The sequence below is a fragment of the Stenotrophomonas sp. MMGLT7 genome (assembly GCF_021168555.1).
Lineage (GTDB): Bacteria > Pseudomonadota > Gammaproteobacteria > Xanthomonadales > Xanthomonadaceae > MMGLT7.
Map to the genome: position 1 here is coordinate 1 of NZ_JAJOZS010000012.1, position 112,363 is coordinate 112,363.

At 68.4% G+C, this 112,363-nt stretch carries 103 protein-coding genes, 5 pseudogenes and 1 riboswitch (1 of these 109 cut by a window edge); of the genes and pseudogenes, 74 read left to right on the forward strand and 34 right to left on the reverse strand.

The window, feature by feature from the left end; genetic code table 11:
- The 19 genes and pseudogenes from LRX76_RS13990 to LRX76_RS14080 form a co-directional block, all read left to right on the forward strand.
- The coding region (locus LRX76_RS13990; RefSeq protein ID WP_231806244.1) for a hypothetical protein at positions 1-886 on the forward strand (886 nt) is incomplete at its 5' end.
- Between the two features lies 1 nt (position 887).
- Positions 888-1,928 (forward strand): DUF6708 domain-containing protein, encoded by a 1,041-nt coding sequence (locus tag LRX76_RS13995; protein ID WP_231806245.1) that lies wholly within the window; start codon positions 888-890, stop codon positions 1,926-1,928.
- 6 nt (positions 1,929-1,934) lie between these two features.
- Positions 1,935-2,222 (forward strand): hypothetical protein, encoded by a 288-nt coding sequence (locus LRX76_RS14000; RefSeq protein ID WP_231806246.1) that lies wholly within the window; start codon positions 1,935-1,937, stop codon positions 2,220-2,222.
- 1 nt (position 2,223) lies between these two features.
- Positions 2,224-3,258, forward strand: a complete 1,035-nt coding sequence (locus LRX76_RS14005; protein ID WP_231806247.1) for a DUF6708 domain-containing protein — start codon at positions 2,224-2,226, stop codon at positions 3,256-3,258.
- A 6-nt stretch (positions 3,259-3,264) separates the two neighbouring features.
- The gene (locus LRX76_RS14010) at positions 3,265-3,846 is read left to right on the forward strand and encodes a hypothetical protein (RefSeq protein ID WP_231806248.1); all 582 of its coding nucleotides are present in this window, start codon (positions 3,265-3,267) and stop codon (positions 3,844-3,846) included.
- Between the two features lie 44 nt (positions 3,847-3,890).
- Positions 3,891-4,681: pseudogene (locus tag LRX76_RS14015) on the forward strand (IS3 family transposase); the annotation flags it as partial.
- Positions 4,682-5,747: 1,066 nt separating this feature from the next.
- Positions 5,748-6,704, forward strand: a complete 957-nt coding sequence (locus tag LRX76_RS14020) for a DUF6708 domain-containing protein (RefSeq protein WP_231806249.1) — start codon at positions 5,748-5,750, stop codon at positions 6,702-6,704.
- A gap of 87 nt (positions 6,705-6,791) precedes the next feature.
- Positions 6,792-8,726: pseudogene (locus LRX76_RS14025) on the forward strand (DUF2345 domain-containing protein); the annotation flags it as partial.
- Positions 8,727-8,756: 30 nt separating this feature from the next.
- Positions 8,757-9,608, forward strand: a complete 852-nt coding sequence (locus tag LRX76_RS14030; RefSeq protein ID WP_231806251.1) for a DUF4123 domain-containing protein — start codon at positions 8,757-8,759, stop codon at positions 9,606-9,608.
- Positions 9,608-12,193: a T6SS effector BTH_I2691 family protein gene (locus LRX76_RS14035; RefSeq protein ID WP_231806252.1), complete on the forward strand. Its 2,586-nt coding sequence runs from the start codon at positions 9,608-9,610 to the stop codon at positions 12,191-12,193. Before LRX76_RS14030 ends, LRX76_RS14035 begins: the two co-directional genes overlap by 1 nt.
- Entirely contained in the window at positions 12,193-13,137 is a 945-nt protein-coding gene (locus LRX76_RS14040) for a DUF6708 domain-containing protein (RefSeq protein WP_231806253.1), read from the forward strand. The genes LRX76_RS14035 and LRX76_RS14040 overlap by 1 nt, the downstream gene beginning before the upstream one ends.
- 222 nt (positions 13,138-13,359) lie before the next feature.
- Positions 13,360-13,509 (forward strand): annotated as a pseudogene (locus LRX76_RS14045) (endonuclease/exonuclease/phosphatase family protein); the annotation flags it as partial.
- 13 nt (positions 13,510-13,522) lie between these two features.
- On the forward strand, positions 13,523-14,113 hold the full coding sequence (locus LRX76_RS14050) for a hypothetical protein (RefSeq protein ID WP_231806349.1): 591 nt from the start codon (positions 13,523-13,525) through the stop codon (positions 14,111-14,113).
- Positions 14,113-15,060, forward strand: a complete 948-nt coding sequence (locus LRX76_RS14055; RefSeq protein WP_231806254.1) for a DUF6708 domain-containing protein — start codon at positions 14,113-14,115, stop codon at positions 15,058-15,060. Before LRX76_RS14050 ends, LRX76_RS14055 begins: the two co-directional genes overlap by 1 nt.
- Before the next feature lie 78 nt (positions 15,061-15,138).
- Complete coding sequence (locus LRX76_RS14060) at positions 15,139-15,528, forward strand: hypothetical protein (RefSeq protein WP_231806255.1); 390 nt, start codon at positions 15,139-15,141, stop codon at positions 15,526-15,528.
- 122 nt (positions 15,529-15,650) lie between these two features.
- On the forward strand, positions 15,651-16,748 hold the full coding sequence (locus LRX76_RS14065) for a DUF6708 domain-containing protein (protein ID WP_231806256.1): 1,098 nt from the start codon (positions 15,651-15,653) through the stop codon (positions 16,746-16,748).
- Positions 16,749-17,035: 287 nt separating this feature from the next.
- On the forward strand, positions 17,036-17,809 hold the full coding sequence (locus tag LRX76_RS14070; RefSeq protein WP_231806257.1) for a DUF6708 domain-containing protein: 774 nt from the start codon (positions 17,036-17,038) through the stop codon (positions 17,807-17,809).
- Positions 17,810-17,974, forward strand: coding sequence for a hypothetical protein (locus LRX76_RS14075; protein ID WP_231806258.1), 165 nt, complete (start codon positions 17,810-17,812; stop codon positions 17,972-17,974).
- Positions 17,975-18,237: 263 nt separating this feature from the next.
- Positions 18,238-18,969: a putative type VI secretion system effector gene (locus tag LRX76_RS14080; RefSeq protein ID WP_231806259.1), complete on the forward strand. Its 732-nt coding sequence runs from the start codon at positions 18,238-18,240 to the stop codon at positions 18,967-18,969.
- Here LRX76_RS14080 and LRX76_RS14085 read toward each other — a convergent pair.
- Positions 18,966-19,415, reverse strand: a pseudogene (locus LRX76_RS14085) (integrase core domain-containing protein); the annotation flags it as partial. The gene LRX76_RS14080 and the pseudogene LRX76_RS14085 overlap by 4 nt on opposite strands.
- A 68-nt stretch (positions 19,416-19,483) precedes the next feature.
- On the opposite strand from LRX76_RS14085, the pseudogene LRX76_RS14090 reads away from it, so the two are divergent.
- The 4 genes and pseudogenes from LRX76_RS14090 to LRX76_RS14105 all read left to right on the forward strand — a co-directional run bounded on the left by LRX76_RS14090 (position 19,484) and on the right by LRX76_RS14105 (position 23,309).
- Positions 19,484-20,571 (forward strand): annotated as a pseudogene (locus LRX76_RS14090) (IS3 family transposase).
- A gap of 129 nt (positions 20,572-20,700) precedes the next feature.
- Entirely contained in the window at positions 20,701-21,696 is a 996-nt protein-coding gene (locus LRX76_RS14095) for a DUF6708 domain-containing protein (protein ID WP_231806260.1), read from the forward strand.
- A gap of 415 nt (positions 21,697-22,111) precedes the next feature.
- Positions 22,112-22,882, forward strand: a complete 771-nt coding sequence (gene xth, locus LRX76_RS14100; protein WP_231806261.1) for an exodeoxyribonuclease III — start codon at positions 22,112-22,114, stop codon at positions 22,880-22,882.
- Positions 22,883-22,904: 22 nt separating this feature from the next.
- Entirely contained in the window at positions 22,905-23,309 is a 405-nt protein-coding gene (locus LRX76_RS14105) for a GFA family protein (RefSeq protein WP_231806262.1), read from the forward strand.
- A 119-nt stretch (positions 23,310-23,428) separates the two neighbouring features.
- On the opposite strand, the gene LRX76_RS14110 is transcribed toward LRX76_RS14105, so the two are convergent.
- The gene (locus LRX76_RS14110; RefSeq protein ID WP_231806263.1) at positions 23,429-23,680 is read right to left on the reverse strand and encodes a GlsB/YeaQ/YmgE family stress response membrane protein; all 252 of its coding nucleotides are present in this window, start codon (positions 23,678-23,680) and stop codon (positions 23,429-23,431) included.
- Between the two features lie 130 nt (positions 23,681-23,810).
- Here LRX76_RS14110 and LRX76_RS14115 point away from each other — a divergent pair, with 130 nt between their 5' ends.
- The 9 genes from LRX76_RS14115 (at position 23,811) to LRX76_RS14155 (ending at position 30,510) form a co-directional block, all read left to right on the forward strand.
- Entirely contained in the window at positions 23,811-24,416 is a 606-nt protein-coding gene (locus LRX76_RS14115; protein WP_231806264.1) for a 4'-phosphopantetheinyl transferase superfamily protein, read from the forward strand.
- Between the two features lie 190 nt (positions 24,417-24,606).
- The gene (rsmG, locus tag LRX76_RS14120) at positions 24,607-25,251 is read left to right on the forward strand and encodes a 16S rRNA (guanine(527)-N(7))-methyltransferase RsmG (protein WP_231806265.1); all 645 of its coding nucleotides are present in this window, start codon (positions 24,607-24,609) and stop codon (positions 25,249-25,251) included.
- 193 nt (positions 25,252-25,444) lie between these two features.
- Positions 25,445-26,248, forward strand: coding sequence for an AAA family ATPase (locus LRX76_RS14125; RefSeq protein WP_231806266.1), 804 nt, complete (start codon positions 25,445-25,447; stop codon positions 26,246-26,248).
- On the forward strand, positions 26,245-27,168 hold the full coding sequence (locus LRX76_RS14130; RefSeq protein WP_231806267.1) for a ParB/RepB/Spo0J family partition protein: 924 nt from the start codon (positions 26,245-26,247) through the stop codon (positions 27,166-27,168). The genes LRX76_RS14125 and LRX76_RS14130 overlap by 4 nt, the downstream gene beginning before the upstream one ends.
- Before the next feature lie 18 nt (positions 27,169-27,186).
- Complete coding sequence (locus LRX76_RS14135) at positions 27,187-27,489, forward strand: helix-hairpin-helix domain-containing protein (RefSeq protein WP_231806268.1); 303 nt, start codon at positions 27,187-27,189, stop codon at positions 27,487-27,489.
- A gap of 50 nt (positions 27,490-27,539) precedes the next feature.
- The gene (locus tag LRX76_RS14140) at positions 27,540-28,343 is read left to right on the forward strand and encodes an arginase family protein (protein ID WP_231806269.1); all 804 of its coding nucleotides are present in this window, start codon (positions 27,540-27,542) and stop codon (positions 28,341-28,343) included.
- 60 nt (positions 28,344-28,403) lie between these two features.
- Complete coding sequence (locus LRX76_RS14145) at positions 28,404-29,369, forward strand: NAD-dependent epimerase/dehydratase family protein (RefSeq protein ID WP_231806270.1); 966 nt, start codon at positions 28,404-28,406, stop codon at positions 29,367-29,369.
- 75 nt (positions 29,370-29,444) lie between these two features.
- Positions 29,445-30,167: a glycosyltransferase family 2 protein gene (locus tag LRX76_RS14150; protein ID WP_231806271.1), complete on the forward strand. Its 723-nt coding sequence runs from the start codon at positions 29,445-29,447 to the stop codon at positions 30,165-30,167.
- Between the two features lies 1 nt (position 30,168).
- Positions 30,169-30,510 carry a lipid-A-disaccharide synthase N-terminal domain-containing protein gene (locus LRX76_RS14155; RefSeq protein WP_231806272.1) on the forward strand — a complete coding sequence of 114 codons (342 nt, stop codon included), beginning with the start codon at positions 30,169-30,171 and terminating at the stop codon, positions 30,508-30,510.
- Positions 30,511-30,795: 285 nt separating this feature from the next.
- Here LRX76_RS14155 and LRX76_RS14160 read toward each other — a convergent pair whose 3' ends face one another.
- A complete protein-coding gene (locus LRX76_RS14160; protein WP_231806273.1) occupies positions 30,796-32,115 on the reverse strand; it encodes a GTP-binding protein in 1,320 nt (439 codons plus the stop codon).
- Between the two features lie 99 nt (positions 32,116-32,214).
- On the opposite strand from LRX76_RS14160, the gene LRX76_RS14165 reads away from it, so the two are divergent.
- Positions 32,215-32,613, forward strand: coding sequence for a MerC domain-containing protein (locus LRX76_RS14165; RefSeq protein WP_231806274.1), 399 nt, complete (start codon positions 32,215-32,217; stop codon positions 32,611-32,613).
- 848 nt (positions 32,614-33,461) lie between these two features.
- On the opposite strand, the gene LRX76_RS14170 is transcribed toward LRX76_RS14165, so the two are convergent.
- The 4 genes from LRX76_RS14170 to LRX76_RS14185 all read right to left on the reverse strand — a co-directional run bounded on the left by LRX76_RS14170 (position 33,462) and on the right by LRX76_RS14185 (position 40,364).
- Entirely contained in the window at positions 33,462-33,767 is a 306-nt protein-coding gene (locus LRX76_RS14170) for a DUF2149 domain-containing protein (RefSeq protein WP_231806275.1), read from the reverse strand.
- On the reverse strand, positions 33,767-34,243 hold the full coding sequence (locus LRX76_RS14175) for a MotA/TolQ/ExbB proton channel family protein (RefSeq protein WP_231806276.1): 477 nt from the start codon (positions 34,241-34,243) through the stop codon (positions 33,767-33,769). The genes LRX76_RS14170 and LRX76_RS14175 overlap by 1 nt, the downstream gene beginning before the upstream one ends.
- Positions 34,244-34,377: 134 nt before the next feature.
- Positions 34,378-38,418 carry a cobaltochelatase subunit CobN gene (gene cobN, locus LRX76_RS14180; RefSeq protein WP_231806277.1) on the reverse strand — a complete coding sequence of 1,347 codons (4,041 nt, stop codon included), beginning with the start codon at positions 38,416-38,418 and terminating at the stop codon, positions 34,378-34,380.
- A complete protein-coding gene (locus tag LRX76_RS14185) occupies positions 38,418-40,364 on the reverse strand; it encodes a TonB-dependent receptor (RefSeq protein ID WP_231806278.1) in 1,947 nt (648 codons plus the stop codon). The genes cobN and LRX76_RS14185 overlap by 1 nt, the downstream gene beginning before the upstream one ends.
- Before the next feature lie 198 nt (positions 40,365-40,562).
- On the opposite strand from LRX76_RS14185, the gene LRX76_RS14190 reads away from it, so the two are divergent.
- The 4 genes from LRX76_RS14190 (at position 40,563) to rpmG (ending at position 43,919) form a co-directional block, all read left to right on the forward strand.
- Positions 40,563-42,386 (forward strand): DUF885 family protein, encoded by a 1,824-nt coding sequence (locus LRX76_RS14190; protein WP_231806347.1) that lies wholly within the window; start codon positions 40,563-40,565, stop codon positions 42,384-42,386.
- Positions 42,387-42,418: 32 nt separating this feature from the next.
- Complete coding sequence (locus tag LRX76_RS14195; RefSeq protein ID WP_231806279.1) at positions 42,419-43,276, forward strand: hypothetical protein; 858 nt, start codon at positions 42,419-42,421, stop codon at positions 43,274-43,276.
- Between the two features lie 228 nt (positions 43,277-43,504).
- Positions 43,505-43,741, forward strand: coding sequence for a 50S ribosomal protein L28 (rpmB, locus tag LRX76_RS14200; RefSeq protein ID WP_097122192.1), 237 nt, complete (start codon positions 43,505-43,507; stop codon positions 43,739-43,741).
- A 13-nt stretch (positions 43,742-43,754) separates the two neighbouring features.
- Entirely contained in the window at positions 43,755-43,919 is a 165-nt protein-coding gene (gene rpmG / locus LRX76_RS14205) for a 50S ribosomal protein L33 (protein ID WP_047137659.1), read from the forward strand.
- Between the two features lie 691 nt (positions 43,920-44,610).
- Here rpmG and LRX76_RS14210 read toward each other — a convergent pair.
- The 4 genes from LRX76_RS14210 to LRX76_RS14225 form a co-directional block, all read right to left on the reverse strand.
- Positions 44,611-46,002, reverse strand: a complete 1,392-nt coding sequence (locus LRX76_RS14210) for a carbohydrate porin (protein WP_231806280.1) — start codon at positions 46,000-46,002, stop codon at positions 44,611-44,613.
- A gap of 83 nt (positions 46,003-46,085) precedes the next feature.
- Positions 46,086-47,390 (reverse strand): C4-dicarboxylate transporter DctA, encoded by a 1,305-nt coding sequence (dctA, locus tag LRX76_RS14215; RefSeq protein ID WP_231806281.1) that lies wholly within the window; start codon positions 47,388-47,390, stop codon positions 46,086-46,088.
- 65 nt (positions 47,391-47,455) lie between these two features.
- Positions 47,456-48,370 carry a hypothetical protein gene (locus tag LRX76_RS14220; RefSeq protein ID WP_231806282.1) on the reverse strand — a complete coding sequence of 305 codons (915 nt, stop codon included), beginning with the start codon at positions 48,368-48,370 and terminating at the stop codon, positions 47,456-47,458.
- Complete coding sequence (locus tag LRX76_RS14225) at positions 48,367-49,227, reverse strand: amidohydrolase family protein (protein WP_231806283.1); 861 nt, start codon at positions 49,225-49,227, stop codon at positions 48,367-48,369. Before LRX76_RS14225 ends, LRX76_RS14220 begins: the two co-directional genes overlap by 4 nt.
- A 157-nt stretch (positions 49,228-49,384) precedes the next feature.
- On the opposite strand from LRX76_RS14225, the gene LRX76_RS14230 reads away from it, so the two are divergent.
- Positions 49,385-50,602, forward strand: a complete 1,218-nt coding sequence (locus LRX76_RS14230) for a LysR substrate-binding domain-containing protein (RefSeq protein ID WP_231806284.1) — start codon at positions 49,385-49,387, stop codon at positions 50,600-50,602.
- Positions 50,603-50,646: 44 nt separating this feature from the next.
- Here LRX76_RS14230 and LRX76_RS14235 read toward each other — a convergent pair whose 3' ends face one another.
- From LRX76_RS14235 to LRX76_RS14260, 6 genes are all read right to left on the reverse strand, one after another.
- Entirely contained in the window at positions 50,647-51,555 is a 909-nt protein-coding gene (locus LRX76_RS14235) for an amidohydrolase family protein (protein ID WP_231806285.1), read from the reverse strand.
- The gene (locus LRX76_RS14240) at positions 51,555-52,577 is read right to left on the reverse strand and encodes an amidohydrolase family protein (protein ID WP_231806286.1); all 1,023 of its coding nucleotides are present in this window, start codon (positions 52,575-52,577) and stop codon (positions 51,555-51,557) included. The genes LRX76_RS14235 and LRX76_RS14240 overlap by 1 nt, the downstream gene beginning before the upstream one ends.
- Positions 52,578-52,604: 27 nt before the next feature.
- Positions 52,605-53,951: a carbohydrate porin gene (locus LRX76_RS14245; protein WP_231806287.1), complete on the reverse strand. Its 1,347-nt coding sequence runs from the start codon at positions 53,949-53,951 to the stop codon at positions 52,605-52,607.
- A gap of 77 nt (positions 53,952-54,028) precedes the next feature.
- The gene (dctA, locus tag LRX76_RS14250) at positions 54,029-55,345 is read right to left on the reverse strand and encodes a C4-dicarboxylate transporter DctA (RefSeq protein WP_231806288.1); all 1,317 of its coding nucleotides are present in this window, start codon (positions 55,343-55,345) and stop codon (positions 54,029-54,031) included.
- 47 nt (positions 55,346-55,392) lie between these two features.
- Positions 55,393-56,463 carry a 4-oxalomesaconate tautomerase gene (locus LRX76_RS14255; RefSeq protein WP_231806289.1) on the reverse strand — a complete coding sequence of 357 codons (1,071 nt, stop codon included), beginning with the start codon at positions 56,461-56,463 and terminating at the stop codon, positions 55,393-55,395.
- Positions 56,456-57,127 (reverse strand): 4-carboxy-4-hydroxy-2-oxoadipate aldolase/oxaloacetate decarboxylase, encoded by a 672-nt coding sequence (locus LRX76_RS14260; protein WP_231806290.1) that lies wholly within the window; start codon positions 57,125-57,127, stop codon positions 56,456-56,458. Before LRX76_RS14260 ends, LRX76_RS14255 begins: the two co-directional genes overlap by 8 nt.
- A gap of 104 nt (positions 57,128-57,231) precedes the next feature.
- Between LRX76_RS14260 and LRX76_RS14265 the strand changes: the two genes are divergently transcribed.
- Together LRX76_RS14265 and cls are read left to right on the forward strand one after the other, a co-directional pair.
- Positions 57,232-58,491, forward strand: a complete 1,260-nt coding sequence (locus tag LRX76_RS14265) for a LysR substrate-binding domain-containing protein (RefSeq protein WP_231806291.1) — start codon at positions 57,232-57,234, stop codon at positions 58,489-58,491.
- A gap of 66 nt (positions 58,492-58,557) precedes the next feature.
- Complete coding sequence (gene cls, locus LRX76_RS14270; RefSeq protein ID WP_231806292.1) at positions 58,558-59,976, forward strand: cardiolipin synthase; 1,419 nt, start codon at positions 58,558-58,560, stop codon at positions 59,974-59,976.
- Positions 59,977-59,980: 4 nt separating this feature from the next.
- Here cls and LRX76_RS14275 read toward each other — a convergent pair whose 3' ends face one another.
- On the reverse strand, positions 59,981-60,601 hold the full coding sequence (locus LRX76_RS14275; RefSeq protein ID WP_231806293.1) for a flavin reductase family protein: 621 nt from the start codon (positions 60,599-60,601) through the stop codon (positions 59,981-59,983).
- 107 nt (positions 60,602-60,708) lie between these two features.
- Here LRX76_RS14275 and LRX76_RS14280 point away from each other — a divergent pair, with 107 nt between their 5' ends.
- The 9 genes from LRX76_RS14280 to LRX76_RS14320 all read left to right on the forward strand — a co-directional run bounded on the left by LRX76_RS14280 (position 60,709) and on the right by LRX76_RS14320 (position 69,705).
- The gene (locus tag LRX76_RS14280) at positions 60,709-60,945 is read left to right on the forward strand and encodes a hypothetical protein (RefSeq protein WP_231806294.1); all 237 of its coding nucleotides are present in this window, start codon (positions 60,709-60,711) and stop codon (positions 60,943-60,945) included.
- A 274-nt stretch (positions 60,946-61,219) separates the two neighbouring features.
- Positions 61,220-62,638, forward strand: a complete 1,419-nt coding sequence (locus LRX76_RS14285; protein WP_231806295.1) for an FAD/NAD(P)-binding protein — start codon at positions 61,220-61,222, stop codon at positions 62,636-62,638.
- Positions 62,639-62,825: 187 nt separating this feature from the next.
- Positions 62,826-65,009 (forward strand): DNA helicase II, encoded by a 2,184-nt coding sequence (gene uvrD, locus LRX76_RS14290; protein WP_231806296.1) that lies wholly within the window; start codon positions 62,826-62,828, stop codon positions 65,007-65,009.
- A 4-nt stretch (positions 65,010-65,013) separates the two neighbouring features.
- Positions 65,014-65,580, forward strand: a complete 567-nt coding sequence (locus tag LRX76_RS14295; RefSeq protein ID WP_231806297.1) for a sugar O-acetyltransferase — start codon at positions 65,014-65,016, stop codon at positions 65,578-65,580.
- Positions 65,581-65,640: 60 nt separating this feature from the next.
- Entirely contained in the window at positions 65,641-65,958 is a 318-nt protein-coding gene (locus LRX76_RS14300; RefSeq protein WP_231806298.1) for a DUF4156 domain-containing protein, read from the forward strand.
- 102 nt (positions 65,959-66,060) lie between these two features.
- On the forward strand, positions 66,061-67,077 hold the full coding sequence (locus LRX76_RS14305; RefSeq protein ID WP_231806299.1) for a 3-oxoacyl-ACP synthase III: 1,017 nt from the start codon (positions 66,061-66,063) through the stop codon (positions 67,075-67,077).
- 80 nt (positions 67,078-67,157) lie between these two features.
- Positions 67,158-68,219 (forward strand): DUF4325 domain-containing protein, encoded by a 1,062-nt coding sequence (locus LRX76_RS14310; RefSeq protein WP_231806300.1) that lies wholly within the window; start codon positions 67,158-67,160, stop codon positions 68,217-68,219.
- A gap of 20 nt (positions 68,220-68,239) precedes the next feature.
- Complete coding sequence (locus LRX76_RS14315; protein WP_231806301.1) at positions 68,240-69,178, forward strand: alpha/beta fold hydrolase; 939 nt, start codon at positions 68,240-68,242, stop codon at positions 69,176-69,178.
- The gene (locus LRX76_RS14320) at positions 69,175-69,705 is read left to right on the forward strand and encodes an isochorismatase family protein (RefSeq protein WP_231806302.1); all 531 of its coding nucleotides are present in this window, start codon (positions 69,175-69,177) and stop codon (positions 69,703-69,705) included. The genes LRX76_RS14315 and LRX76_RS14320 overlap by 4 nt, the downstream gene beginning before the upstream one ends.
- Before the next feature lie 42 nt (positions 69,706-69,747).
- Here the strand turns inward: LRX76_RS14320 and LRX76_RS14325 are convergent, their stop codons facing one another.
- Positions 69,748-70,185, reverse strand: a complete 438-nt coding sequence (locus LRX76_RS14325) for a YkgJ family cysteine cluster protein (protein ID WP_231806303.1) — start codon at positions 70,183-70,185, stop codon at positions 69,748-69,750.
- Between the two features lie 106 nt (positions 70,186-70,291).
- Here LRX76_RS14325 and oleC point away from each other — a divergent pair, with 106 nt between their 5' ends.
- From oleC to LRX76_RS14350, 5 genes are all read left to right on the forward strand, one after another.
- Positions 70,292-71,947: an olefin beta-lactone synthetase gene (oleC, locus tag LRX76_RS14330; protein WP_231806304.1), complete on the forward strand. Its 1,656-nt coding sequence runs from the start codon at positions 70,292-70,294 to the stop codon at positions 71,945-71,947.
- A gap of 150 nt (positions 71,948-72,097) precedes the next feature.
- A complete protein-coding gene (locus LRX76_RS14335; RefSeq protein WP_231806305.1) occupies positions 72,098-72,436 on the forward strand; it encodes an endonuclease domain-containing protein in 339 nt (112 codons plus the stop codon).
- 240 nt (positions 72,437-72,676) lie between these two features.
- Positions 72,677-73,669, forward strand: a complete 993-nt coding sequence (gene oleD, locus LRX76_RS14340; RefSeq protein WP_231806306.1) for a 2-alkyl-3-oxoalkanoate reductase — start codon at positions 72,677-72,679, stop codon at positions 73,667-73,669.
- Positions 73,670-73,679: 10 nt separating this feature from the next.
- Positions 73,680-74,138 (forward strand): hypothetical protein, encoded by a 459-nt coding sequence (locus LRX76_RS14345; protein WP_231806307.1) that lies wholly within the window; start codon positions 73,680-73,682, stop codon positions 74,136-74,138.
- Positions 74,139-74,273: 135 nt separating this feature from the next.
- Complete coding sequence (locus LRX76_RS14350) at positions 74,274-74,432, forward strand: DUF1328 domain-containing protein (RefSeq protein ID WP_231806308.1); 159 nt, start codon at positions 74,274-74,276, stop codon at positions 74,430-74,432.
- A gap of 36 nt (positions 74,433-74,468) precedes the next feature.
- On the opposite strand, the gene LRX76_RS14355 is transcribed toward LRX76_RS14350, so the two are convergent.
- On the reverse strand, positions 74,469-75,002 hold the full coding sequence (locus LRX76_RS14355) for a GNAT family N-acetyltransferase (RefSeq protein ID WP_231806309.1): 534 nt from the start codon (positions 75,000-75,002) through the stop codon (positions 74,469-74,471).
- Positions 74,999-76,099 (reverse strand): D-alanine--D-alanine ligase, encoded by a 1,101-nt coding sequence (gene ddlA / locus LRX76_RS14360; RefSeq protein WP_231806310.1) that lies wholly within the window; start codon positions 76,097-76,099, stop codon positions 74,999-75,001. Before ddlA ends, LRX76_RS14355 begins: the two co-directional genes overlap by 4 nt.
- A 419-nt stretch (positions 76,100-76,518) precedes the next feature.
- On the opposite strand from ddlA, the gene LRX76_RS14365 reads away from it, so the two are divergent.
- The 3 genes from LRX76_RS14365 to LRX76_RS14375 all read left to right on the forward strand — a co-directional run bounded on the left by LRX76_RS14365 (position 76,519) and on the right by LRX76_RS14375 (position 79,648).
- Positions 76,519-77,160: an SCP2 sterol-binding domain-containing protein gene (locus tag LRX76_RS14365; protein WP_231806311.1), complete on the forward strand. Its 642-nt coding sequence runs from the start codon at positions 76,519-76,521 to the stop codon at positions 77,158-77,160.
- Positions 77,157-78,836, forward strand: coding sequence for a ubiquinone biosynthesis regulatory protein kinase UbiB (gene ubiB / locus LRX76_RS14370; protein WP_231806312.1), 1,680 nt, complete (start codon positions 77,157-77,159; stop codon positions 78,834-78,836). Before LRX76_RS14365 ends, ubiB begins: the two co-directional genes overlap by 4 nt.
- Positions 78,837-79,063: 227 nt before the next feature.
- Positions 79,064-79,648: an O-methyltransferase gene (locus LRX76_RS14375; protein WP_231806313.1), complete on the forward strand. Its 585-nt coding sequence runs from the start codon at positions 79,064-79,066 to the stop codon at positions 79,646-79,648.
- Positions 79,649-79,904: 256 nt separating this feature from the next.
- Here LRX76_RS14375 and LRX76_RS14380 read toward each other — a convergent pair whose 3' ends face one another.
- Positions 79,905-80,390, reverse strand: a complete 486-nt coding sequence (locus LRX76_RS14380; protein ID WP_231806314.1) for a thioredoxin family protein — start codon at positions 80,388-80,390, stop codon at positions 79,905-79,907.
- Between the two features lie 312 nt (positions 80,391-80,702).
- Between LRX76_RS14380 and LRX76_RS14385 the strand changes: the two genes are divergently transcribed.
- The 6 genes from LRX76_RS14385 (at position 80,703) to dcp (ending at position 87,365) form a co-directional block, all read left to right on the forward strand.
- A complete protein-coding gene (locus tag LRX76_RS14385) occupies positions 80,703-81,779 on the forward strand; it encodes an MBL fold metallo-hydrolase (protein WP_231806315.1) in 1,077 nt (358 codons plus the stop codon).
- Positions 81,779-82,612 carry a pseudouridine synthase gene (locus LRX76_RS14390; protein WP_231806316.1) on the forward strand — a complete coding sequence of 278 codons (834 nt, stop codon included), beginning with the start codon at positions 81,779-81,781 and terminating at the stop codon, positions 82,610-82,612. Before LRX76_RS14385 ends, LRX76_RS14390 begins: the two co-directional genes overlap by 1 nt.
- Before the next feature lie 248 nt (positions 82,613-82,860).
- Positions 82,861-83,292, forward strand: a complete 432-nt coding sequence (arfB, locus tag LRX76_RS14395; protein ID WP_231806317.1) for an alternative ribosome rescue aminoacyl-tRNA hydrolase ArfB — start codon at positions 82,861-82,863, stop codon at positions 83,290-83,292.
- Positions 83,293-83,294: 2 nt separating this feature from the next.
- Positions 83,295-83,924, forward strand: a complete 630-nt coding sequence (locus LRX76_RS14400) for a lysophosphatidylcholine acyltransferase (RefSeq protein ID WP_231806318.1) — start codon at positions 83,295-83,297, stop codon at positions 83,922-83,924.
- A 90-nt stretch (positions 83,925-84,014) separates the two neighbouring features.
- On the forward strand, positions 84,015-85,040 hold the full coding sequence (locus tag LRX76_RS14405) for an isoaspartyl peptidase/L-asparaginase (RefSeq protein WP_231806319.1): 1,026 nt from the start codon (positions 84,015-84,017) through the stop codon (positions 85,038-85,040).
- A 174-nt stretch (positions 85,041-85,214) separates the two neighbouring features.
- On the forward strand, positions 85,215-87,365 hold the full coding sequence (gene dcp / locus LRX76_RS14410; RefSeq protein ID WP_231806320.1) for a peptidyl-dipeptidase Dcp: 2,151 nt from the start codon (positions 85,215-85,217) through the stop codon (positions 87,363-87,365).
- 55 nt (positions 87,366-87,420) lie between these two features.
- Here dcp and LRX76_RS14415 read toward each other — a convergent pair whose 3' ends face one another.
- Together LRX76_RS14415 and LRX76_RS14420 are read right to left on the reverse strand one after the other, a co-directional pair.
- Positions 87,421-88,341 carry a LysR family transcriptional regulator gene (locus tag LRX76_RS14415; RefSeq protein ID WP_231806321.1) on the reverse strand — a complete coding sequence of 307 codons (921 nt, stop codon included), beginning with the start codon at positions 88,339-88,341 and terminating at the stop codon, positions 87,421-87,423.
- A gap of 80 nt (positions 88,342-88,421) precedes the next feature.
- Complete coding sequence (locus LRX76_RS14420) at positions 88,422-89,858, reverse strand: porin (protein ID WP_231806322.1); 1,437 nt, start codon at positions 89,856-89,858, stop codon at positions 88,422-88,424.
- A gap of 72 nt (positions 89,859-89,930) precedes the next feature.
- Between LRX76_RS14420 and LRX76_RS14425 the strand changes: the two genes are divergently transcribed.
- The 6 genes from LRX76_RS14425 to lepB all read left to right on the forward strand — a co-directional run bounded on the left by LRX76_RS14425 (position 89,931) and on the right by lepB (position 94,492).
- On the forward strand, positions 89,931-90,161 hold the full coding sequence (locus LRX76_RS14425; protein WP_231806323.1) for a hypothetical protein: 231 nt from the start codon (positions 89,931-89,933) through the stop codon (positions 90,159-90,161).
- 71 nt (positions 90,162-90,232) lie between these two features.
- Positions 90,233-91,516, forward strand: coding sequence for a citrate:proton symporter (locus LRX76_RS14430; RefSeq protein ID WP_231806324.1), 1,284 nt, complete (start codon positions 90,233-90,235; stop codon positions 91,514-91,516).
- Positions 91,517-91,617: 101 nt separating this feature from the next.
- A complete protein-coding gene (locus LRX76_RS14435; protein ID WP_231806325.1) occupies positions 91,618-92,757 on the forward strand; it encodes a mandelate racemase/muconate lactonizing enzyme family protein in 1,140 nt (379 codons plus the stop codon).
- A gap of 82 nt (positions 92,758-92,839) precedes the next feature.
- The gene (locus LRX76_RS14440; RefSeq protein ID WP_231806326.1) at positions 92,840-93,028 is read left to right on the forward strand and encodes a tautomerase family protein; all 189 of its coding nucleotides are present in this window, start codon (positions 92,840-92,842) and stop codon (positions 93,026-93,028) included.
- A gap of 155 nt (positions 93,029-93,183) precedes the next feature.
- A riboswitch (Fluoride riboswitch) is annotated at positions 93,184-93,249 on the forward strand.
- 57 nt (positions 93,250-93,306) lie between these two features.
- Positions 93,307-93,696 (forward strand): fluoride efflux transporter CrcB, encoded by a 390-nt coding sequence (gene crcB, locus LRX76_RS14445; RefSeq protein ID WP_231806327.1) that lies wholly within the window; start codon positions 93,307-93,309, stop codon positions 93,694-93,696.
- 169 nt (positions 93,697-93,865) lie between these two features.
- Positions 93,866-94,492 carry a signal peptidase I gene (gene lepB, locus LRX76_RS14450; RefSeq protein ID WP_231806328.1) on the forward strand — a complete coding sequence of 209 codons (627 nt, stop codon included), beginning with the start codon at positions 93,866-93,868 and terminating at the stop codon, positions 94,490-94,492.
- A gap of 22 nt (positions 94,493-94,514) precedes the next feature.
- Here the strand turns inward: lepB and LRX76_RS14455 are convergent, their stop codons facing one another.
- From LRX76_RS14455 to LRX76_RS14465, 3 genes are all read right to left on the reverse strand, one after another.
- Entirely contained in the window at positions 94,515-94,865 is a 351-nt protein-coding gene (locus LRX76_RS14455) for a VOC family protein (RefSeq protein WP_231806329.1), read from the reverse strand.
- A gap of 89 nt (positions 94,866-94,954) precedes the next feature.
- Positions 94,955-95,683, reverse strand: a complete 729-nt coding sequence (locus tag LRX76_RS14460) for a DUF6597 domain-containing transcriptional factor (protein WP_231806330.1) — start codon at positions 95,681-95,683, stop codon at positions 94,955-94,957.
- Positions 95,684-95,832: 149 nt separating this feature from the next.
- The gene (locus tag LRX76_RS14465) at positions 95,833-96,801 is read right to left on the reverse strand and encodes a LysR family transcriptional regulator (protein WP_231806331.1); all 969 of its coding nucleotides are present in this window, start codon (positions 96,799-96,801) and stop codon (positions 95,833-95,835) included.
- Positions 96,802-96,907: 106 nt separating this feature from the next.
- Between LRX76_RS14465 and aceB the strand changes: the two genes are divergently transcribed.
- Together aceB and aceA are read left to right on the forward strand one after the other, a co-directional pair.
- A complete protein-coding gene (aceB, locus tag LRX76_RS14470; protein WP_231806332.1) occupies positions 96,908-98,548 on the forward strand; it encodes a malate synthase A in 1,641 nt (546 codons plus the stop codon).
- A gap of 244 nt (positions 98,549-98,792) precedes the next feature.
- On the forward strand, positions 98,793-100,091 hold the full coding sequence (gene aceA, locus LRX76_RS14475) for an isocitrate lyase (protein ID WP_231806333.1): 1,299 nt from the start codon (positions 98,793-98,795) through the stop codon (positions 100,089-100,091).
- A gap of 51 nt (positions 100,092-100,142) precedes the next feature.
- Here the strand turns inward: aceA and LRX76_RS14480 are convergent, their stop codons facing one another.
- Complete coding sequence (locus tag LRX76_RS14480; protein WP_231806334.1) at positions 100,143-101,090, reverse strand: cyclase family protein; 948 nt, start codon at positions 101,088-101,090, stop codon at positions 100,143-100,145.
- 169 nt (positions 101,091-101,259) lie between these two features.
- On the opposite strand from LRX76_RS14480, the gene LRX76_RS18840 reads away from it, so the two are divergent.
- Positions 101,260-101,910, forward strand: coding sequence for a YetF domain-containing protein (locus LRX76_RS18840; protein ID WP_231806335.1), 651 nt, complete (start codon positions 101,260-101,262; stop codon positions 101,908-101,910).
- A gap of 73 nt (positions 101,911-101,983) precedes the next feature.
- Positions 101,984-103,177 carry a heparan-alpha-glucosaminide N-acetyltransferase domain-containing protein gene (locus LRX76_RS14490; protein WP_231806336.1) on the forward strand — a complete coding sequence of 398 codons (1,194 nt, stop codon included), beginning with the start codon at positions 101,984-101,986 and terminating at the stop codon, positions 103,175-103,177.
- 151 nt (positions 103,178-103,328) lie between these two features.
- On the opposite strand, the gene LRX76_RS14495 is transcribed toward LRX76_RS14490, so the two are convergent.
- The 3 genes from LRX76_RS14495 to LRX76_RS14505 all read right to left on the reverse strand — a co-directional run bounded on the left by LRX76_RS14495 (position 103,329) and on the right by LRX76_RS14505 (position 109,083).
- Positions 103,329-105,344: an acetyl/propionyl/methylcrotonyl-CoA carboxylase subunit alpha gene (locus tag LRX76_RS14495; RefSeq protein WP_231806337.1), complete on the reverse strand. Its 2,016-nt coding sequence runs from the start codon at positions 105,342-105,344 to the stop codon at positions 103,329-103,331.
- Between the two features lie 814 nt (positions 105,345-106,158).
- Positions 106,159-107,769: a carboxyl transferase domain-containing protein gene (locus LRX76_RS14500; protein ID WP_231806338.1), complete on the reverse strand. Its 1,611-nt coding sequence runs from the start codon at positions 107,767-107,769 to the stop codon at positions 106,159-106,161.
- Positions 107,770-107,919: 150 nt separating this feature from the next.
- Positions 107,920-109,083 (reverse strand): isovaleryl-CoA dehydrogenase, encoded by a 1,164-nt coding sequence (locus LRX76_RS14505; RefSeq protein WP_231806339.1) that lies wholly within the window; start codon positions 109,081-109,083, stop codon positions 107,920-107,922.
- Between the two features lie 149 nt (positions 109,084-109,232).
- Between LRX76_RS14505 and LRX76_RS14510 the strand changes: the two genes are divergently transcribed.
- Positions 109,233-109,847 carry a TetR/AcrR family transcriptional regulator gene (locus LRX76_RS14510; RefSeq protein WP_231806340.1) on the forward strand — a complete coding sequence of 205 codons (615 nt, stop codon included), beginning with the start codon at positions 109,233-109,235 and terminating at the stop codon, positions 109,845-109,847.
- Positions 109,848-110,337: 490 nt separating this feature from the next.
- Here the strand turns inward: LRX76_RS14510 and LRX76_RS14515 are convergent, their stop codons facing one another.
- The 3 genes from LRX76_RS14515 to LRX76_RS14525 form a co-directional block, all read right to left on the reverse strand.
- A complete protein-coding gene (locus tag LRX76_RS14515) occupies positions 110,338-111,555 on the reverse strand; it encodes a DUF4189 domain-containing protein (protein ID WP_231806341.1) in 1,218 nt (405 codons plus the stop codon).
- Between the two features lie 427 nt (positions 111,556-111,982).
- Positions 111,983-112,318 carry a DUF3325 domain-containing protein gene (locus LRX76_RS14520; protein ID WP_231806342.1) on the reverse strand — a complete coding sequence of 112 codons (336 nt, stop codon included), beginning with the start codon at positions 112,316-112,318 and terminating at the stop codon, positions 111,983-111,985.
- A protein-coding gene (locus tag LRX76_RS14525) for a PepSY-associated TM helix domain-containing protein (RefSeq protein ID WP_231806343.1) crosses the window boundary here: on the reverse strand, positions 112,315-112,363 show its 3' portion. Its footprint extends 1,559 nt past the window's final position; 49 of the gene's 1,608 nt are visible here — the last part of the coding sequence; the start codon falls outside the window, past its right edge — the gene reads right to left on this strand; its stop codon occupies positions 112,315-112,317. Before LRX76_RS14525 ends, LRX76_RS14520 begins: the two co-directional genes overlap by 4 nt.

Here is a 112,363-nt window from a genome sequence, read left to right on the forward strand (position 1 = left end):
TGCGCGGATGGCGGCCTTGAATCCCAAGGTGGCAGAGTTGGTCGATCTGAACCGCGCGATCGACATCCAGATGCGCAAGGCGGGGATCTACGGTTCGCCGGTGCAGGGAACGGGCCAGTACCGTTACCTGATCATGGCCGATCCGCAGGTAGTGCAGGATTTTCCAGGCGTGGACGCGCAGGGGGGTGCGCGACATTTTGCTGAGTCATCGGTACTCACGGAACTGGACAGGCAACGGCTGACCCAGTTGCGATGGCGCAGGCTGATGCCGCGCTCGGCAGGCCTGGGCGTGGCGACAGGCATCTTGCAACTGGTGGCGCTGAGCAAGCTGGCCGAGGACGTGGACAAGAGCATGGCGCACGAGCACAACGAGAACCGCTGGCGCTACAGCGCGGGAATGGCGGCGCTGGCAGGGACGCTGGGCGAGACGGTGGGCAAGTGGTCGGAGAGTGCGTCCACGGCCGGAAGCCGCATTGCCGTTTTTGTGGAGCGTTATGTGGGCAGCGTGCTTCGTGTGATCGGCAAGGGGATCGGTATTGGCGCTGGTGCCGTGATGGCAGTGTGGGATGGAATCAGGGGATACCAAGAAATTAATGAAAACAATGTGTGGATAGGAGCGTTATATATCGGATCGGCTTTGGGATCGGTTGTGGCGTTGGTAGCATTTTCTAATTTGGGCGCGCTGATTTTCGGGGCTGCGGCTACGGGCGTGGGGATCTTTTTGGTGGTACTCGTTATAGCAATTGCAATATTGATCGAAATTTTTAAGGATAATAAAATTCAGGATTGGATGGAGCGATGCTACTTCGGGAAGTTCGCGTCGAAGGATCGCTATTCCGATCCCGAGCAGGAGCTCGAAGAACTCAACATTGCACTGGAAGGTTGATATGGATTACGCCGGGCTTGACTATCGGAACATCCGTTATCCTGTCAATCGTCCATTGACGGATAAAGAAAGATCTTTACAGTATCGCCAAGGTGAGGAAAAAGCTGCGCAGCCGATGGATTTTCTCTCCGTAATTGGAGTGAACAGCAGCTACATTGATCTAGTGGATCGCTGGTATCCCATAAAGGGCTTTAACGTCTGGCTTGGGGGTTGTGTCATAGGCGTAAGTGCGTTCTTGTCGTCCATCATCGTTTGGGCGTTTTTCTGGGCTCCTGTGACTGACCAACGTGGAGCGCTATGGTTTATGTTGTTAGTTTTTATGCCGATTGCGCTTGCACTCATATGGGGTGGATGGTGGTTGATTAGAACCGAGTCCTGGCGCTGGACCCATTATCCGATGCGGCTGAACCGCAAGACGCGGCAGGTGTATGTCTTTCGACAGGATGGCACTGTGCTGACGGTGCCGTGGGACGATCTGTTCATCGTGCGTGGCGAAGCAAAGAATCCGATAGCCGGCACGACCTACGACCTGCGCGCGCACGTGCTGGATAAGGATGGGATAACGGTGCGTGAATCGTTTTCGCTGGGATACGCCTTCCCAGGGGATGAGCATTCGATGGACAAGTTCTGGGCTTTCCTGCAGCCCTACATGGAAGCTCAGGATGGAGCGGAGCGCACTTATCGGCATCTAAAGAAGAATGGCTACTTGGCGCCGCTGGACGGTCGCAAGGAAGGTTGGCGCTGGAGCATCGCACGAAGCTTCATGTCGGCGGCACATTGGCCATGGTTGCAATTCCTGGGTGCGCCATTTTTGGGATTGAATGCAGTGGGCCGGATGTTTGCGATGAGGACGAGCAAACGGCCCCGCTGGCCGAAAGAAGTGGAAGATGCCAACACAGTGGAAGCTGATGATCCTTACGTGTTGACATGGCGTGACAACGGTCCCTTAGGTTGGTGGGAACTCGGATGGCCGTCAATCTGCACTGTGTTGGGTGTCGGGTTGTATGTTGGCGTGATCGCCTGGATGCTGTTCCAGTTGTAGGAATGATTGATTTCTGAGAAGGCCAATGCGACCACCGAGCTCACCGCGCGGATGGCGGCCATATTCCCTTTCTCAGGATGGGGCGTGGCTCTCCTCGGAGGTGCGGCTGCTACTGGGGTAGGGATTGTGCTTGTGGCTCTTGTTGTAGTGATTGCGGTATTTATCGGAATTTTCAAAGACAACAAGCTTCAGGACTGGATGGAGCGGTGTTATTTCGGGAAGTTTCCTGCGCGGGATCGCTACTCCGATTCGGAGAAAGAATTGAAAGAACTCGACCTTGCGCTGGAGGGTTGATATGGATTACGCAGGTCGTGATTTTCGTAATATTCGTTATCCAGTAAATCGTCCTTTAACAGATAACGAGTGGGCCTTACATTACCATCAAAATGAGACTGGCAGCGCGCAACCCATGGACTTCCTTTCAGTCGTAAGGCTGAATGGAACTTACATTGAATTGATCGATCGCTGGTATCCAGTGACTGGATTTAGTGTATGGGTTGGTGCTTTCTTGGCGTTAGTGGGTTTCCTGTTCCCTCCTATTTTATTGTGTGCAGTATATTTCTCTCCGCACGGGTTCAGTGCTGCCAATGCCATCGGATGCGTTATAGCTGTACCGGTCTTTCTTGCCATTGGGTGTTCGGGTGTATTTATGATTCGAACCGAATCCTGGCGCTGGACTCACTATCCGATGCGGCTGAACCGCAAGACGCGGCAGGTGTATGTCTTCCGACAGGATAGCACCGTGCTGACGGTACCGTGGGACGAGCTGTTCATCGTGCGTGGGGAAGCCAAAAGCCCGATAGCCGGCACGACCTACGATCTACGCGCGCATGTGCTGGACAAGGATGGAGTAACGGTGCGCGAATCGTTCTCGCTGGGGTACACCTTCCCTGGCGACAAACATTCGATGGACAAATTCTGGGCTTTTCTGCAGACCTATATGGAGGCAACGGATGGCGTGGAGCGTACTTATCGTCAACTAAAGCACAGCTTGCTGATGCCACTCGATGGCCGTAAGGAGGGGTGGCGCTGGTCGATTGTCCGCACGTTCGCTCCCAGTTGGCCCTATCCATGGACACAATTTCTATTGTGTATTCCTCTGGGATTGAACGCAGTGGGCCGCATGTTTGCGATGTGGACGAGCAAGCAGCCCCGCTGGCCGAAGGAAGTGGAAGATGCCAACACAGTGGAAGTGGATGATCCTTACGTGTTGACATGGCGTGACAACGGCCCCTTGGGTTGGTGGGAGTGGTGGTGCCCGCTGCTTTGTACAGTACTCGGTGTCGGAGTATTTGTTAGCCTGATCACCTGGGCGCTTTTCCAGTTGTAGGAATGATTGATTTCTGAGAAGGCCAACGCGATCGCCGAGCTCACTGCGCGGATGGCGGCCTTGAATCCCAAGGTGGCAGAGTTGGTCGATCTGAACCGCGCGATCGACATCCAGATGCGCAAGGCGGGGATCTACGGTTCGCCGGTGCAGGGAACGGGCCAGTACCGTTACCTGATCATGGCCGATCCGCAGGTAGTGCAGGATTTTCCAGGCGTGGACGCGCAGGGGGGTGCGCGACATTTTGCTGAGTCATCGGTACTCACGGAACTGGACAGGCAACGGCTGACCCAGTTGCGATGGCGCAGGCTGATGCCGCGCTCGGCAGGCCTGGGCGTGGCGACAGGCATCTTGCAACTGGTGGCGCTGAGCAAGCTGGCCGAGGACGTGGACAAGAGCATGGCGCACGAGCACAACGAGAACCGCTGGCGCTACAGCGCGGGAATGGCGGCGCTGGCAGGGACGCTGGGTGAGACGGTGGGCAAGTGGTCGGAGAGTGCGTCCACGGCCGGAAGCCGCATTGCCGTTTTTGTGGAGCGTTATGTGGGCAGCGTGCTTGGTAATCCCCCCCCACCCCCACAGATTAGCTGACGCCGGAAGTGGAATTTTCTCGTACGCTTTCCCGAGGAGGTTCCATGAAGAAGTCCCGTTTTACCGACAGCCAGATCATCGCCGTGCTCAAGCAAGCCGAAGGCGGCACGCCCGTGCCCGAACTGTGCCGCGAGCACGGCATCAGCTCGGCGACGTTCTACAAGTGGCGCAGCAAGTTCGGCGGCATGGAGGTGTCCATGGTCGTGCGGATGAAGGAGCTGGAGGAGGAGAACCGGCGTCTGAAGAAGATGTATGCCGACGCGCAGCTCAGCGCCGACCTGTTGAAGTAAGCCCTGTCAAAAAAATGGTGAGGCCATCTCAACGTCGGGAGATGGCCCAAGCAGCAGTTGTAGAAGGACGCATGAACATCCGGCACGCCTGTCAGACCTTTGCGGTGAGCGAGACCTGCTTCGGCTATCAGGCCAAGGCTTCGGACGAGAACGCCCGGATCGTGGACTGGCTGGTGCGATTGACGACGACGTATCGCGACTGGGGCTTCGGCCTGTGCTTCCTGTACCTGCGCAACGTGAAGGGCTTTGGCTGGAGCCACAAGCGGGTGTGCCGGATCTACCGGGAGTTGGAGTTGAACCTGCGGATCAAACCGAAGAAGCGCCTGGTACGCGAGAAGCCCGACCCGCTGGCGGTACCGGAATCGATCAACCAGGTCTGGTCGATGGACTTCATGCACGACCAGTTGGCCGATGGTCGCAGCTTCCGGTTGTTCAACGTCCTGGATGACTTCAATCGCGAGGGGCTGGCGATCGAGGTTGACCTGTCGCTGCCATCTGCCCGGGTGATCCGATCGTTGGAGCAGGTCATCGAGTGGCGCGGCAAGGGGACGCTGGTATTGAACTCGGCGGGTGCGGTGCTGCAACTGCTGTCGCTGTCCAAGGCGGCGAACATGCTGACTTACGGTACCGAGAAGGAGCGTCAGATGGCGGTAGCAGGCTTGGCCGGGTCGGGTATGGGTCTGGTAGCGGCGTCACTGGAAATCGGCGAATCGGTGTATTCTGAGCTCGAGAGAATTAGAAATGTCAATGGGGGAGGCTCGCGCGCTAGATATTTGAAACTGGCGGCGGGGCGTATATCTGCGGTGGCTGTACTGATTGATGTTGGATTGGCTGCAATAGCGAGCTATAAAAGTTTAGAAACTAAGGATAATGATGCGGCAATTGCATATGTCATTCAGGGATTCATATTTCTTGGTGCGGCAGCTGCGGTGTGGATGGGGGCAAGTGCAACCTTTGCAGGAGGTGCCTCCGTGGCGACTGCTGGTGCCCTGAGTATCTCCTGGACAGGTTGGGGTCTGATCCTTGTTGGACTAGGTATGCTGGTTGGTTACATAGCGCTTTTGCTGCAAGATACGCCGACAGAGGAATGGGCATCCAAGAGCATCTGGGGAAATGCGAACCAGAAGTACAAGTGGAACAGTTCGCAGCGCGAGCAGGAGGAGCTCAACAAACTGCTGCTGGGCATCAAGGTCGAATTCGAATTTTCGACCTCCTGGATCAAGACGCTGGGGGCGTCGGCCGCGGCCGCGGACACCCTGCCGATATTGGGGGGGGAGCAGGAGCGGATATGGACGCAGTCGGCAGAAGTACGGCTTTGGTTGCCGCAGGGACTGCGACCGTTGTTGCATTACGCATTGACCCTGGCGCTGACCGATCGGAAGAATGTTTCCGCGACCGTCTACAGTTATATCGATGGCGTGGGCAAGGTCGAGGCACAGCTGCCGGGCATGGATATGCCGCGTCTGGACGAGAGCCAGAACGATCTGGTGTTGATCACGATGGAGGTGGATGGAACCCGTTTCCAGAGCGGTCAGGTAGAAGTGACCCTCAATGAGGCCGATGCGGACCGACAGGTGCTAGTGCAGCAGATACTTCAAGGGTAATGAGCGGATGAGCGACGCGAAAGGGATGCCGAATAACCCGGATTACCGGGTGCTACTGCCGGAGTGGGAGGGCGGCGAGCCGCTGTTCAAGCTGAGCGAGCAGCAACGCAAGAGCATCCTCGGAGGGAAGCCGCACCGAGTTGCGCCACAGGACAAGAGCGTGCCCGTGCACGAGCGGGCGAGCACCTGCGAAGCATTGCTGGCGGTGTACCCGGATGCGATCAGCGTTGGTAGTGTAATGGGAACTGGGCCAGAGCGGGGTGATGTGGGATTTGGCGGATGGGTGATATTAGCGGTATCCATATTTGCACTGTGGGTGAGCATATATTCTATTTTCTTTGGTCATACTATTGATTGGGCTATATCGCTACCAGCTTTTTTATTTTTCTCTGCTGGATCATTTCATCTTCTTAAAAGTCGCTATTATCTCCCCAAAGATCAGCCGATCCTCTTCAACCGCAAGACGCAACAGGTGACGTTCTCGCAGATCCGCTTCCACCCGTTCTGGAAGTTCTGGGTCATGCCCGGATTCGAAGCGCCGGTGACGGTGCCGTGGGAGGCGGTGCAGGCCCGCAGCTACAAGTTCGTGCAGTTCATGGGCGAGACCGTGCGCGATTCCTATCGGCTGGAGTTGTGGGCATCCTCGGCGGACGACCCGAAGATTCCATGCGCACGCGCGGCGATCGGCTACCTGGGCTGGTACGAGGACGAGCAGCTGTGGCGGCTGTACGAGCATATCCGCCGCTACATGGAAGAGGATGGCCCGGCGATCCAACCGGGGGAGGCGCTGCGCAAGCCGAAGAAGGGGCGCGACCTGATCGCGTTCCCGGAGGAGGTGTTGGCGACCCTGGGCGGCCCGGCGCTGAGCGAGGAGCAGGTGGAGGCGCTGGCCCATGTCCCGCCGCCGCCCCCGCAGGCCAGGGACGCGACCCGCACCAGCTTCCTGCCGCCCCGGAAGGGCTAGTGGGCGCGGGCACCAGCGCCAGCCGGACTGGGTGCCGATCACGATAGCCTGGACCGGCGCCCGGTCGAAGCGCAGGTGCCGGCCCCCGGCGAACTGGCCGCCGAGGACGTGGACACCGCCGGCCCGTATGCCTGGCCGGACGCGGCCACCGGCGAGCGCCATGCCCGCCAGCAGCTGGAGGCGCAGCAGCTGCGCACGCACACCATCCAGGGCGAGGGCAGCTGGCGGCAACTGGCGGCGGGCGGGCGCTTCGTACTGACCCAGCACCCACAGGCTGGGGACGATGGCTACACCTGCCTGCGGGTGTGGCACCGCGCCCGCAACAACCTCGGCGCCGAGGTATTCGACGCGCTGGAGCAGGCGCTGGGCGCGGTGGCCGGTCCCGGCGCGCCGCTGCCCTCGACGCTGGCCGGCTGGCAGCAGGCGCCGCAGATGGATGCCGAAGCGCCCGATTTCTACGAGAACGTGTTCGAAGCGCTGCCGGCGGCGCAGGCCTACCGCCCGCAGACCGAGGACGGCCACGGCCTGCGCCTGCATCCCCGGCCGAGCGTGCAGGGCACGCAGAGCGCGGTGGTGGTCAGCGACGGCGAGCCGCTGCTGGCCGACCGCGATAACCGCATCAAGGTGCAGTTCCCTTGGCAGCGTGGCGCCGACGCCAGCAGCGCGCAGGCGCATCCCGCCGGCGAGGACAACGCGCCGGGCCGCGGCAGCGCCTGGACCTGGATGCGGGTGGCCACGCCGTGGGCCGGCGACAACTGGGGCGGGGTGATGCTGCCGCGCAAGGGCCAGGAAGTGCTGGTGGCGTTCCTGGAGGGCGACATCGACCGGCCGGTGGTGGTTGGCAGCGTCTACAACGGCCGCGGCCAGGCCGATGCGGCGCATAACCAGGTCGGCGGCGGTGGTGCCGGGGCCACCGGCAACGCGCCGTCGTGGTTCGACGGCAACGAGCATGCCGCGGTGTTCACCGGGTTCAAGAGCCAGGCGCTGGCGCACAGCCAGGACGGCAGCGGCGGCTACCAGCAGCTGCGGCTGGACGACACCCCCGGACAGGGCCGCGCGCAGCTGTCGACCACGCAGCAGCAGAGCACGCTGACGCTGGGCCACCTGAAAGGCGGCCAGGACAACGTGCGCGAGGGCGAGCGCGGCTACGGCACGGAACTGTCCACCCAGGCACGCGGCACCGTACGTGCCGGCCAGGGCCTGCTGCTGAGCAGCGAGGGCGGCCGCCAGCAGCTCAGCGCCGAGCAGGCGCAGGCGCAGCTGGCCGAGGGCCAGCAACTGCTGCAGGCGCTGGCCGAGGCCGCGCGCGGGCAGCAGGCGCAGCTGCCCGAGGAGCCGCAGGCGTTGCCGGCCGATACCTCATGGGCGGCGCTGCACGAGAGCCTGCAGGCGACGCAGCAGGGCAGCGCGGCCGGCGCGATCGCCGGCGGCGACGGCCAGGCGCCGGGCTGGAGCGCGCCGGTACTGCTGGGCAGCGGCCAGGCCGGGGTGATGAGCCTGACCCCAGCCGACCAGGGCTGGGTATCGGGCACGCAGACGGTACTGACCGCGGGCACCGCGCTGAACTGGCTGAGCCAGGGCCAGCTGACCCTGGCGGTGGCGGGCGGGCTGGTGCTCTACACCCAGGGCAGCGAAGCGGCCAGCGGCAGCCCGACCCAGGAGCGCGGCATCGCCCTGCACGCCGCGCAGGGCAAGGTCAGCGCACGTGCGCACCGCAACGTAGCCAAGCTGGCGGCGAAGACCAACGTGCGCATCGCCAGCACCGAGGCCGGCGTGGAGATCGCCGCGCCGAACAAGCACCTGCTGGCCACCGCGGCCGGTGCCTACATCCGCATCGAAGGCGGCAACATCGAACTGGGCGCGCCGGGGACGGTTGAGTTCAAGGCCAGCAAGAAGGAGTTGGCGGGGGCGCAGAGCGCCAGTGGCGAGGTGCCTGTGTTCGGGGAGGCAAAGCCGGAATTCTGCGGATTCACTGCCCAGCAGGCCGAGAACGAAGGTGCGGCACTGGTGCCCCTAGGGTGATTCCCAATGCAAAGAAGCATCCCTCACCACATGGATCATCGGGAATTCCTAGAGTTCGAGTATGCGTTGGTCAATCCAACGCAACTGGAACCGGAACAATGGCGAGATTTGCCGGCCGAATCGCTGAGGCCCCGCTCATTTTCAGCCAAGCCGGAGACCTTGCCGCAGGTCGTCGCGTTGAATGCGTTGAGCCTGGACAAGCGTGCCGACCTGTTGATGCGTAGCGAACAATGGCTGCGAGGCAATCGAGCGCCGCTGTTCAGCGCCTTGTTGCGGAGCGGGCAGAGGCAAGAGACGTTGGTAGCGCATTTCAGTGCGCGCCAGATCGTGGCGACGCCACAGGGTCAGCGTTTCTTGCTGCGGTTCCACGATCCACGGGTCTTTGCGCGCCTGGACTGGTTGCTCAACGGCGCGCAGATACGGCAGTTGCTGGGGCCTGTAGATGCGTGGACCTGGTTCGATGGGTTGGCCGGCCAATGGCGCACGCTGCACAAGCCGGCTCCGGCGAAAAAGCCCATGCCCACCATGCTGAGTGGGGAGCAATGGGCAGCTCTGCATCGGTTGCCAGCGCTCAACCTCTGCCTGAAGCGCCTGTGGCGGGAGGGACGGGTGCCCCAGGACTATCGCGCACTGGCCGAGCGTGTCGATGCGTCCGTGCGCGAAGCGTTGTCGCTGGGCATGGCCGACCGCGACGACGCTTGCCGGTACGCGCTCGGTGTGGAACGTTACGGCCCGCAGTGGCCCGATCGGCCCTATGTCCGCGATGCCATCCGCCTGGCGCAATCGGGCGAGCAGTCGTTGGTGCGTGGACTGGCCGACAGCGAAGAATCCGGACCGCACAGCGCGGCACATGAAGTCGATCATTCGTCGAGGTATGTCTGATGAGCGTAGATCAAACCGCTCCGCATCAATGTCCGGTATGCACCGTGGTGGGCTTGCCGATCCTGCCGCTGCGCTATGCGCTGGCGTGGGCCGGCGAGGACGTTCCCGCCGACAAGCGCGCGCCGCGCCTGTCGGCGCCGTTCGACGCTTCGCCGTACCCGGGACTGGGGACGGAGCAGGCGCATTACACCCTGCGGCTGTTGCGTGGTGGCTACCTGTACGTATACGACGAGGCGCGGCGGGAATGGTCGGCCTACGAGGTGACCCCTGGCGGGGCATTGTACGTGTTCGACATCGACGATGGCCCCAGCGCGGGCGACAAGGAAACCTCACCGGCGCTGTGCAGCCGAACGGCGCCACGGTCGTTGTCGCGGTGCATCCAGGTCAAGAATGCGGCCCGTGCGGGCAAGCTGTGGCTGGCGCATAGCGACACACAGTGGACCGAGGCGGTCAAGGCGCAGCACGAGGACGCGAGCTACCGGGCCCGGCACATGCGCTGCATCGATGTGGGGGCGTGGTACAGGAGCAAGGGGCAGCAGGCGCAGCGGCATGTGTTGGCGTTGAAGGAGGTATTCGAGCGGGTGGGGGAGTACGCCCTGGAAGCGGTGGCGCCGTCGTACCAGGACCGCGCCGAAGCCGGGCGCAATAGCACGCGGCCGGGCGTGACCGACATGGCTGCGGTACAGGTGGTGCCGCAGCCGGCGTTCGTGTTCTCCCCATACGATTTTTCGGCGCATGCGCGCAACGATTTTGCGGGCGTATTGTGGGGCGCCACCCCGGATGCGCCAGTGCCCGAGCACCCGTATGCGATGGTGGCGTTGGACGATCCGGTGGGGATCACTGCTGAAGTGGCGGCATTGATGAACGACCGGCTGGAGGCGTTCATGACCCGGCCCGAGCGCGTGCGGCCGATGGCGGCCTCGGCGGCGATCATGCAACTGCGCGGTGCAGTGGAGCATCAGGCGGTGCTGCAAGCGATTGAGAATACCGAGCGGTCGCGCAACAGCCAGCGTTGGATGGCCGACTACGCGGATCTTCGCGGTGGGGCCGGGGCCGGGTGGGAGTTGCGCGAGGAAGCCGATCAGATGGTGCTCACGGCCGATCGGCTGGACCGTATCGGCAGGCAGGCATGGGCATCGGAAGGGTACCAGGAGCGATACGACGAGCAAGGCAGAAGCGCCTTCCAGTCGCGATGCGACCAGGAACTGAAGGTACTGGACGAAACGGTGATCGCGCCGTTGGCCGCCGCCCATTTGAAACTGCTGGAATCGACCAAGCTGCAAGTGCACCTGGAGTGCAACTACGATACCGCCGACGAGCGCAGCGGTGCAGGCTACCTTGGTGCCTTGCTGTCGTGCATCGCCGATACCCAGGACAAGGCGCCGCAGGCGCAGTTGTACGGGAAGTGGCTGGAAGGTGACCCGCGCGAGAAGTCCAACCTGTTGCTACGAGCATACGCGCTCAATCAGGATCGTCTGGCGGAGGGGGTGGCCAAGGCGGCGGAGGAGGCCGGGCAGGTCAAGTACGACGAACTACCGTGGGACCAGCTATTCGGTCTGTACGGCAGTGCCGAGAGCGTGGCCGGAGGCAGCGTGGTGAACGTGTGGATGGCGACGCTGATCAAGGAGACGCTGGGCCCGGTGGCCAAGCTGCTGGGCAAGGCGGTGGATGGGCCGGTGAAGCTGTACGGTCTGGTGGCTTGGGGGGCGGCGGGGCGGGTTCCATTGGCGAAGGTGACGCTGGCGGGAAAGACGTCGGGGCAGTTGGTACGAGAGGTGATGGCGGCCATGGAAAGCGCGACGGGCCAGAGGCCGCGCTACCAGGCGATCCACTCGGAACTGAAGCGGCTGCGGATTTTCGGGCTGGATACGGAGCAGCGGCGCGCGGACATCGGCTTCATCGGTGTGCGGCAGGATGGGAGCCTGGTGCCGGCGGCGCGTTATCGTACGCAGCGCGATGGATTCATTACGAACAGGCTGGTGAACTGGCGCGCAGTGATGGATACCGACCTGCGGGTAGGACTTGCCGGATCGCTGCTGTCGGCGGTGGCGCTGTCGAAGGTGTACGAGCAGGCGACGCAGAGCATGCGGCACGAGCGCGAGGAGTCGTGGGTAAGGTTCTGGACGGCGGGGGCGGGGTTGCTGGGCGGTGCGCTGGAGCTGGGGGGCAAGCAGGCGGAGAAGCTGGGCAATGCCAAGCCGAGGTTGGCGCGGTGGGTGGTCATCGGAGAGCGAATAGCTGTTTTTGGGCGAGCGCTTACGGCCGTTGCAGGGTTTTTTATGGCCGGGGTGGATTTTTGGAGGGCAAGGAAGGAGCTTCAAAGGGAAAACATCAAGATGACGACTTTTTATGCCCTGTCAGGTTTGTCAGGTGCTGGCCTAACCATAGCCATTATTTTTAGTTCGCTGTTCTGGACCGGCATATTTTTCGTTCTCGTGGTGCTCGTTGCGATCGCCATCATGGTCTGGGGCGACAGTGCGTTGCATGCCTGGCTGGATCGCTGCCTGTGGGGGCAGCTGAAGAACGAGCGCTACAAGGACATGAGCACTGAGCAGAACGAGTTCAAGCTGGCGGTGAGCAGCTGATGCATTACCAAGGGATCATTCCAGGCCGGCCGTTCCCGGTGAACCGGCCATTGACGGAACAGGACCGCAAGTATCATCTGCACCAGGACGAGCGGCTGGAGGGTGTGACGCCGTATCCGGATCTGATTGTGGTCAAGCTCAATTCGACGTATCTGGAAGTGGTGGACAAATACTATGGATGGAAAGGCTACCTGACTTTCTGGGCGTTTGCGCTAGTGACTTTGTTCAGTGTGATTGGTATCTTGTTCGGTTACTCATCCGTAGAGAAATTTATCGAAGGGAAGTCGATTGCGTATCTAGGTGGAGCGATTTCCTTGATTTTGTTGTCTGGTGCTATCGGAGTGTTCTTGGCTTTTAGGTTTGAATGGGCCTACTACACGCACTATCCGATCCGTCTGAATCGCAAGACGCAGACGGTACACGTATTCCGCAAGAATGGCAGTGTATTGAGCGTACCGTGGAAGGATATATTCTTCACCCTGGATCACGACGCACGGTTCTGGGAGATCCGAGGGCATGTGCTCGGCGGTGACAGCGAGACGGTAAAAGAGACATTAGTTTTGGGTGTGAGTAGTATCAACAATCGTGAGGGTATGCGTAAATTAAACTCTCACTGGGAGTTTTTCCGTCGCTACATGGCCGAAGGTCCAGAGGCGGTGGTCAATTATGTGAAATGGGCGATGCCAGTGGATGGTAAGCGCGAGTCCTTTCGAGTGGGATATGAGTGCCTCATGTCGCATTTCAGGGATACGACGACGACACTAGGCTTTTTGATGTATGTAGTGATGTGGCCGCTGTTGGTGCTGGCCTCATTAGGTCGCTGGGTAGCGATGCGGCTGAGCAAACTGCCGAAGTGGCCTTCGGAAATCGAAGCGGTGAATGTGGTCGATCCCGACGATCCGGTGCGGATCGATGCGCGGATCAATCCTCCGGAGCTACGCTGACCTTGTAATTCTGATCGCCGGCAATGTTGTTTCATTGACATGGCCAAGGTGACGCGCGCCAGCTGCTGCCGGCTCAGCGCAGCCAATGGCTGAGGGCGCAGTTCGGGCGGTCGGCCTCGTATGCGATGGTCCCCGCGCCCGAATCCTGCACGTTTGCAGGATCGACCGACGAGGAGACACGACTATGACCGGGTCGAATGCAATCCAGTGGGCGCATCGGCCATGAAGATCGCCAGCTGGAATGTCAATTCGCTCAACGTGCGCCTGCCGCACCTGGAGCAGTGGCTGCGCGGCTTCGCGCCGGACGTGGTGGGGCTGCAGGAAACCAAGCTGGAAGACGCGCGGTTTCCCGTTTCTTGCGGACAAGCTGGTGAACTGGCGCGGTGTGATCGATACCGACCTTCGGGTGGGGCTGGCGGGTTCGTTGTTGTCGGCGGTGGCGCTGGGGAAGGTGTACGAACAGGCTACGCAGAGCCTGCGACACGAGCGGGAGGAGTCGTGGGTGAGGCTATGGACGGCGGGCACGGGGCTGCTGGGCGGGGCGCTGGAGCTGGGCGGCAAGCAGATGGAGAAGCTGGGCAATGCGAAGCCGAAGTTGGCGCGATTTGCTGCAGTAGGCAATACGATTGCACTTATAGGTCGCGGACTTACGGCTATTGCAGGCTTCTTAATGGCTGGGGTGGATGCATGGAGGTCCTGGAAAGAATATAAAAGAGGAAATTATAGAATGGTCACGTTTTTTTCATTTTCTGCGGTAACGGGTGCTGGGCTTTCCTTCGCTATCTTGGTGGGCTCTATGTTCTGGACCGGCATATTCTTCGTTCTCGTTGTGCTCGTAATGATCGCTATCATGGTCTGGGGCGACAATGCCCTGCATGCTTGGCTGGATCGTTGCCTATGGGGGCAGCTGGAAAGCGAACGTTACGATGACATGGAGATCGAACAGAACGAGTTCAAGTTGGCGGTGGGGGGTTGATGCATTACCAAGGCATGATACCCGGCCGTCCGTTCCCGGTGAACCGGCCGTTGACGGAACAGGACCGTAAATATCACCTGCGCCAAGGCGAACAGCTAGAGGGGGTAACGCCTTATCCAGACCTAATAGTGATCAAACTTAATTCTACGTATCTGGAGGTGGTAGATAAGTATTATGGGTGGAGGGGGTGGGCCGCTTTTATGTTCACAGTGGGAGGGGTGATTCCGTTGGTGGCATCATTGGCTTTCATTATTGCGGCGATTGGTAAGCTAAATGCGGGCGACAGCATAGGATTTTATTTCGGGCTATTTTTTGCAAGTGTTTTTGGCCTTGTTTCTACGGTTGCTTGGTTTTTAGGGCGCTTCGAATGGGCCTACTACACGCACTACCCGATCCGGCTTAACCGCAAGACGCAGACGGTGCATGTGTTCCGCAAGAATGGCAGCGTGTTGAGCGTGCCGTGGAAGGAGCTATTTTTCACCCTGGATCACGATGCCCGTTTCTGGGAGATCCGAGGACATGTGCTGGGCAATGATGGCGAGACGGTAAAGGAGACCTTTGCGCTGGGTTCAATCAATACCTTGATGAACCCTGACACGCTGAAAGTGTTACGGGCACACTGGGAGTTTTTCCGACGCTACATGGAAGAGGGGACCGAGGCTGTAGCGCCGTACGTCAAACAGGCGCTTCCAGTAGATGGGAAGCGCGAGTCGTTCCATGTGGGCTATGAAGTGCTGGCCTCGCACTTTCGCCATGGCAGTGCTATCGGAGCTGTTATCGGAATGATTGGGTCGCCGATTATTGCAGTATCCTCTTTAGGCCGCTGGGTAGCGATGCGCCTGAGCAAGGTGCCGCAATGGCCGTCGGAAATAGAAGCGGTAAATATGGTCGATCCGGACGATCCGGTGCGCATCGATGCGCGGATCAACCCGCCCGAACTGCGTTGAGGCGCTATGCTTCGTTACCCGTCCGAATTGCGCTGAGGTGTTCTAGCGCGCCCGCGAGTACACGGCACGCAGAGCGCCGTGGTGGTCAGCGACGGCGAACCCGCGCTGGCCGACCGCGACAACTGCATCAAGGTGCAGTTCCCGCGGCAGCGCGGCAGCGATGCCAGCAGCGGGCAGGCGCATCCGGCGGGCGAGGACAACGCACCCGGCCGTGGCAGTGCCTGGGCCTGGGTGCGGGTGGCCACGATGAGTCTCTCTATCGGGGCAGCGGAAAGTGTTCCATTCTTAGAGCACCTCTTGTCGAAGGCCGTTAATCCGCTTTGGCGCAAGAGTCTCGAGCTGTTGACAGGATTGTTCGCACGTTTGGCGGCGAACGAGATACTTTGGGGCGAGTTTCAGAATCTGGTCGGCTCGCTTGGGCTGGGTCGGATTGGCGGTGACGGCGTTGATCTTGATGTTGACGCGTGACGACTACGAGGAATGGTGAGAGAAAGTGTATTTCGCAAAGACAAGAGCGGTGATGGCTACGAGGATGCTGCCAAGGAGATGATGGAGCTGATGAAGGTCTTGCGTGCAGCGGGAGCGGGCTGATGTACTTTCTCGAATGGGGCATCTGGAAGGGGCGGCTGATGCCGCAGACAGCGGCCGAGAAGAAGAAGGCGGCTCAGCGCAAGTCCGACAGATGTGGCGGCAATGGTCTGGACCTGAGCAAGTTGGCAGAGGAGGGAGCAGCGTTTGACAAACCTACCGGGATTGAGCCCGATGATGCCTATGCGCTTTATTCTTTCAACGATAGATACATTGATGTACGGGGTGCCGCGCAGGAAGAAAAGCGGGGCCTGATCACGTTTGCCTTCCTTATGTATTTGGGGTTGGTTTCTTTCTTGTTGTGGCTTGGAATCTACATGCCTGCCCGAGACCTCATGCTTGGGGTGGAGTGGGAAATAGATAGTCTTGTATTTTTTATGATATTTATGGTCGCTTTGGCTGGTTTGGCTTTATTTCTAGGAATAAAATTCTTAAGATATATATTCCGGCTAGAGGTTTTCACACAACGCCATATTGTCGTGCGCTTCAACCGCGTTACGCGGCAGGTGTATATCAACCGGCCCAAGTACGCCGGTGGCATCATCATATTCCCCTGGGAGGTTACGGCTGCGGGGATCGATCCGAACCGACCCGATGAACAGATGATCGGTATGCCCCTGCTGTTGGCATGGCCCAGCGAGCTGAACGGTGCCGGGTTCGACGAGTTCGCCATGCTGGGCGAGCCGATGGACGGTAACCGCAAGGTGGTTGGGTTGTGGGAGTTCATCCGTCGCTACATGCAGGAGGGGCCACAGGCGGTGCCCAAACCCAAGCGGCTGCGGCCGTTGTGGGCCTCGCCCGCACTATCGCTGCGCGAGGTCCTTAGCTTCCTGATGCCGATGGTGGGTCGGGGGGGCGGTGCGTTCTCCCTGGTCTGGGGCATCGCGCTGCTGCCGGTGATGGCGCTGCACTTCGTCTGCCATTGGCTGTCGATGATGCTGTGTTACCGGGCGCGCTGGCCCAAGGTGATCGAGGAGGCGGGGCTGCCCGGCAAGCCGGTCCCCAAGACGACCGTGGCCGAGGACTATGGCCCGGAGATTGGGGCACGATTGCGTGAAGCGACGCTGGAAAGCCGGGGTGTTGCATCTCAGCCAGCCTAAAAAAGGATGCAGGGGCTACCCAACTGCGCGGCCGCCTGAACGATGCCATCGAGGATTTGGTGGATCGGATGGTGCGCGCCAACCCGGAGTTGGACCGGCTGGACCGCGACCGCCTGCGTGCACGCAGGCGCAACCAGTCTGCGGGCCGCCGGCGAGTAACACGGGCGCGCGGCCCCGGGACACGCGGGCTGAACGATATCCATATCCTGGTGGACTAGCTCGCGCTGGGGGATACCACGAGCAGCATGAGTCCGCAGGAACAGCTGAGGCGCGCGGGACAAACAGTGATGAGCTTCGACGAGTGGCAGCGCAGCCCGTATAGCCGTTGGCATAATGGAATTGGTGGATCGTTGGTACGCGCCGAAGGGTTGGTCGGTAGTGTTTGCGATCATGATGTCGATTCCATCTGTGCTGTTGGTTATCGTTTTTCCCCGCTGATGCTTCTTGAGAATCAGGCTTATAAAGAGCCTTTAGCATGGATCGGCATGCTGATTGGTTCAGGAGGAGGAGTTGGGGCTGCTTTGGGGGTTGCTTGGTACGGCTTCCGTCTCGAAGCCTTCCGCCAGACGCACTATCCCATCCGGTTGAACCGCAAGACGCGCAGGGTCCATGCCTTCCGTCCAGATGGAAGCATCTTGGAAGCGGATTGGGACAAGTTGTATTTCTGCGTTGGCGAGAGCCAGATTCCGGCCTATGGCAAGACCTATGACGTATGCGCGCATGTCATGGGCAAGGACCGCAACACGGTTCTGGATACGTTTACGCTGGCGTATTGCTACATGGGGAGGAAGGAGAGTGTTGCGGGCATCTGGGGTCGTCGGTACATGGAAGAGCCTGATGGCGTAGAGCAGAACTGGCGGTATAGCGACATCTGTCTCTCCGTAGACAGGCGGCGAGAAGGGGGCTGGTTCGGAATCATCGTCACCTTCGGGGAGGTGGCGAAGTGGCCGTTTCTACAGTTGCTGGCGGCGCCTATCTGGTCGGTTGCGGTGCTTGGTCGCTGGATCGCGATGTACACGAGCAAGGTGCCGGTGTGGCCGGCCGGGATCGAGGCACAGTAAGTGGTCGATCCGAACGATCGTTATCGACGCGACCGGCGCGACAACGTGAAGTTCAACTTCCAGGAAGGTATCTGGCCAGTGATCTGCTTTGTGGTGGGATTGGGCGTGGTGGGCTGGGGCTTATCGAAATTGATTTCGGCGCTGATGTCTGGAATATCGAGCTGACGCGGACCGCGCAGGCTGGGATCCGGCGCAACGTCTCGATCCCGGAATAATTGGCACGGGCTGCATTCGACCGGGCGCCGACAAGGGGGGAGGCTCCGGCCTGGAAGCCAAGAAGTACACATCAATCCGGTCTACCATCAATCCGGTCTACATCGTGTTGGTGTGCCTGCAGGCTGTGCTTGGGCAGCATGATCGCCTGCTGCGCCTGCATACGTGCTGGGGCGAAGTGACTGCCCGCCCCTCCAAATGTTGTGGAATGAATAATGCAGAGCCAGAAGCCAGAAATCCGAGTGCTGAGTGGAACCATCCGTAACCTCAAGTTGGAGAACACCACTGCGGAGGTGTTCTTTCGTACAGGTGATCGGGAGAGCATGGCGGCCACAGGCGCTTTGGCCGCCGCAATGGGCTTGGGGAGCATGGCGGCGGGTATGGCGGCTATGTCCACGGAAGAAACACGTGAGCCAGTGACGAAGGTCAGCTTTGATCTGGATGGAGAGTATGTGGAAGCGTTGTTATGGAACTGGCCGTTCAAAGAAGGCGACGCCGTCCAAGTGGTGGCAGAGGCTTCACTAAAAGGGTCTACTGGGTTTGCTGTGCTTGATCCGGCCAATAAAATAATTGCGCTTTATCCTCATGTCTCATCCGGTAGTAAAGCACACTGGAGAAATGTTGTTGCTCTTTCTATGGGGATGGCAGCAGCTATAGGCTTATTGATACTAATCATGTTTTTGTGTTTTTATGTATTCGGGGATGATATAGGGCTTGATGCCATCTTGAAGGGTGGAGGAGGGACAATTCTAGGTGTTTTCTTGATGTTCGCATGGCTTGGATATCGAATTGGCCGTCGCTTTCTTCCTTTTGTAAATATGGCCGAGCAGATATTTACAACGCTGGGCTGGAAAGACGTAGGCAACATCAATTTGCGCAAGATCACCAAGGCCAAGCGCAAGCCGAATGATCCGCCAGCGATGGGAGATAGTTACTTTAGGTACTAGGTGTTTGGTCCCGGGATGAGGTGGTGCGGGTCGATCTTGAAGATCGATGGGTCTTTGGTCCAGGCCTCGCAAATGGCCTGGTAGGGCGTTCGCCACCGTAGGGTTTTGAGGTGCTTGGCGAAATTGTAGGCGGTGACGAAGGCCAGGACATGGTTTTTCAAGCTTTGCAGATCGTCGTAGCGGTACGTCTTGATCGTGGCGTCCTTGATCGTGCGGTTCATCCGTTCGGCTTGGCCATTAGTCCACGGGTGATAGGGTTTGGTCAGTCGGTGTTCGATTCCACTGGCGATGCAGACACGGTCAAAGATGTGCGGTCCCAGAAAGTGGCGGCTGGGTCCTTGGCGGTTTTTGGGAAGATCGGCGAAGGCCATGCCGTTATCGGTGAGCACGGTATGGATCTGGTAAGGAAAGACCTTGATCACCGCCTGCAGGAAGGCCGCTCCCTCGGTAATCCCCTCCAGATTAGCTGACGCCAGAAGTGGAATTTTCTCGTACGCTTTCCCGATGAGGTTCCATGAAGAATTCCCGTTTTACCGATAGCCCAGATCATCGCCGTGCTCAAGCAAGCCGAAGGCGGCACGCCCGTGCCCGAACTGTGCCGCGAGCACGGCATCAGCTCGGCGACGTTCTACAAGTGGCAGCAAGTTCGGCGGCATGGAGGTGTCCATGGTCGCGCGGATGAAGGAACTCGAGGAGGAGAACCGGCGTCTGAAGAAGATGTATGCCGACGCGCAGCTCAGCGCCGACCTTGTTGAAGTAAGCCCTGTCAAAAAAATGGTGAGCCCATCTCAACGTCGGGAGATGGCCCGAACAGCGATCGAAGTCGGACGCACGAACATCCGGCACGCCTGCCAGACCTTCGAGGTGATTGAGAGCTGCTATCGGTACCAGGCCAAGGCTTCGGACGAGGGCGCCCGGATCGCGGACTGGCTGGTGCGATTGACGACGACGTATCGCGACTGGGGCTTCGGCCTTTGCTTCCTGTACCTGCGTAACGTGAAGGGCTTTGGCTGGAACCACAAGCGGGTGTACCGGATCTACCGGGAGTTGGAGTTGAACCTGCGGATCAAACCGAAGAAGCGACTTGTGCGCGAGGAGCCCGAACCGCTGGCGGTACCGGAATCGATCAACAAGGTCTGGTCGATGGACTTCATGCACGACCAGTTGGCCGATGGTCGCAGCTTCCGGTTGTTAAACGTCCTGGATGACTTCAATTGCGAGGGGCTGGCGATCGAGGTTGACCTGTCGCTGCCATCTGCCCGGGTGATCCGATCGTTGGAGCAGGTCATCGAGTGGCGCGGCAAGCCGCGCGTCATTCGCTGTGATAACGGGCCCGGATACATCAGCGGAGCACTGCTGGCGTGGGCAGAACGCAACGGCATCCGCATCGAGCACATCCAGCCGGGCAAGCCACAACAGAACGCCTACGTTGAACGTTACAACCGCACGGTTCGCTACGCCTGGCTGGCCCACACCCTGTTCGACACCATCGAGCAGGTGCAGGACAAGGCCATGCGCTGGCTATGGACTTACAACCATGAGCGCCCGAACATGGCGCCAGGCAGCATCACGCCGATGCAGAAGTTGGCAATGGCCGCATAGGTCCACTTTTGGTAACTGCTAAAAAAGGGGGGGATTACCGGGCGATGCACTTCGGAAACAACAAAACAGGCAAGTTCGGCGATCTGGAATCGCAGGCAGAAGCCACTAAGGCATTTGGGGCTGCCTGATATGTTGACTGGCTGGTATCCGCCCTTCAAGTATGGTCGCAGTCTGAATGATGACGAGCGGCAGAGCCATCTGGCCTACGACAAGCCGCAGAATTTCAGTCCGGATGATGCCGTCGGCATGACTCGGCTCAATTCGACATACGTCGAATTCGTGGATAGGACATTTAAAGTTAAGGGGATGGCGGCAACTCTGCTTTCTTTTGTTTTTTGTGAATTTTTTTTCTTATTTTTTATTTATATGGCTGGATTTTTAATGGGGATGGACGATGATGTTTGGGGTTCCATACTAGGGTTGGTTGTATTGGCTGTTCCCCTGGTCGGATTTCCATTTTTTGTGTGGCACATTCATCTCCGCAAAGACCTGTTCCAGTACACCTATTACCCTATCCGCTTCAATCGCAGGACCCGCAAGGTTCACTTCTTCCGCCACAACGGCCCCGGTGGCGTGGTGACGGTGCCGTGGGGAGATGCGAACGTTTATTTCCACGTCGGTCACGGCGGCCAGAACAAGCATCTACGTGACCTGCGCTGCCACCTTCTGGACCCAAACCGGCAGGTGTTACAGACCTTCACCGTCGGCCACTTCTGGCCGCACGAGAATTATGTCCGCGAAGAGTGGGAGTTGATTCGCCGCTACATGGAGCAGGGACCGGAACACTGCTACGACGACGAGCGTGACCGTGTGATCACACTTTCGCTGAAGGACACGCTGCACAACTGCTGGATGTTCGTTTGCATGCTGATGGGGACGACGTTGTTCCCATTGCGGTTCAATCTTTTGTTTCCGGTCTACGGAGCACTGGCGCTGAGCCGCTGGCTGACCTTCCAGAGCTGCCGCAAGCCTGTTTTCCCAGCAGATATTGAGGCCGAATGTGCGATCGCCCCGGACGACCCGTATCAATTGCCCGAACCCTCGTTCATGGCCGAGTTTGCGGAAGACAGGGCCATCTACAAGCGGGCCGAGGAGCGCTTCCGTAGTCGGCAGCATTGGAAGTGACGACACGGCAGCGTAAGCAGAAGGGCAAGGAACAGGCGACGACGGGCCGCGCGACGATGGGCATCTTGTTCGGTGACATCACAGGCCGCGCTGGGCATGCACGGATTGAAAGCGTGCCAGGCTGCATACCTATGACTGCCTACCGGACACTCATGGCGCCGGCGCCGCCATTCCACCTCATCTGGACGATGCGCAATGGCAGTACGCTACTCAATACGAAACTGTCCGGGACCTGCTAGTGATCTGTGGCTTACGAGCAGGGCTGGCGCGAAGGCAGCCGGCATGCGGTGATCCGGGCAGACGTCCTCATATGCGATGATCCCCGCGCCTGAATCCCGCGCGTTCGCGGGATGGATCGATCGACGAGGAAACACGACATGACCGGGTCGCATGCAAGCCCATGGCCGCGCCTGCCATGAAAATCGCCAGCTGGAACGTCAATTCGCTCAACGTGCGCCTGCCGCACCTGGAGCAGTGGCTGCGCGGCTTCGCGCCGGACGTGGTGGGGTTGCAGGAAACCAAGCTGGAAGATGCGCGGTTTCCCGATGCGGTGCTGGCCGGACTGGGCTATCGCAGCGTGTTCGCCGGGCAGAAGACCTACAATGGCGTGGCGATCCTGTCGCGCGAGCCGGCGCAGGACGTGCAGGTCGGCATTCCCGGGTTCGACGACGAGCAGAGGCGGGTGATCGCCGCCACCGTGGGCGACGTTCGCATCGTCAACCTGTACGTGGTCAATGGCCAGGACGTAGGCACGGACAAGTACGCCTACAAGCTGCGCTGGCTCGATGCGGTGCACGGCTGGCTGGGCGAGGAGTTGAACCGCCATCCGAAGCTGGTGGTGCTGGGCGATTTCAACATCGCCCCGGACGCGCGCGACGTCCACGATCCGCTGGTGTGGAACGAGGACCACATCCTCACCTCCACCGCCGAGCGCGCGGCGCTGGGCAGGCTGCAGGCGCTGGGGCTGCACGACGCCTTCCGCCTGCACAACCAGGAGGCGGGCATCTTCAGCTGGTGGGACTACCGCGCCGCCGGGTTCCGCCGCGACCTCGGCCTGCGCATCGACCTGACGCTGGTGTCCGACGCGCTTCGGCCCGTGGCGGCCGAGGCCGGCATCGACCGCGAGCCGCGCACCTGGGAGCGGCCCAGCGACCATGCGCCGGCCTGGGTGCGGCTGGGAAGCTGAGGCAATGGCCGGACCTGCATCCGTGGCCGTGCGCGAGGTGGCCGGTACCCCGGTTGGACCGGTGCATATGCTGCGCTGTCACTGCGGAACCGTGGTAATCGAACTGCAGTTGCCCGACGGCATCGTCGATCCGCGTCGCTGCGATTGCTCGCTGTGCCGTCGCCGCGGTGCGATCGTCGCCTCGGTGCCGCTGGCCGGGCTGCGGGTGCTGCAGGGCGAGGACGCGCTGCGCCTGTACCAGTTCAACACGTTCACCGCCGAGCACTGGTTCTGTGGCCGATGTGGCATCTATACCCACCATCGCCGTCGTTCGAACCCGCAACAGTACGGTTACAACGTCGGCTGCCTGGACGGGGTGAACCCGTATGCGCTGGAAGTGGCGATTCCGGTCGAGGATGGCGTCCACCATCCTGCCGACCGGACATGAAGGAACGGCAGGACGATCATTTTTCACGGCGAAGCCGCCCGCAGGGTGACGCACGGGGATGTGCGTCATGAAAAAGCCCGGCTGGAGCCGGGCTTGGTTGGGCGTGGCGCGCAAGGGGCTCAGCGCACGCTCTTTCGTGTGAACAGGTTGACGATGGCCAACAGGATCACCGCGCCGATCAGCGAGAACAGGAACGTGCGGATGGTGATCGCCTCGTTGATGCCGCCACCGAACAGCCAGCCGGCGATCAGCGCGCCGATGATGCCGACCACGATGTTGAGGATGATGCCTTGTTGCGCGTCGCGGCGCATGATGATGCTGGCGAGCCAGCCGACGATGCCGCCCACGATCAGCCAGATGATGATGCCCATGTTGAGTTCTCCTTCGCGTCAGGCACCCGGATCGGTGCTGCAGCGATATTCAAGACGGTCGCCCGTGAAATGCCCGTGTAACAGCCTGGCCGCGCCTGTATCGATGTTCGATTTGGTGGAGGAGGCGTGAATGCAGCCGGCATGCGAGACATGTCCCGGGGACGACTGGCGGTTCGGTCCGGTGCGGGTGTGGCGCCGCTCGCACCGTCCAGGCGATCGCGGCGAGCCGCAGGCGCGGCAGTTGCTGTCGGCGGCCCTGCAGGTGGACGCCGCCGCCGTGCCGGTGCGGCGCGAGGAGCGCGGGCGGCCGTGGCTGGACCAGCCCTTCGCTCGCTATGGCACCGGCTGGAGCCATAGCGGCGACCAGCTGCTGGTGGCGCTGGGCGAGAACGTCCGCCTGGGCGTGGACCTGGAGCGCATCCGCGCGCGGCCGCGGATGCTGGAGATCGCTCGCCGCTACTTCCATGCAGACGAGGTCGCCGCGCTCGACGATGCGCCGTCCGGCCAGGCGCGCGAGCTGTTGTTCTTCCGCCTGTGGTGCGCCAAGGAGGCGCTGCTGAAGGCGCACGGGCACGGCATTTCCTTCGGCCTGCACCGGCTGGCCTTCGCCGATGGTCCGCAGGGCCTGCGGCTGCGCTGGTGCGATCCGGCGCTGGGACGCGCCGGGCAGTGGCACCTGCACGAATGGCTGGCGGCACCCGGCTATCGCGCCGCGCTGGCGTGGTATTCGATCTGAACAACCGGCCGGCGCGGCCTGGCTGCCTCCATGCCGACGAACGACTCCCCCTTCTCCTGCCGGCCCGACGGGTGGATGGAGGAACCCCGGACATGGAGCGGTCGCGGCATCGCCGCCATCACCCGGTCGGTCGTCTTAGCCCGTGCGCAAGGTGCGCCGCCCCGGTGCGCCGGCCTGCGATAATCGCCCGATGACTACCGCTTCCCTTCCCGCCGAGGTGGCGACCGACCTCGACCACGGCCTGCGCGCGCTGGGCCTGGACCCGGCCGCGCTGGCGCCGTCGCTGTTGGCCTACCTGGCGCTGCTGGAGCGCTGGAACCGCACCTACAACCTCACCGCGATCCGCGACCCGCGGCAGATGGTCACCCGCCACCTGCTCGATTCGCTGGCGATGCAGCCGTTCGTCGCGGCCGGCACCCTGGCCGACCTCGGCACCGGCCCCGGCCTGCCGGGCATCCCGCTGGCGATCGCGCGGCCGCGGCTGCAGGTCACGCTGGTGGAGAGCAACGGCAAGAAGGCGCGGTTCCTGCGCGAGGCGGTGCGCCAGCTCGGTCTGGGCAACGCCCGCGTGGCCGAGTCGCGCGCCGAGGCACTGGACGAACCGGCCGCCTACGACCATCTCACCGCGCGCGCGCTCGACACCCTGGCCGGGATCATCGGCGTCGGCGGCCACCTGCTGCGCCCGGGCGGCAGCCTGCTGGCGATGAAGGGCGTGCACCCGCACGAGGAGATCGCCGCGCTGCCGCCCGGCTGGACGCTGCAGGCGGTACATCCGCTGCGGGTGCCGGGCCTGGACGGCGAGCGCCACCTGGTGGTGGTGCGCAAGCAGGGCTGAGCCCGAGGCGGCGCGAGGACCAGGCCCGACGCGGCCGGTGCGCGCGGTGTGCGGGCTCCGGGAGCGTCGGGGGTGTGGCCCCGGCCTGTGCGGGCACGGCGGGTCCGCGGCCGGCGCGGCGGCGGACCGGTTTCGCAGATCGGGCCGGCAGGTCGCATAATGGCCGGTCCCACTCCCTCCCGCGAGACCCCGCATGGCTCGGATCATCGCCATCGCCAACCAGAAGGGCGGCGTCGGCAAGACCACCACGGCCGTCAACCTGGCCGCCGGCCTGGCGCGTGCGCCGTCGCGCGTGCTGCTGGTGGACCTGGACGCGCAGGGCAACGCGACGATGGGCTGCGGCGTGGACAAGCGCGAACTGCTGGCCTCCACCTGCGACCTGCTGCTGGGCGAGAGCGATGCGGCCGCGATCCGCGTCGCCACCCAGGAGGGCTTCGACCTGCTGCCGGGCAACATCGACCTGACCGCGGCCGAGATCCAGCTGATGGAGCAGCCCGAGCGCGAGCAGCGCCTGAAGCAGGCGCTGGCGCCGATCCGCGACGAGTACGACTTCATCCTGATCGACTGCCCGCCGGCGCTGTCGCTGCTGACCCTCAACGCGCTGACCGCGGCCGACTCGGTGATCGTGCCGATGCAGTGCGAGTACTACGCGCTGGAAGGCCTGAGCGCGCTGCTGGAGACCATCGACGCGCTGCGCGGCCGGCTCAACCCGGCGCTGGAGATCGAGGGCGTGCTGCGCACCATGTTCGACGTGCGCAACAATCTGGCCAACGCCGTGTCCGGCGAGTTGACCGACCACTTCGGCGACAAGGTGTTCCGTACCATCGTGCCGCGCAACGTGCGCCTGGCCGAGGCGCCCAGCCACGGCCAGAGCATCGTCGGCTACGACCGCAGCTCGCGCGGCGGCGTGGCCTACCTGGGCCTGGCCGGCGAGATCCTGCGCCGCCAGGAAGAACGCAACAGGGCCGCCAAGGCCATGGAGAGGTTCCAATCATGAGCACCAAGCCGACCCCCGCCAAGAAGCGCGGCCTGGGCCGCGGCCTGGATGCGCTGCTCGGCCCCAAGGGCGTGGCCGTTGCGGCGGACCCGGCCGGCGCGCCGCAGCCGGGCGAAGTGCTGCGCAAGCTGCCGGTAGGCCAGCTGCAGCCGGGCAAGTACCAGCCGCGCCGCGAAATGGACGAGGCCAAGCTGTCCGAGCTGTCCGAGTCGATCAAGGCGCAGGGCGTGATCCAGCCGATCGTGGTGCGCGAGATCGCCGCCGGGCAGTTCGAGATCGTCGCCGGCGAGCGCCGCTGGCGCGCCTCGCGGCTGGCCGGGCTGGACGAGGTGCCGGTGGTGGTGCGCGAGCTCGACGACCGCACCGTCATCGCCATGGCGCTGATCGAGAACATCCAGCGCGAGGACCTCAACCCGCTGGAGGAGGCGCAGGCGCTGCAGCGGCTGATCGACGAGTTCGCGCTGACCCACGCCGAGGCCGCGGCGGCGGTCGGCCGTTCGCGTGCCTCGGTCTCCAACCTGCTGCGGCTGCTGGAACTGCCGGTGGCCATCCGCGTGCTGCTGGAGTCGCGGCGGCTGGAGATGGGCCATGCCCGCGCGCTGCTGACGCTGGCGCCGGAGCTGGCCAGCAAGCTGGCGCAGGAGGCGGCCGACCAGGGCTGGTCGGTGCGCGAGGTCGAGCACCGCGCGCAGCAGTTCGCCGCCGGCAAGGTGCCGGGTGCGCAGCGCAACGCCAAGCCGGCGCGCAGCGCGCCGCAGGCCGACATCGCGTCGCTGGAGACCGAGCTGTCCGAATCGCTCGGCACCAAGGTGACGATCGCCCACGGACGCGGCGGCAAGGGCAAGCTGGTGATCAGCTATACCGACCTGGACACGCTCGACGGCGTGTTGGAAAGGCTGCGCGGCAAGTCGCAGGCCTGAGCGCGAGGTGGCACGAACATGAATCCGAACAAGGTGGACCGCAATCACCTGCTGAGCCTGACCGACCTGCCCAATGTCGGTCCGGCCTGCGAGAAGGACCTGCGCCTGATCGGCATCCGCGTGCCGGCGCACCTGCGCGGGCGCGACCCGTACGACATGTACGCGCAGCTGTGCATGCGCACCGGCGTCATGCACGACCCCTGCGTGATCGACGTGTTCACGTCGGTGGTGCGCTTCCTGGCCGGCGAGCCGGCGCAGCCGTGGTGGGCGTTCAGCGCCGAGCGCAAGCGCACCCTGGCGCGGGATCCGCTGACGCTATGAGCGTGCCGGCACAACCGCCGGTACCGGAACCGCGCCACCGAGCTTTCCGGATGCTGGTTTCGCAGGGACGGATCGGCGACCGCTGCGAGGGCGCGATCGCCGGCGCCGCGCTGACCGCCGATGCGCTGGCCGCGCGCCACGGGCTGCCGCGCAGCGACGCCGGCACGCCGGCCGCGCCGCTGGGCCCCGTCGACTGGCGCCTGGCGCTGGACGATGCGCGCACTCAGCTGCAGGCGCTGTCCGCGCTGACCGAGGCGACGCTGCAGGACGGGGCGCGACCGCTGCTGCTGGCCAACACCTGTTCGGCCAGCCTGGCCACGCTGCCGGTGGCCGCGCGCCATCACCCCGGGCTGCGGGTGCTGTGGATCGACGCCCACGGCGACTTCAACACGCCTGCGACCACCGCCAGCGGCTACCTGGGCGGCATGGCGCTGTCCGGCGGCTGCGGGCTGTGGGACAGCGGCCTGGGCGGCGGCATCGACCCTGCATTGGCCACGGTGGTCGGTGGTCGCGACATCGACGCGGCCGAGGCCGAGCTGCTGCGGCGGTCCGGGGCACGGGTGCTGGCGCCGGCGCAGTCCACGCCCGAGGCGGTACTGGCCGGCCTCGGCGATGCGCCGCTATGGGTGCACATCGACTGGGATGCGCTGGAGCCCGGGCACGTGCCCACCGACTACCGGGTTCCCGGCGGACTGCAGCCGGAGCAGCTGCGCGCGATCCTGGCCGCGATCCCGCGGCGGCAGCTGGCCGGCCTGGAACTGGCCGAGTTCGTCGCCGCCGGCGATGCCGCCGTGCATGCGGAGGCGGTGGCGCGGATCCTGCACACGATCGAGCCGGTGCTGGCCGATGGCTGATCCGCGCCTTCTCGACGACCGCCGCGCCGTGCGTGCGATGTTCCTGGCGGGGAGGCCGGCATGACGGTGCTGGTCACCGGCGCGGCCGGCTTCATCGGCGCGTACCTGTGCCGGGCACTGGCCGCGCGCGGCGAGGCGGTGGTCGGGCTGGACAGCTACAACGACTACTACGACCCACAGCTCAAGCGCGACCGCGTGGCCGCGCTGTGCGCGGGCGTCGACATCCGCGTGCTGGACCTGACCGACCGCGAGGGCCTGGCCGCGCTGTTCGACCAGGTGCGGCCCGAGCGCGTGGTGCACCTGGCCGCGCAGGCGGGGGTGCGCTATTCGCTGCAGAACCCGTATGCCTACGTCGACAGCAACCTGGTCGGCTTCGTCAACGTGCTGGAGCTGTGCCGGCACCGTGGCGTGGCGCACCTGGTGTATGCCTCCAGCAGTTCGGTCTATGGCGATTCGGCCACCCCGCCGTTCTCCGAGGACCAGCGCGTGGACAGGCCGCGCTCGCTGTACGCGGCCACCAAGGCGGCTAACGAGCTGATGGCGTGGACCTACGCGCAGCTGTACGGCCTGCACGCCACCGGACTGCGCTTCTTCACCGTGTACGGCCCGTGGGGCCGCCCGGACATGGCGCCGCTGCTGTTCTCGCGCGCGGTGCTGGCCGGGCGCCCGATCGAGGTGTTCAACCAGGGGCGGATGAAGCGCGACTTCACCCACGTCGAGGACATCGTCGCCGGCGTGCTGGGGGCGCTGGACCATCCCTCGGCCGAGGCCGTCCCCCACCGCGTGTTCAACCTGGGCAACCACACCCCGGTGGAGCTGGAGCACTTCATCGCGGTAATCGAGCAGGCCGCCGGGCGCCGCGCCGAGAAGATCTACCGGCCGATGCAGCCGGGCGACATGGTCGAGACCATGGCCGACACCACGCGCGCCAGGGTGGCCTTCGGCTTCGAGCCGGCCACCCCGATCGAGGCCGGGTTGCCGCCGGTGGTGGCGTGGTGCCGCGACTATTTCGGTGCGCGTGCCTGAGCGTTTCATGCACCGCTCACCCGTACGGGCGAAAATGCGCGGTCTTTTTTCCTTCACAACGAGCCGGTGCGGTCCATGAGTGCGTTGCAGCTTTCCGTCGTCGTCCCGGTGTTCAACGAGCGCGACAACGTGCAGCCGCTGGTGGCCGAGATCGTCGCCGCGCTGCGCGGCACGCTGGCCTTCGAGATCGTCTACGTCGATGACCATTCGCGCGACGACACGCTGGCGGTGCTGGAAACGTTGAAGGCCGCCACGCCCGAGCTGCGGGTGCTGCACCACGTCACCCAGAGCGGGCAGAGCACGGCGGTGCGCAACGGCGTCAAGGCCGCGCGCGCGCCGTGGATCGCCACCCTCGATGGCGACGGCCAGAACGATCCGGCCGACATCCCCCGGCTGCTGGCCGCGCGCGACGCCGCCGATGCGCAGGTGCGGCTGTTCGCCGGCTGGCGCGTGGACCGTCGCGATTCCGGCTCCAAGCGCTGGGCCAGCAAGTGGGCCAACGCCATCCGCGCCGGCATGCTGCACGACGACACCCCCGATACCGGCTGCGGCATCAAGCTGTTCGAGCGCGCTGCCTTCCTCGACCTGCCGTACTTCGACCACATGCACCGCTACCTGCCGGCGCTGATGCAGCGCGCCGGCTGGAAGACCGTGAGCGTGCCGGTCAACCATCGCCACCGCACCAGCGGCGTGTCCAAGTACAACAACCTCGGTCGCGCGCTGGTGGGCATCCGCGACCTGTTCGGGGTGGCGTGGCTGATCGCGCGCAGCCGCCGCACCGCGGTCGAGGAGCGCTGAGATGGAGCCGGGCTGGCTCAACCAACCGGTCGAGTGGCTGTTCTGGACCGGCCTGCACGTCACCCCGTGGAAGCTGATCGGCTACATCGGCACGCTGATGTTCGGCGGCCGCTGGCTGGTGCAGTTCATCGCCTCCCGGCGCGCCGGCAAGCCGGTGATCCCGCGGCTGTTCTGGTACATGAGCATCGTCGGCAGCCTGATGACGTTGAGCTACTTCCTGTTCTCGGCCAAGCAGGACTCGGTAGGCGTGCTCGGCAACCTGTTCCCGGCCTTCACCGCGTTCTACAGCCTGTACCTGGACATCAAGGTGCGCGGCTGGAAGCGTGACAAGACGCGCGACTGACGCTCGCGGCCGTCGCGCCTGGGGGCCGGCACGCGGATGACCAATGCCGATACCCTTTCCCATGCGCGTTGCGCGAAGGGAAGAAGCGGCGTTCGCGAGCGGGCGGCGAACGGGCGACCGGCATGTCGCTCCCTGAGCGCAAGGCGGTGCGTTCGTCGCCATGGCCGGCGATCATGCCTTGCGGCATGGCCCGCGGTCCGACGAAGAGCCCGCCGGCGGCACCCGGGCGCGTGGATGGATCGGAGGCGCCGTTGCTTCGGCTCCCGATCGCCGGACCGGGCAGGTTCAGCGCCGCCAGCGCGGGAACGGATCGGGCAGCGACTGCCAGGCGTCCGGACCCAGCCGCATCTCGTCGTCGTCGAGCAGGCAGGCGTCGAGCGCGGCGCGCGCCTGCGCCGCGTCCATGCCGACGCCGATCACCGCCAGCTCCTGGCGGCGGTCGCCCCACAGCGGATGCCACAGCGCGCGCATCGCCGCGTACTCGCGCGGATCGTCGACCTGAGCGGGCGGCGGCAGCGGCGCGCTCCAGCGTGCGGCCAGTGCGCGCCGCCAGCCGAGTTCGGACAACGGCGGCGTCGCGGCGGCGCCCGTGCCGGGCATCGGCTGGCCGACCTGGCCGGCCTCGACCCGTTCGCGCGCGGCGAACCAGAACCCGGCCGCGCCGGTGCGGGTGGCGCCGCCGACCGTGGACAGCTCGCCCACCCAGTCCATGCGGCTGGCCAGCCAGAAGAAGCCCTTGCTGCGGATCACCCCGTCGAGGCCACGCTCCACCAGGCCGGCCAGGCGCTGCGGGTGGAACGGCCGGCGCGCGCGGTAGACGAAGCTGGCGATGCCGTATTCCTCGGTCTCCGGGGTGTGCTCGCCGCGCAGCTCCTTGATCCAGCCCGGCGCCAGCTGCGCGCGGACGAAGTCGAAGCGCCCGGTGTCCATCACCTCGGCCAGCGGCACGTCGCCGTGGCGGGAGTCGACGATGTGCGCGTCGCGGTTCATCGCCCGCAGCACGGCGCGGGTCCGCTCCAGCGTGCCGGCGTCGATCCGGTCGCACTTGCTGACGACGATGACGTCGGCGAACTCGATCTGCTCGCCGAGCAGGCCGACCACGCCGCGATCGTCGCCGGGGCCGGCCTGCAGGCCGCGATCGGCCAGCCGCTCGGGCGAGCAGAAGTCGCGCAGGAAGGCCTCGCCGTCGACCACCGTGACCATGGTGTCCAGCCGCGCCACGTCGGACAGGCTGAAGCCGTCGGCGTCGCGCACCGCGAAGGTGGCCGCCACCGGCATCGGTTCGCCGATGCCGGTGGACTCGATCAGCAGGTAGTCGTAGCGGCCTTCGCCGGCCAGCCGCTTCACCTCCGCCAGCAGGTGCTCGCGCAGCGTGCAGCAGATGCAGCCGTTGCTGAACTCGACCAGGGTCTCCTCGGTGCGGCTCAGCGCTGCGCCGCCGTCGCGCAACAGCCGCGCGTCGATGTTCACCTCGCTCATGTCGTTGACGATGACCGCCACGCGGCGGCCCTCGCGGTTGTGCAGCACGCGGTTGAGCACGGTGGTCTTGCCGGCGCCGAGGAAGCCGGACAACACGGTGACCGGAAGGCGCGAATCGGTGGGCATGGAGGCGGACGGAGCGGAAGCGGGAGCGGGCGGCATGCGGGCTTGGAGTGATGTCGTTATTGTTATAATATAACATCAATTTCGAAAAAGGAAGCCACCATGAAGGCGCGTTCCCTGCCGCTGTTCGACGTTTCCGCCATCGGTCTGTCCGGCCTGTGCCTGGTGCATTGCCTGGCGCTGCCGGTGCTGGCTGCATTCCTGCCGCTGTTCGGTGCCTGGTCGCGGGCCGAGTGGGTGCACCTGCTGTTCGCGGCGATGGCGGTGCCGCTGACCGGGTTGGCGCTGTGGCGTGCGCACCGCCGCAACCCGCTGCCGTGGCCGCTGCGCGGGCTGGCGGTGGCCGGGCTGGCCGGGCTGCTCGCCGGCGCATTCGGCTGGCCGACCGAGTCGCTGGAAACGATCGTCACCGTCGCCGGCAGCCTGATGCTGGTCAGCGCCCATGTCTGGAACTGGAGCCGGCGGCCGTCGATGCATGCGCATCCGCATCCGCGGCAATGACATGGCCGTTCCGGTCCTTCCTTGCGTAGCCGCAGTGGCTCTCCCTCCCTTGCGCGCACAGCGCGCAGGGGAGGGTTGGGGAGGGGTTGCTTTGGGCTTTGCCGCGAGCGGAGCCAACCCCCTCCCAGCCTCCCCCTGCTTCGCAAGGGGAGGGGCCTTTGCTCCGTCCGTCGTGCGTACTCGATGCGCATGGGGAAGACGGTCTCTCGCCCCTCCCTTGCGCGCGCAGCGCGTAGGGGAGGGTTGGGGAGGGGTTGCTTTGAGCTTTGCCGCGAGCGGAGCCAACCCCCTTCCAGCCTCCCCCTGCTTCGCAAGGGGAGGGGCCTTTGCTCCGTCCGTCGTGCGCACTCGATGCGCACGGGGAAGACGGTCTTTCGTCCCCTCCCTTGCGCGCGCAGCGCGTAGGGGAGGGTTGGGGAGGGGTTGCCTTTGGGCTTTGCCGCGACCGGAACCAACCCCCTCCCAGCCTCCCCCTGCTTCGCAAGGGGAGGGGCTTGGGTCCGCTTTGCGCACTCGATGCGCATGGGGAAGACGGTGTCTCGCCCCTCCCTTGTGCGCGCAGCGGGTAGGGAAGGGTTGGGGAGGAGTGCCTTTGGGCTTTGCCGCGAGCGGAACCAACCCCCTCCCAGCCTCCCCCTGCTTCGCAAGGGGAGGGGCCTTTGCTCCGTCCGTCGTGCGCACTCGATGCGCATGGGGAGCACGTCTGCGCCCCCTCCCTTGCGCGCGCAGCCCGTAGGGGAGGGTTGGGGAGGGGTGCCTTTGGGCTTTGCCGCAAGCGGAACCAACCCCTCCCAGCCTCCTCCTGCTTCGCAAGGGGAGGGACTCTGGCTGCCCACGGCAGCGCCGGCTCATTCCGGCACGTAGACCATGCGTCCGTCCGGCAGGCGGTAGGTGACGCCGGCCTTGATGCCGCCGCCCTCGCCGATCTGCCCGGTGGACTCGTAGCGGGTGAGTTCCTCGCCGTCCTTGATGGTGATGCGCATGTCGGCCTTGCCCGGGTTCTCTATCACCGTCACGTCCTGCGCGGCGAACGGGTTGAGTGGGTTGCGCACGATTACGATCATCAGGATGCCGATCACCACCAGGAACAGGTCGATCAGGTTCACCACCGACAGGATCGGGTCGTCGGCCTCGTCGTGGTCGAGAAAGCGCATCAGCCGGCCTCCCGTGCGCGCTCGATGTCGCGCAGCTCCACCAGCAGCCAGCGCCGGCGCACGGTCAGGATCAGGAAGGTGAGGCTGGCGGCGACCAGCGCCAGGATCACCGAGGAGAACGCCACCACCATGTTCTCGCCCACGCTCTGGGCATCGCTGCGGGTGAGCGCCAGCAGCGCCGGGCCCATGGGGATCATGGTCGCCACCAGCCCCAGCATCGGCGTGGTGCGCGAGACGATGCGCAGCCATTCCAGCCGCTTCATGATCCACAGTTCCAGGTCGTCGCTGCCGCCGCCGTGGGCGGCATGCCAGGCGGCCAGCCGCGAGCGGTAGCGGCCGCGGCGGCGCTGCCAGGCCTCGACCAGGAACGCGCCCAGGGCGAGGAAGGCGTAGGCCAGCGCCAGCAAGATCAGCGCCAGCACCGGCACCAGGAACAGGTGCGAGAGGCTGTAGAGGCCGGCTTCGAGATTCTTCATGGTGTGGTTTCCTGGATCTGAGAGCGCTGGGTGTTGGCAATCAAGGCTTCTCTCCCGGCGGGAGAGGGGGCGGGGTGAGGGTGCGGGGGCGAAGCCCTCGCGGTGTCTGGCTGCACGAGGCTGCGCCCGTACCCTCATCCGCCCCTTCGGGGCACCTTCTCCCGAGGGGGAGAAGGGAACTGACACCAGTCAGGTCGAGGGGGGCGGCGCAGGTTGGCGCGGCGCTGGTGCCAGCCGCCGCCGGCCAGCAACAGCAGCAGGGCCGCCGCGCCGAGCCATGGCGGCCAGGCCGCCGGTGCGGTGAGCGCGTCGAGCCTGCGCATCACCTGGCCGCGCACCGGCACGACGGTGGCGTCGGTGTCGGCCGCGGGAGGAGTCGGAGCCGGAGCGGGGGCCGCCGTGGCCGGGGACGATGCTGGTGCAGCCGCGGCCGCCGCCGCCGCCGCCGCCACCGCCGTTGCCGTTGCCGTTGCCGTTGCCGAAACCGGTGACGGCGTGGCGGTCATGCCGAAGCCGGCGGCGCGGCCCTGGCCGGGCGGCGCCGCCGCAGTGCCGGCCGCTTCGGTTGCCTGCAGCTGCTGCAAGCGTTGGCGCAGCTCGCCGGTAGTGGCGGCGTCGGCCTGCCAGTAGCCGCGCTCCACCGCCTCGAGCATGCGCCCGATCATCTGTGTCTGCGCGGCCGGATTGTTGCGCTCGAACCACTGCGCCACGCCCAGCCCGCGGCGGTCGCGCACGAAAGTGTCGTGGATCGCCTGCCACTGCTCGCCGCGCACGCTGGACGGGTCGGTGACCTGCCAGCCGAACAGGTTGTCCACGGTCTTGAGCACCTCCAGCGTGCCGGCGTAGCCCTCCTGCTGCATGGCGCCGATCCACTGCGGGTTGAGCGCGTGCGTACGCAGTTCGTCGGCCAGGAACTTCGCCGCGGTGGTGGTCCTGGGCGCCGACTGGCGCAGGTCGGCCACGTACAGCGGCGGGCTGGCGCCGTCGAGGTGGCGCACCGCCAGCGACAACCCGCCCAGGTACTCGAACGGATGGTCGGTGGTCAGCAGGCCGTTGCTGTTGGACGAGCGCGCCAGCACCGCGGCCTGCACGCCGCGCAGCTGCTCGGCCAGCAGGTTGCCGCCGGGCAGCGCCATGCCGCCCTCGCGCGCGCCGTAGCCGTACTGCATGCGCTCGAGGAAGCCCTCGGCCAGCGTCGCATCGCCCTTGTCGGCCTGCGCGTCGCGCGCCAGCATCGCGCCGTTGAGGCCGCTGCCGTATTCGCCCGGGGCGTTGGAGAAGATGCGCAGCGAAGCCAGCTGGCGCGCGCGCTGTGGGCTCTGTCCGCGTTCGAGCAGGCGCTGTTCGAGCTGGCGCGCATGCGCGGCGACGGGATTGCCGGGCGAGGGCGGCAGCGCCGCCAGGCGGTCGATCGCCTCGGCCAGCAGGCGCATGAACGGCTCGAACTGGTCGCGGTAGACGCTGGTGACCTGCACCACCGCGTCGATGCGCGGATGCGCCAGCTCGGCCTCGGGTACGATCTCCAGCGCGGTGACCTTGCCGCCGGCATCCCACACCGGGCGCAGGCCGAGCGCGTGCAGCACCTCGCTCTCCAGCACGCCGAGGTGGCGGATCGCCTCGCTCGACCACAGGCTGAAGGCGAGCTTGTCCGGCAGAGCGCCGCCATGGTCGGCGCGGTAGGCGTCCAGCAGCTGCTCCAGCGCTTGGCGGCCGGTGTCGAACGCGGCGCGGGTGGGAATGCGGTCCGGCTCGAACGGGAACAGGTTGCGGCCGCTGCGCACGTCCGGGTTGCGCACCGGGTCGCCGCCGCTGCCGGGGGCGACGAAACCGCCGGCCAGGCCGTGCAGCAGCGATTCGATCTCCTGGGTGTCGGCCAGCGCGGCATCGAGCCGGCGGCCGCGTTCGAGCTGCGTGCGCAGTGCCGGGTCGGCCACCGCGTCCAGCGGCGCGCCGTCGCGCAGATGGCGCGCCAGGGTGCGGTAGGGCGCGCTGGCCTGCAGCTGCGCGTAGTCGCCGGCGAACACTTCCTGCGGGTCCAGCCCGAGCGCGCGGTAATAAGGTTCGCCGAGCTGCTGCATCACCGTGGACAGCTGGTGCTCGGGCGCGGCCGGCTGGCCGAAGGTGTGCAGGCCCAGCGGCATGGTCGCGCGCGCCAGTTCGTGCAGGTGGTCGTGCAGGGCGTCGAAGAAGGCGGGGAAGTCGGCCTGCATGCGCGCCGCGTCCCAGCCCATGTCGGCGGCGATGCCGGCATCGAGCGCGGCCTGGCGGATCCGCGCGGCGGTGGCCTGGCGCACCTGGCCGTCGTCCAGCTGCAGGTACTCGTGGAGGGTGGCGTGCAGGTCGCGCAGTTCGTCGTAGAGTCCGGCCGGGGCGAACGCCGGGGTCTGGTGGCTGACGATCACCGCGCGGCCGCGGCGCTTGGCCTGCACCGCCTCGCCGACGTTGTCCTGGATGTACGGGTAGAACACCGGCAGGTCGCCGACCGCCAGGTACGGGTAGTCGTTGACCCACAGCCCGCGATCCTTGCCCGGCGTCCATTCCTGGGTGCCGTGGGTGCCGAAGTGGACCAACGCATCGGCATGCCAGCCCGCGCGCAGGAACAGGTAGGCGGCCAGGTAGTAGTGGCTGGGCAGCGAGGCCATGTCGTGGGTGGCCTCGCCGACGCGGCCGGCGCGCGGCGGCTGCGGCATGACCAGCAGCTTGCCCAGCTGCAGGCGCGGGATGACGAATACCTGCTCGCCGTCGATCGTGCGCACAGCCGGATGCCGCGCCGGGTCGCCCCACTGCGCCAGCAGCGCCTGCTTCTGGGCCGGTGGCAGCGTGTCCAGCCACTGCCGGTAGCGCGCCACGGGGAAGGTCGCGGCCAAACCGCGGGCGCGCAGGGCGTCGAGCGTGTCCGGCCGGTAGTAGCCGGCCAGCATCGCCTGGCCGGCGTCGATCAGCGCCTGCTCACGCGCCGGGGTGACGTCGTAGCCGGCGTCGGCCATGCGCCGCGACAGCCGCTCCAGGCTGCGCGGCACGTTGAGGTGCGATGCCGACAGGTTGTGCTCGCCGGCCGGGTAGTTCCAGAACATAAGCGCCACGTGCTTGTCGGCGGCCGGCGTGCGCCGCAGTGCGGCCAGCCGGGCGAGCTTGGTGGCCAGCGCGTCGATCTGTTCGGGGATCGGTTGCTGGGCTCCGTTGGCGGTGGCCGACAGCACCATCGGATCGCTCAGGCCCCAGCCCTCGGGCACCGCGACGAAGGTGGCCAGCAGCGGCACCGGCACGCCGCTGGCCGAGGCGCGCCAGGCATCGGCATCGCCCTGGCGCCAGTTCAGCGCCTGCAGCGCCGGCACGTCCAGCGCCAGCAGTTCGGCGGCGCGCGCGCTGCCGTTCTGCAGGTGGGTCAGGTTGACCACCGCGTCCACGTCCAGCCCGGCCAGCGCCTTGCCCAGGCCCTGGGCGTCGGCCTGGTCGAACCACACGCCGAAGGCGGCCACCCGCTGGCGCGCGGCCGCGGCGATCACCGCGGCCAGCACCTCGGTCTGCAGCGAACCGATGCTGTTGCCGGCCACGATCACCGCCGCCTTCGGCCAGTCCGCCTCGCCGCGCTGCCGCCACGCCTGGCGCAGCGTCGTGGCGCTGTCGAGCCAGCCCGGCGTCTGCCCGTCGTAGTAGCCGGTGGCCGGCAGCGCCTGCGGCGGCGGCAGGCCGTCGCCATCCGTGCCGTGCCGGCGCGATGCCAGGTAGCGGACCAGGTTGCGATAGTTCGCCTGGCCGCCGTTGCCGTAGTAGCCGGCCAGCCGCCGCGCCTCGGCGGGCGCAAGATTGCCCGAGGCCGGTGCGCCGCCGCCGACGCGGATCCACGGCACCGGCGAGGCGGCCAGGCGCTCGCCGACCGCGGCCATCACCTCGGCCGCATCGGCGGGGCGCGGCGTGTCCAGCACTACCAGCGCGGCCTCGCCGGGCCAGCCGTCGGGCAATGCGCGGCCTGCGCCGATCGCACGGTGGTGGAAGCGCACGCCTTCGGCGCGCCCGAGTGCGTCCAGCCGCGCGGTCTTGCCCGGCAGCACGAAGTCGCTGGCCACCACGTCCACGTCCACGGCTGGCGGACCCGGTTCCTGCGCCGCCGCCAGCGGACAGCATGTCAGAAGCACCAGCGCCAGCCAGCGCCGGCCGAGACCTTTCGTTTCCATCAGAAGCTCAGGTCGATGCCGGCGTGCCAGTAGCGCCCGGTTTCCGGATACGGGTACAGCGCCGAGCTCTGGTCCAGGCGCTTGTCGGCCAGGTTGTCGACGCCGGCCAGCAGCGCGACCGTCGGGGTGATGCGGTAGCGGGTGTCCAGCGACCACAGCCAGTAGTCGGGCAGCGTCACCTGGGTGGTGCCGGAAAGCTGGTACTGCGGCCCGACGTACTCCCCGCGCAGCGACGATTCGAAGCCGCCGCGGCGCCACAGCAGGTTGGCCGCACCGCTGCGGCGCGGACGCTCGTTCAGTGGTCGCCCGGTCTCCAGGTCGCGCGGCTGCAGCCAGCTGACGTTGGCTTCCAACCTGAGTCCGCCCGGCAGCGGCAGCACGCCGGACAGCTCGGCGCCGCGGATGCGCGCCCTGGCGACGTTGGTGTAGTTGCGCACCTCGCGCCCGCGGATGCCGCATGAGGCCACACAGGTGGTCTGGATCAGGTCTTCCAGGTCGTTCTGGAACAGCGCCGCCTGCAGCGACCGGTCGCCGTCGTCCCAGGCCGCGGCCAGCTCGTAGCTGGTGTTGCGCTCCGGCTTGAGCGCGGGGTTGCCGTAGATGGTGAACAGCCCGCCGCCGCCGACCGCCGAATACTCCGGCGAGAGCTGCTTCAGGCTCGGCGCCTTGAAGCCGCTGCCGGCCCCGCCCTTGAGCATGAACGCGTCGGCGAGGTGCCACACGGCGTAGGCGCGCGGGCTGTGGTGCCAGCCGAACTCGGGGTGGTGGTCGGCGCGGTCGCCGAGCACCAGCGACGCGGACGCGCCCAGCTGGATCTCGTCCTGCACGAACACTGCCGTCTGGATCGCCTGCACGTGGCCGCTGCGCGCGGCCGAGCTGTCGTCGAGCTGCTCGCGGCGCCACTCGCCGCCGGCGCTGAGGCGATGGCCGCCCAGCTCGACGGTGGCGCGTGCGTCGACGATGTCGTCGGTCAGGTCCTGCGGCCGCGTGGCCTCGCCCTGCGAGCGGCGGTTGTCGCGGTCCAGGGTCGAGTGATAGGCGTTGACCTGGGTCTGTCCCCAGCTCCATTCGCCGCGGTGCGAGAACGTGGTCTGCGCGCGCTCGATGTCGTCGATGGTTTCGTAGACGTACGGCGCCGCGCCGGCCTGCAGCGCATTGCGCCAGCGCTTCTCGCGGCCCTGCAGGTGGCTCAGGTCGATGCGCTGGGCATCGTCCGGGGTCCAGGTCAGCACCGCGTTGCCGGTGTTGGCCTGGCGGCCTTCCTGCTCGTCCAGGCGCGGATCGGTCGGATCGACGGTGGCTTCCTTGCGCCGGTGCTCGCCGAACACGCTCAGCCCCAGCGTGCCCGGCACCAGCGCGCCGCCGGCGTAGAGGCCGGCTTGTGTCGCGCCGCCACCACGGCCGCCTTCCACGCTGCCGCCGTTGTAGACGAGGTTGCCCTGCCAGGCATCGGTGGCCTTGCGGGTGATGACGTTGACCACCCCGCCCAGCGCCTCGGAGCCGTACAGCGAGGACATCGGCCCGCGCACCACCTCGATGCGCTCGATCGCCGCCGCCGGCAGCCAGCCCAGGTCGAAGTCGGCATGGGCGATGGCGTCGCTGGCGGCGTTGACGCGGCGTCCGTCCAGCAGCACCAGCGTGTACTCGGCGTCCATGCCGCGGATGCGGATGCCGCGGCGGCCGAAGCCGACCCCGGCCACGGTGATGCCGGGCGTGCCACGCAGTGCGTCGGACAGGTCCAGCACCGGCCTGAGGTCCAGCTGCTCGCGGGTGATCACGCTGACCGAGGCCGGCGCATCGCTGGCCAGGCGGTCGGTGGCGGTGGCGGTCACCACCACGGGATCGAGGTCGCGGGTATCGGGCGCATCCGCCAGTGCGCAGGCGGGGACGGCGGACAGGGCGGCGAGGATCGCGCCGGCAAGCGGGCGCAGGAAGGAGCAGGACATCGGTGGCCACGGCGATTGGAGATAATGGAATGTTATAACATTTGACTGGATGTTCACGATCGCCGTGGCTGGGACTTCCGGGGGATGCGCCGCCGCTGCCGGGATGCGACGATCGACCGGTTCCCTTCGCTGCCGGTCCGCACTGACGTGAGATCCAAGCTCGCCCTCGCCCTGTCGCTCGCCCTGTCTTCCCTGCCGATGACCCTCGCCGCCACCCCTGCCGCCGCGCCGCCGCCCGCCGCCTCCGCCGGCTCGGTCGAGAGCGCCGCCGATGCGCGCTTCAGGGCCATCTACGAGAAGGAGTGGGCCTGGCGGCAGGCCGAGACCGGCGCCGCCGACGAGGACAGCGACAGCACCGGCGACAACCCGCGCCTGCCCGACGTCGGCCCGGCCGCGCAGGCCGCGCGCCTGCGGGTCTGGGAGGACGTGCTGCATCAGCTCGACGCCCTCGACGTGCAGCAACTGTCGCCGGACAACCGCATCAACCTGGCCATCTACCGCCCGCAGGTGGAGAACCTGGCCGCCGAGGTACGGCTGCGCCTGTACGAGATGCCGTTCAATTCCGACACCTCGTTCTGGTCCAACCTGGGCTTCATGGCGCAGCGGCAGATGCGCACCCCGGCCGAGTTCGAGGCCTACATCGCCCGCCTCGACGACGTGCCGCGCTATTTCGGGCAGCAGACCGCCAACATGCGCGCCGGGCTGGCGCGCGGCTTCTCGGTGCCGCGCGCGGTGCTGGACGGGCGCGACGTCTCCATCGCCACCGTGGCCGAGATCGGGGATCCGCTCGAGTCGCCGTTCTACGCCCCGTTCAAGCAGATGCCGGCGCAGATCCCGGCCGCCGAGCAGCAGCGGCTGCGCGCGCGGGCGCAGGCGGCGATCGGCCAGTCGGTGATCCCGGCCTTCGCCAAGCTGCTGGTGTTCTTCCGCAGCGAGTACATGCCGCAGGCGCGCACCACCCTGGCCGCGGAGGCGCTGCCCGACGGCAAGGCGTTCTACCAGCAGCAGATCCGCGAATACACCACGCTGGAGCTGTCGCCCGAGCAGATCCACCGCATCGGCCTGGAGGAAGTGGCGCGCATCCAGGCGCAGATGAACGCGATCATCGACCGGGTCGGCTTCAGCGGCCGCAGTCCGCAGACGCGCTTCGCCGATTTCCTGCAGTTCCTGCGCACCGATCCGCAGTTCTACGCCAAGACCCCGCAGGAACTGCTCGACCGCGCCGCGTGGATCGCCAAGCGCGCCGACGGCGAGGTCGGCAAGTTCATCGGCACACTGCCGCGCGGGCGCTTCACCATCAAGCCGGTGCCGGCCGACATCGCCCCGTTCTGGACCGCCGGCCGCGGCGGCGCCAGCGTGTACTGGGTCAACACCTACGACCTGCCTTCGCGCCCGCTGTACAACCTGCCGGCGCTGACCCTGCACGAGTCCTCGCCCGGGCATTCGCTGCAGCTGCAGTTGGCCAACGAGCAGGGCGAGCAGCCGCAGTTCCGCCGCGACGGCTACATCTCCGCCTACGGCGAGGGCTGGGCGCTGTACACCGAGAAGCTCGGCCAGGAGATGGGCATCTACGAGACGCCCTACGACGAGTTCGGCTACCTCACCTACGCGATGTGGCGCGCCTGCCGGCTGGTGATCGACACCGGCGTGCACCACTACGGCTGGAGCCGCGAGCAGGCGCTGGCCTACCTGCGCGAGCGCACCGCGCTGAGCGAGCACGAGGTCACCACCGAGGTCGACCGCTACATCTCCTGGCCCGGCCAGGCGCTGAGCTACAAGCTCGGCGAGATCGCCATCGTCAAGCTGCGCGCCGAGGCCGAGCGGGAACTGGGCGAGCGCTTCGACATCAGGGCCTTCCACGATGCCGTGCTCAGGCAGGGCTCGGTGCCGCTGCCGGTGCTCGAGTCGCAGGTGCGCGCATTCATCGCCGACAGCAAGCGCGCCGCGTCCGGTGCCGCGCTGCGGCACGACGGTATGGTTGATCCTGCCATCGCTGGGTTGCCGGAGACATCGGAGCGATAAGTCGCCGGGGCTCCCGGGCAGGACGGATGCCGATGAGCGGATACCATGGCCGTGGCAAGACCTCCGGTGTGGCGGTGCTGCAGCTGTTCCTGCGTTGGCTCCGGCATGTTCCCAGGATGTCGCCGGCGGGCAGCCGCACACGACTTGATGCCGGCTGCCTGCAATTTCTGAAGTCGGATAGTGCGTCTGGGGAGAGAACCATGAAGGTGCGCCATCTCGTCGCTGTTGGGCTGATGTCGGCAATCTGCGGCAGCGGCGTTGCCAAGGACGTCGACATCTACATCGAGTTTCTGTGGGCGAAGCCGCCAGCCGGCGCGATTGCGCGACAGGAGACCCGGCAGTTCGTCAGTGAAGGCAGCCACGATCACCAGGTCTGCATCGCTGCCAATGCCGAGCCAACCGACGTGGGGGGGCTGCAGCTTGAATTCCTCGATGCGAAGGGCTCGCGCGTTTCGCTGGAGCGGCATCCGGATTACCGTGGTGCCAAGCACTGCTACCCCGCAAACCTCGGCAAGCATGGTGTACCGGGGGAGTGGACGGTGCGCGCCGTGCTCGGGGATGGTCGTGAACAATCGGCGCGGATCCGGGTGGATCCGCGTATCGAGGACTCCCCGCAGTATCGGATGCGCAACGTGCCTTACGTGGCTGGGCGTCCAAACTACGATGCCTCGATCCCGCCGGAAGAGTGGGTCGGTCGGTTGGTCTGGGCGATGGATGTCGATCCGCAGGGCAAGGTCACCCACGTGGAGGTGGAAGTGGCCGAGGGGGTGGGCGAGCGCCTGCGCGATCGGGCGATCGCTGCCGGCTACCTGACCCTGTTCCCGCCGGATCCCGGCCGCGCCGCCGCACCGCTGCGTTGGCGCCGGACCTTGTCGTTCGCCTCCGAGTGAATGGCCCCATGGCCACGGTTGGGACGCAGGATTTGCACTGGCGGCCGCCTCCGGGCATAATCGCCGGCTCGCTGTGTCCGGGTTGCGCCGGGCGGCGGCGCCGGGAACACGTCCTCCGGCCCGCCTAGGTCAGCGTGACCCATTGATTCCCATGACGTGTGGCGGGCAACCGCCGGGGCCGCCGTCCCCCAGGCCATGGGGAGACACCAACTACTTCCGAGGTGCGCAATGTCCCGCGTATGCCAAGTTTCCGGCAAGCGTGTGCAGACGGGCAACAACGTCTCCCACGCCAACAACAAGACCCGCCGTCGCTTCCTGCCCAACCTGCACGAGCGCCGCTTCTGGGTCGCCAGCGAGAACCGCTGGGTCAAGCTGAAGGTTTCCGCGCATGCACTGCGCACCATCGACAAGAACGGCATCGATTCCGTTCTGGCTGAGCTGCGTGCGCGCGGCGAAAAGGTCTGAGGAGTAAACGATCATGGCAGGCAAGCGCGACAAGATCCGTCTGATTTCCTCGGCCAACACCGGCCATTTCTACACGACGGACAAGAACAAGAAGAACACCCCCGGGAAGATGGAGATCAAGAAGTACGATCCCGTCGTCCGCAAGCACGTGATCTACAAGGAAGGCAAGATCAAGTGACGTAGCGGCGCGTTCGCGAAGCGAACGCCTTTGCCGCCACGTCATTCCCGCGAAAGCGGGAAGCGCTGTTCAGCAGCCGAATGGCTGGTCATCCAGCGTCTTCAAGCAGAGCCCGCCGCAAGGCGGGCTTTGTGTTTCTGGTCCTTTCGCGAGCACAGAGAAGCGCCTGTTTCCATGGCCCGGGGTACCCTGCACGAAGTCTTGCCGGTGAAGGCAGGGGGGCGGCAGCTACTGGCAACCGCGGGCTTGGATCGTCGCGCCGACCTCCGTGTGCTCGTCGTCCTCCAGAAGGCCTGTCTCCAGATCAAATCAGGAATAGGCAGCAGCAGTTCCCTTCTCCCGCTTGCGGGGGAAGGTGGCGCGCAGCGCCGGATGGGGGCGCTTTTCCTTTTCCTTTCCCATGCTCCGGGCAACCCCCATCCGCCCTTCGGGCACCTTCCCCCGCAAGCGGGAGAAGGGGGGCGCCGGGCGGCAGCGAGACCGTCACCGCGCTGCCGGCGATGCGCGCGCCGGCGCAGATCGGCCGCAGCCATGCGTGCAGCAGGCCCTTTCTCCCCTGGGCCTCGTGGACGGTGGACACGCCGGCGTGGGCGAGCCCGTCTATCGTCTGTGGATGGGCGCGCTCGATTCCGGTTATGGCCGTGGGCATGGGGACTCCCGCTGTCTCGTGGGGGGAAAGATGCTGCCGGGATCAATCGCCGCCGCCACCGCCATCGCGCTTGAGGCCGAGCATGCTGCCGAAGTTCAGCTGCACGTTCAGGCCGAAGGCGAACAGGTTCCTGGGCAGCACCGGCGTGTCGGGCAGGCCCGAGTTGTCGGGATGGACGATGTACTGCACGTTCGGCATGACGATGACGCCGCGGCGCGGATGCCAGCCGTAGTTGAGCTCGAACGCGAACTGGTGCGGATCGTTGCTGCCGTGGCCGCCGGCGCGGATGCGCGCGTCGCGCAGGTAGGCGGCCTCCTTGTCGGTGAGGTCGAAGAACGAGGCCGAGAAGCCGATGGTGTCCTGCGGGCGCGACGCGGTCGGGCCGGTCAGCACGAAGCCGCCGTAGATCTGCTGGCGCATGATCTCCTCGACCTCCAGCTGCTGCGAGATGCCGGCGAACAGGTTGAGGTTGCGGCTGGACTCCGGGTCCGGGCGCCACACCACCCGGTCGCCCATGACGTAGACGCCCTTGCGGTTGTTGTCCACCTGGCGGGCGCTGCCGCCGTACAGGCCGCGCGATCGTCCCTGGGTGTTGTAGAACGGGTCCGGGCGCGGCGCGGTGCTGACGTAGCCGCCCACCTTGAGCTCGAAGGTATTGGGATAGGACGCCGCGTCGGTGCGCACCCAGCCCCACTCCACCGGCACGGTCACGCCGGTGGCGTCGGCGATGGAGAAGTCCAGGCCGTTGCTGGCCGAGGTGGTCGGGTTGACCTCGTAGATGCCGGTCTCCACGTAGGTGTGCGCGCTGGTCCTGTAGCGCAGGTTCATCGCCCAGGTGGCCGAGGGCAGCAGGCTGTAGCCGGCCTCGGAATTGATCAGCCGCGGCACGCCGCAGTGGGTGCCGGACTGGAACTGGCAGTTGGTGGCCAGCTTGGCGTAGTAGCTGGTGGTGCCGAGGCGGCCGATCAACACGTCCAGGCGGTCGTCCAGCAGCTTCTGCTGGTAGGCGAACAGGCCCAGGTGCCAGGCCGGGTACTCGTTCTTGTAGATGTACTGCTGCTTGGCGAAGGTGCCGGTGACGTCGTGGTTGAGGCCGTGGCCGTAGTCGCGGTACACGGTGAAGTGGAAGCTGCCACCGCTGGCGCCGAACAGCCTGTCCAGGTCGAAGTCGGCGCCGATGTTGAACTGGCCGACGTTGGAGTCGTCCTGGTCCACGCCGCCGCGGGTGTTGCGGGCGTACTGGTTGATCAGGTTGGCGCGCAGGAACACGCCTTTCTCGGCCAGTGCCTGCAGTTCGCCGGCGACGCCGCTGGCTTGTTCGGCGGCGGCAGTGGCGGGCGTGGCGTCTTGCGGCGCGTCGGTCGCGGGCGGTGCGGCGGTCGCGCTGCCGGCCGTCAGCGCCAGCGGCGCGAGAATGCGGAATGCGGGTTTCATCGGTGTTTCCCTCCCAGAAAACAGGCGTGATGGACGCTGCGCGCCGGTGGCGCGGCGATGTGGCGGCGCAACGACGTCGGCGATCAGGCGTCGCGATAGCCGGTATCGAGCTCGTGCTGCAGGCGGCCGCGGTCGATGGCGTTCTCCCACTTGCCCACGACCAGGGTGGCGACGCAGTTGCCGGCGATGTTGGTGAACACGAAGGCCGAGGCGAGGATGCGGTGCACGCCGAGGATCAGCGCGATGCTGCTCACCGGGATCGACTTGGTCGCCGCCAGCGTCATCGCCAGCACCGCGATCGCCGAGCCGGCCACGCCGGCGCCGCCCTTGGAGGTGACCAGCAGCACCAGCAGCAGCGACAGCTGCTGCTGCCAGCCCATGGGGATGCCCACCGCCTGCGCCAGGAACACGCTGACCGCGGCGAAGTACAGGCAGGTGCCGTCGTGGTTGAAGCTGTAGGCCGTCGGCAGCACCAGGCCCACCACCGACTCCTCCACGCCCAGCTTCCTGAGCTTGCCGGTCAGCTGCGGGAACACGCTCTCGGACGAGTTGGTGCCGATCACCAGGATCAGTTCGTCGCGGATGTAGCGCATCAGCTTGAGCAGGCTGAAGCCGGCGTACCAGCAGATCGGCGCCAGCACGATGAGGAAGAAGATCACGCAGGTCAGGTAGAACTCGCCGACCAGCGCGGCCAGCGGGACCAGCGAGTGCAGGCCGAACTTGGCCACGGTGAAGGCGATCGCGCCGAAGGCGGCGATCGGTGCCAGCTTCATCGCCACGCGGATGATCCAGAACAGCGACTGCGAGACCGTCTCCACCACGTTCAATACCGGCTGTGCGCGGTCGCCCAGCGAGGCCAGGCCGCAGGCGAACAGCACCGAGAACACCAGGATCTGCAGGATCTCGCCCTGCGCGAACGCCTCCACCGCCGACTTCGGCACCAGGTTGAGCATGAACTCGCCCAGGGTCATGTGCGCGGCCGGATGCACCGCCTCGCCGGCGCTGTGCAGCAGCGCCGGATCGATGTTCATGCCGACGCCGGGCTTGAGCAGGTTGATGGTGACCAGGCCGATGACCAGCGCCACTGTGGTGACCACCTCGAAATAGACGATGGCCTTGATGGCGATGCGGCCGACCTTGCTCAGGTCGCGCACGCTGGCGATGCCGTGGGTGACCGTGCAGAAGATGATCAGGCCCACCACCATCTGGATCAGGCGGATGAACACGTCGCCGAGCGGCTTGAGCTGCTGGCCGATGTCCGGGGCGAGCGCGCCCACGGCCACGCCCAGCACCATGCCGGCCAGTACTTGGAAGGTCAGGTCCTGGTAGAAGCGGCGTGGCCGCCGGGCTGCCGGGGCGGTGGCGCTGGTCGGGGTTGGATGGGCCATGCTGGTTTCCGGGTGAGAAAGGGGTGTGTGGCGAAGCGGTGCCCATCCCTGAGCGTGGTCCGGTGCTAGTCGGCGTCGCTGCCCAGCAGCGCGCGTGCGGGTGCGAATACCTCGTCGACGTCGAGCCTGCGCGGCAGCAGTCCCTGCTTCATGCAGGCGTCGATGGTGAAATCCAGCGGGCCGGCCAGCTGCCGGAAGCCGAACAGCGTCGGCTGCGGCACGTCCGGGTCGGCCGTGCCCGGCCGGGCACGGCGAGCGGCCTCGCGCAACAGCGCATAGGCGTCCCTGACCGCATCGGGGTGGTCGCGGCAGGCGTCGGCGCCGGCCACCACCATGTGGTTGATCGGCATGAAGCGGTGGATGCGCCACCAGGCCAGGTCACGTTCGCGCGCATCGTCGACGACCGGCACAAAGTCGTCGCCCTGCGGCAGGTCGTTGCCGAGGATGGCGGCATCGACGTCGCCGTCGCGCAGCATGCCCAGCGTGCCCTTGCCGCCGGGCACGCGCACGACGAACGGCGGGTCCCGGTACTGCTCGACGTGCGGCGGGTCATGGGTGATCCACTGTGACCGGGCGATGTCCAGTCCGAAGTCCTCGTGCAGGTGGGCGCGCACCCACATCCCGGTGGTCTGGGTGTAGGCGCGCACGCCGATGCGCTTGCCGGGCAGGTCGGCCGGCCGCAGCGACCCGCGCGGGCGGTACGCGATCAGGCAGCCGCGCTGGAAGCGCGAGGCCACCACCGCCGGCAGCAGCACCAGCGGGCGGCCGTAGGCGATGGCCTGCAGCGCGGTGACGATGGCCAGCTCGCACAGGTCGTAGGCCTGCTCGCGCACCATCGGCGCGAACGCCTTGTGCACCGGCGAGACGTCCTGGAAGTCGAGGTGCACCGCCGCGGAGGCGAGCTCGCCGGAACGCAGCGCGGCGGTGTGCGGATACGCCGACAGCACCGTGCGCAGCGAGGTCGGGTGGTGGCCGTTCATGCGCTTGCCTCGCGGGTGGCGAACGGATACAGCCGCGCTGCGGTGCCGCGGAAGATGGCGGCCTGGTCGTCGGTGGACAGCGCGCCCAGCGCGCTGCGCGCGGTGGCGGCCAGCTCGGCCAGGCTGCCGGCGGCGGCGGGGAAGTTCGATCCCCAGGCGATGCGGCCGGCGCCGAACGCGGCGACGATAGCGCGCAGGAAATCGGCGGGCGTGGAACCGCCCTCGGCCGCTGCGGCGAGGGTGCGGTTGGTCAGTTTCAGGTGCACGCCGGGATAGGCCGCCAGCGCGAACAGCGGCGCGGCGGCAGCGTAGGGCACGCCGTCGGACAGCTGCGGCCGCGCGCAGTGGTCGAGCAGCACGACCGCCCTGGGAAAGCGTTCGAGCAGGCTGCGCAGCGCCGGGATGCCGTCCATCGTCATCTGCAGGCACACCGGGATGCCGTGGGCCTCGGCATAGGCCCAGGCCGGATAGGAGTCGGCATGGCCCAGCCAGTCGGCCTGCCCCGGCATGGTGCTGCCGGTGGTGAACAGGCGGAAGCCGGACAGGCCCTGGTCCCGCCAGTAGGCGATCCGCTCGACCGCGTCGGCTGCCAGCGCGTCCACCGAGTACACGCCCACCAGGCGGTCGCGGTGCGCGCGCACGGTGTCGGCGACGTAGCGGTTGTCGTGCCCGTAGACGGTCGAGGCCTGCACCACGACGGCCTGGTCGATGCCGGCCGCGTCCATCGCCCGCAGCAGGCCGTCGGCATCGACCGGGCGTGCGCGCGACCATTCGGACTGGTGGCCGCCGATCGGGTCGAGCGGGTAGCGGTCGGGATCGGGGGAGATCACGTGGGTATGGGTGTCCAGTACGTTCAAGAGCACATTCTCGCTTGGGGGGAGTATTCGAATCGGCTATTGATTGCTGCAGTGCAGTATCGATGACGCCGTCCGTGGATGGAGAATATGGGAAAAACAAGGCACGAGATAAAATTAGAATTACAATCGCCACATTGGTTTTTGCTAATCCTCGATCATGAGACGGGTCTACTCGCTGAACCTGAGGCATCTCGGCGCGCTGCTGCAGGTCGCCGCGGCCGGCAACATCAGTGCGGCGGCCGAGGCGGTGAGCCTGTCGCAGCCGGCGCTGGTGCAGGCCATCGCCAAGCTCGAGCAGGTGCTGGAGACGGCGTTGTTCGTGCGCCATCCGCACGGCGTGACCGCCACCGAGGCCGGCGGCCATTTCCTGGTGCGCACGCGCCGCGCGCTGGGCTATCTCGAGCGCGGCGTACAGCAGATCCGCCGTGCATCGCGGCAGCCGATGCTGGCGCATGTCGAGCGGCGCGTGTCGATGAGCCAGCTGCGGGCGCTGGTGTCGGTGGTGGAGAGCAGCAGCTATGCCGGCGCGGCGGCCCAGCTGGGGTTGTCGCAGCCGTCGCTGCACCGGGCGATGCGCGAGCTGCAGCAGGTCGTGCAGGTGACGCTGCTCGAACGCGCCGGCCGATCGATCCGGCCCACCGCGCCGGCCGGCCGGCTGGTGCACTTCGTCCACCTGATGCTGGCCGAGCTGCGCGCCGGCATCGACGAGGTGTCCACGCGCGACCAGGGCCTGGGCGGCCAGCTGCGCGTGGGAGTGATGCCGGTGGCGCGGGCGCACTTCCTGCCGCGGGTGCTGGCCGGGTTCTGCAGGCGGCGGCCGGCGGCGTTCGTGGACATCATCGAAGGGCCGTATGCCGAGCTGCTCGCCCGCCTGCGCCAGGGCGACATGGACGTGCTGATCGCCTCCTGGCGCGAGAACATCGCCGCACGCGACGTCGTCCAGGAGGTCCTGTTCGACGACGAACTGGTGATCGTCGGGCGCGCCGGGCATCCGCTGCAGGGCAGGGACACGCTGTCGACCGCCGAGCTGGTGGCGCATCCGTGGGTGGTGCCCGCGCCCGGGGTGCCGATGCGGCTCAGCTGGGAGCGGATGTTCCAGGTGCGCGGCCACGCACCGCCGCCGCTGCGGGTGCAGTGCGGCTCGGTGATGATCATGCGCGGGCTGATGCTGGAGGACGACTGGCTGGCGCTGATGTCGCGCGACCAGTTCCGCCTGGAAAGCCAGGCCGGGCGCCTGGTCGAGCTCGGCTCGCCGGGCGCCGGCTTCGGCCGCCGCATCGCGATGACGCGCCGTGCCGACTGGCGCCCGACGCCGTTGCAGTCGGCGTTCGTCGAGGCCTTCCGCGCGGTCCGCAGCGAACGCGGCACGCCCTAGGCGCGGCGCCGCGTTCGCTGCTGCACCTGGGCCCTATGCCGGTATCACGCGGCCGGCCAGTACAGCCGCATCGGGTTGTCGACCAGCAGCTTGCGCTGCAGCTCGGCGGTCGGAGCGATGCGCGGGATGAAATCGACCAACGCGCCGTCGTCGGGCATGTGCTGCTTCATGTTCGGGTGCGGCCAGTCGGTGCCCCACAGCACGCGGTCGGGGAAGCGCTCGACCAGGTAGCGGGCGAACGGCACCACGTCGTCGTAGCCGGGCGGGCCCAGCCGCGACAGCCGCTCCGGGCAGCTGACCTTGCTGCAGACGTTCTCGTGCTCGGCCATCAGCCGCACGAAGCGCTGGAACTCCGGCCCCTCCACCGGCTTGGACACGTCCGGCCGGCCCATGTGGTCCACCACCACCGTGGTCGGCAGCGAGGTGAAGAAGTCCCAGCGCTCGGCCAGGTCGGCGGCCTCGAAGTACACCACCACCTGCCAGCCGAGCGCGGCGATGCGCTCGATGATGCGGTGGTAGTAGGCATCCGGCTTGGGATCCACCAGCCGCCGCACGAAGTTGAAGCGTACCCCGCGCACGCCGGCCGCATGCAGGTCCTGCAGCTCGGTGTCGCCGACGCTGTCGCGCACGGTGGCGATGCCGCGCGCACGGCCGCCGGCCGCGCGCAGCGCATCGACCAGGGCGCGGTTGTCGGCGCCGTGGCAGGTGGCCTGCACGATCACGTTGCGCTCGAAGCCGAGGAAGTCGCGCAGCGCGAACAGCTTTTCCTTGACGGCGTCGCACGGCGTGTACTTGCGCTCGGGCGCGTACGGGAACGCCGCGCCCGGGCCGAACACGTGGCAGTGCGCGTCCACCGCGCCCGGCGGCGGCACGAAGCGCGGCCTGCTCGGCGCCGGATCGAAGTCCAGCCAGTCGGCATCCTTCCGGAACGGTCCCGTCGTAGGCTGGCTCATCACAGTCCCCTCGCTTTCAGTTGCGCGTCCAGGCGCGGATACACGCGCCGCGCATTGCCCTCGAACACCTTGCGCTTGTCGGCCTCGGAAATGGACAGCGCGTCGATGTAGCGCTTGGTGTCGTCGAAGTAGTGCCCGGTCTGCGGGTCGATGCCGCGCACCGCGCCGACCATCTCCGAGCCGAACAGGATGTTGTCGATGCCGATCACCTCGAACAGCAGGTCGATGCCGGGCTGGTGGTAGACGCAGGTGTCGAAGAACACGTTCTTCATCACGTGCTCGGCCAGCGGCGGCTTGCCCAGCATGTCGGCCAGCCCGCGGAAGCGGCCCCAGTGGTAGGGCACCGCGCCGCCGCCGTGCGGGATGACGAAGCGCAGCTCGGGAAAGTCGCGGAACAGCTCGCCCTGCAGGAACTGCATGAACGCGGTGGTGTCGGCGTTTAGGTAGTGCGCGCCGGTGGCGTGGAAGTTGGCGTTGCAGCTGCCGGACACGTGCACCATCGCCGGCACGTCCAGCTCGACCATCTTCTCGAAGAACGGATACCAGGCACGGTCGGTCAGCGGCAGGCCGGTCCAGTGGCCGCCGGACGGATCGGGGTTGAGGTTGCAGCCGACGAAGCCGAGCTGGTCGACGCAGCGCTCCAGCTCGGCGATGGAATGGGCGATCGGCACGCCGGGCGACTGCGGCAGCTGGCACACGCCGATGAAGGTCTCGGGATACAGCTGCACGACGCGTGCGATCAGGTCGTTGCAGCGCCGGGTCCAGGCCTGGCTGACGGCCTCGTCGCCGATGTGGTGGGCCATGGTGCTGGCGCGTGGCGAGAAGATGGTCATGTCGGCGCCGCGCTCGCGCAGCAGGCGCAGCTGGTTGGTCTCGATGCTCTCGCGGATCTCGTCGTCGGAGATATGCGGATAGTCCGGCGCCGGCAGCGAGGGATTGTCGAAGTGCGCGACCTGCGCCTTGCGGAAGGCGTCGTGGGCGGCCGGCGCGGTGGTGTAGTGCCCGTGGCAGTCGATGATCATGGGAGGCCTCGGTGGGGGGAAGGAGGGTTACCAGCCGAACAGCTGGGCGAACTGCACGTCCACGCGCAGGCCGACGATCAGCACATCGGGGATGTCGGTGGTACGGGTGGGGGCGTAGATCGGGTCGGGATGGACGACGTACTGGATGTTGGGCATCAGGCGCACGCCGGGGCGGACCTGGTAGCCGTAGCTGAGCTCGGCGATCAGCTCGTCGTTGTCCGGCGTGCCGCTGCCGCCGTAGCGCGCGCGGCGGTCGCGCAGGTAGGCCATCTGCAGCGGGTCGAAGTGGGTGTTGGAGACGAACAGCGCCAGCGTGTCGCGCTCGCGCCCGGCGAAGGTGCCGGTCTTCACCGCGCCCACCGCGGCGAAGTACTTCACCGCCGCCGGGTTGCCGGTGTTGATGAAGTAGCGCGCCAGCAGCGCCAGGTTGCGCTTGCCTTCGCCGCGCCAGACGGTCTGGTCGGCCATCGCATACCAGCCGACGCGGTCGCCGTCCTGGTCGGCCAGGGGCCTGCCGGTGAGGCCGGCCGAGTTGCCGTCGAGGTCGCGGTAGGGGTTCTTGCCGCCATCGGTGTTGCGGTACACGCCGAGCCGGTAGGTGCGCGGCAGGCCCGGGTCGCCGGCCGCGCTCTGGTAGCCGACCTCGGCCGCCGAGAGCGTGCCGGTGCCGTCGCGGAAGGAGAAGTCCAGTCCGTTCTTGCCGGCCAGGTTGAGGTCGTTGTCGTAGTCGAACGCGCCGGCCTGCAGGTACCAGCGCTTGCCGGCGCCGACGTCGTAGCGCACCAGCGCCGCCCACGACGAGTTCGGATAGGCGGTGACGCCCAGGTCGGTGATCGGGCCGTACGGGGTCAGGCAGATCGCGTTGCTCATGAACACGCAGTTGAGCGGCGAATTGTTGAAGTAGCTGTTCAACGGCGCGCGGCCGACGATGACGCTCAGGCCGTTGTCGAAGGCGTGCTTGACGGTGAGCCGGGTCAGGCGGCCGCCGGCCACCGGTCGCCAGGTCTGCTGCGGGCTGATCGAACTGCCGATCTTCTCGCGCGCCAGGTTGCGCCCGGCGAACCAGGCCGCCTGCACGTCGACCTCGGTGCCGTGCAGGCCGAACAGCTTGTCCAGGTCGAGCCTGGACTGGGCCATGATCCAATACGATCCCTCCGTACCCTGCTCGACCCCGCCCACCGGGTTGGAGGCGAGGTTGCCGACGAAGTCCAGGGTCAGGTCGATGCCGTCGCGCGGCTTGCCGCCCTTGGCGGGCTTGGCCGACGGCGTGGCGGGGGCGGTCTGCGACGGCGCCTGCGCGCAGGCGGGCGCGGCGATGGCGCCGGCCAGTCCGCCCAGCAGCAGGGTCAGCGTGGAATGGGTGATGCGGGACACGAGGCCTCCAGTCCGGCCGGTCGCGGCCGGAACGTTGATCCGGATGCGCCCCCGGCATGGCCGGGGGTACGCGATGCTCAGGGCTGCGCGGCGGCGACCAGGTAGCGGCGGCGCAGCGCGCGGTTGCCGATGTGCTCGGCGAGGGCGGCGTTGTCGAGCTTGCCTTCCCACTTGGCGATGACGATCGTGGCGATCGCGTTGCCCATCAGGTTCACGAAGGTCAGGCCCTCGGCCAGGATGCGGTGGATGCCGAGGATCAGCGCGATGCTGGCCACCGGGATGGTGCCGGTGGTGCCGAGCGTGGCGGCCAGCACCACGAACGCCGCCCCGGCCACGCCGGCCGCGCCCTTGGAGGTGAGCAGCAGCACCGTGACCAGCCCGATCTCGTGCCAGATCGTCAGCGGGGTGTTGGTGGCCTGGGCCAGGAACACCGCCACCGTGGTCAGGTACAGGCAGGTGCCGTCGAGGTTGAACGAATAGCCGGCCGGGATCACGAAGCCGACCACGCTCTCCTCGCAGCCGACCTTGCGCATCTTCAGGATCAGCCGCGGCAGCACCGTCTCGGTGGAGGTGGTGGCGGCGACGATCACGATCTCCTCGCGCAGGTAGCCCAGCAGCCGCACCAGGCTGACCCCGCACCACCAGCACACCGTGCCGAGCACCAGCGTGGTGAACAGCGCGCAGACCACGAAGAACTCCAGGATCAGCTCGCCCAGCGAGAGCAGCGAGCCGGCGCCGAACTGGCCGATGGTGAAGGCGATCGCGCCGAACGCGCCGATCGGGGCGAACCACATGATGAAGCCGATCATCTTGAACAGCGCCTGCGAGGCGCTCTCGATCACGCGCATCACCGGCGCGGCGCGCTCGCCGATCGAGGCCAGCGCGATGCCGAACAGCACCGAGACGAACAGCACCTGCAGCACGTGCGGCTCGACCAGCGCGCTGAGCAGGGTGGTCGGGATGATGTTCATCAGGTAGGCGACCATGCCCTGGTCGTGGGCGGCGTGCACGTAGCCCTCGATCGCGGCGGTGTCGATCCGGCTCGCGTCGATGTTCATGCCGGCGCCGGGCTGCCACAGGTTCACCGTCACCAGGCCGAACACCAGCGCGATGGTGGTGATGACCTCGAAGTACAGCAGCGACTTGAACGCGACCCGGCCGACGCTGCGCATGTCGTTCATGCCGGCGATGCCGTGCACCACGGTGACGAAGATGATCGGGCCGATCATCATCCGGATCAGCTTGATGAAGGCGTCGCCGAACGGCTTCATCGTGGTGCCGATGTCCGGTGCCAGCCAGCCCAGCAGCACGCCGAGCAGCGTCCCCAGCAGGACCTGGAACCACAGTTGCCTGATGAAGCCGAAGCGGCCCGGCCGCTTCTCCTCGTTTGCCATGCTCTACCCTCCCAGGAAGAAAAAAAGCGGAAACGGTGGCGCCGGACTCAGCCGAACAGCATCCCGTCGAAGAGTTTTCTCGCGGTGCGCAGCACCGCGGCGCGGACCACCGCTCCGTGTTCGTCGAGCTCGATGACGCAGCCGGTCGCCCCGCTGGGGTGCTCGACGTCGATCTGCTGCCTGCGTCCTCCCGGCAGGCGCGCCAGTGCATGCGCCGGCGATCCCGGCAGCAGGCAGGCGGTGGCGACGCTGACCGCGCCGAGCACGCCGATCGAGGCGTGGCAGCGGTGCGGGATGAAGCTGCGGGTACTGATCGCGCCGCCCTCGCGCGGCGCCGCGACCAGGGTCATCTTGGGCACGGACGTGTCCGCCACCTCGCCCAGGTTCATCAGCGGTCCGGCCTGCAGGCGGATCGACTCCAGGCGCGCCTTCAGCGCCGTGTCGGCGTCGAGCGCGGCGCGGTCCTCGTAGCCGCTGATGCCCAGGTCCTGCGCGCGCATCAGCACGCACGGCATGCCGTTGTCGATCAGGGTGGCCTGCACGCCGTCGATCTGGTCGACGACGTTGCCGGTCGGCAGCAGCGCGCCGCAGGAGGAACCGGCGATGTCGGCGAAGGCGAGCGGGATCGGCGCTGCCGAGCCGGGCACGCCGTCGATGTGCGCGGCGCCGGCGTAGTCGACCCGGCCGCCCGGGGTGCGCACCGTGGCGACGGCGAGCTTGCCGGTGTTGACCATGAAGATCCGCACCTCGGTCTCGCCGTCGCCGGCAGCCACCAGCCCGCGCTCGATCGCGAACGGGCCGACCCCGGCCAGCATGTTGCCGCAGTTCTGCGCGTCGCTGACCAGCGCCTGGTCGACGTAGACCTGCAGGAACAGGTAGTCCACGTCGGCATCCTCGCGCGCCGAGGCCGAGACCACCGCGACCTTGGAGGCCAGCGGGTCGGCGCCGCCCATGCCGTCGATCTGGCGCGGGTCCGGCGAGCCGTAGGCGCGCAGCAGGAAGGCATCGCGCGCGGCGGCGGCGGCCGGCAGTTCGTCGGCCAGGAAGAACCCGCCCTTGGAGGTGCCGCCGCGCATCCACATCGCGCGCACGCCGCCGGCCGGCGCCAGGTCAGACATACTTCAGGCCCTTCTCGGCCAGGCGCTCGCGCATCTTGTAGATGTCCAGGCCGAGTTCGCCGCGCGCCAGCCGCTCGCGCTTGTCGGCCTCGCGTGCCTCGCGCGCCTGCGCCTCGGACAGCACGCGCTCGGCCTCGGCACGCGCCACCACGCACACGCCGTCGTCGTCGGCGACCACCACGTCGCCCGGGTTCACCAGCGCGCCGGCGCATACCAGCGGCACGTTGACCGAGCCCAGGGTCTCCTTGACCGTGCCCTGGGCATGGATGGCGCGGCTCCACGCCGGGAAGCCCATCGCGGTGAGCTCGCGCACGTCGCGCACGCCGGCATCGATGACGAGCCCGGCGCAGCCGCGCGCCTGCGCCGAGGTCGCCAGCAGGTCGCCGAAGTAGCCGTCGGTGCACTCGCTGGTGGGGGCGACGACCAGCAGGTCGCCCGGGCGCAGCTGCTCGATCGCCACGTGCATCATCCAGTTGTCGCCGGGCGGCAGCGACACCGTCACCGCGCTGCCGGCGATGCGCGCGCCGGCGTAGATCGGCCGCAGCCGGTGGTGCATCAGGCCACGCCGGCCCTGCGCCTCGTGCACGGTGGCCACGCCAGCGGCGGCCAGGCCATCGACCACCCTGGCCTCCGCGCGCTCGAACCGGGTCACTACCGTTGCCATTCGTCCATCCACCATGTGAAGAGATGGCCGAGTGTGTGCGCATGCGAAGCAATGCCTCAAGATGGTTTTTCGATACGTCCATTGCATATGGTTATAGTTGGTAGATGAGCCGAGAGCCCGAGCTGAACCTGAGGCACCTGCACGCGGCGGCGGTGGTGGCGTCGATGGGCGGCATCAGCGTCGCCGCACCGCAGGTGAACCTGTCCCAGCCGGCGCTGACCCAGGCGATCGCACGGCTGGAAGCGCAACTGGGCCAGCCCCTGTTCGAACGCCAGCCCGGCGGCATGGCGCCGACCGAGGCGGCGCGGCTGCTGGTGCCGCGGATCGAGCGCACGCTGGCCTACCTGGCGCGGGGCGTGCAGGTGGCGCGTCGCTCGCTGAGGTTGCCGGCGCTGCCGGCATTGGAACGGCGGATCGGCCTGGGCCAGCTGCGCGCGCTGGTGGCGGTCGACGCGGCCGGCAACTACTCGCTGGCGGCGGCGCGTGCCGGCGTGTCGCAGCCGGCGATCTACCGTGCGGTGCACGAACTGTCCGAGCTGATCGGCGCGCCGCTGACGGTACGGCGCGGCAAGACCGTGCAGTCGACGCTGGCGGCCACGCGCATGCTGCGCTTCGTGCGACTGGCGCTGTCGGAGCTGGCGGCCGGCCTGGACGAACTGGCGGCGCTGCGCTCCAAGGACGCCGGGCGGGTGACCCTCGGCGCGCTGCCGCTGGCGCGCGCGATCCTGCTGCCGCAGGTGCTGGCGCGCTTCGCCCGTGCCCACCCCGGCGCCACCGTCAACGTGGTCGAGGGACCGTACGCGGAAATGCTGGCGCACCTGCGCGAGGGCGGGCTGGACCTGCTGGTGGGGGCGCTGCGCGACCCGGCGCCGGTCAACGACGTGGTGCAGACCGGCCTGTTCGACGACGACCCGGTGATCGTGGGGCGGGTCGGCCACCCGCTGCTGCGCGAGCCGGGCTTCGGGTTCCCGCGCCTGCTCGACTATCCCTGGGTGGTCGCCGCCGTCGGCGCGCCGGTGCGCGCGCGCTGGGAGCGGATGTTCCGCGACCAGGGCCTGGAGCCGCCGAGGCTGCGGATCGAGTGCGGCTCGGTACTGATCATCCGCGGGCTGCTGCTGGAGGACGACTGGCTCACGCTGATGTCGCGCGACCAGTTCCTGTTCGAGCACCGTGCCGGCCTGCTGTGCGAGATCGGCGCGGCCGGGGCGGGCGTGCGCCGCCGCATCGGCATGACCACCCGCGCCGACTGGCGCCCGACGCGGCTGCAGTCGGCGTTCGTGGAGACCTTCCGCGCAGTCTGCGCCGAGCGTGGCGGGGCGCAGGTGTCCGGCTGGCCGTTCCGCCATGCCGCGCCCGGCGCCTGAACGCGCCTGCTTGCGTTTGCGGCGCACTTCAGCAGAATCGGGCGGACCGTCTCGATAGGGAATTCAATGCTGCCCGACTGGTGGGAGGGGACCTGGCTGCTGGCGCTGGACTGGCTGATCCGCCTGGCCGCGCTGTGCTGGATCCCCTCGCGCACCACGCCCGGGGCGGCGCGCAGCTGGCTGCTGCTGATCGGCTTCGTGCCGCTGCTCGGGCTGCCGCTGTACCTGCTGTTCGGCCATCCCTGGCTCTCGCGCGAGCGCGTGGTGCGACAGACCCAGGCCTCGCAGGTGATCCGCGAGCAGCAGGCGCCGCTCGGGGGACTGCGCTGGACGCCGACCCCGGGGACCAGCGCGGCGGAGATGGTGCCGCTGGTGGAGAACCAGGGCGACTTCATGCCCACCCGCGGCAACGCGGTGGAATTGATGGACGACTACACCACCTCGCTGCGCGCGCTGATCGACGACATCGACGGCGCGCAGAAGCGGGTGCACCTGCTGTACTACCTGATGTTCGACGACGAGGTCGGCGACGCGGTGGCGGCCGCGCTGGAACGGGCCGTGGCGCGCGGCGTGCGCTGCCGGCTGCTGCTCGACGCGGTGGGGGCCAAGCGCGGCCTGCGCCGCTACCGCAAACGCCTGCTGGCGGCCGGGGTGGACGTGCAGGCGCTGCTGCCGGGCGGCCTGCGCTGGCGCCGCAGCGGCCGCATGGACCTGCGCAACCACCGCAAGGTGGCGGTGATCGACAACCGCGTGGCCTACGTCGGCTCGCAGAACCTGGCGCTGCCGGGCTTCGTCGACCACTGTCCCAACCGCGAGCTGGTCGCGCGCGTGCGCGGGCCGGCGGTCAACCACCTGGAGGCGGTGTTCGCCAGCGACTGGTTCATCGAGACCGGGCAGCGGCTGGTGGTGCTGCCCGATGCGCAGGTATGCGAGCAGGACGTGGCCGCGCAGCTGGTGCCCAGCGGCCCGGCGTATCCGTTCGAGAACGCGCGCGACGCGGTCAACGCGCTGATCCACCTGGCGCGCGAGCGCATCGTCATGGTCACCCCGTACTTCGTGCCCGACGAGGCCACGCTCAGCGCGCTGCGCATCGCCGCGGTATCGGGCGTGGACGTGCAGCTGATCCTGTCGGCGAGCAACAACAAGGCGGTCACCGCCTGGGCGCAGGAGGCCTACTACGAGGAGCTGCTGCGCTGCGGGGTCAAGATCGCGCTGTACCGGCCGCACTTCCTGCACGCCAAGCACCTGAGCGTGGACGACGACATCGCCCTGGTCGGTTCGATCAACCTGGACATCCGCTCGTTCGCGCTGAACGCGGAGATCGGCATGCTCTGCTACGACGCCGGCGTGGTGGCGCGCATGCGCCAGATCGAGGCCGCCTACCTGGCCGATTCGCACCACGTGCTGGCGGAGACGTGGCGCCAGCGGCCGGCCTGGCACCGCGTTCGCGAGGGCATCGCGCGGCTGGCCGATGCGCTGATGTAGCCGCTCATGCCTCGGCGCGGAAATTGCGCGCGACCGGCTCCCCGCTGCCCACGTAGTGGCGGAACACGTAGAACAGCGGCCGCCAGCCGTGCACGTCGATGTGATCGGTGCCGCCGATCGTGATCGTTTCGTGGGCGTGCACGCAGCGCACCTCGCACTCGGCGATGGCGAAGCCCTGGTCGGTCCCGCCGTGGGGCGCGTGCATGGCCAGCAGGCCAGCCTCGACCTGGAGCGGGCATTCGGCGATGGCCGGCGCGGCGACCTCGGCCGATGCCACCGGCGTGAATCCGGCCATCGCGAACTTGTCCTGCACGTGCAGGTAGCCCATGTCGCGCTTGGCCTCCGGTACCGGGGAACGGCCGGTGGCGCGCGCGATCGCTTCGACCCTGGCGGCCTGCCCGGCCGAGGGGAAGTTCAGCACGCACTCGCCGCGCGCGGCCAGGTTCGCCGTGCCCTGGCCGTCCGTGCCCAGGCCCAGCACGACGCGCCGCCCCAGCGACCAGAACGAGGACAGCGGGCTGATGTTGGCGCTGCCGTCGGGATTCACGGTGGTCATCAGCACCACCGGCGTGCCGGGGTAGAGCACCGAGGGACTGATCCTGCGGCGCAGGGGGGGAAGCTTCATGCGGGAGTCTCGGTCCGGAACGCGGTGCCGGATTCTGCGTGGCCGCGCGCGCGATTGCTTCGGGCTGGATCGAAGTGTTTGCGGCGACGCCATGCCCAGATCTCCGCATGACCCTTGCCCCGGCCGCGCTCACCGGCATCGGCGTGGTCGCTGGCGACCACGCCCGTGCGGCGATGCTGCTGGCGCTGATGGACGGACGTGCCTATGCCGCCTCCGGACTTGTCCGGGTCGCCACGGCCGCCCTGCAGACGGCCAACTCGCACCTGCGCGGGCTGGGCGATGCCGGCCTGGTCGCGGTCCAGAGGGATGCCAGCGCTACCATCGCCTGGCATCGACGCAGGTAGCGGAGATGCAGGAGGCATCATGCGCTGGCCGGCCAGGCGCCGCCGCGAAAGCTTCGCAGCAGCACGGCCGGGTAGGCGAAGCGTACCGGGGACATGGCTGCTCGAGTGATGGCGCCAGCGCCCGGCCTGGCGCCGCAGCTGCCACGGCATTGCACGGGTAGCCGATGTGACGGCCGCCCGGCCTCCGCGCAGTCATTCGGCGTAGGCCGCTCTTACGAAGGATGGGGCCCGGCTTGTCCCAGGGCGTCGCAGGCCATCGCCTACAATCGGCCGGATGAGCGACGCCCGTACCCCTGAAGCATTCGATGCCGCCATCATCGGCGGCGGCGCGGCCGGCGTGCTGGCCGCCATCGGCCTGCTGCGCCAGGCCAGTGCGCCGCTGCGCATCGTCCTGATCGAACCCGGCGCCGAGCCGGGGCAGGGCATCGCCTACGCCACCCGCGACCCGCAGCACCTGCTCAACGTGCCGGCCGGCAAGATGAGCGCGTTTGCCGACGCGCCGGACGATTTCGTCGATTTCCTGGTCCAGGCCGGGGCGTTCTCACCGCTCGGGCGCGAATCCATCGCCCCGCGCTACGTGCCGCGCCGGCTGTATGCGGACTACCTGCACGAGCGCCTGGGCGCGGCGCGCGGCCGCTCGCCCGCGCGGCTGCAGCTGCTGCGCGACCGCGTGGTGGCGCTGGACAAGGCGGGTGCGGCCGTCGTGCTGACGCTGCAGCACGGCGGGCGGCTGCATGCGCGGCAGGTGGTGCTGGCGGTGGGCAATGCGCCGCGGCCGCTGCCGGCGCGCGGCGCGGCGACGCTGGAGGCGCGGCATCGCATCGATGCCTGGGACAGCCAGGCACTGGCCGCCATCCCGGCCGAGGCGACGGTATGCATCGCCGGCAGCGGCCTGAGCATGGCCGACGTGGCGGTGTCGCTGCACGCACGCGGCCACCGCGGGCCGATCCACGTGGTCTCGCGCCACGCGCTTTTGCCGCTCGCGCACGCCGAGGCGGCGCCGGCCGCGTTCGAGCCGCAGCCGCTGCTGGCGATGACGCTGCGCCAGCGCATGCATGCGCTGCGCGCGCACGCGGCGCAGGCGCAGCGCGACGGCCTGCCGTGGCAGGGCGTGATGGAGCGCATCCGGCCGCTCGGGCAGGCGTTGTGGCGTTCGCTGTCGGACGCCGACCAGCGCCGCTTCCTGCGCCACGTCGTGCGCTACTGGGACGTGCACCGCCACCGCATCGCCGCGCCGGTGCACGAATGCCTGCAGCTGCTGCAGCAGCGCGGCCAGCTGCACGTGCACCGCGCGCGCCTGCAGGCGGTGTCCGCCGCAGGCGACGGCGTGCGGCTCGGCCTGCACGGCGCGTGCGGGCCGCTGCGGATCGATGCGCACTGCGTGATCAACGCCACCGGCGTGGAGATGCGCGCCCAGGCCATGCGCAACCCGCTGCTGCAGCAGCTGCTCGGCAGCGGCGCGGCCGTCGCCGGCCCGCATGGCATCGGCCTGGACACCACCGACGACGGCAGCCTGGTCGATGCCGGGGGCAATGCCGACCCGCGCATCCGCGTGATCGGCAGCCTGCGCATCGGCCGCCTGTGGGAGAGCCTGGCGATCCCGGAGCTGCGGGTGCAGGCGCGCGACGCGGCGGCCGCGGCGCTGCCGGCGCTGCAGGGCCAGGATCCGGGAGAGGGGATCGGAAACTCGTAAGAGGCTGTTCCCGAATCCCGAATCCCGAATCCCGAATCCCGAATCCCGAATCCCGAATCCCGAATCCCGAATCCCGAATCCCGAATCCCGAATCCCGAATCCCGAATCCCCAATCCCCAATCCCCAATCCCCAATCCCCAATCCCCAATCCCCAATCCCCAATCCCCGCTTCGCGTAAAATGCCGCGGTGGATGTCTCTCACCTTCTAGATCACCTGAACCCCGCCCAGCGCGAGGCCGTTTCCGCACCCCCCGGGCACTACCTGGTGCTGGCCGGCGCCGGCTCCGGCAAGACCCGCGTGCTGACCCACCGCATCGCCTGGCTCAACGAGGTCCACGGCGTGCCCTGCCACGGCATCTTCGCGGTGACCTTCACCAACAAGGCCGCCGGCGAGATGCGCCACCGCGCCGACCTGCAGCTGCGCACCGGCAGCCGCGGCATGTGGATCGGCACCTTCCACGGCCTGGCGCACCGGCTGCTGCGGCTGCACTGGCAGGACGCCAAGCTGCCGGAGAGCTTCCAGGTCATGGACAGCGACGACCAGCTGCGGCTGGTCAAGCGCGTGGCGCAGGCGCTGGAGCTGGACGACGGCAAGTTCCCGCCCAAGCAGATCGCCTGGTGGATCAACGAGCAGAAGGACGAGGGCCGGCGGCCGCAGCACATCCAGCCCGAGCCGCACGACCACTGGCTGGAGACCATGCGCCAGGCCTACGCCGCCTACCAGGAGCGCTGCGACCGCGCCGGGCTGGTGGACTTCGCCGAGCTGCTGCTGCGCGCGCACGAGCTGCTGCGCGACACCCCGGCGCTGCTGGCGCACTACCGCGCCCGCTTCCGCGAGATCCTGGTGGACGAGTTCCAGGACACCAACGCCATCCAGTACGCCTTCGTGCGCGTGCTCGCCGGCGACAGCGGCCACGTGTTCGTGGTCGGCGACGACGACCAGGCGATCTACGGCTGGCGCGGCGCCAAGGTCGAGAACGTGCAGCGCTTCCTCAAGGACTTCCCCGGCGCGCAGGTGGTCCGCCTGGAGCAGAACTACCGCTCCAGCGCCAACATCCTCGGCGCCGCCAACGCGGTGATCGCGCACAACCCGGACCGCATCGGCAAGCAGCTGTGGACCGATTCCGGTGATGGCGACCCGATCGACCTGTACGCGGCCTACAACGAGGTCGACGAGGCGCGCTACATGGTCGAGCGCGCGCGCCAGTGGGTGCGCGACGGCGGCAGCTACGGCGAGGTGGCCGTGCTCTACCGCTCCAACGCGCAGTCGCGCGCGTTCGAAGAGGCGCTGCTGGCCGAGCAGGTGCCGTACCGCGTCTACGGCGGCATGCGCTTCTTCGAGCGCGCCGAGATCCGCGACGCGCTGGCCTACCTGCGGCTGCTGGGCAACCGCAGCGACGATGCCGCGTTCGAGCGCGCGGTCAACACCCCGGCCCGCGGCATCGGCGACCGCACGTTGGACGAGGTACGGCGGCTGGCGCGCGCGCAGTCGCTGTCGCTGTGGGAGGCGACCATGCTCGCCACCGGCAGCGACACCCTGGCCGGGCGCGCGCGCAATGCGCTGGCCGGCTTCATCACCCTGGTCAACGCGCTGTCGGCCGAGACCGCGCAGATGACCCTGGCCGAGCGCGTGGAGCACGTGCTGCAGCGCTCGGGCCTGCGCGACCACTGGCACAAGGAAGGCCGCGGCGGGCTGGACTCGGAATCGCGCATCGAGAACCTGGACGAACTGGTGTCGGTGGCCTCGCGCTTCGTCCGCCCGGACGATGAAGAAAGCGAGGGCATGAGCGAGCTGATCGCCTTCCTGTCCTACGCCTCGCTGGAAGCCGGCGAGGGCCAGGCCCAGGCCGGCGAGGAAGGCGTTCAGCTGATGACGCTGCATTCGGCCAAGGGCCTGGAGTTCCCGCTGGTGTTCCTGGCCGGCATGGAGGACGGGCTGTTCCCCAGTGCGCGCTCGCTGGAGGAGAGCGGGCGGCTGGAGGAGGAGCGCCGGCTGGCCTACGTCGGCATCACCCGCGCGCGGCAGAAGCTGGTGCTCAGCTACGCCGAGTCGCGGCGCATCCATGGCCAGGACAACTACAACGTGTCCTCGCGCTTCCTGCGCGAGATCCCGCGCGAGCTGCTCAACGAGATCCGGCCCAAGGTACAGGTCTCGCGCCCGGCCTCGCTGGGCTCGGCGCGCGGCTACGGCCACGCCGTGGTCGAGGCGCCGGCGCTCAAGCTCGGCACCGCGGTGGTGCATCCCAAGTTCGGCAGCGGCATCGTCACCGACTACGAGGGCAGCGGCGCGCATGCCCGCGTGCAGGTCAATTTCGACGATGCCGGCAGCAAGTGGCTGGTGCTGGCCTATGCCAACCTCTCGCAGGGCTGACCGGATGCGCAGCGAAAAGGACAAGATGCTCGCCGGCGAACCCTACGCCCCCGGCGATGCGCAGCTGCAGGCCGAGCAGGCCGTGGCCAAGCGCTGGATGGAGCGCTACAACGCCGCGGCGGCCGAGCCGGTGGGCGTGCGCCATGCGCTGCTGGCCGAACAGCTGGGGGCGGTCGGCGCCGGTGCGGTGGTGCGGCCGCCGTTCCATTGCGACTACGGCGGCAACATCCGCCTCGGCGACGGCGTGTTCCTCAATTTCGGATGCGTGATCCTGGACGTGTGCCCGGTCGAGATCGGCGACCGCACCCAGATCGGCCCGGCGGTGCAGATCTATGCCGCCGACCACCCGCGCGATGCGGCCCAGCGCGCCGCCGGGCTGGAGTTCGGGCGGCCGGTGCGGATCGGCCGCGATGTCTGGATCGGCGGCGGCGCCATCGTCCTGCCCGGCGTCAGCATCGGCGACGGCGCGGTGGTGGGGGCCGGCAGCGTGGTCACCCGCGACGTCCCGCCGGGCGCCACCGTGGCCGGCAATCCCGCGCGGCCGGTCCGTGGCGCTCGGCCGGCGGACTAACGCCCGTTCAGGTTGTTGAGGCAGAATCGGCAACCGACTCCTCGTGCTCCGAGACTGCCCATGCGCGTCCTGATCCTCTCCGTCCTGGTCGCCACGACCGCCGCCTGCACCTGGGTTCCGATCGATTCGAGCGGGAAGGCCGTGCGCGTGCTGCCACCCGGGCCGCTGCCGGCCGGCTGCCAGCCCAAGGGCGAGGTGGTGGTGAGCGTGAAGAGCAAGGTCGGCTTCTACAACCGCAACGCCCTGCGCGTGCAGGAGGAGCTGGAGACCCTGGCCCGCAACGAGGCGCCCAGCGCCGGCGCCAACGCCGTGCAGGCGCAGGGCCAGCCCAGCGACGGCAGCCAGCGTTTCTCCGCGTTCCAGTGCCCGCCGCGCTGAACCGTAGCCGCGGCCGGGCCCGGCCGGCAAGGCGCCGGATGCGGCAAAGGCCGCGAAAAGCTAGAATGACGCCCCCTTTCGCCTGAACTCTGGCGCCACCCGATGCTCTTCAAGAATGTCTCCATCGCGGGACTGGCGCACGTCGATGCGCCCCATACGCTGACCTCCAAGGAAATCAACGAGCGCCTGAAGCCGACCTACGAGCGGCTCGGCATCCATACGGACGTGCTCGGCGACATCGCCGGCATCCATGCCCGGCGCCTGTGGGACGAGGGCATCCAGGCGTCGGACGTGGCCACCGAGGCCGCGCGCAAGGCGCTGGACGACGCCGGCCTGGACATCGCCAAGGTCGGCCTGCTGGTCAACACCTCGGTCAGCCGCGACTACCTGGAGCCGTCGACCGCGAGCATCGTCTCCGGCAACCTCGGCGTGGGCGACGAGTGCGTGACCTTCGACATCGCCAACGCCTGCCTGGGCTTCATCAACGGCATGGACGTGGCCGCGCGCATGATCGAGCTGGGCGAGATCGACTACGCGCTGGTGGTGGACGGCGAGACCGCCAACCTGGTCTACGAGAAGACCCTGGAGCGGATGACCGCCGCCGACGTCACCGCCGAGGACTTCCGCAACGAGCTGGCCGCGCTGACCCTGGGCTGCGGTGCCGCGGCGATGGTGATGGCGCGCTCGGAGCTGGTGCCCGACGCCCCGCGCTACCGCGGCGGCGTGACCCGTTCGGCCACCGAGTGGAACAAGCTGTGCCGGGGCAACCTGGACCGCATGGTCACCGACACCCGGTTGCTGCTGATCGAGGGCATCAAGCTGGCGCAGAAGACCTTCGCCGCGGCCCGCCAGCGCCTGGGCTGGGTGGTGGAGGAGCTGGACCAGTTCGTCATCCACCAGGTCAGCCGCCCGCACACCGCCGCCTTCGTCAAGTCGTTCGGCATCGACCCGGCCAAGGTCATGACCATCTTCGGCGAACACGGCAACATCGGCCCCGCATCGGTGCCGGTCGTGCTGAGCAAGCTCAAGCAGCTGGGCAAGCTCAAGAAGGGCGACCGCATTGCCCTGCTGGGCATCGGCTCGGGCCTGAACTGCTCGATGGCCGAAGTGGTGTGGTGAGTCTCTCTTGTTGGCGAGATTTGTTTTCGAATAGACGCGTTTAACTTTCGAATAAGCCAGCTTAACTTTACAATCCGGGCATGGCACGCCCCGATCGCTCCCCAGGCATCCAGCAAGCGCTCCTGGCCCAGGTCGAGGAGCATCCGCGAGACCTGGTCCGGGTGGTTGCGGAGCAACTGGGCTTGAGCCGGACCTCCGTCGCCACGCAGGCGCGAGCGCTGGCCGAAGCCGGCTATCTGGAAAAGGAAGGCACTACCCGGCCGGTCTACCGGTTGGGCAGCAACCGCAAGGCGGAGTTCCGTTACCGCCTCGACGGGCTGCAGGAAGACCGGGTCTGGGCTCGGGACGTGGCGCCACAGCTGAAGGGATTGCCATCCAACGTACTGGATATCTGCCATCACGGCATCACCGAGATGGTCAACAACGCAATCGATCATTCCGAGGGCACCCAGGTCCGTGTCGACGTGCGACGCAACGCCCGGGTGGTTGTACTGGCCGTGGTGGACGACGGCGTGGGGATCTTTCGCAAGATCAGCCGTGCCTTGGCGCTGCCGGACGAGCGGCTGGCGCTGCTGGAGCTTTCCAAGGGCAAGCTCACCACCGATCCAAGGCGCCATTCGGGAGAAGGCGTGTTCTTCACCTCGCGCATGTTCGACCACTTCGACATCGAGTCCATGGGACTCGTGTTCGACCATGACGCCGCCGCGCTGGATGACGTCCTGTTCGATGTCGACGAGACCGAAGACATGCGCGGCACCACGGTCCACATGGAGATCGCATGCGATTCGCCGCGGACGGCGCGAGAGGTGTTCGACGCGTTCTCCAGTGGACCGGACGAGTACGCCTTCGCCAAGACCATCGTGCCCGTGCGCCTGGCGCAGGTGGGCGACGAAAACCTGATCTCGCGGTCCCAGGCCAAGCGCCTGCTGCAGCGGGTGGACAGGTTCCGTTGCGTGATGCTCGATTTCGAAGGCGTGACCGGCATCGGCCAGGCGTTTGCCGACGAGATCTTCCGTGTATTCGCCAACCAGCATCCCGAAGTCGAGCTCGTCCCCTTCCACGCGGTTCCGGAAGTACAGCAGATGATCCGCCGCGCCGAAGTACTGCGTGACCAGGATGATGGCCAGCTTCCCTTGTTGTGACCCAGACGAAAGGATTGCATGTGAGGTTCCCCGGCTACCCCTTCACCCCGCAGCGCTTCGACGTGCGCCCGGGCATCGCCATGAGCTACCTGGACGAAGGTCCGCGCGATGGCGAGGTCGTGGTGATGCTGCACGGCAATCCGTCGTGGAGCTACTACTGGCGCACCCTGGTCTCGGGTCTGTCCGATCGCTACCGCTGCATCGTGCCCGACCATGTCGGCATGGGCCTGTCGGACAAGCCCGACGATCGCCCCACCGCCGCGCCGCGCTATGACTACACCTTGCAGTCGCGCGTGGACGATCTCGCCGCGCTGCTCGACCACCTCGGCATCGACGGGCCGATGACGCTGGCGGTGCACGACTGGGGCGGCATGATCGGCTTCGGCTGGGCGCTGGCGCATGCCGACCAGGTGAAGCGGCTGGTGATCCTCAACACCGCCGCGTTCCCGATGCCGGCGGCCAAGGCGATGCCGTGGCAGATCGCGCTGGGCCGCGACTACTTCGTCGGCGAGCTGGTGATCCGCGGCTTCAACGCGTTCTCCGCCGGCGCCTCGTGGCTGGGCGTGCAGCGGCGCATGCCGGCCGATGTGCGCCGCGCCTACGTGGCGCCTTACGACTCCTGGCGCAGCCGCATCTCCACGGTGCGCTTCATGCAGGACATCCCGCTGGCGCCGGGCGATGCGGCCTGGCCGCTGCTGGAGGCGGCCGGCGAGGCGCTGCCGTCGTTCGCCGACCGCCCCGCCTTCGTCGGCTGGGGATTGAAGGACTTCGTGTTCGACCGGCATTTCCTCGAACGCTTCCGCGCCGACCTGCCGCAGGCCGAGGTGCATGCCTTCGACGATGCCGGCCACTACGTGCTGGAGGACAAGCACGAGGTGCTGGTGCCGCAGATCCGCGCGTTCCTGGATAGGCATCCGCTGGCCCGCGGCGGCGGCACTTCGCCGGGGGCGGCGGGATGAAGTCGGCGCTGCTGGTGATCGACGTGCAGCGGGCGCTGTTCGAGCCGGCACCGGCCGACGCCGATGCGGTGGTGGAGCGGATCAACGCGCTGGCGCAAGCTGCGCGGCGGGCCGGGGCCGCCGTGATCTTCGTCCAGCATGAGACCGGGCACGGTGCGCTGGCGGCCGAAAGCGAGGGCTGGCAGTTGCTGCCGGCGCTGCAGGTCGCCGCCTCCGACCAGCGCGTGCGCAAGACCACGCCCGATGCGTTCCTGCGCACCGACCTGCAGGCGCGACTGCACGAGCAGGCGATCCAGCGCGTGGTGATGTGCGGTTACGCCAGCGAGTTCTGCGTGGACACCACGGTGCGCCGCGCCGCGGCGCTGGGATATGCGGTGACGCTGGCCGCCGATGCCCACACCACCCACGACAAGCCGCATGCCGGCGCCGGGCAGATCCGCGCGCACCACAATGCCACGTTGCCAGGCATCACCAGTTTCGGTGTGCGCATCGAGGCGGTCGTCGCCGATCAGGTACGCTTCGGCTGACCGGCTGTCGCAGCGGATCGCCGTGTCGGCCGTTGCGCGGGCTCAGGCCGCCAGTGGCGGCAACCGCGGCGTCGGTGGATCGTTGTCGCCATCGCTGTCGTCCCTGGCAGCGCCGTCGTCGTTGAGCGCGGCCTCGCGCCAGCGCCAGTCCGCGATGGTCAGCGCCGCCAGGCCATGGGCGGCGCGCGCCCTGTCGCACTGGATGCTGGCTCGGCCGGATTCCCAGGACGCCTCGACCTCGCGGCACACCGATGGCCGCTGCGGGTGGATGGTGCAGCGCGAATGGCGGCCGATCTCGGCATCCAGGGCGATGCAGCGCACCGGCGCCGCGCGGGTGCCGCGCATGCACAGCCGGTGTGCGTCGAGGCGCTCGGCCAGCGCTGCCGGGGTTCCGCCCGGCGTGGCGTCGTCGCTTTCCAGCCAGTGGAAGGCGACGCGGTAGGTCGCGCAGCAGGCGCCGCAGGTCAGGCAGGGGTGCATGGGGGGTACCGGGCGATGCGCGGCGGGAGCGGGGGTTGGCCGCGGATTCTGCCCGAACCGCGGCGGCAGGCAAGGGGGCCTTTGCGGCATCGGCGATAATCGGCCGATGGAATCCATCTGCAACATCGCCGCCGCGCTGCCGCGGCTGGCGCGCGAGCGTCCCGGACAGGTCGCCATCCGCTGCCCGGGCACGCGCCGCGGCGACGGCATGGCCGCCTACGACATCGAACTGACCTACGCGCAGCTGGATGCACGCAGCGATGCGATCGCCGCCGGACTGGACGTGCACGGCATCGGCCGCGGCATCCGCACGGTGGTGATGGTGCGGCCGTCGCCGGAGTTCTTCCTGCTGATGTTCGCGCTGTTCAAGGCCGGCGCGGTGCCGGTGCTGGTCGATCCGGGCATCGATCGGCGCGCGCTCAAGCAATGCCTGGACGAGGCGCAGCCGCAGGCGTTCGTCGGCATCGCACTGGCGCAGGCGGCGCGGCTGCTGCTGGGCTGGGCGAAGTCGGCGCAGCGCATCGTCACCGTCGGCCGCCGCTGGGCCTGGGGCGGGACCACGCTGGCGCATGTCGAGCGCGATGGCGCCGGCGCCGGCGCACGATTGGCGGATACACGGCCGGATGACATCGCCGCGATCCTGTTCACCAGCGGCTCCACCGGCGTGCCCAAGGGCGTGGTGTACCGGCACCGGCACTTCCTCGGCCAGGTCGAGCTGTTGCGCAACGCGTTCGGCATGCAGGCCGGCGGGGTGGACCTGCCGACCTTCCCGCCGTTCGCATTGTTCGACCCGGCGCTGGGGCTGACCTCGGTGATCCCGGACATGGACCCCACGCGCCCGGCGCAGGCCGATCCGCGCCGGCTGCACGATGCCATCGCCCGCTTCGGCGTGACCCAGCTGTTCGGCTCGCCGGCGTTGATGCGGGTGCTGGCCGGGCACGGGCGGCCGCTGCCGACCGTCAGGCGCGTCACCTCGGCCGGCGCGCCGGTGCCGCCCGAGGTGGTCGAGAAGATTCGCGCACTGCTGCCTGCCGATGCGCAGTTCTGGACCCCCTACGGCGCCACCGAGTGCCTGCCGGTGGCGGTGATCGAGGGTGCCGAACTGCAGGCCACGCGCGCGGCCACCGAGGCCGGCGCCGGTACCTGCGTCGGCCGCCCGGTGCCGCCAAACCGGGTGCGCATCATCGCCGTGGACGATGCGCCGATCGAAGACTGGAGCGGCGTGCGCGAACTGCCGGCCGGGCAGGTCGGCGAGATCACCGTGGCCGGGCCGACCGCCACCGACAGCTACTTCAACCGCGAGGCCGCCACGCGCGCGGCCAAGATCCGCGAGCGCCTGGCCGATGGCGGCCAGTGCGTGGTGCATCGCATGGGCGATGTCGGCTATTTCGACGACGAAGGCCGGCTGTGGTTCTGCGGGCGCAAGACCCAGCGGGTGGAGACTGTGGCCGGCGCGCTGTACACCGAGCAGGTCGAGCCGGTATTCAATACCGCGGCCGGCGTGTGCCGCACCGCGCTGGTGGGCGTGGGCGAGCACGGCGCGCAGCTGCCGGTGCTGTGCTACGAGCTTCTGTCCGACGTGCCCGTGTCGCGGCAGGAGGGGATCGAGCAGGCGCTGCGCGCGCTGGCCGCGAAGTTCCCGCACACCGCCGGGATCGAATGGTTCCTGCGCCATCCCGGCTTCCCGGTGGACATCCGCCACAACGCCAAGATCGGGCGCGAGAAGTTGGCGCTGTGGGCGGCTGGGAAGCTGAAGAGCTGACCCCTCCCCAGCCCTCCCCTGCGCTGCGCGCAAGGGAGGGAGCAAGCAAGAATCTGACAGCACGACGCGCCGTTGCTCCCTCCCTTGCGAAGCAGGGGAGGGCTGGGGAGGGGTTAGGCTCTTGCCTTCGCCACGAAAAGGAACCTGCGCATGGATGCGCTACGCCTGCAGGCCCGCCGCCTGCGCAATGCGCCGACCGATGCCGAGCGCCACCTGTGGTATCGCCTGCGTCGTCGCGAACTCGCGGGCCACCGTTTCCGCCGGCAGGTGCCGGTGGGTGGATACATCGTCGATTTCGCCTGCCCCTCGGCAAGGCTGGCGCTGGAGCTGGATGGCGGGCAGCACCTGCAGCAGCGCGATTACGACATGCAGCGCACGCGGCACCTGCAGGCACTGGGATGGCGTGTGCTGCGCTACTGGAACGACGACGTGCTGCTGCGTACCGACGCGGTGCTGGAGGACATCCTGCGGGCGTTGGGTGAAAGCTGAAAGGCACCCCTCCCCAACCCTCCCCTTCGCCTGCGGCGAAAGGGAGGAGGAACGGCGGCAGGACTCCGGAGTGGCGAAAGGGAGCGGGGAGCGGCGGCAGGATTCCGGAGTGGAGAAAGGGAGGAGGGAGCGGCAGCAGAATCCCGGAGCTGGCGCTTTTCCCCCTCCCTTGCGAAGCAGGGGAGGGCCGGGGAGGGGTTAAGCTTCTGCTCCTTTTCCCGATCCACACGGCAGCACACGATGAAGATCCTGGTCACCGGCGGCGGCGGTTTCCTCGGGCAGGCGTTGTGCCGGGGGCTGGTCGAGCGCGGCCACGAAGTGGTCAGCCTCAACCGCGGCCACTACCCGGCGTTGCAGGCGCTGGGCGTGGGCCAGATCCGTGGCGACCTGGCCGATGCCGACACGGTCAACCATGCCGTGGCCGGCGTGGAGGCGGTGTTCCACAACGCCGCCAAGGCCGGTGCCTGGGGCAGCTACGACAGCTACCACCGCGCCAACGTGGTCGGTACGCAGAACGTGATCGATGCCTGCCGCGGCCACGGCGTCGGCCGGCTGGTGTACACCTCCACCCCCAGCGTCACCCACCGCGCCGGCCATCCGGTCGAGGGCCTGGGCGCTGACGAAGTGCCGTACGGCGAGGCGTTCCTGGCACCGTATCCGGCGACCAAGGCCATCGCCGAGCAGGCGGTGCTGGGGGCCAACGATGCCACCCTGGCGACCGTGGCGCTGCGGCCGCGGCTGATCTGGGGGCCGGGCGACAACCACCTGCTGCCGCAACTGGTGGCGCGCGCGCGCGCCGGGCGGCTGCGGCTGGTCGGCGATGGCCTCAACAAGGTCGATACCACCTACATCGACAATGCCGCGCAGGCGCATTTCGCCGCCTTCGAACACCTGGCGCCGGGCGCGGCCTGTGCCGGCAGGGCGTACTTCATCTCCAACGGCGAGCCGCTGCCGATGCGCGAGCTGCTGGAGCGCCTGCTGGCCGCGGCAGGGGCGCCGCCGGTGACCCGGACGATCTCGTTCAAGGCCGCCTACCGCATCGGCGCGGTGTGCGAAAGGCTGTGGCCGTGGCTGCATCTGCCCGGCGATCCGCCGATGACGCGTTTCCTCGCCGAGCAGCTGTGCACCCCGCACTGGTACAGCATGGCGCCGGCCGAGCGCGACTTCGGCTACGTGCCCGCGGTGAGCATCGAGGAAGGGCTGCGGCGGCTGTCCGCCGCCCGGGCGCGCTGAGCGGCCATCGTTGTCCGAACCGCTGCCCGGCGGCGGCCACGGGTCCTGCGTGCTCAAGCACGGTCAGTCGTTGCGGCAGACCGATACCGAAGTCGTCGTCTGCGGCGCGCACCTGCTGGGGCAGCCGCTGAACTGGCAACTGGCCGATCGCGGCGGGCGCCTGCTGCGCGCCACCCGTACCGCCGCCTGCTACCGGCTCTACGCGCTGCCGGGGCCGCCGCCGCTGCGCCCGGGGCTGGCGCGCGACACCCATGGCGCGGCGATCGAGGTCGAGGTGTGGGAACTGCCCAGGACCGAGCTGGGCCACTTCCTGCTCAACATCCCCGCGCCGCTGGGGCTGGGCAAGGTGCAGCTGGAGGACGGGAGCTGGGAGACCGGCTTCATCTGCGAGGGCCACGCCCTGGGCGCGGCGCGCGAGATCACCGGTTTCGGCGGCTGGCGCGCGTTCCTGGCGGCAGGGCGGGGATGAATGCGGGCAGGCGGCGCCGCTGCGGCCGCGATCGATCCTCATCCGGCCGCGACGGCAACGTCACCCGGCGACGACCGGCCTCGGTCGATGATGACTGAGCGCCGATCCGGCACGACAACCATATTGGGACCTGCCATGCTGCATTACGCCATCGTCTTTTTCGTCATCGCCATCATCGCCGCGGTACTCGGATTCAGCGGCATCGCCGGTGCCGCCACCAACATCGCCTGGATCCTGTTCGTCGTGTTCCTGATCCTTGCGGTGATCTCGCTGTTCCGCCGCGGCAAGGTCTAGACCTTCCGGGGGTGCGGCCCGTCCGGCCGCACGCGTTCATCCGACGGCCCGCGCATCGCGCGGGCCGTCGCCGTTGTGGCAGTTCCGATCGAGCCGCAGCACGAAGTAGTCGACGTGCTTGCCGCCGGCCAGCCGCGCGTCGCCGACCGGCGCGAAGCCGAGCCGTTCGTGGAACGCGCGCGAGCCGGGATTGGGCGGTTCTCGATTGATCTCGCACGCCAGCAGGGCATGGCCCGCTGCCCGTGCGCGTTCGACCAGGTCGCGGTACAGCCGCACGGCATGGCCGCGGCCGCGCGCGCGGCCGGCCACCACGATCCGGTCGACATAGACGAAGCGCCGGTAGCGCGCGGCGAACCAGGCGAAGTTGGCGTTGTCGTAGGCCGCGTCCTGGTCGAAGGCGACCAGCAGTGCGTCCGCGTCGCCCGCGGTGCGTACATGCCAGGCGTCGTCCAGCAGCGCGGCGAACGCGGCCGGCTCCTGCCAAGACAGTTCCGTCGCGTGTGCGTTGTTCAGCGCCAGCAGCGCCGGATATTCCTCCGCCCGCGGCGCGCGCACGGTGTCCGTACTCATTGCGGCAGCGCCACCGTGCTGCGCAGCGCCTGGTCGGCCCGGTGGCGTTCCAGCGCCAGTTCGACCAGGCGCGTGATCAGCTCGCGGTAGCCCAGCCCGCTGGCCTGCCACAGCTTGGGATACATGCTGATGCGGGTGAAGCCGGGCAGGGTGTTGACCTCGTTGACCACCACCTCGCCGGCGGCGGTCAGGAACACGTCCACCCGCGCCATGCCGGCGCAGTCCAGCGCCCGGTAGGCGCGCACGGCGATGTCCTGGATGCGCGACTGGGTCGCGGCATCGATCGCCGCCGGCACCACCACGTCCGCGCCGGTCTGGCTGATGTACTTGGTGTCGTAGGAATAGAAGGCGTCGTGCACCACCACCTCGCCGCAGACACTGGCCTGCGGGTCGTCGTTGCCGAGCACCGCGCACTCGATCTCGCGCCCGGCGACGGCCGCCTCCACCAGCACCTTGTGGTCGAAGGTCCGCGCCAGCGCCAGCGCCGCGTCGAACCCGGCGCGATCGTCCACCTTGCTCACGCCCACCGACGAGCCCTGGTTGGCCGGCTTGACGAACAGCGGCAGGCCGAGGGCGGCGACGATGGCGTCGAAATCGGCCGCCTCGCCGCGGCGCAGGCATACGCACGGGGCCACGGGCAGGCCGGCGTCGCGCAGCAGGCGCTTGGCCACGTCCTTGTCCATCGCCACCGCCGAGCCGAGCACGCCGGAACCGACGAACGGCAGGTTGGCCATGCGCAGCAGGCCCTGCAGCGAGCCGTCCTCGCCGAGCGTGCCGTGCACGATCGGGAACACCACGTCGATCTGCTCCAGCGCCTGCGCCTGCTGCACCGGGCGCAGCTGCTGCGCCTGGACGCCCGGCACCAGCGCCAGGGCGCGGCCGCTGCGGTTGAGCGCGATCCGCGCCGGGTCGTCGGCGTTGAGCAGGAAGCCGTCCAGTTCGGCCAGGTGCCACTGGCCCTGCTTGTCGATGCCGATCAGGCTGACCTCGAAACGGTCCTTGTCCAGCGCATCGACGATGTTCTTCGCCGACTGCAGCGAGACCTCGTGCTCGGCCGACTTGCCGCCGAAGATGATGCCAACCCGGGTCTTGCCCATGCCGTGTCGCTCCTGCCGAATAGAAAAGGGCGCATAGGATGAACCTTTTGCACTGCGGCTGCCGCCGTGCGCCCTTCGCTGGGATTAGCGGGAGCATTGGCCTGGCGTACCCGGAGCGTGCACCTTGCGGGCGCGCGGCGAAGCGTTCGTTCGGTACACGGAACCCCCGGCCGTGCCGGGGCTGGCAACGGCCGGCAGTCGGCCTCGAAGCCCTTCTCCCCCGGGAGATGGGGTACGGCGAAGCGGGGCGCTGCGCCGTTCACGTTTCGCCGTACCCGCGTCCGCCATTGCGCGCCGCTCCTGCGGCACGTTTGGGATCGGGGTCGCCCGTTCGCTCCGGCATCCCGCCTTCGCAGTCGGGCACCTCCTCCCGCAGGCAAAGGCAAAGAGCGGCTGCCGGCACGGGTAGAATGCCGCCCATGCCTGCCTCTCCCTTCGATCGTCTCAAGCCGCTGGCCGGCCGTGCGCTGGAAACGGCGCTCAACCGCGCGCTGGCACTGGATCCGGACACCCGCGACGCCCTGCGCCCGCTCGACGGCCAGCGCATCGCCCTGACCCTGGATGCGCCCGCGCTGGCGCTGCAGATCCGCGTGGCCGACCAGCAGCTGCAGGTCGGGCCGGTGGAAGGCGGCGAACCCGACCTGGCGGTGCGCAGCACGCTGGGCGGGCTGCTGCGGCAGCTGCCCGCGTTCGCCAATGCGCGCGCCGGTGCGGCGCCGACCGGGCGCCTGCGGGTGTCCGGCGATGCCGAACTGGCGCGCCGGCTGCAGCAGCTGGCCTCGCGCTTCGACCCGGACTGGCAGCAGCCGTTCGTGGCCGTGTTCGGCGAGGTGCTGGGCGTGCAGATCGCCCAGGCCGTGCGCGGCGGCCTGCAGCAGGCCCGCCGTGGTGCGCTGGAGCTGGCCCACAGCGCGGCCGAGTTCGTCACCGAGGAATCGCGCGACGTGGTGCCGCGCGCCGAGCTGGAGGCCTTCTACGACGACGTCGACGGCCTGCGCGACGACGTCGAGCGCCTGTCCGCGCGCATCGCCCGGCTGCGCCCGGCCGGGGGCCGGCCATGAAGGCGATGCTGCGCGCCAGCCGCATCGGCCGGGTCATGCTGCGCTACCGGCTGGACGACCTGCTGGTCGGCACCCGCGCCGAGCGCTGGCTGCGCCTGGCCAAGCCGTTCGTCCCGCGCGCCTCGCCCGACATCGCCGCGCTGCCGCGCGGGGCGCGGCTGCGCCTGGCACTGCAGGACCTGGGGCCGATCTTCGTCAAGTTCGGCCAGGTCCTGTCCACCCGCCGCGACCTGATCCCGGCCGACATCGCCGAGGAGCTGACCCTGCTGCAGGACCGGGTCAAGCCGTTCGACGGCCAGACCGCGCAGCGCATCGTCGAGCAGGCGCTGGGGCGGCCGGTGGCCGAGGCGTTCGCCAGCTTCGACACCGAGCCGCTGGCCTCGGCCTCGATCGCGCAGGTGCATGCGGCGGCGCTGCCGCCCGGCGCCGGCGCCGGCGGCGTGGCGCGCGAGGTGGTGGTCAAGGTGCTGCGCCCGGACATCGAGCGGCAGATCGATGCCGACATCGCCCTGCTGCAGTCCGCCGCCACGGTGGTCGAGCGCATCCACCCGCGCGCCGACAAGATCCGCCCGCGCGAGGTGGTGGCCGAGGTCGAGATGACCCTGGCCGCCGAGCTGGACCTGCAGCGCGAGGGCGCCAACGCCAGCGTGCTGCGCCGGTTCTGGGAGCATTCGGATGACCTGTACGTGCCGGAAGTGGTGTGGAGCCACACCGCCGAGCGCGTGCTCACGCTCGAGCGCGTGCGTGGCATCCCCTCCGACGACATCGCCGCGCTGGACGCGGCCGGCGTCGACCGCCGCGCGCTGGCGGCCAAGAGCGTGCGGGTGTTCTACACCCAGGTGTTCCGCGACAACTTCTTCCACGCCGATGCCCACGCCGGCAACATCTGGGTCGACAGCGACCCGGCGCGCAGGTACAACCCGCGCTTCATCGCGCTGGACTTCGGCATCGTCGGCCAGCTCTCCAGCGAGGACCAGTACTACCTGGCCGAGAACTTCATGGCCATCTTCAACCGCGACTACCGGCGCGTGGCCGAGCTGCACGTGCAGGCCGGCTGGATGCCGGCCACGGTGCGCATCGACGAGCTGGAGGCGGCCGCGCGCGCGGTGTGCGAGCCGTACTTCACCCGGCCGCTGTCGCAGGTGTCGCTGGCCGAGGTGCTGATCAAGCTGTTCCGCACCGCCCAGCGCTACCAGCTCACGCTGCAGCCGCAGCTGATCCTGCTGCAGAAGACCCTGCTCAACATCGAGGGCCTGGGCCGCCTGCTCGACCCGCAGCTGGACATCTGGGCGGTGGCGCGGCCGGTGCTCGAGCGCATCCTGGTCGAGCGCTACAGCCCCAAGCGCGCCAGCGAGGAACTGCGCAAGCGCCTGCCGGAGATCATGACCCACGCCCCGGACATGCCGGCGCTGGCCTATGCCTGGCTCAAGCAGCAGGTCGAGGGCCGCCACCAGCTGGCGGTGCGCTCGGCCGACCTGGTGGCGCTGGACCTGAGCCTGCGGCGCCTGCAGCGCCGGGTGGTCACCGCCATCGCCGGCTCCGGATTGCTGGTGGTGGCCGCGGTGCTGTATGGGCTGCACCCGCCCGGCGCCTACCTGTGGTCGGCGCCGTTGTGGAGCTGGATCAGCGGCGCGGTCGGCGCGGTGGCGCTGCTGTCGGCGTGGCTGCGGCGCTAGCGCGTCGTGCCACGGATGCGTGCCGGACCCTCGTTCCCTGCGCGCGCAGTTGCTGTCCGGGGAAACCCCGATCGTCGCTCCCTAGGGACGTTGCCGCGATCGGCCGGGACATCCATGGATGATCGGCCGTTCGGCTGCCGAAAAGCGTTTCCCGCCTGCGCGGGAGCGCAGTTCCATGGATACGTGACGTACCCGCCCACATCGTTGTTGCACGGCACGAGGAGCGCATGATGGACCTGCAGGGACTGAAGGACGAACTGGCGGATTTCGGCCGCCGGCACGATGCCGGCCTGGCGCACGGCGCGCCGCGCATGCTCAACATCACCCCCGATACCGGCGAGCTGCTGTCGGTGCTGGTGCGCGCGAGCGGCGCGCGCCGGATCCTGGAGATCGGCACCTCCAACGGCTACTCGACGCTGTGGCTGGCCGAGGCCGCGCGCGCCATCGGCGGCCACGTGACCACGCTGGAACTGTCGCCGGCCAAGTTCGCCATGGCCCGGGAGAACTTCGCCCGAGCAGGGCTGCAGGACCGCATCGAGGCGGTGCAGGCCGATGCCGGCGCGTGGCTGGCGCAGGCGCCGGCCGGCGGCTTCGACCTGGTGTTCCTGGACAGCGAGCGCAGCCTGTACGCGCAATGGTGGCCGGCACTGCGCCGGGTGCTGCGTCCGGGCGGGCTGCTGGTGGTGGATAACGCTGCATCGCATGCCGAACAGATGGCGCCGCTGCGCGCGCTGCTCGACGCGGACGCCGAATTCACCTGCGTGCTGGTGCCGGTGGGCAAGGGCGAGCTGCTGGCGGTGCGCGCGGGCTGAGCGGGCAGGATCCAGCTGCGCTGCCGGGGATGTCCGGGATGTCTTGCTCTACCGGCCCCATGCCTCGACAGGGGAAACGGGAAAGCGGACCCCTTCTCCCGCTTGCGGGGGAAGGTGGCGCGCAGCGCCGGATGGGGGGCTTTTGCTGTTGCTCTCCCATGCTCCAGGCAGCCCCCATCCGCCCTTCGGGCACCTTCCCCCGCAAGCGGGTGAAGGGAGCCGGCCTTTGGGACTTCTCGATGAGACGACCGGCCGCCTACGTCTCCTCGCCGGGGCCGCTGCACAGCTCCAGCCCCTCCGGCTCCAGCCAGTGCTGCAGGAAGGCGTGGATGTCGTCGTCGCTGAGCGTGCGCGCCCGGGCCAGCTCGCCCTTGGCGGTGTCGTGGGTCACCTCGCCCTCGGGCGAGACCACCACCACGGCGGGAATGCCCTTCTTGATCGGGTCGCCGTAGGCCTGGTTCAGTTCGAGGTTGCGGTCGCGGCGGCCGATGTCGATCGTCACCACCTCGAAGCGCTGCACCAGCGGTACGTTCTTCTCCGCGCGCATCGCCTTGTCCAGCGCGATCGAGTCGCCGCACCAGTTGGCACCGAAGATCAGCAGGGTTGGCTTGTCGTGCTGCTTGCCGTTCGCCAGCGCCTGGCGCACCTGCGCGGCGGCATCGGCCTGCTCGTCGTAGGGAAGCTCGGCCGCCAGCGACAAAGGCGCCAATACGAGAAACAGCAGGGGCAACAGTCGTTTCATGGCAGGGTCCTCATCGAATATGCCGCATGCTTGGCCCGCTTCGCGTGCAGCGTCAATGAACCAGATCAAGAACGGCCCGATTGCCGGTTCCGGCCCGGCCGGGGCAGGTATCGCGATTCAGGGCGGATTGCTGTCCGCATCGGAGAATCCCCCATGGCCTTTCCGCCCGGGACCGCCCGCGGCGGGACCGGTGCCCGATGGCACAGGCTGCCGCTGCGGCGGCCGGGCGGCCGCGGCCGGTTGCCCGGCAGCGATCTTCCGGCGCCGCGTGAAGCGCGGCATCGATCCTCCATCCCCACTGGAATCTCCCCCATGTCCGCTGCTTCCGGCGTCACCCCCGACTATTCCGCCTCGCCGCAGTATCGCGAGGGCCGCTTCCGCAACCCCGTTACGCCCAAGTTCCCGCACGGCCGCCAGATGATCGGGCTGTGGTGGAAGTTCCTGGCCGGCAAGCGCCCGTCCACGCGGCCGCCGGCACCGCCGCCGGTGCAGCCGCTGACCGCGCAGATGCTGGACGCGGCGCCGGACAACCGCCTGTACCGGCTCGGCCATTCCACCGTGCTGGTCAAGCTCGACGGCGGCTGGTGGCTGACCGACCCGGTGTTCTCCGGGCGCGCCTCGCCGTTCTCCTGGATCGGCCCGAGCCGTTTCCAGGCCCCGCCCATCGCGCTGGACCAGCTGCCGCCGCTGCGCGGGGTGATCCTTTCGCACGATCACTACGACCATCTGGACAGGGCCGCGATCCGCGCGCTGGCCGCGCGCGCCGGCGTGTTCGTGGCGCCGCTGGGCGTCGGCGACCTGCTGCGGCGCTGGGGCGTGGATGCGGACAAGGTGGTGCAGCTGGACTGGTGGCAGTCGATCCGCGTCGGTGAGGTGGAACTGACCGCGACGCCGGCGCAGCACTTCTCCGGCCGCGGCGCGTTCGGGCGCGATCGCACGCTGTGGGCATCGTGGGCGATCCAGGCGCCGGGGCTGAAGCTGTTCTTCAGCGGCGACAGCGGCTACTTCCCCGGCTTCGCCGAGATCGGCGAACGGCTCGGACCGTTCGACCTGAGCCTGATCGAGTGCGGCGCCTACGACCCGCTGTGGGAAGGCGTGCACATGCTGCCGGAGCAGACCGTGCAGGCGCAGCTGGACGTGCGCGGGCGCTGGCTGCTGCCGATCCACAACGCGACCTTCGACCTGGCCTTCCACGACTGGAACGAGCCGATGGAACGGGTGCTGGCGGCGGCGCAGGCGCGCGCGGTGGCGATCTCCATGCCGATGCTCGGGCAGGCGGTGGACGCGGCGCTGCCGCCGGCGGTCGAGCGCTGGTGGCGGCTGCCGGCGAAGGACCGGGCGGTACCGCGCGCGGCAAGCGCGGAGCGGGCACAGGGACGGCCGCGCTGATGCGGGATGCGGCATCGCCGGCGCGGCCGGCCGCGCCGGGCGTCACCCGCCACGCCGTGCTGTCGCCGCCGCCGGCCAGCGCCGATAATGCGCCGGTGAACGAACGCCACCCACCGCTGCGGCTGCTGTACCTGGACCCGTCGCTGGCGGTGGTCGACAAGCCGGCCGGGCTGATGGTCCACGACAGCAAGCTGGCGCGCGGCGAGGACGACTTCCTGGCCGACCGCCTGCGCGAGCAGCTGGGGCGGCCGATCTTCCTGGTCCACCGGCTCGATCGCGCCACCAGCGGCTGCCTGCTGCTGGCCTTCGACCGCGAAAGTGCCGGCGCGCTGGGCAAGGCGCTGATGGCCGGCGAGGTGGAGAAGGACTACCTCGCCGTATGCCGCGGCTGGCCGGCCGAGGAACGCTTCACGGTCGATCACGACCTCGATGGCGGCCCCGGCAAGCCGGTGAAGAAGCCGGCCGTCACCCATTTCCAGCGCCTGCTCAGCGGCGAGCTGGCGGTGCCGGCCGGCGAGTTCCCGACCTCGCGCTATGCGCTGCTGCGCTGCCAGCCGCAGACCGGGCGTTTCCGCCAGATCCGCCGCCACCTCAAGCATCTCTCGCACCACCTGATCGGCGACACCAGCCACGGCGACGGCCGCCACAACCGCACGTTCCGCATGCAGGGCGTGCACCGCATGCTGCTGCATGCCGAGCGGCTGTCGTTCCCGGCCCCCGGCGACGGCCGCCGCATCGAGGTGCGCGCGCCGCTGGACGCGCAGTTCCGCAAGGCCTGCGACCTGTTCGGCTGGGGACCGGATTCGCTGGCCCCGCCCGTATCCGTAGCGTAAGACGGGCTTGCTCGGCTGCCCTTGGCGTCGGCTGGCGCGGACAGCGGGAGGGAAAGCAGCCGAGCCCCCCAAGAGGGGCGGCAAGCACAAGCCCGGCGCTAGCAGAAGGTGGCCGGCTCGGGGCCGATCCGCTCCGGATCCCGCCACCTTCCGGCGGGCGGTGGCCACGTCTTCCGCCGGATCGCCAGCATCGGGAAGCGGCAATCGCAGCGGGCAGGGCGCCTGCCGGGCCGATTACAATCCCGTCCATGGGCAACGCCACCATCCAGATCAGCGCCGCGCTGGCGATCCCCGAGGACGAACTGGTCGAGCGATTCGTGCGTGCCAGCGGCGCCGGCGGGCAGAACGTCAACAAGGTCTCCACCGCGGTGGAACTGCGTTTCGACGTGGCCGGCTCGCCGTCGCTGCCCGAGCCGCTGCGCGCGCGCCTGCTGTCGCGCCGCGACCGCCGCCTCACCTCCGAGGGCGTGCTGGTCATTGATGCGCAGCGTTTCCGTACCCAGGACCGCAACCGCGAGGACGCGCGCGCACGCCTGGTCGAGTTCATCGCCGCCGGCCTGTCGGTGCCCAAGCGCCGCATCGCCACCAAGCCCACCCACGGCTCCAAGCTGCGCCGGCTGGACGCCAAGCGCGAACGCAGCCAGGTCAAGCGTGGACGCTCGTCGTCGCATTGGGAGTGAACGTGAGTCAATCCGCCCCGTCGTTGCCACCGGTGACCCAGGACGATCCATTGCGGCAGCCCCCGCCGCCGAACATGCCACCGGCGCACGGGCGCTTCGCGCACTGGCTCGGACGCACCGCGCTGCGGCTGGGCGGCTGGAGGATCGTGGGCCGGCTGCCAGACCTGTCCAAGCTGGTGATGATCGTCGCCCCGCACTCGTCCAACTGGGACGGCTTCCTCGGCTTCGCCGCCAAGTTCGCGCTCGGCTTCGAGGTCAAGGTGCTGGGCAAGGCCAGCCTGTTCTGGTGGCCGCTGGGGCCGCTGCTGCGCCGGCTCGGCGGCATCCCGCTGGACCGCAGCTCGCCGCAGGGTACCGTCGGCCAGGCGGTGCGGCTGTTCGAGCAGTCCGAGCGCATGTGGTACGTGATCACCCCCGAGGGCACGCGCCAGCGGGTGGTGCAGTGGAAGGCCGGGTTCTGGAAGATCGCCAAGCACGCCGGGGTGCCGATCCTGCCGGTGTACTTCGACTATCCCAGCAGGACGATCGGCGTGGGCGAGCCGTTCTGGCCGGGCGAGGACATGGACGCCGACATCGCCGCCATCCGCGACTGGTACCGGCCGTGGCGCGGCAAGAACCGCGATACGCTGTGAGGCGCATGCGCCGGCAACGGCGCCGCGTCCGCACATGACCTTCCCTCGGAGCGGGTACGCGTGCCCGCTCCACCGCCAGCGAGAGCCCTCATGACATCCAGCCGCCTGCGCATTCTGTCCCTGCTGTCCTGCCTCACGCTGTCGCTGTCCGCCGGCACCGCCGCCGCCGCCACGGCGAAGACGCCGGTGCTGGTGATCCACGGCGGTGCCGGCGTGAACCGCGCCAGCCTGTCGGCGCAGGACGAGGCCGAGGCGCGCGCGGCGCTGGAGCGCGCACTGCACGCCGGCCACCAGGTGCTGGCGGCGGGCAGGCCGGCGCTGGACGCGGTGGCCGCCGCCATCTCGGTGATGGAGGACGCGCCGCAGTTCAACGCCGGTCGCGGCGCGGTGTTCACCCACGACGGCCGCAACGAACTCGACGCCTCGATCATGGACGGCGCCAGCGGCCGGGCCGGCGCCGTGGCCGGCGTGCACCGGGTGAAGAACCCGATCCAGCTGGCGCGCGCGGTGATGGAGAAATCCAGGCACGTGATGCTGGTCGGCGACGGTGCCGAGGCCTTCGCGCAGGAGCAGGGCGTCACCCTGGTCGATCCGTCCTACTTCCGTACCGACAAGCGCTGGCAGCAGCTGCAGAAGGCGTTGAAGGAGGAGGCCGGCGGCCAGGCCCATGCCGACATCGAGACCGCCAGGCACTTCGGCACCGTCGGTGCGCTGGCGCTGGACGCGCAGGGCCACCTGGCCGCCGGCACCTCCACCGGCGGCATGACCAACAAGCGCTACGGCCGCGTCGGCGACTCGCCGATCATCGGCGCCGGCACCTACGCCAACGACCAGTGCGCGGTGTCCGGCACCGGCTGGGGCGAGTACTACATCCGCGCGGTGGCCGCCTACGACATCTGCGCGCGGGTGAAGTACGCCGGGCAGAGCCTGCAGCAGGCCGCGGAGGAGGTGATCGACCGGCAGATCCCCGCCGCCGGTGGCGATGGCGGCGCCATCGCGCTGGCCGCCGACGGCAGCATGGCCTTCCCGTTCAACACCGACGGCATGTACCGCGGCTGGATCGGCGCCGACGGCGTGGCGCACGTGGCGATCTTCAGGGACGGGATTGGGGAGTAGCGATTCGGGATTCGCAAAAGCCTGCTTGCTTCGCTCTGACGAATCCCCAATCCCGAATCCCGAATCCCGAATCCCCAATCCCCAATCCCTGCCTCTCCGACAGTGCCGTCGCCGTGCAATTGGAGTACCTTGCGCCGCTGTTGTCGCTGCCCCGAACTTCTGGAGTCCCGTTCCATGTCGCGTACCCTTGTCCTGGCCGCCGCCATCAGCCTGGCGCTGGCCGCCTGTTCCGGTAAAGAGTCCCCCGCCGTGTCCGAGAAAACCCCCGTCGCGCAGACGCCCGATGCCTCCGCCAATCCGCTGCTGAGCGCCAGTGCGCTGCCGTTCCAGGCGCCGCCGTTCGACAGGATCAGCGACAGCGACTACCTGCCGGCGTTCGAGGAAGGCATGCGCCAGCACCTGGAGCAGATCCAGAAGATCGCCGACAACCCGGAGCCGCCCACCTTCGCCAACACCTTCGAGGCGATGGAGCGTTCGGGCGAGACCCTGAGCCGGGTGTCGCGCATCTTCTTCGGCCTGGTCCAGGCCGACACCAACGACGCCCGCCAGAAGATCCAGGAGGAGGTGGCGCCCCGGCTGGCCGCGCACCAGGACGAGATCGCACTGAACCCGAAGCTGTTCGAGCGCATCAAGACGATCCACGACCAGCGCGACGCACTGAACCTGGACCCGGAGCAGAAGCGCCTGGTCGAGTACCAGTACACCGAGTTCGTCCGTGCCGGCGCGCAGCTGTCCGACGCCGACAAGGCCGCGCTGCGCAAGCTCAACGTCGAGGAGAGCACGCTCTCCACCCAGTTCCACACCCGGCTGGTGGCCGCCGCGGCCGCCGGCGCGGTGGTGGTGGACGACAAGGCCCGGCTCGACGGCCTGTCCGACGGCGAGATCGCCTCGGCCGCCGAGGACGCCAAGGCGCGCAAGCTCGACGGCAAGTACCTGCTGGCGCTGCAGAACACCACCCAGCAGCCGGTGCTGGCCTCGCTCAAGGACCGCGAGCTGCGCGCCGAGGTGCTCAAGGCCTCGGAGACGCGCACCGAACTGGGCGACGGCAACGACACCCGCCAGATCGTCCAGCGCCTGGCCCAGCTGCGCGCGCACAAGGCCAGGCTGCTCGGCTACGACAGCTGGGCCGCCTACAGCCTGTCCGACCAGATGGCCGGCACCCCGGACAAGGCGTTCAAGCTGCTCACCGACACGGTGCCGGCGGCCACCGCCAAGGCGCGCGGCGAGATCGCCGAGATGCAGAAGGTGATCGACGCGCAGCAGGGCGGCTTCAGGCTCGCCGCCTCTGACTGGGACTTCTACGCCGAGCAGGTGCGCAAGGCCAAGTACGACCTGGACGAGTCGCAGATCAAGCCGTACTTCGAACTGGACAACGTGCTGCAGAACGGCGTCTTCTACGCCGCCAACCAGCTCTACGGCATCACCTTCAAGCAGCGCACCGACATCCCGACCTACCACCCGGACATGAAGGTGTACGAGGTGTTCGACAAGGACGGCAGCTCGCTGGCGCTGTTCTACACCGACTACTTCAAGCGCGACAGCAAGTCCGGCGGCGCCTGGATGGACGTGTTCGTCGAGCAGGACGGGCTCACCGGGGCCAAGCCGGTGGTCTACAACGTCTGCAACTTCACCAAGCCCGCCGCCGGCCAGCCGGCGCTGCTGAGCTTCGACGACGTCACCACCATGTTCCACGAGTTCGGCCACGCCCTGCACGGCATGTTCTCGAAGGTGAAGTACCCCTCGATCGCCGGCACCAGCACCTCGCGCGACTTCGTCGAGTTCCCCTCGCAGTTCAACGAGCACTGGGCGACCGATCCCAAGGTGTTCGCCAACTACGCCAAGCACTACCAGACCGGCGAGGCGATGCCGCAGGCGCTGGTGGACAAGATCCAGAAGGCCCGGACCTTCAACCAGGGCTACGCCACCACCGAGTACCTGTCGGCGGCGCTGCTGGACCTGGCCTGGCACTCGCTGCCGGCCGACGCGCCGCTGCAGGACGTGGACGGCTTCGAGGCGCAGGCGCTGAAGAAGTACAAGGTGGACCTGCCGCAGGTGCCGCCGCGCTACCGCACCAGCTACTTCGACCACATCTGGGGCGGCGGCTACTCGGCCGGCTACTACGCCTACTTCTGGGCCGAGGTGCTCGACGACGACGCCTTCGAATGGTTCAAGGAGCACGGCGGCCTGAGCGCCGAGAACGGCCAGGTTTTCCGCGACAAGATCCTCTCGCGCGGCAACACCGTGGAGCTGGCCACGCTGTACCGCGACTTCCGCGGCAAGGACCCCAGCGTCGAGCCGCTGCTGGAGAACCGCGGGCTGAAGTAGCGCCCGCGGGGATGCAGGCAACCGGCGGCGCCGACGCGCCACCGCCGCCGTCGGCCTAGGCAGGCGGCGGCGTGGCGCAGCCGAGGATGAGGTCGACCAGGCGCAGTGCCGGGCTGGAGAGGCGTTGGTCGCGCCTCTTGATGATGCCGAAGCGCTGGACGATCGCCGGATCGGTGATCAGCAGCTTCTGCACCTGCGGCGAGGTGATCGAGGGCAGCAGCGATTCGACCATGATCGAGGCCGCCAATCCGGCTTCGCTCAGTGCCACCAGTGTCTGTCCCTGTATGCACTGGTAGCGCACATTGAGCTTGTACCCGCGGCCATAGGCCGCCTCTTCGAGCATCCTGCCCAGGACGGTGTTGCCGTAGAACTGGGCGATGGGCAGGTAGGCGAGCTTTTCCAGCGGGATCCTGCTGCGGGTCTTCGGCACCAGGTCGCGGTGCACGGCCAGGTAGACCCGTTCGCGCCATATCGGCTCGAAATCGAACTCGGCGTTGTCCGTGACCGGCCCGATCGCGAAATCGACATCCTCGTTGCGCAGCGATTCGAACAGCTGCGTGGACTTCAGTTCCAGCAACGACAGCACGACCTCGGGATACTCGGCCTTGAACGCCGAGAGCACCGGCGGCAGGTGGTGGGTCACCAGGGTCGGGGAGCAGGCGAAGGTGACGCGCCCGCGCTTCATGTCGGCGCGGCCGAGGATCTGTTGCAGGCCCTGTTCCAGTGCCGACACCGCCTGCCGCGCGTAGTCCAGCAACAGCTCGCCGTTGGCGGTGAGCCGCACCGCGCGGGTGGTGCGATGGAACAGCGCGAAGCCCAGCTGCTCCTCCAGCAGCTTGATCTGGGCGCTGATCGCGGCCTGGGTGCGGTTCATCTGCGAGGCGGCCTCGCGGAAGCTCGAATGCTCGGCGACGACCAGGAACGATTGCAGCAGTTTCAGGTTGACGCGGTGGGACAGCGGTCGGCCTAGGGTCACAGGTGCTCCGGGGGTCGCGGGACCTCGTTGTGTGCAGTGCCGATCCCGCGGGCGGCCCGGGAGCCTTCCCGCGGGCGGTATCAGAAGACCAGCTGCAGCCGCGTGTTGTACGTGTAGCCGTCGTCCGCGCCAGCATACGTCCCGGCGGGATTGTCGGCATGCCAGCGCACCATGTCGAACATCAGCCGCAACAGCGGGTTCAGGTACCAGTTCACGCCCGCGGTGGCGGCGTGCCCACGGCCGCCGCCGGGCAGTTCCGCGTAGTCCACGCTCTCGTAGCGGGCGCGCAGTTCCCAGGCGCCGGCGCCGCCCTTGCCGACCGCGGCGCGGACGTCGGGCCGGCTCCAGGTGCCGGTGCGCGTGGAATAGGCGGGGCTGCCGCCGCTGACGAACCAGCCGGCCGAGACCGTGTAGGCATCGATTCCCGCATCGATCCCGGCGCCGGTGCCGGGCCCCTCGATCTCGCGCCGCCCCCACTCCGCGAATGCCCATGCCGGTCCGGCGATGGCACCGGCCTCCAGGCCATAGCCGACCGTCCTGTCCAGGCGGCCGTAGTCGCCCGCGGAGATCCGCAGCTGGTCGTTGAAATGGCTGCCGACCGGGAAGCTGCCGACCACGCCGGAGGCGTCCTGCGCCAGGTGTTCGTAGAAACCCCATCCACCCAGGTGCGCGACCAGGCCACCGGAGCGGTACGGGTTCCAGTGCGCGCGCACAGCCCATACCAGACTGTCGTCGTCGGCGCCGCTGCTGCCCAGACCATCGCCGGTGGCGCTGGCGCTGACGTGCCAGCCGTCGCCGAACACGCGCTCGGTAAGGCCCAGGCCGAAGTAGCCGCGCACCGGCTGGGTCACCGCCGCGACCACGTTGCGTTCCTGGAACGGGACCTGCGGGCTGCCGCTGGAACCTTCCATGCCGCGATCGTTGAGGCGCTGGCCCACGGTCAGTTCGGCCTCCTGCCCGAGCAGCGTGTGCGGCACGGTCATGTACGCGGATTTCCATACCACCGAACCGTCGGCGAACTCGCCCTCGACCGCGTACTCGGCGCGTCCGTAGCGTCCTTCGACGCCCAGGCGCACGCTCCTGCCTTCGGTGCCGCTGAGGTTGCGATCGTCGAACCGCGAGCCGCTGGTGCTGGAGGCGTCCAGCTGTATGCGGCCGCGCGGACGGAACGACCACTCGCCATCGCTGCTGGTGAATTGCGGCGCGCCCTTGGAAAAACTCACCTCCGGCTGCCCGGCCTGCCTTTTCTCGAGGTCGTCGATGCGCCTGGCCAGGGCGGTGTCGCTGCCGGCAGGGCGCGCAGGCGCCGCCGCGAGGTCCTCGGCCGCCGCCGCGGGCTCGCGTCTTTCCAGTTCGGTCAGGCGCCGCTCGAGCTGCTCGATCCGCCGGGCCTGCTCGGCGACCAGCGTCTCCAGCCCGGCCGTGCTCATGGATTGCGCCCATGCGCCCGGCTGCGCCGATCCGAGCGCCAGCGCGCACGCCGCGGCCAGGCGACCGAGGTTGCCTTTGTATTTCATGTGTGTTGCCTCCGCTTTCCGAGTCTTCGCGTCTAAGGCGGCACGGGGCGTGCCGGCGATGCGCGCGACGGCATGGAAGGCTGGATCGAGGGGAAATCGGGCAGCACCCACTGCTCCGCATCGCAGCGGCTGCGCCGTGCCTCCCGCAGCGTCGATCGCCTGCATTCCGTCGCGCCGCTGACGATGTACAGGAGGCGGACGCGGGGCGGCATTAGCCTAAAGTTGCAGGACGAGGAAAATGTCTTTTCAAGTGTCCGCTGCGGAAGGAGAAACGCGGCGCAAGAAAAAATTCTTGGCCATTGAAAAAGGATTCTTGATTGTGGCGTGCGGTTGCCGGTCCCTACGATCCAGTCGAGGTAGGGAGGAAGCAACGCATGCTCACATTGGCAGGTCTGTTGATCATCGCGCTCATCGTCACCTTGATGGTGACCGAGCGCATCTCGCCGGTCGTTGCATTGGCGGTCATTCCGCTGCTCGGCGCGCTGGCCGTGGGTTTCAGCTTCGAGGAGATATCGGGCTACTTCACAAAGGGTATCGGCGACGTGGTCGATGTGCTGGTGATGTTCATGTTCTCGATCCTGTTCTTCGGCGCGATGCAGGAGGCGGGGCTGTTCGACCCGCTGGTGCGCTACGCGATCAGGGTCACCAAAGGCAGCGTGGTGAAGGTGACGGTGGCATCGGCCGTCGTCGCCTGCATCATCCACCTGGACGGTTCCGGCGCGGTGACCGCGTTGATCACCATCCCGGCGTTCCTGCCCATCTACAGGCGCCTGGGCATGAACCCGCTGTTGCTGCTGATGATGTTCGCCGGCGCGGTGGGCGTGATGAACCTGACGCCGTGGGGAGGCCCGGTCGGCCGCGCCGCGCTGGTCATCAAGACCGATCCCAATGCGCTGTGGCACGCGATCCTGCCGGCGCAGGCACTGGGCCTGGTGATGCTGCTCGGGCTGGCGGTCGTCTACGGCTATCGGGAAAAGCGCCTGATCGCGGCGCGCGGTCCGGTGCTTCAGGAGCACGAGCACGAGGCCTCGCATGAGCAGGGCGAACTGCCGCGGTTGTTCTGGGCCAACCTGGTGATCACCCTGGCGACGGTGGCGGCGCTGGTCGTCAACTTCCTGCCGATCTCCTACGTGTTCATCCTCGCCTTCTGCGTGACCATCGTGGTCAATTTCCCCAGGCCGAAGGAGCAGATGGAATGCATCAAGCGGCAGGCGCCGGAAGCGTTGAGCCTGGTCGCCATCGTCTGCGCCGCGGCGGCCTTCCTGGGCATCATGCAGGGCACCGGGATGATCGACGCGCTGGCCAAGGCGCTTGCCGGTTTCCTGCCGCAGTTCCTGGTCTCGCACATCCACATCGTCTCCGGAATCCTCGGCACTCCGCTGGACATGCTGACCAGCAGCGACTCCTATTTCTTCGGCGTGCTGCCGGTCACGGTGGAGATCGCGCGGCAGTACGGCGTCTCGCCGGAGTCGGTGGCCAAGGCGATGGTCATCGGCAACAACCTGGGCAAGATGCTCAGCCCGTTCGCGCCGGCGGTATGGCTGGCGGTAGGCCTGACCGGCAACACCTTCGGCCAGCACATCCGCTACTCGTTCCTCCCGCTGTGGATCTTCAGCATCGTGCTGCTGTTGCTGTCGGTGGCGATCGGAGTGGTCTGAAGCAGTGCAGTGAAGGACGCCGCCGCGCATGTCCGGCACGGCGGCGTCCGGTTCTCCCCCCAACGTTTCGAATGAGGTGCAGGCAGATGTTGAACCAGACGATGTTGTATGAAACCCAGGTACTCGAGGGCCGGCAGAAGATCGCCCGGGTCACCGCGCGCCAGCTCAAGAACATCCCGATACAGCCGCCGCCGTTCCGCGACGTGCCCGACAAGGAAGGTGCGCTGCTGCTGCAGATCGAGACCGACGACGGCGTTGTGGGCTGGTCCACCAGCGGCTACACGCACCCGATCGTGGTCGACCTGATCAACAAGCACATCACCCCGCGCATCCTCGGCGAGGATCCGTTCCGCACCGAGCGCATCCCGATGCTGTTCGACCGCCATACCTACGAGCGCCCGCTCGGGCGCGCGCTGGTCTCGGCGCTGGCGATGATCGACATCGCGCTGTGGGACATCAAGGGCAAGACCGTCGGGCGGCCGGTGCACCACCTGCTCGGCGGCGCGCGCGACCGCGTCCCGGTGTACGTGACCCACGGCGCCGCCTACGACGGGGCCCCGGTGTACTCGGCCGAGGAACTGGCGGCCGAGGCCGCGCACATCGCCAGCCTGGGCATCACCCACCTGAAGAACACGGTGGGACGGCAGGCCGTCCCCGATCCGGACGACGACTACCGCCGCATGAAGGCGATGCGCGAGGCCGTGGGGCCGGACGTCAAGCTGTCCATGGACGGCAACCTGCGCATGTCCATCGACCAGGCGCTGCGCCTGTGCAAGCTGTGCGAGGAGCTGGACATCAGCATCCTCGAAGAACCCATCCACTACAACGAGCCGGCCAACCTGGCCTACCTGCGCACGCAGACCAACATCGCCATCGCCGCGGCCGAGAACGAGAAGTTCTCCGCCCGCGACCTGCTGGTGGCCGGCGCGGTGGACATCATCCAGCCCAACGTCAACAACGACGGCGGCTACAGCGCCGGCCTGCGCACCGCCACCCTGGCGCGGGCGTTCAACATCCCGCTGGGCCACGGCAACGGCAACGGGCCGCACAACATCGCGTTGCATGCCGGCGTAGCCAACGGCGGCATGGTCGAATACCACTTCCACAAGTGGATGGCCTACAACGCGATCTTCAAGCAGGTGCCGCAGCCGGTCGCCGGCGGCTTCCTCGACGTGTCGCAGCAACCCGGCCTGGGACTGGAGCCCAAGGATGGGCTGATCGAGGAATACGAGGTCAAGTGACCGCTGCGAGCGGACTTACGCATCCGGGCGGCTGCCGTCCGTGGACCGCCTTCCCCGACCTGCACGCACAGGAGCCAACGCCATGCCCCAAGCCATCGTATATGCCGTCGAAGGACACTCCGCCGAACAGAAGAAGAAGCTGATGCAGGGGATCACCCAGGCGTTCGTGGATGCCTGGGACGTGGATCCCCAGCGCGTCATCGTGCAGATCGTGGAATGTGCCGGGGACTCCAAGTCCAAGGGCGGGGTGCCGTTCGGCGAGCTGGGCTGAGCCGGATTCCGCTACCGGGTCGTCGCTGCAGCGCGCGCGGCGCGTCTTCTCGTCGGGAAGCCTTCGCCCCGGTGCGGGCGGGAAGGCGCCCTCCGGCCGCCTGCGCCGAGGCGGCATCCGCGAGGTGACGCGCACCTGCGCGGTCGCTGCTATGCTTGCCGCCAGGAGATGGCATTCCTCCTCGAACCGCCGGTGCGCCGGCTGATGATGCCTACCGTTTCCCCATCCATGGGACGGTAGGCACGTGCTTGCCGGCCCCCGACAAAGGAGTTCCGGTGATGTTCAATTCCCTCGTTTCCATCGCCATCGGCGCGGTGCTCGGTGCCTGGGCGCGCTGGGGCCTGTCGCTGTGGCTCAACCCGCTGCACGCGTCCATCCCGTTCGGCACCCTGGCCGCCAACCTGGTCGGCGGCTACGCGATCGGCCTGGCGATGGCGGTGTTCGGCGCGCATCCGGCGCTGCCGCCGGAGTGGCGGCTGTTCCTGGTCACCGGCCTGCTCGGCGGGCTGACCACCTTCTCCGGCTTCTCGTCCGAGGTGGTGATGCTGCTGCAGCGGCCGCAGTACGGCTGGGCGCTGGCCCTGGTCGCGCTGCACGTGCTCGGCTCGCTGGCGATGACCGGGCTGGGCCTGCTCACCGTCCATGGCCTGCGCGGGGGGGCTGCCTGATCCCCGGGCCGGCGCCGGCCGCGATCGGGTCCGCGGGCAACGGCTGCATCGGCACGGCCGCCGGCAGCGTCCGCCGCGGCTTCGCGGACGAAGCGGCGATGCCGCGGGAACCAAGCCGGGCGCTTGGCTGTCTTAGCCGCATCCAGAAAGCCGAGGGGCGGGCAGGAACATGAGGAGCGAGGACGTGCGGCCGCGCATGGCGCGGACCTGGCAATGGCTGCGCAGGGAAGTCGTACCGCTGCTGGCGATGCTGCTGCTGCTGACCGCGGCGCGTTCCTCCTTCGCCAACCACTACGTCGTGCCCACCGGCTCGATGCAGAACACGCTGATGCCCGGCGACCGCGTGGCGGTGGACATGAGCGCCTACGGCCTGCGCCTGCCCTTCACCAGTGTCCGCCTGGTCGAGCGCGGACAGCCGCAGCGCGGCGACGTGGTGGTGTTCGATTCGCCGCGCGACGGCACCCGCCTGGTCAAGCGCGCGGTCGCGGTCGCCGGCGATCGCGTGCAGTTGCGCGCCGGCCTGCTGCGGATCAACGGCGTCGCGCTGCAGACGGACGCGCTGGCCGGGCTGGAGGATTTCGGCCTGCACCAGGCGAAGCTGGACCTGGGCGCCGGCGGCGGCCCCGACATCGCCGGCCTGACCATTCCCCCGGGCAAGCTGCTGGTGCTCGGCGACCATCGCGGCGACAGCCTAGACGGCCGCTTCTTCGGCCTGGTCGATGCCGACCGCGTGTACGGCAAGGCGCTGGCGGTGTACTACCGGCGCGGCGAAGGACTGGGCTGGATATGGCTCTGAGCGGTGCCTGCGGCAGCGATGCTCAGGTTTCCGACCACACCGCCCAGGCGTAGCCGTCGGGATCGGCGAAATGGAAGCGGCGGCCGCCGGGGAAGTCGTACACCGGCTGGGTGATACGGCCGCCTGCGGTCTCGATGCGAGCCTGCGTGGCGGCCAGGTCGTTCGAGTACAGCACCACCAGCGGCCCGCCCGGTTGCACCGGTCCGTGGAAGAAGCCGCCGGTCAGGCGGCCGTCGCGGAACTCGCAGTAGTCCGGGCCGTAGTCCTGGAAGGTCCAGTCGAAGGCCTGGCCGAAGAAGGACCTGGACGCGGCGATGGAGGCGACGGCGAACTCCAGGTAGTCGATGCGGTGATGGGCGTCGGGACGGGGCATGCGTGGCTCGTCTTGGGCAGGGGAGGTGGGCAGTATTGCCGCCCTCAGCCCCGCTGGCTTGGAAAAAACGGCCAGCGTCCGCGCCCGCGCTATGCGCCGTGCAGGTCGACCAGTTGCTGCGGCGCCAGGGCGGTGAGCAGGCGGGTATCGCGCGCCAGGTGCGCGGCGTCGGCATAGCCCGCCTCCAGCGCGGCAGCGGTCAGCGTGGGGTGTTCGCGCGCCAGGCGCAGGAAGCGCTGCAGCCGCAGGATGCGATCCAGGGTCTTGCCGCCGTAGCCGAACGCGTCCTGGCAGCGCCGTCGCAGCGTGCGCTCGCTCACTCCCAGTTCCCGCGCCAGCGCCGGCACGCGCGGCGCGTCGGCCCCGGCCAGGCGCGCGAACAGCCAGGCCATGGACCTGTCGGGGGCGACCTGCAGCGCCGCGATCCCGGCCTGCAGCAGCGCCGCCGGGTCGGCGCCGTCCTCCAACCGGGCTTGCAGGCGGCGCGCGCGATGGCCCCATAGGTCTTCCAGCGGCACCCGCAGGTCGGTCAGCAGGTGCAGCGGCACGCCCAGCACCGCGGCACCGGCGCCGGGGGCCAGCCGCACGCCGGTCAGGTGCGCGCCCGGCGCCAGGCTCGCCATGGCGGCGGTGCGGTCCGGGCCGGCCACGAACAGCCGCCGTCCGTCCCAGATCAGGTCGATGCAGCCGTCCGGCAGCACCCGGGTCGGCGCGCACGCGTTCGCGTCCTGCCGGAATCGCCACAGGCAGCGGATCCGGTCGCGCAGCGCCGGGTCGGCAGGGAACTCGCCATAACGTGTGGAGGGCACGTTGGACATAGATGAATCCTTCTTATGAATCCTTGTATTTCATAAGATCATGCGGAAAAGGCGGGAAGTGCGGATTCCACCTCCCGCTCCCTGCCGCCGGCCGTCACGGGTCCGGCCACGCACGGCGAACGCCTCGCCCCGGACGTTTCCGCATGCGGCTAGCGCTCCGAGTGCCCGCTGTCGTCGTACTCGCGCGGGGCGAACAGCTGCGGCTGGATCAGCTCGATGAAGGCGCGCGCCTGCGGCGACAGGTACTTGCCCTTGCGCACGGTCACGCCGTAGCTGCGCAGCGGGAACCAGTCCTTCAGCGAGCGCGTGGCCAGGCGCTCGCGGTCGATTGCGCTGACGCAGATCTCCGGCACGATCGAGATGCCCATGTCCATCGCCACGTACTGCTTGATCACTTCCCAGCCGCCCACCTCCAGCGCCACCGTGTACGGCACCCGGTTCTGCTGGAACACCAGGTCCACCAGCCGGTAGGTGATCTGCCGGCGCGGCGGCAGGATCAGCGGGTAGGGCGAGAGGTCCTGCAGGCCCAGGTCCGGCTGGGTCGCCAGCGGATGCTGCGGCGGGGTGATCAGCAGCTGCTCTGAGCGGTGGATGGTGGCGTAGGTCAGGTCGGCCGGCACGTCCAGCATCGAGCCCACCGCCAGGTCGGCCTCGTCCGAGCGCACCAGGTCGGTGCCGTCGGCGCTGATCGCGTTGTGCAGGGTCAGGCGCACGTCCGGGTGGCGGCTGCGGAACAGCGCCACGATCGGCGGCAGCAGGTAGAGGATGGTGGAGTTGTTGGCGGCGATGTTCAGCTCGCCGGCGTCCAGACCGCGCACCTTGTCGCGGAACGCGGCCTCCAGCCCGTCCAGGCTCTCCACCAGCGGCTGCGCCATCTCGTACAGCAGCTCGCCCTCGCGGCTGGGCGCCAAGCGCCGGCCGCTGCGCTCGAACAGGCTCACCCCCAGTTCGCGTTCCAGGGCCTGGAGCTGCAGCGTCACCGCCGGCTGGGACACGAACAGCGCCTCGGCCGCCCGTGAGACCGATCCCATCCGCACCGTCTGGCAGAACGCGCGCAGCGGCTTGAGCCGGTCGGACTTGTAGGGAAAACGGGGGTTCGCGGGCTTGTTCGTAGGCATCTCGTGACGAATATAAGCTCAACTTATTTAATGCATTGACAAATCTGCTTTGTCAAATACTTAGATTGAAGGGAGGGTGGAGGCCCGGAAGTCCCAGGAGCCCGCCATGTCCGCCACTGCCTTAGCCACCCGCCACGAGCCGGTCGAACGCCCGACCCCGGGCATCACCCTGACCTCCCAGCTGGCCGGCCAGTCCGAACTGCTGCCGCCGCCGGCGCTGGCGCTGCTGACCTCGCTGCACCGGGCGATCGAGCCCGAGCGCCAACTGCGGCTGGAGGCCCGCCGCCAGCGCCAGGCGCAATTCGACGCCGGCGCCGTGCCCGGTTTCCGCGACGATACCCGTTCCATCCGCGAAGGCGACTGGACCGTGGCACCGCTGCCGGCGGCGCTGCAGGACCGCCGCGTGGAGATCACCGGCCCGACCGACCCCAAGATGGTCATCAACGCGCTCAACTCCGGCGCCAGGGTGTTCATGGCCGACTTCGAGGACTCGACCTCGCCGACCTGGAAGAACCTGCTGGCCGGCCAGCGCGCGCTGATCGGCGCGGTGCGCGGCGACCTGAGCTACGACGCCCCCGCGGCCGGCGACAAGCCGGGCAAGCACTACGCGCTCAAGCCGTTCGAGCAGCAGGCGGTGCTGATCGTGCGCCCGCGCGGCTGGCACCTGGACGAGAAGCACGTGCTGGTCGACGGCCAGCCGATCGCCGCCGGGCTGTTCGATGCGGCGCTGTTCGCCTTCCACAACGCCCGCGCGCTGATGTGCAAGGACCGCGGCCCGTACCTGTACCTGCCCAAGCTGCAGTCGATGGAGGAGGCGGCGCTGTGGGAGAACGCGCTGTCGCACGTCGAGGCGATGCTGGGCCTGCCGCACGGGCAGATCAAGGTGACGGTGCTGATCGAGACGCTGCCGGCGGTGTTCGAGATGGACGAGATCCTGCACGCGCTGCGCGATCGCATCGCCGGGCTGAACTGCGGGCGCTGGGACTACATCTTCTCCTACATCAAGACCTTCCGCCGCCACGCCGACAAGGTGCTGCCCGAGCGCGGCCAGGTGACGATGACCCAGCCGTTCCTGAAGGCCTATTCGGAACTGCTGATCAGGACCTGCCACCGCCGCGGCGCCCACGCCATGGGCGGCATGGCCGCGCAGATCCCGATCGGCGGCGACGAGGCCGCCAACGAGCAGGCGATGGCGCGGGTGCGCGCCGACAAGCTGCGCGAGGTCAGCGCCGGCCACGACGGCACCTGGGTGGCGCACCCGGCGCTGATCCCGATCGCGATGGCGATCTTCGACGAGCACATGCCCACGCCGAACCAGCACGACGTGCTGCGCAACGACGTGCAGGTGGAGGCGGCGGACCTGCTGACGCCGCCGCCGGGCACGATCAGCCGCGCCGGCTTCGAGGGCAACGTCGAGGTCTGCGTGCGCTACCTGGCGGCGTGGCTGGACGGCAACGGCTGCGTGCCGATCCACCACCTGATGGAGGACGCGGCCACCGCCGAGATCAGCCGCAGCCAGATCTGGCAGTGGCTGCACGTGGGCGGCCAGCACCTGGACGACGGCACCGCCATCGATGCCCGGCTGCTGGAGTCCACCCTGCGCAACCTGCCGGCGCGGCTGGGCAATCGCGCCGCGCTGCCGGGTGCGACGCGGATCGAGGAGGCCATCGTCCTGCTCGACCGGCTCAGCCGCGACGACGAACTGGCCGAGTTCCTGACGCTGCCGGCGTACCAGTTGATCGATTGACCCGGGGAGGGGACTTCCGGCTCTGCTGCGACCGGAGCCGACCCCCTCCCAGCCTCCCCCTGCTGCGCAAGGGGAGGAGCTTGCCCCCTCCCTTGCGCGCGTAGCGCGCAGGGGAGGGTTGGGGAGGGGTTGCTTTTGGGCGCTGCCGCGACCGGAGCCAGACCTCCCCCCAACCTCCCCTGCTTCGCAAGGGGAGGGGCTTTACCCCCAGCCACTTCCGACCCATGCAACCCGGAGACAGACCATGAGCACCAAGCCCCTGCCGACCGCCGCCGAGATCCAGAAGGACTGGGACAGCAACCCGCGCTGGAACGGCGTCACCCGCAACTACACCGCCGAGGATGTCGTGCGCCTGCGCGGCACCGTCCACGTCGAGCACTCGATCGCCCGGCTGGGCGCCGAGAAGCTGTGGAAGTACCTGCACGAGAAGGACTTCGTGAATGCCCTCGGGGCACTGACCGGCAACCAGGCCATGCAGCAGGTCAAGGCCGGCCTCAACGCCATCTACCTGTCCGGCTGGCAGGTCGCCGCCGACGCCAACCTGGCCGGGCAGATGTACCCGGACCAGTCGCTGTACCCGGCCGACTCGGTGCCGGCGGTGGTCAAGCGCATCAACAACACCCTGCTGCGCGCCGACCAGCTGCAGCACGCCGAGGGCGACGACAGCATCGACTTCCTGCAGCCGATCGTGGCCGACGCCGAGGCCGGCTTCGGCGGCGTGCTCAACGCCTTCGAGCTGATGAAGGCGATGATCGAGGCCGGAGCGGCCGGCGTGCACTTCGAGGACCAGCTGGCGGCGGTGAAGAAGTGCGGGCACATGGGCGGCAAGGTGCTGGTGCCCACCCGCGAGGCGATCGAGAAGCTCAACGCCGCGCGCCTGGCCGCCGACGTGCTGGGCGTGCCGACGATCCTGGTCGCGCGCACCGACGCCGAGGCCGCCGACCTGCTGACCAGCGACATCGACCCCAACGACCAGCCGCACACCACCGGCGAGCGCACCGTCGAGGGCTTCTACAAGACCCGCAACGGCCTGGACCAGGCGATCAGCCGCGGCCTGGCCTACGCGCCCTACGCCGACCTGGTGTGGTGCGAGACCGGCAAGCCGGACCTGGAGTTCGCGCGCAGGTTCGCCGAGGCCATCCACGCCAAGTACCCGGGCAAGCTGCTGGCCTACAACTGCTCGCCGAGCTTCAACTGGAAGAAGAACCTGGACGACGCGACGATCGCCAGGTTCCAGAAGGAGATCGCCGGCTACGGCTACAAGTTCCAGTTCATCACCCTGGCCGGCTTCCACGCGCTGAACTACTCGATGTTCCACCTGGCGCACGGCTATGCGCGCGAGCAGATGAAGGCGTTCGTCGAACTGCAGGAAGCCGAGTTCGCCGCCGCGCCGCAGGGCTTCACCGCGGTCAAGCACCAGCGCGAGGTCGGCACCGGCTACTTCGACGCGGTGACCCAGGCGATCCAGCAGGGCCAGTCCTCGACCACGGCGCTGACCGGCTCCACCGAGGAAGAGCAGTTCCACGGCGACAAGGCGGCCTAACGGTCACCTTGGTGGCGGCGGGTCCGGAATTCGCGGGCCCGTCCGCGCCGGTTACGGCGGCGTCGGGCGCATCACGCCGTCGGCGCCGCGCCTGAGCGGATAGGGCTGCTCGGGCAGCGGCGCGCCGGGCGCCTGGTCGATGCTGGTCCCGTGCGGCCAGTCCGGCGGGGCGATGGCGACGTAGCGGGCGAAGCCGCCGGTGCCGCCCTCGGGCTTGGCGTAGCCGATGGCGATCAGCGCGCCGGCCTCCGGGACCTGGTCCAGGTTGGCCACGCCCTCGGCCTGGGCGTAGTTGTGGTGCAGCAGCCAGTGCTCGCCTTCGAGGGTGTCGGTGGCGTCGGTGTCCAGCGGCTCGTGGCCGTGGAACAGGATGCGGCGCTGCAGGTGCAGGTACTTGAGCGCGTCCAGGGTGATGCCGGGGAACGGCTTGCGCGCGAAGCGCTCGGTCTCGTTCCAGCGCTTGGACCAGTCCGAGCGGATCATCACCACCGCGCCTTCGGGGATCGGGCCGTGGCGCTCCTCCCAGGCCTGGATGTCGGCGACGCTGGCGTGGTAGCCGGGATCGCGGGCGACCTTGGCGTGGACGTCGATCACCACCAGCGGCCGCACCGCGTAGGTCGGCGGCAGGTCGCTGATGGTGGCGCCCTTCGGGTTCCAGTGCGCCGGCGGATCGAGCTGGGTGCCGTACTGGTCGGTGCTCAGCTCGTAGGCGGTGGCGACGAAGCCGTGCTTGTCGTAGTCGAACTCGTCGCCGGGCCTGGCGTAGTCGCCGAGGTCGTTGCCGGCCACCGCCGGCTTGAACCTGGCCGGGGCGAAGCCGGGCCACACCGGCTGCGTCGGCGAGAACGCATGGGTCAGGTCGATGTACCTGGCCTGCCGCAGGTGCTGGTAGTAGAGCGACCACAGGCCCGGCGCGGGCGCCGGCGCGGCTGCCGCCAGCGGGGCGGCCAGGAGCAGGGACAGGCACAGGGCGAGGCAACGGCGGGCAGTCAGCGGCATGCGATACCTGCGGACGGGTGCGGGAGCCCCATCGTAGCGGATGCATCGCGGCCGGCAACGATGCCCCGCGCAGGTCGCGAGGCCCGGCGGCAGCGCGCAGTACAGTTGCTTGCATGCCGCAGGCGTAAGCTTGGCGGCAGGACGGCATCGCGGATCAAAGGAGTGCGCTGTGACCTACTACGGTTGGGTATTGCTGAAGTTCATCGTCGGTTTCCTGATCATCATCGTCCACCTGAACCTGTCGGGGAAAACCCAGCTCTCGCAGATGACGCCGGTCGACTTCATCGGCAACTTCGTACTCGGCGGGATCATCGGCGGGGTGATCTACGCCGACGCCATCCCGTTCCACCAGTACGTGCTGGTGCTGTTGATCGGCGTGGGCCTGATCTCGCTGCTCAACATGGCCACCAAGCGCATCGGCTTCCTGCGCTCGGTCGCCATCGGCGACCCGCTGCCGATCATCAAGAAGGGTCGCTTCCTGATGGACAACATCCTGCGCAAGCGCAACAAGATCGACATCCTGAGCATCACCTCGCAGCTGCACGCGCAGGGCATCCACTCCTTCCAGAACGTGAACTACGCGCAGATCGAGCCCAGCGGCGAACTGACCGTGGTCTGCGACGATGCGCAGATGCCGTCGGTGATCGTGATGAAGAACGGCGACGTGCGCGAGAGCGCGCTGCAGAACATCGAGCGCGACGAGCAATGGCTGCATGCCGAGCTGCGCCGGCACTCGCTGCAGCCGGAGCAGATCTTCATCGCCGAGTTCTGGAACGGCCGGCTGATCTTCGTGCTGAACGACGGCACCGTGGTGCGGTGAGGGCGTTCGCCGGTCGCGGCGGACGGCGTTTGTGCGAGATCATCCCGGCATCGTTCCCCCGCCCGAGGTCCCCATGTCGTCGACCACCGCCAGCTCCACGCCCCTGGCCAGCACCGCGGCGGCGGTGCATTCGCGCCGCATCGTCTCCATCGATGCGCTGCGCGGGCTGGTGATGTGCATCATGCTGATGGACCACGTGCGCGAGACGCTGTACCTGCACCTGCAGGTGAGCGACCCGATGGACGTGGCCGACACCCCGGCGCGGGTGTTCTTCTCGCGGCTGGCGGCGCACTTCTGCGCGCCGGCGTTCGTGTTCCTCACCGGCCTGGGGTCCTGGCTGTACGCGCACCCGCCGGGCGCCGCGCCGCGCTCGGCGCGCGAGTTCCTGCTCAAGCGCGGCGCGCTGATCCTGCTGCTGGAGGTCACCGTGATCAGCTTCCTGTGGGTGGGCGAGCTGCCCAGGGTGATCTACCTGCAGGTGATGTGGGCCATCGGCGTGTCGATGCTGGTGCTAGCGTTCGCCTCGGCACTGCCGCGCGGGCTGCTGCTGGCGATCGGCCTGGTCATCGTCTGCGGACACAACGCGCTGGCCGGCATCTCGCTGCCCGCCGACCACCCGCTGTACGTGCCGTGGACGCTGCTGCTGCACCGCGGCTGGGTCAGCCAGGACACGATCCCGCAGATCCGCCTGACCTATCCGGTACTGCCGTGGATCGGGGTGATCCTGCTGGGCTGGGCCGCCGGCCCGCTGTTCTCGGCACAGGTCGACGGCCGCCGCCGCCAGCGCCTGCTGGTCGGCCTGGGCATCGCCTGCTGGGCGGCGCTGCTGCTGCTGCGCGGCTTCAACCTCTACGGCGAGAACGCGCCGTGGAGCCCGCAGGCGACCACGCTGCTGACGGTGATGGACTTCCTCAACTACACCAAGTACCCGCCGTCGCTGGACTTCCTGCTGCTGACCCTGGGCGGGTCGCTGTTCGTACTGGCGGCGTTCGAGCATGCCGACAACCCGTTCAGCCGCTTCGTCTCCACCTATGGCGGCGCGCCGATGTTCTTCTACATCCTGCACCTGGCGGTGCTGGTGTTCGGCTACAGGCTGCTGCTGGCACTGTTCGGGCCGAACCAGGGCGAGCGCTTCGGCGTGGCCCCGGAGCAGTTCTGGATGGTGTGGCTGGTGAGCGTGGCGCTGCTGCTGGCGCTGTACCCGCCGACGCGTGCCTTCGCCGGCTACAAGCGCCGGACGAAGCGGGCATGGGTCAAGTACTTCTGATGCGCGCACGAGCGATGCCCGCGGACCAAGAGCGGACATCGGAACCATGGCCGTCGTTCCCGCGAAGGCGGGGACCCAGCGGCTTTCGCCCAGGGAAGGCGGAGGCACCGGATCCCCGCCTTCGCGGGGATGACGAATTCCGTTGGCCGCTCTAAGGCATCTCCGCCGGTTCGAACTCCACCAGCGCCGCGCCCTCGGCCACCAGTTCGCCCTCGCGCACGCGGAAGCTGCGCACGATGCCGTCGGCCGGGGCCTGCAGCGTGTGCTCCATCTTCATCGCCTCCAGTACCAGCAGCGGGGTGCCGCGCGCGAGCTTCACGCCGATCCCGGCGAGCAGGGCGACGATGCGGCCGGGCATCGGTGCGGCCAGACCGCCGTCCTGCCCGGGCGGCTGGTCGGCCTCGGCGACCGGATCGTGCAGGGAGAAGGCCTGGCTGCGGCCGGCCTCGAAGATGTGCACGGTATCGCCGTCGAGGATGGCCTCGGCCCGGTACTGGCGATCGCCGAGGCGGAGGCGCAGCCGCGTGCCCTCGTGCGACAGTGCGGCAGGCAATGCGGCTGCGTCGTCGAGCGCGAGCAGCCAGTCGCGGTCGCCGCGCGGCGTGGCGGCGACGAGGCGGCGCCGGCCGTCGCATTCGAGCCATAGCCTGCGCGCGGCAGGCCCGGTCATGCGCCAGCTGTCCTGGATGTCCCAGGGCGAGTGCGGATCGGCCGGGCCGGCAGTGGCCGCGGCCGCTGCCTGCAGCAACGCCAGCGCCGCCATCATCCACTGCGCATCGCCTGCCGCCGCGGGAGCCGACAATGCCTCATGCTCGCGCTCGATCAGCGCCGTATCCAGGTGCGCCTGCGAGAACGAGGCGGTATCGAGCAACCGCCGCAGGAATCCGGCGTTGCTGGACACGCCCACCAGCCGGCACCGGTCCAAAGCCTGGCGCAGCCGCCGCAGCGCGTCGTCGCGATCGGCCCCCCAGGCGACCAGCTTGGCGATCATCGGGTCGTAGTGCGCGGTCATGGCATCGCCGGCATCCACGCCGGCGTCCACGCGTACATGCGCGTCCATGTCGGGGAAGCGCAGGTGCCGCAGCACGCCGGTGGACGGCAGGAAGCCGTTGTCCGGGTTCTCCGCATACAGCCGCGCCTCGATCGCGTGGCCGCGGATCGCCAGCTGCTCCTGCCGCAGCGGCAGCGGCTGGCCGGCGGCCACGCGCAGCTGCCATTCGACCAGGTCGGTGCCGGTGATCATCTCGGTGACCGGATGCTCGACCTGCAGGCGCGTGTTCATTTCCATGAACCAGAACTCGCCCTGCGGCGAGACGATGAACTCCACGGTGCCGGCACCGACGTAGCCGACCGCGCGCGCCGCCTCCACCGCGGCCCGGCCCATGGCCGCGCGGCGTTCCCCGGTCATGCCGGGGGCCGGCGCCTCTTCCAGCACCTTCTGGTGGCGGCGCTGCACCGAGCAGTCGCGCTCGAACAGGTGCACCAGGTTGCCGTGGCTGTCGCCGAACACCTGGATCTCGATGTGGCGCGGCCGCTCGACATACTTCTCCACCAGCACGTGGGCATTGCCGAACGCGCCCTGTGCCTCGCGCCGGCAGCCGGCGAGCGCAGCTTCGAACCCGTCCGCCGCTTCCACCTTGCGCATGCCCTTGCCGCCGCCGCCGGCACTGGCCTTGATCAGCACCGGATAGCCGATGGCATCGGCCTGCTCCCGCAGGAATGCAGGGTCCTGCGTATCGCCGTGGTAGCCCGGGGTGAGCGGCACGCCGGCGCGCTGCATCAAGGCCTTGGCCGCGCTCTTGTCGCCCATCGCGCGGATCGCGGCCGGCGGCGGACCGATGAAGACGATGCCGGCCGCCGAGCACGCTTCGGCGAAGTCGGCGTTCTCGGACAGGAAGCCGTAGCCGGGGTGGATGGCCTGCGCGCCGGTGGCGTGCGCGGCGGCGAGGAGGGCGTCGCCGCGCAGGTAGCTTTCGCGCGCCGGTGCCGGGCCGATGCGGACGGCCTCGTCGGCCAGGCGCACGTGGCGCGCATCGCGGTCGGCGTCCGAGTACACCGCCACGCTGGCGATGCCCAGGCGCCTGCAGGTGGCGATCACGCGGCAGGCGATCTCGCCGCGGTTGGCGATGAGGATCTTGTCGAACATCGGGGATGGGGAAGTCGCCATGTGTGCGTGTCCGGTTGTGCTTGGGGTGAATTTCTCTTCCAGGTCGCTGGATGCGATGCATGCAACGCTTCCGCGGTTGCCGTTGCCGTTGCCTTTGCCTTTGCTCTGCCCCCTCCCTTGCGCGAAGCGCAGGGGAGGGTTGGGGAGGGGTGCTCTTGCTCTTGCTGTTGCGTTGGCTTTGACTTACCGGGTTCCCTTCCGAAATTCCTGCCGGATCCGCGAACCCGTAGCACGTAAGCGCGGAAGGCGCGTAGGCAGGGCGTGCTTGACCAGCCTGCGGCTGTGGAAAAGCACTTCTTTGGGCCACGTTTCTTTGCACGAGCAAAGAAAGGTGGCTCGCCCGTCAGGGCGAAAGCCTTTGACGTTGCCGTTGCTTCTGCCTTTATCGCTTGGTGCGAGGGACGACACAGCAGCAGCAAGATCAAGAGCTTTCGCTCCTTGCGGAGCGAGTTACTTTTCTTTGCTCGTGCAAAGAAAAGGTAACCAAAAGAAAGCACGCCCTGCCTTCGCGCCTTCCGCGCTGCGCGCTCCAGGTCCGCTCCGCCAGCGGGAATTCGCGGAAGGGGCATCCTGCCCCTGCCGCGAACGACGTGCATCCATGCACGTCGCCCCTGCGGGGTTTTACCCGCTGGCTCCGCCGCTACGGAAGGGAACCCGGTAAGTCAAAGCCAAGGCAACAGCAAGAGCACCCCTCCCCAGCCCTCCCCCTGCGCTTCCGCGCAAGGGAGGGAGCAGAGCAACAGCAACAGCAACAGCAACAGCAACAGCGGTCCTGCGTTCGTTTCAACTGGAGCAGGGAGCGACATCGCCACGCTCACATCCTGAACACTCCGAAACGCGACGGCTCTATCGGCGCATTGAGCGAAGCCGACAACGCCAGCGCCAGCACGCGGCGCGTGTCCGCAGGGTCGATCACGCCGTCGTCCCACAGCCGCGCGCTGGCGTAGTACGGATGGCCCTGCCGCTCGAACTGGTCTCGGATCGGCGCCTTGAACGCGTCCTCCTCCTCCGCGGGCCACGCCTCGCCACGCGCCTCGATGCCATCGCGACGCACCGTCGCCAGCACGCTGGCCGCCTGCTCGCCGCCCATCACGCCGATGCGGGCGTTCGGCCACATCCACAGGAAGTTCGGCGAATAGGCACGCCCGCACATGCCGTAGTTGCCGGCACCGAAGCTGCCGCCGATCACCACGGTGAACTTGGGTACCTTCGCGCAGGCCACCGCCATCACCAGCTTGGCCCCGTCGCGGGCGATGCCGCCGTGCTCGTACTTGCGCCCGACCATGAAGCCGGTGATGTTCTGCAGGAACAGCAATGGAATGCCGCGCTGGCAGCACAGCTCGATGAAGTGCGCGCCCTTGAGCGCGGATTCGGAGAACAGGATGCCGTTGTTGGCGACGATGCCGATGGGATGTCCGTGCAGGTGCGCGAACCCGGTCACCAGGGTGGTGCCGTAGCGCGCCTTGAACTCGTCCAGGCGCGAGCCGTCCACGATCCGCGCGATCACCTCGCGCACGTCGTAGGGCTTGCGGGTGTCGGCCGGGATCGCGCCGTACAGCTCCTGCGCCGGATACAGCGGCGGCTCGGGCGTGCGCAGGGCCAGCGGCGAGGGCGGCTTGCGCCGGTTCAGCCCGGCGACGATCGCGCGCACCCGCGCCAGCGCCTGCAGGTCGTCGTCGGCGTAGTGGTCGGCCACGCCGGAGATGCGCGTGTGCACGTCGGCGCCGCCCAGTTCCTCGGCGCTGACGACCTCGCCGGTGGCGGCCTTCACCAGCGGCGGGCCGCCGAGGAAGATCGTGCCCTGCTCGCGCACGATCACCGTTTCCTCGCACATCGCCGGCACGTAGGCGCCGCCGGCGGTGCAGCTGCCCATCACGCAGGCGATCTGGGCGATGCCCTGCGCCGACAGGTTGGCCTGGTTGTAGAAGATGCGGCCGAAGTGGTCGCGGTCGGGGAACACCTCGTCCTGCAGCGGCAGGAAGGCGCCGCCGGAATCGACCAGGTAGATGCACGGCAGCCGGTTCTGCTGCGCGATCTCCTGCGCGCGCAAGTGCTTCTTCACCGTCATCGGGTAGTAGGTGCCGCCCTTGACGGTGGCGTCGTTGGCCACGATCACGCACTCCACCCCGGACACGCGGCCGATGCCGGCGACCACGCCGGCGCAGGGCACCTCGCCGCCGTACATGCCGTGCGCGGCCAGTGGCGCGATCTCCAGGAACGCGCTGCCGGGATCGAGCAGGGCGTCGATGCGCTCGCGCACCAGCAGCTTGCCGCGCGCGCTGTGCTTGCGCCGCGCAGCCTCGCTGCCGCCGAGCGCGGTGCGGGCGAGGGTGGCGCGCAACTCGTCCACCTGCGCGCGCATCGCGGCAGCGTTGTCCTGGAAGGTGTCGCTGCCGGGTTGGAGCTGGGTTTTCAGGATGGTCATGGCGCTGTCTTGGCTTGTTTCCCTTCTCCCTGCGGGAGAAGGTGCCCGAAGGGCGGATGAGGGTGCGGACGAAGCCCTGTGAGTCTGGGGTGGACGAGGGCTTCGCCCCGTACCCTCACCCCAACCCCTCTCCCGCCGGGAGAGGGGCTTTCAACGGGTCCGCTCGAACAGTTCGCGGCCGATCAGCATGCGGCGGATCTCCGAGGTGCCGGCGCCGATCTCGTAGAGCTTGGCGTCGCGCCACAGCCGCCCGGTCGGGTAGTCGTTGATGTAGCCATTGCCGCCGAGCACCTGGATCGCCTGGCCGGCCAGCCAGGTGGCCTTCTCGGCGGCGTAGAGGATCGCCCCGGCCGCGTCCTGGCGGGTGATGCGGCCGCCGTCGCAGGCGCGCGCCACCGCGTACACGTAGGCGCGGCAGGCATTGAGGCCGACATACATGTCGGCCAGCTTGGCCTGGATCAGCTGGAACCCGCCGATCGCCTCGCCGAACTGGCGGCGCTCGTGCACGTAGGGCAGCACCACGTCGAGCGCGGCGGCCATCAGGCCCAGCGGGCCGCCGGCCAGCACCACGCGCTCGTAGTCCAGGCCCGACATCAGCACCCGCGTACCGCCGCCGATCTCGCCGAGCACGTTGTCCGCCGGCACCTCGCACTGCTCGAACACCAGTTCGCAGGTGTTGGAGCCGCGCATGCCCAGCTTGTCCAGCTTCTGCGCGGTGGAGAAGCCGGGCATGCCCTTCTCGACGATGAAGGCGGTGATGCCGCGCGCGCCGGCGGCCGGGTCGGTCTTGGCGTAGACCACCAGCACGTCGGCATCGGGGCCGTTGGTGATCCACATCTTGTTGCCGTCGAGCACGAAGCGGTCGCCGCGGCGCTGCGCGCGCAGCTTCATCGACACCACGTCCGAGCCGGCGCCGGCCTCGCTCATCGCCAGCGCGCCGACCTGCGTGCCGCTGCACAGCGCGGGCAGGTAGCGGCGCTTCTGCTCGGCGCTGCCGTTGCGGTGCAGCTGGTTCACGCACAGGTTGGAATGCGCGCCGTAGGACAGGCCGATCGCGCCGGATGCGCGCGAGATCTCCTCCATCGCCACCACGTGCGCCAGGTAGCCCATCGCGCTGCCGCCGTACTCCTCGGCCACCGTCAGTCCGAGCAGGCCCTGTTCCCCCAGCTGGGGCCACAGCTGCGCCGGGAAGGCGTTGTCGCGGTCGGCCTGTTCGGCGAGCGGGGCGATCCGGCGGGCGGCGAAGCCGGCCACGCTTTCGCGCAGCAGGTCGATGTCCTCCCCCAGGTCGAAGTTCAACACGGGCACGTGCATGGCGGCTCCATGGAGCTGGCGTGCGCGGCGGCACCAGGGACCGGATCGGCCCGTGTTGCGGCAAGCGCGGTGGTGCGGGGGAAGGCCAGACTAGCCCGGTTCGGATAAAAAGTGAACTACAATTCAAAAATTGAAGAAGGAATCACTCCATGGCCTACAAGCGCTCGGCGCTGATGGAGCGGCGCATCGCCGGCAACCGCGAACGCATCCTGCTGGCCACGCGCCGGCTCATCGCCAGTGGCGGCTACCGCGGTGCGCCGGTCACCGCGGTGGCGGCGCAGGCGGGGGTGTCCACCGGGCTGATCTACCGCTACTTCCCGTCCAAGGCGGAGCTGTTCGTCGAGGTGCTGACCGCGGCGGTCGAGTACGAGATCGCGATCCTGCGCGAGATCGCCGTCCGCCCGCTGCCGGCGGCCGAGCGTCTGCAACTGGCCATCGCCTCGTTCGTGCGGCGCGCACTGGCCGGCCCGGAGCTGGCCTACGCCTTCATCGCCGAGCCGGTGGAACCGGAGGTCGATGCCGAGCGCATCCGCTGCCGGCGCCTGTTCGGCGAGGTGTTCCGCGAGCTGCTGGCCGAGGGCGTGGCCGCCGGCGAATTCCCGCCGCAGGACCTGGACGCGGCCGCGGCCTGCATCGTCGGCGCCTACACCGAGGCCCTGGTCGGCCCCACCGCGCCCAGCCGCAACAGCCCGCGCGACGGCGAGCGGCTGGTCGAGTCGGTGTGCGGCTTCTGCCTGCGCGCGGTCGGCGGCGAGAGGCGCTGACGGGTGTTCTCGCCGCCGCGACCGGCCAGGCTGTCGTCGCCGCGGTTCTCGTCCAGCCACCCAGCTACCACGCCAGCAGCTCTCGCGCCGGCGCGGCCCATGCCAGCGGCACCAGTGCGCGCGGCCGGCACGGCAGCAGCCACGGACCGGGCAGGGTGCCCGCCGGGGTCGGCCCGCCCGGCCAGGGCCAACGGGCCGTCGTTCCGGCTGGCGGCCAGCACCGCCAGCACGAACGCCGCCGCCAGCGTCCATGCCAGCCGAGGCGCTGCGCCAGTGTCGTCAGGCCCTACGAGCGCGGGCGGCAGAAACGTTCGGGGCGAAGCGCTCGGCCGCGGCGAAGCGGGTCGGAGTTCGCCGTGCGAGGCCGTTTTGCGGCGTTCGTCGGCCTGTAGCTGCGCTGCAGGCCGGCAAGCGGCGCGAAAGCGGACCGCATCGGCGCCGCCTCGCAGCCCGGACGGCTTCTACTGCCCGGATTCCCGTCGCATGCGCGCTACATGCACTGGTTGAATACGGTGAGGCAGTTGGTCTCGCCTTTCTTGGTGCAGGCGGCGGTCGCTTCCTGCGCGGCGCCCTGTTTGCTCTCGCCCACCGCACCGAACGTCTGCGCGCCGTTGGCCACCGGCGAAATCACCGCTGCCGCGCACTGTCCCTTGGTGAAGGCGAGCAGCGTCTCGCAGTTGGGCGCGCCGCACTTGCGTACTGCATTGTCGATCGCGTCCTGGCGGTTTGCACCCAGGTGCAGGCCGACCCCCTGCCCGCCGCCGCGCGGGACCGCGATCGCGGTCCACGGCTGGTCGGTGTTGCCGTCGCCCGCCGCGCGGCCGGGCGCAGGCGCAGGCGCAGATGCGGATGCGGATGCGGGCAGCTTGCCGCGCGCCTCCGGCGGCGTGGCCATGTAGGCCTCCAGACCGGGGTAGAACTCCACCTGGGGCCGCCCGCTGCGGCCGATCGCGACGAAGTTCAGGCGCTCGTTGATGCGATCCATCAGCGAGTAAGCGTACTTCCAGCCGGTGCAGGCGACCTGATCCTCACGCGAGGTGCAGTCGCGGCCGCCGGCGGCCGTGCATTTTTGCGTCGCCGCCTCGCGCGCTTTCTTCTTGTCGTCTCCCTGGGCCCAGAACAGGCCCCGCTGGGCGCTGTAGGCCGGCGCCAGGCAGGTGTTGGCGAAGGCCACCGCCGGCCGGCAGGCGCTGCCGCATTCCTTCAGGGCTTGCTGCAGCGTCCCGTCCTGGCTGTCGCCGTCCAGTGCGATGTTCCAGCTGCCGTCGGCGGTGTTCACCACGACCACGCCCCACCAGTCGCGCTGCTGTTGCCTGCGCACGCTGGCATCGCGCTGGCCGATCGCCTCGTAGGTCGCCTGCTGCGCGGCCAGCTCCTCGGAAGTGGGGGCCAGTTCGGCCTGCTGTTGCAGCCAGCCCTGGCGATTCACTTCGGCCGCATGCGCCTGCTGCCGGCCCTGCGCGCTGTTGGGGTCCTGCGCGCCGGCCGTCCCGGCGTACGCCGCGAGCGCCAGCAGCAACGCCAGCGCCCACCGGCGCGCGCGCGGGCGGGGGGCGGACGTCATGGAAGGCGGGGGGGCCGCGGTGCGGGAAAAGCGCTGCATGCGATCGGTCCTGAGCGGGTGAAGGGAGCGAATCATGTCATAGCCCGATGCCGGCTGGCCGGCCCGCCGGGCGGACGCCCGCGCGCCCCCCGGCCGCGTCGCCATACGCTCCGGGACGGCCCCGTCGAACGAAGGCGGAGCAGGCCCGATGACGCATGCACCCGGAGCGGGCCGTCCGGCCGCGGCCCGGCCTCGCGCGCCGGGAGCGGATCGCCGCGCTCCGCGGCCTCCCCACACCGTGCTGCTGTTCGCCGGCACCGGCGCGTGCTGGGGTCACCGCGATCGCCGGGGACATGCGCCGGCGCGTCGAACGCGATGCTGGCGACAACCCCGAGGCGGCAGGAGCACCGGCGACTGCAACCCCGGCGACACGAGCGCGAGGTCCACGAGCGGCGTAATCAGGACGAACGCCCGTTGCGGCGATCGCAGGGCTTTCGACGGATCTTCGCTCGATCCGGCACGCTGGAGCCGATGTTCGTCGCCTTCACACCTCGCGCTCATCGCACAGGCGCTGCGTTGGTGCCAGCGCGCGCTACCGGCCCAGCCACCACCCCAGCAGCCCCAGCACCGGCGCGCTCCACGCCACCGGCACCAGCGCGCCCGGGCGGTACGGCAGCAGCCCCAGGCCGAGCAGCGCGCCGGCCACGGTCAGCCCGCCCAGCCAGGCCACCGGGCCGATGTTCCAGCCGTCCGCCAGCACCGCCAGCGCGAACGCCGCCGCCAGCAGCGTCCAGCCGAGCGCCCGCCACAGCCGCATGCGCTGCGGCGAGGCGCGGTCCTTGCCGTACAGCTCCAGCTGGTGCTTCTCCATCGCCAGGCACAGCGCGGCGAACCCGGAGAAGCACAGCCCCAGCATCGCCCAGCTCATCGCGCGCCCTCCGTGGCCGCGGTGGCGGAGGGGGCCTGGCGTGCG

Coding starts and splice junctions, on each gene's coding strand:
- LRX76_RS13995 (WP_231806245.1), top strand. CDS start 888: ATGGATTACGCCGGGCTTGACTATCGGAACATCCGTTATCCTGTCAAT.
- LRX76_RS14005 (WP_231806247.1), top strand. CDS start 2,224: ATGGATTACGCAGGTCGTGATTTTCGTAATATTCGTTATCCAGTAAAT.
- LRX76_RS14020 (WP_231806249.1), top strand. CDS start 5,748: ATGAGCGACGCGAAAGGGATGCCGAATAACCCGGATTACCGGGTGCTA.
- LRX76_RS14030 (WP_231806251.1), top strand. CDS start 8,757: ATGGATCATCGGGAATTCCTAGAGTTCGAGTATGCGTTGGTCAATCCA.
- LRX76_RS14035 (WP_231806252.1), top strand. CDS start 9,608: ATGAGCGTAGATCAAACCGCTCCGCATCAATGTCCGGTATGCACCGTG.
- LRX76_RS14040 (WP_231806253.1), top strand. CDS start 12,193: ATGCATTACCAAGGGATCATTCCAGGCCGGCCGTTCCCGGTGAACCGG.
- LRX76_RS14055 (WP_231806254.1), top strand. CDS start 14,113: ATGCATTACCAAGGCATGATACCCGGCCGTCCGTTCCCGGTGAACCGG.
- LRX76_RS14065 (WP_231806256.1), top strand. CDS start 15,651: ATGTACTTTCTCGAATGGGGCATCTGGAAGGGGCGGCTGATGCCGCAG.
- LRX76_RS14070 (WP_231806257.1), top strand. CDS start 17,036: ATGAGCTTCGACGAGTGGCAGCGCAGCCCGTATAGCCGTTGGCATAAT.
- LRX76_RS14080 (WP_231806259.1), top strand. CDS start 18,238: ATGCAGAGCCAGAAGCCAGAAATCCGAGTGCTGAGTGGAACCATCCGT.
- LRX76_RS14095 (WP_231806260.1), top strand. CDS start 20,701: ATGTTGACTGGCTGGTATCCGCCCTTCAAGTATGGTCGCAGTCTGAAT.
- xth (WP_231806261.1), top strand. CDS start 22,112: ATGAAAATCGCCAGCTGGAACGTCAATTCGCTCAACGTGCGCCTGCCG.
- LRX76_RS14110 (WP_231806263.1), bottom strand. CDS start 23,680: ATGGGCATCATCATCTGGCTGATCGTGGGCGGCATCGTCGGCTGGCTC.
- LRX76_RS14115 (WP_231806264.1), top strand. CDS start 23,811: ATGCAGCCGGCATGCGAGACATGTCCCGGGGACGACTGGCGGTTCGGT.
- rsmG (WP_231806265.1), top strand. CDS start 24,607: ATGACTACCGCTTCCCTTCCCGCCGAGGTGGCGACCGACCTCGACCAC.
- LRX76_RS14125 (WP_231806266.1), top strand. CDS start 25,445: ATGGCTCGGATCATCGCCATCGCCAACCAGAAGGGCGGCGTCGGCAAG.
- LRX76_RS14130 (WP_231806267.1), top strand. CDS start 26,245: ATGAGCACCAAGCCGACCCCCGCCAAGAAGCGCGGCCTGGGCCGCGGC.
- LRX76_RS14135 (WP_231806268.1), top strand. CDS start 27,187: ATGAATCCGAACAAGGTGGACCGCAATCACCTGCTGAGCCTGACCGAC.
- LRX76_RS14140 (WP_231806269.1), top strand. CDS start 27,540: ATGCTGGTTTCGCAGGGACGGATCGGCGACCGCTGCGAGGGCGCGATC.
- LRX76_RS14145 (WP_231806270.1), top strand. CDS start 28,404: ATGACGGTGCTGGTCACCGGCGCGGCCGGCTTCATCGGCGCGTACCTG.
- LRX76_RS14150 (WP_231806271.1), top strand. CDS start 29,445: ATGAGTGCGTTGCAGCTTTCCGTCGTCGTCCCGGTGTTCAACGAGCGC.
- LRX76_RS14155 (WP_231806272.1), top strand. CDS start 30,169: ATGGAGCCGGGCTGGCTCAACCAACCGGTCGAGTGGCTGTTCTGGACC.
- LRX76_RS14160 (WP_231806273.1), bottom strand. CDS start 32,115: ATGCCCACCGATTCGCGCCTTCCGGTCACCGTGTTGTCCGGCTTCCTC.
- LRX76_RS14165 (WP_231806274.1), top strand. CDS start 32,215: ATGAAGGCGCGTTCCCTGCCGCTGTTCGACGTTTCCGCCATCGGTCTG.
- LRX76_RS14170 (WP_231806275.1), bottom strand. CDS start 33,767: ATGCGCTTTCTCGACCACGACGAGGCCGACGACCCGATCCTGTCGGTG.
- LRX76_RS14175 (WP_231806276.1), bottom strand. CDS start 34,243: ATGAAGAATCTCGAAGCCGGCCTCTACAGCCTCTCGCACCTGTTCCTG.
- cobN (WP_231806277.1), bottom strand. CDS start 38,418: ATGGAAACGAAAGGTCTCGGCCGGCGCTGGCTGGCGCTGGTGCTTCTG.
- LRX76_RS14185 (WP_231806278.1), bottom strand. CDS start 40,364: ATGTCCTGCTCCTTCCTGCGCCCGCTTGCCGGCGCGATCCTCGCCGCC.
- LRX76_RS14190 (WP_231806347.1), top strand. CDS start 40,563: ATGACCCTCGCCGCCACCCCTGCCGCCGCGCCGCCGCCCGCCGCCTCC.
- LRX76_RS14195 (WP_231806279.1), top strand. CDS start 42,419: ATGAGCGGATACCATGGCCGTGGCAAGACCTCCGGTGTGGCGGTGCTG.
- rpmB (WP_097122192.1), top strand. CDS start 43,505: ATGTCCCGCGTATGCCAAGTTTCCGGCAAGCGTGTGCAGACGGGCAAC.
- rpmG (WP_047137659.1), top strand. CDS start 43,755: ATGGCAGGCAAGCGCGACAAGATCCGTCTGATTTCCTCGGCCAACACC.
- LRX76_RS14210 (WP_231806280.1), bottom strand. CDS start 46,002: ATGAAACCCGCATTCCGCATTCTCGCGCCGCTGGCGCTGACGGCCGGC.
- dctA (WP_231806281.1), bottom strand. CDS start 47,390: ATGGCCCATCCAACCCCGACCAGCGCCACCGCCCCGGCAGCCCGGCGG.
- LRX76_RS14220 (WP_231806282.1), bottom strand. CDS start 48,370: ATGAACGGCCACCACCCGACCTCGCTGCGCACGGTGCTGTCGGCGTAT.
- LRX76_RS14230 (WP_231806284.1), top strand. CDS start 49,385: ATGAGACGGGTCTACTCGCTGAACCTGAGGCATCTCGGCGCGCTGCTG.
- LRX76_RS14235 (WP_231806285.1), bottom strand. CDS start 51,555: ATGAGCCAGCCTACGACGGGACCGTTCCGGAAGGATGCCGACTGGCTG.
- LRX76_RS14240 (WP_231806286.1), bottom strand. CDS start 52,577: ATGATCATCGACTGCCACGGGCACTACACCACCGCGCCGGCCGCCCAC.
- dctA (WP_231806288.1), bottom strand. CDS start 55,345: ATGGCAAACGAGGAGAAGCGGCCGGGCCGCTTCGGCTTCATCAGGCAA.
- LRX76_RS14255 (WP_231806289.1), bottom strand. CDS start 56,463: ATGTCTGACCTGGCGCCGGCCGGCGGCGTGCGCGCGATGTGGATGCGC.
- LRX76_RS14260 (WP_231806290.1), bottom strand. CDS start 57,127: ATGGCAACGGTAGTGACCCGGTTCGAGCGCGCGGAGGCCAGGGTGGTC.
- LRX76_RS14265 (WP_231806291.1), top strand. CDS start 57,232: ATGAGCCGAGAGCCCGAGCTGAACCTGAGGCACCTGCACGCGGCGGCG.
- cls (WP_231806292.1), top strand. CDS start 58,558: ATGCTGCCCGACTGGTGGGAGGGGACCTGGCTGCTGGCGCTGGACTGG.
- LRX76_RS14275 (WP_231806293.1), bottom strand. CDS start 60,601: ATGAAGCTTCCCCCCCTGCGCCGCAGGATCAGTCCCTCGGTGCTCTAC.
- LRX76_RS14280 (WP_231806294.1), top strand. CDS start 60,709: ATGACCCTTGCCCCGGCCGCGCTCACCGGCATCGGCGTGGTCGCTGGC.
- LRX76_RS14285 (WP_231806295.1), top strand. CDS start 61,220: ATGAGCGACGCCCGTACCCCTGAAGCATTCGATGCCGCCATCATCGGC.
- LRX76_RS14295 (WP_231806297.1), top strand. CDS start 65,014: ATGCGCAGCGAAAAGGACAAGATGCTCGCCGGCGAACCCTACGCCCCC.
- LRX76_RS14300 (WP_231806298.1), top strand. CDS start 65,641: ATGCGCGTCCTGATCCTCTCCGTCCTGGTCGCCACGACCGCCGCCTGC.
- LRX76_RS14305 (WP_231806299.1), top strand. CDS start 66,061: ATGCTCTTCAAGAATGTCTCCATCGCGGGACTGGCGCACGTCGATGCG.
- LRX76_RS14310 (WP_231806300.1), top strand. CDS start 67,158: ATGGCACGCCCCGATCGCTCCCCAGGCATCCAGCAAGCGCTCCTGGCC.
- LRX76_RS14320 (WP_231806302.1), top strand. CDS start 69,175: ATGAAGTCGGCGCTGCTGGTGATCGACGTGCAGCGGGCGCTGTTCGAG.
- LRX76_RS14325 (WP_231806303.1), bottom strand. CDS start 70,185: ATGCACCCCTGCCTGACCTGCGGCGCCTGCTGCGCGACCTACCGCGTC.
- oleC (WP_231806304.1), top strand. CDS start 70,292: ATGGAATCCATCTGCAACATCGCCGCCGCGCTGCCGCGGCTGGCGCGC.
- LRX76_RS14335 (WP_231806305.1), top strand. CDS start 72,098: ATGGATGCGCTACGCCTGCAGGCCCGCCGCCTGCGCAATGCGCCGACC.
- oleD (WP_231806306.1), top strand. CDS start 72,677: ATGAAGATCCTGGTCACCGGCGGCGGCGGTTTCCTCGGGCAGGCGTTG.
- LRX76_RS14350 (WP_231806308.1), top strand. CDS start 74,274: ATGCTGCATTACGCCATCGTCTTTTTCGTCATCGCCATCATCGCCGCG.
- LRX76_RS14355 (WP_231806309.1), bottom strand. CDS start 75,002: ATGAGTACGGACACCGTGCGCGCGCCGCGGGCGGAGGAATATCCGGCG.
- ddlA (WP_231806310.1), bottom strand. CDS start 76,099: ATGGGCAAGACCCGGGTTGGCATCATCTTCGGCGGCAAGTCGGCCGAG.
- LRX76_RS14365 (WP_231806311.1), top strand. CDS start 76,519: ATGCCTGCCTCTCCCTTCGATCGTCTCAAGCCGCTGGCCGGCCGTGCG.
- ubiB (WP_231806312.1), top strand. CDS start 77,157: ATGAAGGCGATGCTGCGCGCCAGCCGCATCGGCCGGGTCATGCTGCGC.
- LRX76_RS14375 (WP_231806313.1), top strand. CDS start 79,064: ATGATGGACCTGCAGGGACTGAAGGACGAACTGGCGGATTTCGGCCGC.
- LRX76_RS14380 (WP_231806314.1), bottom strand. CDS start 80,390: ATGAAACGACTGTTGCCCCTGCTGTTTCTCGTATTGGCGCCTTTGTCG.
- LRX76_RS14385 (WP_231806315.1), top strand. CDS start 80,703: ATGTCCGCTGCTTCCGGCGTCACCCCCGACTATTCCGCCTCGCCGCAG.
- LRX76_RS14390 (WP_231806316.1), top strand. CDS start 81,779: ATGCGGGATGCGGCATCGCCGGCGCGGCCGGCCGCGCCGGGCGTCACC.
- arfB (WP_231806317.1), top strand. CDS start 82,861: ATGGGCAACGCCACCATCCAGATCAGCGCCGCGCTGGCGATCCCCGAG.
- LRX76_RS14405 (WP_231806319.1), top strand. CDS start 84,015: ATGACATCCAGCCGCCTGCGCATTCTGTCCCTGCTGTCCTGCCTCACG.
- dcp (WP_231806320.1), top strand. CDS start 85,215: ATGTCGCGTACCCTTGTCCTGGCCGCCGCCATCAGCCTGGCGCTGGCC.
- LRX76_RS14420 (WP_231806322.1), bottom strand. CDS start 89,858: ATGAAATACAAAGGCAACCTCGGTCGCCTGGCCGCGGCGTGCGCGCTG.
- LRX76_RS14425 (WP_231806323.1), top strand. CDS start 89,931: ATGGAAGGCTGGATCGAGGGGAAATCGGGCAGCACCCACTGCTCCGCA.
- LRX76_RS14430 (WP_231806324.1), top strand. CDS start 90,233: ATGCTCACATTGGCAGGTCTGTTGATCATCGCGCTCATCGTCACCTTG.
- LRX76_RS14435 (WP_231806325.1), top strand. CDS start 91,618: ATGTTGTATGAAACCCAGGTACTCGAGGGCCGGCAGAAGATCGCCCGG.
- LRX76_RS14440 (WP_231806326.1), top strand. CDS start 92,840: ATGCCCCAAGCCATCGTATATGCCGTCGAAGGACACTCCGCCGAACAG.
- crcB (WP_231806327.1), top strand. CDS start 93,307: ATGTTCAATTCCCTCGTTTCCATCGCCATCGGCGCGGTGCTCGGTGCC.
- lepB (WP_231806328.1), top strand. CDS start 93,866: ATGAGGAGCGAGGACGTGCGGCCGCGCATGGCGCGGACCTGGCAATGG.
- LRX76_RS14455 (WP_231806329.1), bottom strand. CDS start 94,865: ATGCCCCGTCCCGACGCCCATCACCGCATCGACTACCTGGAGTTCGCC.
- LRX76_RS14460 (WP_231806330.1), bottom strand. CDS start 95,683: ATGTCCAACGTGCCCTCCACACGTTATGGCGAGTTCCCTGCCGACCCG.
- LRX76_RS14465 (WP_231806331.1), bottom strand. CDS start 96,801: ATGCCTACGAACAAGCCCGCGAACCCCCGTTTTCCCTACAAGTCCGAC.
- aceB (WP_231806332.1), top strand. CDS start 96,908: ATGTCCGCCACTGCCTTAGCCACCCGCCACGAGCCGGTCGAACGCCCG.
- aceA (WP_231806333.1), top strand. CDS start 98,793: ATGAGCACCAAGCCCCTGCCGACCGCCGCCGAGATCCAGAAGGACTGG.
- LRX76_RS14480 (WP_231806334.1), bottom strand. CDS start 101,090: ATGCCGCTGACTGCCCGCCGTTGCCTCGCCCTGTGCCTGTCCCTGCTC.
- LRX76_RS14490 (WP_231806336.1), top strand. CDS start 101,984: ATGTCGTCGACCACCGCCAGCTCCACGCCCCTGGCCAGCACCGCGGCG.
- LRX76_RS14495 (WP_231806337.1), bottom strand. CDS start 105,344: ATGGCGACTTCCCCATCCCCGATGTTCGACAAGATCCTCATCGCCAAC.
- LRX76_RS14500 (WP_231806338.1), bottom strand. CDS start 107,769: ATGACCATCCTGAAAACCCAGCTCCAACCCGGCAGCGACACCTTCCAG.
- LRX76_RS14505 (WP_231806339.1), bottom strand. CDS start 109,083: ATGCACGTGCCCGTGTTGAACTTCGACCTGGGGGAGGACATCGACCTG.
- LRX76_RS14510 (WP_231806340.1), top strand. CDS start 109,233: ATGGCCTACAAGCGCTCGGCGCTGATGGAGCGGCGCATCGCCGGCAAC.
- LRX76_RS14515 (WP_231806341.1), bottom strand. CDS start 111,555: ATGGCGACGCGGCCGGGGGGCGCGCGGGCGTCCGCCCGGCGGGCCGGC.
- LRX76_RS14520 (WP_231806342.1), bottom strand. CDS start 112,318: ATGAGCTGGGCGATGCTGGGGCTGTGCTTCTCCGGGTTCGCCGCGCTG.